Origin of the sequence: Streptomyces sp. NPDC102441, assembly GCF_044765585.1 — a bacterium.
Taxonomy (GTDB): domain Bacteria; phylum Actinomycetota; class Actinomycetes; order Streptomycetales; family Streptomycetaceae; genus Streptomyces.
On the sequence record NZ_JBIWKH010000004.1, the window covers coordinates 448,890 to 542,691 of the forward strand.

The following is a 93,802-nucleotide window of genomic DNA, read 5'->3' on the forward strand; positions in this document are numbered from 1 at the left end:
CCAGGACCGTTCGCCACGCCCCGAGGGCGGCACCGGCACCACCCCGTCGCGCTGCATCGCGGCGTCGCACTCGTGCGGTGCCTCCACCGCGACGGACACGGCACCGCCCGTACGGTCGGGGTTGACGCAGGTGGTGGCACGGGCCGCCATCCGCCGGGCGAGCGCCGAACCGGGCAGAGCGGACAGCAGCTCCGCTGCCGTGGAGCGTACGTTGCGGCTGCGGTCCGCCAGGGACTCCTCCAGGAACGCCTCGTCGGCCGCGGAAAGGCCGGACCGCAGGGAATCGAGGAACATCAGCCGGTCCTCGGCCCGCTCCGTCGGCCACGTCGTCGCGAGCAGGGACCGGGCCGCACCCGGATCCTGCTCCCGGACGGCACCGAGCAGCGCGACCCGCTCGGCGAAGAGACCCTCGTCCCAGAGCCGGCGCACCGCCTCCGGATCCGCTGTGGCCGGCCGTTGCGCGCCGCGTGACGAGGCGCGCAACGCGAACCTCCACTCCGGGTTCAGGCCGGCCAGCCAGAGTCCGCGCGGCCCGGCGAACGCGAGTACACCCGGGCGCAGATCCGTACGCGCTCTCGCCGCGTCCAGCAGCGCGGGCAGCAGCTCCGCCGGCGCCCGGTAACCGTGCGCACCGGCGGCGGCCAGCCACTGGGGGATGAGCTCGGTGAGGTCGGGAGCCGATCCCCGGCGCCCGCCGCCGGACGGCGCCGACCGGTCCGCGAGCAGCTGGGCGAGCCGGCGGCGGGCGGCCGCGGGCAGCGGTGGCCGGGGATCGGCGGGTGCCGGCGCGGGCGGGGCGGCACCGGTGGCCGGCCGCAGAGCGGCCCTGCGCCGCACGGTGTGCACCGCCGCCGTGTCGAGCAGCGCCGCCGGACCGGTCACGGTGCCGTCATCCCCCCGGAGGGGGCGCCGGTCGGTGCCGAGCAGCGCCGAGGTGACGAGGTCTTCCCACGGGGCGCTCACGGTGACGCCGGCCGTCGTGACGATGGTGGACATCGGGTCCCTTCCGGTGGTCCGGGAACGGTGCTCAGGGGGTCGGGGAGGCGAGGATCGAGGAGGAGGAGGAGGAGTCGAAGGAGGCGGCAATCGAGGGGCGCGGGAATCGAGGGAGCGGGGGAATCACTTGGCGGGGTGTCAGGCGAGCGCCACCGCCGTGTCCGGCGCGCCGTCGGCGGTGGCCTCGGCGCACCAGGCCGCGAGCGGGTCGAAACCCCGGTGCCCGCACTCGCCGAACACCGTCAGCGGGCCGCCCCCGGAGAGCGCCACGAGCTTCCACAGGCCCGGACGCGACAGCGCCGAGGCTGCGACAGGCAGGGCGGAGCCGTCCGCCGCGCCGACCAGCTGCCAGCCGTCCCCTGACGGCACGGGTATGACGTCGCGCAGCGTCACCGGCCAGGCGTCGAGCCAGGGATCGTGGCGCAGCGCGTTCCCGTACGCGGCGACGGCGTCGGCGGTTGTGCCGCCCGGTGGCGGCCCGGTGGTGACGAGGGGCTCGCCGAACTGCGCTCCCAGCTCTCCCCGCAGACCTCCGCCGCCCGGATGGGCCGTCACTTCGGCGTCTATCACCGAGCCCACCGGCAGCGACCGGTCGGGGGTGCGTCCCGGCGCCCCGTAGGACAGCAGCAGCGCGGTGCGCCCCGACTCCCTGCCGTACAGCCAGATGCGGCGGGTGACGATCCTGCCGTCCGGCGTGTCGTACTGGGCGAGGACCAGCCAGCGGTCGCGGACGGCCGGTCCTTCGGCCGATGACGTCAGCCCCACCCTCGTACGCACTGTCGCCGCCAGCGGGCCGGGCAGCCGGTCGAGTCCGAGCCAGGCCGCGTCCAGCAGATGCAGCAGCGCGCACTCTTCGAGCAGCCGCGCCGGCCAGCCGGGCCCCGAAGCGGGCACCGACCCCAACTCACGCACACGGCCCGCGAGTCCAGGGGCCTGTGCGTCGACCATGCGGGCCGCCGTCTCCTCCCACAGCGTGTAACCCGGCCGGTCCGCCGCCGCGAGCCCGCCGCGCAGCAGATCGGTGAGCCGCTGCTCCAGCTCCTGCGCACCGCCCGTGATGCGCTCCGCCCTGCGGTCGGCGCGACGGGCCGCCGCCCCCTCCATCGCCCGGAGCGCCACCGGTCCGGCGGAGCGCCTGGGTTCTCCCCCGTGATTCAGCACCATGGAACCGACGTTAGAGCGCACCACTGACAATCGGTCCCGGCCGTGTGCCGGGGCCGATTGTCAGTGCCGTGGTGCACCGTGGAAACCGCATCGGATCGATGATCCGGAGGGGGATCCATGACCGTGTCCGTACAGACCGAAGCCGCCGACGGCGAAGCCCTGAGGCCGCACGCCGAGCATGCCTTCGCCGATGAGCTCAAGGCGCTCGCCGCTGCCGACGACCGCCCCAGGCCTGCCCGTTGGAAGCTCTCGCCGTGGGCCGTGTCCACCTATCTGCTCGGCGGGACACTCCCGGACGGCACACTGATCACACCGAAGTACGTGGGTCCGCGCCGCCTCGTCGAGGTCGCCGTCACCACGCTCGCCACCGACCGGGCGCTGCTGCTCCTCGGTGTCCCGGGGACCGCGAAGACATGGGTGTCCGAGCACCTCGCCGCAGCCGTCAGCGGCGATTCGACCCTGCTCGTCCAGGGCACCGCGGGCACCCCCGAGGAAGCCGTCCGCTACGGGTGGAACTACGCGCGGCTGCTGGCCCACGGACCCAGCCGTGAGGCGCTGGTGCCGAGCCCCGTCATGCGGGCCATGGCCGAGGGGATGACCGCGCGCGTCGAGGAGCTCACCCGCATCCCCGCCGATGTGCAGGACGCGCTCATCACGATCCTCTCGGAGAAGACACTCCCCATCCCCGAGCTGGGGCAGGAGGTCCAGGCGGTCAGGGGTTTCAACCTCGTCGCCACGGCGAACGACCGCGACCGCGGGGTCAACGAGCTCTCCAGCGCTCTGCGCCGCCGGTTCAACACCGTCGTGCTGCCGCTGCCCGCGACCCCCGAGGCCGAGGTGGACATCGTGTCCCGGCGCGTGGCCCAGATCGGACACTCGCTCGAACTGCCTCCGGCGCCCGACGGCCTGGCTGAGATCCGTCGCGTCGTCACGGTCTTCCGTGAGCTGCGCGACGGCGTCACCACGGACGGCCGCACCAAGCTCAAGTCGCCCTCCGGGACGCTGTCCACGGCCGAGGCCATCTCCGTCGTCACCGGAGGCCTCGCGCTCGCCGCCCATTTCGGGGACGGAGTCCTGCGCCCCGGAGATGTGGCGGCCGGCATCATCGGGGCCGTCGTCCGCGACCCCACGGCCGACCATGTGATCTGGCAGGAGTACGTCGAGACCGTCGTCCGGGAGCGCGACGGCTGGAAGGACTTCTACCGCGCCTGCCGTGAGGCCGCGGAATGACACCCGGCGCCGGAGGGACCGCCGCCCCCGGAGGACCGCTGCTGCTGGGGGTGCGCCACCACGGCCCGGGCTCCGCCCGCGCGGTCCTGGCCGCCCTGGAGTCGGTACGGCCCGATGCCGTGCTCGTCGAAGGGCCGCCCGAGGGCGACGCGCTGCTGCCGCTCGCCGCGCACGGACGGATGCGTCCGCCGGTCGCGCTCCTCGCCCACGCCCTGGACGATCCGGGGCGTGCCGCGTTCTGGCCGATGGCCGACTTCTCGCCCGAGTGGGTCGCGATCCGCTGGGCATCGGCGCAGGGGGTCCCCGTGCGCTTCGTGGACCTGCCCGCCGCGCACTCCCTGGCGCTGGCGGATCAGCGGGAGGACGGCCCGGACGGCGGCCCGGAGGAAGGCAGGGGCATCGATCCGATCGGAATCCTGGCAGGAGCCGCAGGCTACGACGACCCCGAGCGCTGGTGGGAGGACGTCGTCGAGCACCGCGCGGCCGACGGCCGGCCGGCTGATCCGTGTGCCCCGTTCGCCGCGCTCGCCGAGGCGATGACCGCGCTGCGTGAGACATACGGGGACGGGGGGCATCCCCAGGACGCCGTCCGGGAGGCGGCCATGCGCCTTCAGCTGCGCGCCGCCCGGAAGGAGTTCGGCGACGGCATCGCCGTGGTCTGCGGTGCGTGGCACGTGCCGGCGCTCCGCGCGGGGACGACGGTCGCCGCGGACCGGGCGCTCCTCAAGGGGATTCCCAAGGTCCGGACGGAGCTGACCTGGGTGCCCTGGACCCATCGCAGGCTCGCCCGGCACAGCGGATGCGGCGCGGGGATCGAGTCACCCGGCTGGTACGGCCACCTCTTCGGCGTCCCCGACCTGCCCGTCGAACGCTGGATGACGAAGGTGGCCGGACTCCTGCGCGACACGGACCGAGCCGTGTCCTCCGCGGACGTCATCGAGGCCGTCCGGCTCGCCGGGACGCTGGCCGCCCTGCGCGACCGCCCGGCCGTCGGCCTGGCCGAGGCCACCGACGCGGTCAGGGCGGTCATGTGCGAGGGATCCGATGTGCCGCTCGCCCTCGTGCGGGACCGGCTCGTCGTCGGTGAGATCCTCGGCGAGGTCCCGGACACCGCCCCCGCCGTCCCCCTCCAGCGCGACCTGGACCGGCAGCAGCGCACGCTGAGACTCAGGCCCGAGGCGGAGCGGCGCGAGCTGGAGCTCGATCTGCGCAAGGACACCGACGCGGCCCGCAGCAGGCTGCTGCACCGGCTGCGGCTCCTGGGCGTGGACTGGGGCGAACCCACCGCCGGCCGGGGGAGCACGGGGACGTTCCGGGAGAGCTGGCGACTGCGCTGGGAGCCCGAGCTGTTCGTCCGGATCGCCGAGGCCGGTGTGTGGGGCACCACCGTGCTCGGAGCCGCGACCGCCAGGGCCGAGGCGGACGCCCTGTCCGCGTCATCGCTCGCCGGGGTCACGGCGCTCGCCGAGCGGTGTCTCCTGGCCGGCCTGCCCGAGGCCCTGCCCGTCGTGATGAGGGCACTCTCCGACCGGGCCGCCCTCGACGCGGACGTCGGCCACCTCGCCGACGCCCTGCCCGCCCTGGCCCGCTCCCTGCGGTACGGGGACGTGCGGTCCACCGGCACCGCCGCTCTCGGAGAGGTGGCCGTCGGTCTCGCCGAGCGTGTCTGCGTGGGCCTGCCGCCCGCCTGCACCGGCCTCGACGCTGACGCGGCAGCGGAGGCCCGTCGCCGGGTGGACGGCGTGCACACCGCGATCGGGCTGCTCGCCGACGCCGTACGGGCGGAGGGCCTGCCCGAGCGGTGGGCCGGCGTCCTGCGCAAGCTGTCCGCGAGGGACACGGTCGCCGGTGTGATCCGGGGCCGCGCCACGCGCCTGCTCCTGGACGACGGGCGGCTGGCCGAGAGCGAGGCCGCGCGTCTGATGGGGCTCGCCCTCTCACCCGGCACCGCACCGCCCGACGCGGCCGGCTGGATCGAGGGCTTCGTCGGCGAAGCCGCGGGCGGAGGCCTGCTGCTCGTCCATGACGAGCGGCTCCTCGGGCTCGTCGACAGCTGGCTGACGGGCATACCGGCCGACACGTTCCCCGACGTGCTGCCCCTGCTGCGCCGCACGTTCTCGGCCTACGAGCCGGGTGTGCGCCGCACTCTGGGCGAGCTCGTGCGCCGGGGACCGGGTCGTGGCAGGGCGCGCGGCGACGGAGTACCCGCCACGCCGGGCTTCGGTGAAGGACTCGACGAGGAGCGGGCGGACGCAGTCGTGCCCGTGCTCCGGCTGCTGCTCGGCCTGGACACCCCGGCACGGGCGAGCGGATGACCACGAGCGGGGCCGGCACGAAGAACGAAGAGCTGGCACGAAGAACGAAGAGCTGACACGAAGAACGAAGAACGTAGAAGGGGAGAGGGCGATGGACGTGACGCCTGCCGAGGACGAGCGGCTGCGGCGCTGGCGCATGGTGCTCGGCGCGGACAGCGCCGAGAGCACGGGACGCGCGCTCACCGGACGCGACGAGGCGATGGACGGAGCGCTGACCGCGCTGTACGACAACGGGAGGAAGCCCGGCGGCCGGGGTGGAGCCGAGCGTTCCGCGGGGCTCGGGGCGTCCGCCCCGTCGGTGGCCCGCTGGCTCGGCGACATCCGTACGTACTTCCCGGCCTCCGTCGTGCAGGTCATGCAGCGCGACGCGATGGACCGGCTCGGGCTCTCCGCCCTGCTGCTGGAGCCGGAGATGCTGGAGGCCGTGGAACCCGACGTCCATCTGGTCGGCACCCTGCTCTCGCTCGGCAAGGCCATGCCCGAGACGACGAGGGAGACGGCCCGGGCCGTCGTGCGCAAGGTCGTCGAGGACCTGGAGCGCCGGCTGGCCACCCGCACCAGGGCGGCGCTCACCGGCGCCCTGGACCGCTCGGCCAGGGCGGCGGGCCGGCCTCGCCACCGTGACATCGACTGGGACCGCACCATCCGGGCCAACCTGAGGAACTACGTGCCCGTACCCGGCGGCGAAGGGGCCGGCACGGTGATACCCGAGCGTCTCATCGGGTACGGGCGCACCGACCGCTCCGTGAAGAAGGACGTCATCCTCTGTGTCGACCAGTCGGGATCCATGGCGGACTCCGTGGTCCACGCCTCGGTCTTCGGCGCGGTGCTCGCATCGATGCGGAGCCTGGCGACCCGGCTCGTCGTGTTCGACACGGCCGTCGTCGACCTCACGGACCAGCTCGACGACCCGGTCGACGTCCTCTTCGGCACGCGTCTCGGCGGCGGTACGGACATCAACCGCGCCCTCGCCTATTGCCAGTCGAAAATCACCCGTCCGGCGGAAACGGTCGTCGTCCTCATCAGCGATCTCCACGAAGGCGGGATCCGCGACGAGATGATCGGAAGGGCCGCGGCGATGAAGGCGTCCGGCGTGCAGTTCGTGACCCTGCTCGCTCTCTCCGACGAGGGCGCGCCCTCCTACGACCATGAGCACGCCGCCGCGCTGGGGTCGCTCGGAGCCCCCGCGTTCGCCTGTACTCCGGACCTCTTCCCCGAGGTCATGGCGGCGGCGATCGAGAAGCGGCCCCTGCCGGCACCCGACACCGGCCGGTGACCGCACGGACCCCGGGCCGACGGCCGGCCACGGACCGCCCGGCGGGCCCCGGCGGGCCCCGGCGGAGGTGCCGTTTTGTCCCTCGTAACCCGGCCACCAGCGCGGTCTGTGACCGGTATCACCGCTCAGGTGTGATCTGCAATTTAGGGTCCGGTGCGGCGCGGGGGATAACCTGCCGGATGGACATGCCGCGTACCGGGTCACCGTGTGCGCCTCCCTAGTGACTGCGCAGTCACGTTGCCCTCGCGGCACGCCCACGCAGAAAACCAACCGCGAGACCACTAAAAGGGACGGACGCGCGTGGACCTGTTCGAGTACCAGGCGAGGGACCTCTTCGCCAAGCACGGTGTACCGGTGCTGGCCGGTGAAGTCATCGACACGCCTGAGGCAGCCCGCGAGGCGACCGAGCGGCTGGGCGGCAAGTCTGTCGTCAAGGCGCAGGTGAAGGTCGGCGGCCGCGGCAAGGCCGGTGGCGTGAAGCTGGCCGCCACCCCCGACGAGGCGGTCGCCCGGGCGACCGACATCCTCGGCATGGACATCAAGGGCCACACGGTCCACAACGTGATGATCGCCGAGCTGTCCCCGGAGATCGAGGCGGAGTACTACGTCTCGTACCTCCTCGACCGCACCAACCGCACCTTCCTGGCCATGGCCTCGGTGCAGGGCGGCATGGACATCGAGGAGGTCGCGGAGAAGACCCCCGAGGCCCTCGCGAAGGTCCCGGTCAACGCCGTCGACGGGGTCGACATCGTCAAGGCCCGCGAGATCGTGGCCCAGGCGAAGTTCCCGGCTGACGTGGCCGAGGGTGTCGCCGAGGCCCTGGTGACCCTGTGGGACACCTTCGTCGCCGAGGACGCCCTCCTCGTCGAGGTCAACCCGCTGGTGAAGACCAAGGACGGCCGCATCCTGGCCCTGGACGGAAAGGTGTCTCTCGACGAGAACGCCGACTTCCGTCAGCCGGGTCACGAGGCGCTCGAGGACAAGGCCGCGGCCAACCCGCTCGAGGCTGCCGCCAAGGCCAAGAACCTCAACTACGTCAAGCTCGAGGGCGAGGTCGGCATCATCGGTAACGGTGCCGGTCTGGTCATGTCGACCCTGGACGTCGTCGCGTACGCCGGTGAGAAGCACGGCAACGTGAAGCCCGCCAACTTCCTCGACATCGGTGGCGGCGCCTCCGCAGAGGTCATGGCGAACGGCCTGGAGATCATCCTCGGCGACGCGGACGTCAAGTCCGTCTTCGTCAACGTCTTCGGTGGCATCACCGCGTGCGACGAGGTCGCCAACGGCATCGTCCAGGCGCTTGAGCTGCTCAAGTCCAAGGGCGAAGCGGTCACGAAGCCGCTCGTCGTGCGCCTCGACGGCAACAACGCGGAGCTGGGTCGCAAGATCCTCTCCGACGCCAACCACCCGCTGGTCCAGCGCGTGGACACCATGGACGGCGCGGCCGACAAGGCCGCCGAGCTCGCCGCGGCTGCGAAGTAAGGAAGAGGGACTCAGACCACCATGGCTATCTTCCTCACCAAGGACAGCAAGGTCATCGTCCAGGGGATGACCGGCGCGACGGGCATGAAGCACACCAAGCTCATGCTCGCCGACGGCACCAACATCGTCGGCGGCGTGAACCCGCGCAAGGCCGGCACCTCCGTCGACTTCGACGGCAACGAGGTCCCGGTCTTCGGTTCCGTCAAGGAAGCGATGGAGAAGACCGGCGCGAACGTGTCCGTCCTCTTCGTGCCGCCGGCCTTCTCGAAGGCCGCCGTCGTCGAGGCGATCGACGCCGAGATCCCCCTCGCCGTCGTGATCACCGAGGGCATCGCGGTGCACGACTCGGCCGCCTTCTGGGCGTACGCCAACGCGAAGGGCAACAAGACCCGGATCATCGGTCCGAACTGCCCCGGCCTGATCACCCCCGGTCAGTCCAACGCCGGCATCATCCCGGGCGACATCACCAAGCCCGGCCGCATCGGTCTCGTGTCCAAGTCCGGCACGCTGACCTACCAGATGATGTACGAGCTCCGTGACATCGGCTTCTCGTCGGCCGTCGGCATCGGTGGCGACCCGGTCATCGGTACGACGCACATCGACGCGCTCGCCGCGTTCGAGGCCGACCCCGAGACGGACCTCATCGTGATGATCGGCGAGATCGGTGGCGACGCCGAGGAGCGTGCCGCCGACTACATCGCGAAGAACGTCACGAAGCCGGTCGTCGGCTACGTCGCGGGCTTCACCGCCCCCGAGGGCAAGACCATGGGCCACGCGGGCGCCATCGTCTCCGGCTCCTCCGGCACCGCCGCAGGCAAGAAGGAGGCCCTCGAGGCCGCAGGCGTGAAGGTCGGCAAGACGCCGACCGAGACCGCCAAGCTGGCGCGCGAGATCCTCGGCGGCTGACGCCCACCGCGTCACCGCTCACCGCTTCACCGCGGAACGGCGCGGGCCCGCACCCCTGATCGACGGGGTGCGGGCCCGCGCCGTTCCGCGTCCGGAGCCCTCAGGAGGTCAGCCGGAGAGATCCCGCCCGGGGGGTTCCGGTCAGGGAACCCGCGGCACAAGCCGCTCCGGGCCGTGCGTGAGCTCGGCCCTCAGTGATTTCTGCAGTTTCACGTCCTGCGGCGTCAGCTTCTCAGGACCCCCTCGCGGAGGGACGCCGCCGACACGTTCGGCGGGTGCCAGCGGCTGCTCGTACTGGGTGGGGGCCGTGTGCAGGGTGAACGCGGTCGTGCCGATGAGCAGCGCCCCGAAGCAGAGCGCCGCCCGGGTCCAGAGTTCGGCGACGCGTTCGCTGCCCGCGCGTACGGCGGGGGCCGGTGGCGGTTCGGGCACCTCTTCCGCGAGGGCCAGTGCGCCCAGCCGCCCGCGGAGAACTGCGGGCCCGCCTCCGGGTTCCTCGGGCTGCGAGGGTGCGGGCAGCCGCTCGGCGACGGCTGCCCGGGCGTGCAGCAGCCTGTTCGCCGCGGCAGGAGTACTGGCCTCCGTCTCCGCTGCCGTCTCCGGCAGCCCCAGGCCCACACCGTCGTGGAGCAGCAGGGTGCGCCGGTACGAGGACGGCAGGCCGAGCAGTGCGTCGAGCAGCGCACGCCGTGCCGGGTCCTCGGGCAGCGCGTCGGCCCGGCGGTGGGCGCGGCGCAGCCGGTGCCAGGGCGACATCGCGTACTCGTACGACGCCGCCCGCACCCAGCCCCCGGGATCACGGTCCCTGGCCACCTCGGGCCAGCGCTGCCAGGCGATCCGGAAGGCGTGTTCGACGGCCTCCCCGGAGAGCTTCCGGCGGCCGGTCAGCAGATACATCTGCCGGGTGAGGCCGGGCGCGGTGCGGCCGTACAGCGCGTCGTACGCCTCTTCGGCGGTGAGGTCCTGCCGGGGCTGCGGAGCGGGCTCCTGCTCTTCCGGCGCGGTGGGGCCCGGTGCGTTCTCCTCCGGAGTCGTGGCCTCCGGGGGGTGCGCGTCCTGCATGGGGGTGCCAGGGGCCGGGGTGTCCTGGGCCGGCGCCGCCGGCGCGAGGGGGGCCGGGGTGTCCGTGGCGGAACCGGTGCCGGTCGGGGGCGTCGTGCCGCTCCCGGTGGCCTCGACGGAGGAGGGCGGCGCGGCGCGGTGCCCGGCGCAGCCGATCAGCCTGGCGTAGGCCGCGCGCCGGCGGCCCCGCGGGCTGGTGCGGCCTGTTTCCCAGGCGCGGACGGTGGCGGGGGTGACTCCCACGGCCGCGGCGACCTGTGCCTCACTCAGTGCCCTGGCCTCGCGGAGCCTGCGGCGCTCTTTGGGGGAGGGCAGGGGGGCGGCGGGCGCCGTGGTGCTCCTCGTCATGCCCGGCCTCCGGTCCCGATGACACTGCACTGGGTGAAAAAGTACATAAACGTATATTGGGCGACACAACGGCCATTCGCCCGTTACACGAAATAAGCGCGTGTCGTTGGCAGCATGGTCGCGTGACCCAAGTGACCGAACGCAGCTTGATGTTGCCGGCCGAGCGGAGCAGGTCCGCCGCACTGGCCTCCGCCTTCGTGCGCGGAGTGCTGGCGGCAGGGCTTGGGCTGGGTTCGCTGGCGGTCCTGGTCATGGTGCTGTGGATCAGCTCTCCGTACCCCGACAGCGGGCCCGGAGGCGCCCTCCATGTGGCGACCGGTATCTGGCTCCTCGCCCACGGCGCCGAACTCGTCCGGGCCGACACGGTGGGAGGCCACCCCGTGCCCGTGGCGACGGTCCCGCTGCTGCTCGTCGTGCTGCCGGTGTGGCTGGTGCGCCGGGCCGCCCGGGAGTCGGCGGAGGCCCGGGACCCGGCGGAGACGGAGGGGAGGCCGGCGGGGGAGCACTCGGCGGTCGGGGCGTTCTGCGCGGTGAGCGCCGGATACCTGCTGGTGGTGCTGGCCGCGGCGGCTTACGCACGGGACGGCGCGCTGCCCGCCGACCGGGCCTCGATCGCCTTCCCCGTCACCCTCGTGGTGACCGGCGCGGCCGCCGCCGGGGTGTGGACGGCCCGTGGCCGCCCGTTGACTCCGCTGCTGGTCTGGGCGCCGCTGAGGCTGCAGGAGGCCGCTGCCCGCCCCCGATTCCGGTCCGGGGCCGGGGTGGCCGTGCGGTCGGCCGTCGCGGGTGTGATCATGCTGCTCGGCGGCGGTGCGCTGCTGGTCGCGGTCGCACTGGTGTGGCACATGGGTGCGGCACGGGAGTCGTTCGTGGGTCTTTCGGGCGACTGGGCGGGCCGGATCTCCGTCCTCCTGCTGGCGACGGCACTCGTGCCGAACGCGGCGATGTGGGGTGCCGCCTACGGCCTGGGGCCGGGGTTCGCCCTCGGTACGGCGTCCATGGCCACCCCGCTCGCTTTCACCGGGCCCCCCGCGCTCCCGGACTTCCCCCTGCTGGCCGCGGTGCCGTCCCACGGCCCGGGGACGGCGGCGAACTGGGCGGCGGTCGCGGTACCCGCCTTGGCCGCCCTGGTGGTCGCCAGGTTCGTCGCACGGGGGGCGGCTCCGGTGCGCGGAGGGCGTGAGGAGGCGTGGGGTCAGGCCCCTACCGCGCTGGTGGCAGGGCTTGCCGCCGTGGGCTGCGGGGCCGGTGCTGCCGTACTCGCGGCGTCGTCGGGCGGTCCGCTGGGCACCGGGGCGCTGGCGGAGTTCGGCCCCGTGTGGTGGCTGGTGGGCCCGGCGGCCCTTGCGTGGACGGCCGTGATCGGCGTACCGGCGGCGCTGCTGCTCAGGGCGTGGCGGCTGAGGGAACACCGGTGGGGGTGGCGGTGGGAAGCGGCGAAGGGGGCGCAGGCGAAGGCGGAAGCAGGACAGGAGCCGGAGCCGGCGGCGGAGAAGAAGCCCGGGGGAGTGGACGAGGAAGCGGGGCCGTACGACTTCCTCTCGGCCGACCCGTGGCACGAGGACGGGGCGAGGGAGGCGCGCTGGGCCGCGCTCAAGAAGAACTCGGGCGGGCTGATGGCGGACTTCGCGCCGGACGCGGACCAGAACCCGAACCCGGGGCCCGCATCCGGGCCCGTACCGGCTCCCGCGCCGGCCGTCACGCCGTCCCCGGCTCCCGCTGCAACGCCGACTCCGGCTCCCGCGCCGGCCGCCACGCCGTCCCCGGCTCCCGCTGCAACGCCGGCTCCCGCTCCCGCGCCGGCCGTCACGCCGGCTCCGGAGCCCGCCCCCGCTGCGAAGCCGGCTCCCGCCCCCGAGCCCGAAACGCCGGACGGCCGGGTTCCGGATGCCCAAGGGCACTCGGAACCCGGCCGGGAAGCCGCTCCGTAGCGAGCGTCCGGTCCGGAAAGCCCTACTCCTTCACGCCGAAGAAGGGCTCCAGCGGATCCGGCAGCTTGTCGTTGCAGGAGAGCGCACCGGTCTTGGTGAGCGCGTCGTTCACGCAGGTGTAGTAGTCGCGGTAGACCAACTGGACCGTATAGCCGGTGGCCACGATCGCCAGGGCCAGGATGGCCGTCACCAGGCCGCTGACCGCCGCCGTCGTCTGCTGCCGGCTGCTGCCCTGCGCGGCGGCGGGGGCCGTTCCGGGCGCGGCCCCCGGCGGCGGGGGCGTGGTGGCGCGGTCCGGGCTGCTTGTGCCGGACACCGCTGCCTGCGCTGTGCCGTCCGCCTGGGGCTTCCGCGGGCCACCGCGGAGGGCGCTGATCGACCAGTACACGGCGAGGGCGCCGAGGAGCATCGCGATCTCGGGGAAGTCGAAGAGGGCGAAGAAGAACGCCCACATGCCGCCCAGCACCGCATAGCGTGCGCGCCGCTGAGCGGGGTCGGTCGGGTCCCAGCGCAAGCCGCCGGGACTGCCTTCCGGGCCGCCGCCCTTACCGCTCGGCCCGCTCGTTCCGCCGGGACGGCCACCGAAGCCGCCGCCCTGGCGGCCCGGCTGCTGGTCGCTCCACTGGCTGCCCCAGACCGGGCGGTCGTCGGAGGGGCCCTCGCCGCCGTCGCTGCCTCCGCTTCCGCCGTTGCCGTGGTTTTCCGGCGCGTGGGAAGGGTGGCGGGGCTGCCAGGGCTGGTCGGGCCGGTCCTCGGGCGGTGCCGCGAACGGATTGTCGTCGGAGGACCCGGACGAGGAGCCAGAGGACCCGGAGGACCCGGGCGAGGACCCGGAGGACCCGGAGGACCCGGGCGAGGACCCGGAGGACCCGGGCGAGGACCCGGAGGAACCCGACGAGGACCCGGACGAACCCGAGCCCGAAGTGGAACCCGAGTCCGGCGAGGAGTCCGGTGATGAGGACTGGCGTTCCCGCATCAGCGTGGATGCCCGCTCGGGCAGCGGGTGGCCAAAGGCGGTGCGGAGGCGGTCCGGCATGTGGTGAACGTCTTCCCCATCTCGTCATTTCCGCCCGGGGGCGGTTCCCTGTCCCCTGACGCTACCTCCCGGCTACGCCCCCGTCCCGTGGGGGCCGTCGGGTGTGCCGGTATCGTTGCTGACGGTCGGACCGTTCGTAGAGTTCCCCGTATCAGGGGGCGAGCTTCTTTCGTACGACCATACAAACGCACCTCCTGCACATCGCGTACCTGCTGCACCACGCGAGAAAGGGCCCTGCCGTGGCCTCCCCGCCCCCCTCCGCCGCTCCGGCCCGCGTGGTCGTGCTCGTCTCCGGCTCAGGCACGAACCTCCAGGCGCTCCTCGACGCGATCGGTGACGACCCCGAGGGCTACGGCGCCCGGATTATCGCGGTCGGCGCGGACCGCTACGGCACCGTCGGACTCGAACGTGCCGAGCGCGCGGGGCTTCCCACCTTCGTGTGCAAGCTCGGCGAGCACGCGAGCCGTGACGAGTGGGACGCGGCCCTGACGGCGGCCGTCGCGGAACACCGCCCGGACCTCATCGTGTCCGCGGGGTTCATGAAGATCGTGGGCAAGGCGTTCCTGGCCGGGTTCGGCGGCCGCATCGTCAACACCCACCCCGCCCTGCTCCCCAGTTTTCCCGGTGCTCACGGCGTCCGCGACGCGCTCGCGTACGGCGTGAAGGTCACCGGGTGCACCGTCCACTTCGTCGACGACGGCGTCGACACCGGTCCGATCATCGCGCAGGGCGTGGTCGAGGTGACCGAAGAGGAAACCGTGGAGGGCGAAGCCGCCCTCCACGAACGCATCAAGGAAGTCGAGCGAAAGCTGCTCGTCGAGGCCGTGGGGCGGCTCGCCCGTGACGGCTATCGCATTGAGGGACGAAAGGTTCATCTCGGTCATGTCGGTGAATAACCCCACCCCGGTGAATAAGCCCATCCGCCGCGCCCTGGTCAGCGTCTATGACAAGACGGGGCTCGAAGACCTCGCCCGCGGTCTGCACGAGGCGGGTGTCGAGCTGGTGTCCACCGGCTCCACCGCCGGGAAGATCGCAGCCGCCGGTGTGCCGGTCACCAAGGTCGAGGAGCTCACCGGCTTCCCCGAGTGCCTCGACGGCCGCGTCAAGACGCTGCACCCCCGCGTGCACGCCGGCATCCTCGCCGACCTGCGCCTGGACGCCCACCGCGAGCAGCTCGCCGAGCTCGGCGTGGAGCCGTTCGACCTCGTGGTCGTCAACCTGTACCCCTTCACGGAGACCGTCGAGTCCGGCGCCTCCGACGACGAGTGCGTGGAGCAGATCGACATCGGTGGTCCGTCGATGGTCCGTGCCGCCGCCAAGAACCACCCGTCCGTGGCAGTCGTGACCAGCCCGGAGCGTTACGCCGACGTCCTCGCCGCGGTCAAGGCGGGCGGCTTCGACCTGTCCGCCCGCACGCGGCTCGCCGCCGAGGCCTTCCGGCACACCGCCGCCTACGACGTGGCCGTCGCCTCCTGGTTCGCGGCCGGCTACGCGGCCTCCGGTGAATCGGGCCTCCCCGAGTTCCTCGGTGACACCTTCACGCGCAAGAACGTCCTGCGCTACGGCGAGAACCCGCACCAGTCCGCCGCCCTCTACACCGAGGGCGCGGGCGGCCTCGCCGAGGCCGAGCAGCTGCACGGCAAGGAGATGTCCTACAACAACTACACGGACACCGACGCCGCCCGCCGCGCCGCCTACGACCACGCCGAGCCGTGCGTCGCGATCATCAAGCACGCCAACCCGTGCGGCATCGCGGTCGCCGACGACGTCGCGACGGCGCACCGCAACGCGCACGCCTGCGACCCGCTGTCGGCCTACGGCGGCGTCATCGCCGTCAACCGCCCGGTGACCGTCGCGATGGCCGAACAGGTCGCGGAGATCTTCACCGAGGTCGTCGTCGCCCCGGCGTACGAGGACGGTGCGGTCGAGATCCTCGCCCGTAAGAAGAACATCCGCGTGCTGCGCTGCCCCGAGGCCCCGACGTCGGCGTTCGAGGTGAAGCCGATCGACGGCGGCGCGCTGCTCCAGGTCACCGACCGCCTCCAGGCCGACGGCGACGACCCGGCCAACTGGACCCTCGCCGCAGGTGAGGCGCTCTCCGCCGCCGAGCTCCGTGAGCTCGCCTTCGCGTGGAAGGCCAGTCGCGCGGTCAAGTCCAACGCCATCCTGCTCGCCAAGGACGGCGCCTCGGTCGGCGTCGGCATGGGCCAGGTCAACCGCGTCGACTCCGCGAAGCTTGCCGTCGAGCGTGCGGGCGAGGAGCGGGCACGGGGCGCGTACGCGGCCTCCGACGCGTTCTTCCCCTTCCCCGACGGGCTGGAGATCCTTACCGCGGCCGGCATCAAGGCCGTGGCCCAGCCGGGCGGATCGGTCCGTGACGAGCTCGTCGTCGAGGCCGCGAAGAAGGCGGGCGTGACCATGTACTTCACGGGCACGCGCCACTTCTTCCACTGACGACACCCTCGGTGACACACCGCAGGCCGCACCCCTCCCGGGTGCGGCCTGCGGCGCGTCCCGGCGTACGGAGATCAGTCGTCCCTCTGTTCTAATGAATGGCCTTGTCGGGCCGCGCGGGACCGGTGCGACCGGCAGTGACCAGTGAGGGATTCCGTTGCGGGGGCACCGTGCTTGACCTGAACCAGAGCGAGACCGACGCGCCCGGGGAGCAGACCCCAGGGCCGGCCGCGGACACGCCGCACCCGGCACCTCTGCGCCCCTACCTGATCGCCGCCGTGGTCCTGTGCGCGCTCTACTTCCTCTACGCGTACCTGCGGTACAGCCACTTCCAGTCGCCGTCCTGGGACCTGGGCATCTTCGAGCAGGAGGTGCGCGCGTACGCCGGTTTCGACGCGCCAGTCGTCGACATCAAGGGTCCGGGCTATCTGATACTCGGCGACCATTTCAGCCCCGTGGTGGCGCTCCTCGCCCCGCTCTACTGGATCTGGCCGTCCGCCGTCGCCCTGCTGTTCGCCCAGGCCGCCCTGTTCGCCGGCTCCGCGGTCGTCGTGGGGCGCACCGTCCAGCAGATCCTGGGCGGCCGTGCGGGTCTCTGCGCCACCGTCGCGTACGGGCTGTCCTGGGGGCTCCAGGAGGCGGTGAAGGCCGACTTCCACGAGATAGCGTTCGCCGTCCCGCTGCTGGCCCTGGTCTGCCGGGCGCTGCTCATGCAGCGCTGGCGGGCCGCCGTCCTGTGGTCGCTGCCGCTGGTCCTGGTCAAGGAGGACCTCGGCGTCACCGTCGCCGTCGTCGGCCTGCTCCTGGCGCTGTACGGGCGGCGGCTCCAGGGCCTCCTGCTGGCGGCCTTCGGAGTGTTCGCGTTCGCGCTGACCGTGCTGGTGCTCATACCGGCGGCCAGCAGCGCGGGGACGTACGACTACTGGAAGAAGATCGAGGAGAACGGCGGGCAGGAGGTCTCCCCGCTCGACTCCGTCCTCGGCGTCCTCGACTCCTCCGTCAAGCTGGAGATGCTGGTCTTCCTGGTCGGCATCACCGCCTTCATGGCGCTCCGCTCACCCCTGATCCTGCTCGTCCTGCCCACGCTCGGCTGGCGGCTGCTCTCCCAGGACTCCAACCACTGGGGCATGGTCTGGCACTACAGCGCGATCCTGATGCCGGTGGTCTTCCTGGCCATGGCCGACGGCATCCGGCGCAGCCGGGCGTCGAAGAGGCCCTGGCTCGTGTCGTACGCGAACGTCGCCGTCCCCGTGGCCGCGGCGATCGCCGTCACCCTCACCCAGCACCTTCCGCTCCGCGACCTGCTGCGCCCGGAGACGTACCGCGCCGACGCGCGCACCCACGCCGCCGAGGCGGCGCTGGAGGCGATACCCGAGGGGGCGCGGGTGGAGACGGACATCACGCTGATGGCGCACCTGACCGGGGACCGCACGGTCTACTGGGTCGGCGGGGCACCGGGCACCGCGCCCGACGTCGTCGCGATCAACCTGGACTTCGGCTGGTCGCAGCCGATCGACGACCCGGTGAAGTACGCCGAGCAGCTCCACCCCGAGGCGCGCTACCGGGTCACCCGCGAGGCGGGCTCCTTCGTCGTCATGGAGCGGACCACGCCGGCGCCCGGAAACGGCTGAAGGCCGCACACCCGCCGGTGAGCGGGTGCTACGGCCTTCACGCGGGTGCGTTCGTGCAGGAGAGGTGTCAGTACTGCTGGCGCTGACGCCGGAACCAGGCGGCCCCGTCCTGCCTGGCGCAGAAAACGATGACCAGGACGCCCAGCGCGATGCTGATGATGGCAAAGACGTTCGTCGTCAACAGGCTGATGGCACTGAAGAGCGTCACGAGTGAGCCGTACACGATCGCGGAGATGCGGACGCCGTTGCCGCCGGAGGAGAACTTGGCCGCGGTCAGGATCGCCCAGAGCGCGATCCCGAGTGTCAGGATGCCGACGACGACGAAGACGGCCATGCCGATGTCGGCAACGTCCTGGCTGCTCGCAGAGCTGGAGCCGTAGGACTCGCTCTCGGCCAGCTTGTCGCTCAGCCAGGCACCCGCGACGACCATGACGATGGCGCCGATGACCTGGAAACCACCGAGGACGTAGAGCATGATCCGGGCCGCCTTCACGCCGCCGGGCATCTCCGTGGGCGCTCCCGGGAAGCCGTAACCACCCTGGACCGGGGGTGCCTGCGGATAGCCGTAACCCTGCTGGGGAACACCCTGCGGGGCCTGCTGAGGGTAGCCGTAGCCCGGCTGCTGCCCGCCCGGCTGCTGACCACCCTGCTGCTGGCCGTAGGGGTTGTTGGGGTCGCCGAAGCTCATGGCGAATTTCCTCCGTTGTATGTGGGGACGACACGGTCCTGACGGAGGAAAGCTGCGCGATCTGAACGGTTGGTCCCCCCGACACTGCCCGCGGTGATGCGGGCCTTATCGTCGTCGTGACATCCGCCATTTGTCCAGCCGATCGCCGAATGTGTTGTGCAAGTGCAATCTCGCGTCCACGTGGCAAGCCAGGATTGGTACGCGGGCGGGGTAATCCGCGAGGATGGGTGCCATGACTGCCCAGATTCTCGATGGCAAGGCCACCGCAGCTGCGATCAAGTCCGATCTGACCGTCCGCGTGGCGGCCCTCAAGGCACAGGGCATCACACCCGGCCTGGGAACCCTGCTCGTCGGCGACGACCCGGGCAGCCGCTGGTACGTGAACGGCAAACACCGTGACTGCGCCCAGGTCGGCATGGGCTCCATCCAGCGTGAACTCCCCGACACCGCCACCCAGGAGGAGATCGAGGAGGTCGTCCGGGAGCTCAACGCCGACCCGGACTGCACGGGCTACATCGTGCAGCTTCCCCTCCCCAAGGGGATCGACACCAACCGGATCCTGGAGCTGATGGACCCGGCGAAGGACGCGGACGGGCTGCACCCGATGAGCCTGGGCAAGCTCGTGCTGAACGAGAGCGGCCCGCTGCCCTGCACCCCGCAGGGCGTCGTCACCCTGCTCCGCCGCCACGGCGTGGAGATCAACGGCGCTCATGTGGTGGTCGTCGGCCGGGGTGTCACCATCGGCCGCCCCCTCCCGCTGCTGCTGACGCGCAAGTCCGAGAACGCGACCGTCACCCAGTGCCACACCGGCACCCGTGACCTCTCGGCGCACCTCCGGCAGGCCGACATCATCGTCGCGGCCGCCGGTGTGCCCCACCTGGTCAAGCCCGAGGACGTGAAGCCGGGCGCGGCCGTGCTCGACGTCGGTGTCAGCCGGGACGAGAACGGCAAGATCGTCGGCGACGTGCACCCCGGTGTGGCCGAGGTGGCCGCGTGGGTCGCCCCGAACCCGGGGGGCGTCGGCCCCATGACCCGGGCCCAGTTGCTCGTCAACGTGGTCGAGGCGGCCGAGCGCGGCGCCGCCGAGGCCTCCACCGTGTCCGTCGGCTGACCCGGACCGGAGGAACGTCATGGGCGCTGGTACGAGTCCGGCGGGCGGCACGCACGCGGACGGGCCGGCCGAGGAGACAGACACGTCCGAGGAGGCCCGGGTGCCCGAGAAGGTCCAGGTGTCCGGGGAGGACGGGGTGACCAGGGAGACCGGTACGCAAGGGGAGGCCGAGCCTCCCGGGGATGCAGGGATGGCCGGGGAGACGGGAGCGCCCGGTGCCGCTGACGAGGACGGAGCCGCCGGGGAAGCCGGGGACAGCGGCTCGACCTGGGCGCCGTCGCGCCGTTTCTCACTGACCCGTGACACCGCGCGTCCCGAGGGCGGCGGCCGGGCGGCCCCCGGGGACGCCCCCGCCCCCGCCCGCCAGTGGCCACTGCTCACGGTGCTCTGCACCGCCGGGATCGGGCTGCTGATCGTGGGGACCGACCCCTTCGCCGAGGCGTTCAGGGTCGGCGCCATCCTGATGGGGGCCGCCCTGCTCGCCGGAGCCGTGCTGCGCTGGACGGTGCCCTCCGTCGGCATGCTCGCCGTACGGTCCCGGTTCACCGATCTGGTCACGTACGGCCTGATGGGCACGCTGATCGTGCTGCTCGCGCTTATGGCGCAGCCCAGTCCGTGGCTGCGGGCCCCGTTCCTGCAGGACGTGGTCCACTTCACGATCCGCTGAGGGGGTGTCCGTCCCCTCCCCCGAGAAGGGACGGACACCGGTCAGGGCACCGGCGCAAGAGGTACCGGAACGCGGTGACTTGAGCGGCCTTGCCCTGTCCTGGTTCAAGCGTCATGGACATGAGGTGCCGGTTCAAGGTATGCCTGGTCCCTGTGGCACGGAGGTGACCATTCCGCCATCCTGTGATCGTTACGCAACGGTGGGGGGGAGACCGGCTCGGTACGCGCTACGGCGCACAACGGAGCCCGTGCTCATACCGAATGCCCCCGTGCGCCCCTTTGTCCGGAACTGACATCCTGGCTCCGTGCATCCTTCTGGGTAGTCAGGAGCGGCCGGACCGACCGCTCCGACGGCAGAGGGAAGGGCCCGGTGCCGGGGAGCGGGGGCGCGCCGGGGAACGTCCGGGGGAATCGACTGGGGGGAAACAATGCCTCGTTGGAAGGCACTGCCGGAAGAACTCGATCCGCAGGTGCGGGAGTTCGCCGGCCAGCTACGCAGACTGGTGGACCGCAGTGGTCTGAGCCTGGCCGCGGTCTCCGACCTCACGGGCTACAGCAAGACGTCGTGGGAGCGGTATCTCAACGGCAGGCTGCTCGCGCCCAAGGGGGCGATCGTCGCGCTCGCCGAGGTGACGGACACCCAGCAGCACCATCTGACGACCATGTGGGAGCTGGCCGAGCGCGCCTGGAGCCGCTCCGAGATGCGCCACGACATGACGATGGAGGCCATCAGGATCACCCAGGCGCGTGCGGCGCTCAATGAGGCGGGTGTGGCCGCGGCCCCCGTGGCGAGCAGGCGGGCGGCCGGCGGAGGCACGGGAGTCTCCACCGCCGCGGGGCCAGGGGGAGACTCCCGCGACGGCGGACGTCCGCCGTCCGTACCCGTCCAGCGCGGCACGGTTCCGCGGATCCCGCAGCAGCCTCAGCCGGGATCGGTGCCGGATTCCGGCGGAGGCGCACACCGTGCGGACGGCGGAACCGGAGGGCGGCAGGAAGGCGGGCGGCGCAGGCTGACGCTCTTCCTGACGGGGGCCGTGGGCGCGCTCCTGCTGATAGCCGGGGCCGTGCTGCTCACCGACCTGGGCGGGGACGGCGACCCGGGCCGGGTGGCCGCCACACCGTCCGCCGATCCCCGCACCAGTGCGGCCCAGCTGCCCGCAGGGGTCGGGTGCAGCGGCGCCGACTGCACCGGCCAGGACCCGGAAGCGATGGGCTGCGGCGGCCAGTTCGCCTCGACGGTAGCCAGGGAGGCCGTCGGTGGCGGCCTCGTCGAGGTCCGCTACAGCGAGACCTGCGGGGCCGCGTGGGCCCGTATCACCCAGGCATCCGCGGGGGACACCGTGAAGATCGCCGCCGGTTCGTCGGAACAGGACGGCACGGTGGACGCCGACGCCGAGGCGTACACCCCGATGGCCGCTGTGAAGAAGGCCTCCGGCGCCAAGGCCTGCGCGACCCTCGTCTCCGGGGAGACCGGCTGCGCCACGCCGGAGTGACGTGAGAGGGGCCGCTGCGCTGGGTGACCGACTGTGCGCGGGCCCACAGGGGGGCGGGCGCCCCGGGCGGCGGGGGTCGGATAGCCTGATCGCTGGATATCTCTTCACGTCAAGATTCAGAGGTATCCAGCACCAGGGGCAGGGACCCCCACCGCCAGCTGTCTAACGGAGATCGCCATGACCCGCACTCCCGTGAATGTCACCGTGACCGGCGCAGCCGGCCAGATCGGCTACGCGCTGCTCTTCCGCATCGCCTCCGGCCACCTGCTCGGCCCGGATGTGCCGGTCAACCTGCGACTCCTCGAGATCCCGCAGGGCCTCAAGGCCGCCGAGGGCACCGCCATGGAGCTCGACGACTGCGCCTTCCCGCTGCTGCGCAACATCGAGATCACGGATGACGCCAACGTCGGCTTCGCCGGCGCCAACGTCGCCCTCCTCGTCGGCGCCCGCCCGCGTACGAAGGGCATGGAGCGCGGCGACCTGCTGTCCGCCAACGGCGGCATCTTCAAGCCGCAGGGCAAGGCCATCAACGACAACGCCGCGGACGACATCAAGGTTCTCGTCGTCGGCAACCCCGCCAACACCAACGCCCTCATCGCGCAGGCAGCCGCCCCGGACGTACCGGCCGAGCGATTCACCGCGATGACGCGTCTGGACCACAACCGCGCGATCTCGCAGCTGGCCGCCAAGACCGGTGCCGCCGTCTCCGACATCAAGCGGCTGACGATCTGGGGCAACCACTCGGCGACCCAGTACCCGGACATCTTCCACGCGGAGATCGCCGGCAAGAACGCCGCCGAGACCGTCAACGACGAGGCCTGGCTGGCCGACACCTTCATCCCGACCGTCGCCAAGCGCGGCGCGGCGATCATCGAGGCCCGTGGCGCGTCCTCGGCCGCCTCGGCCGCCAACGCCGCCATCGACCACGTGCACACCTGGGTCAACGGCACCGCCGAGGGCGACTGGACCTCGATGGGTATCCCGTCGGACGGCTCCTACGGTGTCCCCGAGGGCATCATCTCCTCCTTCCCGGTCACCACGAAGGACGGAAAGTACGAGATCGTCCAGGGCCTGGACATCAACGAGTTCTCCCGTGCGCGCATCGACGCGTCGGTGCAGGAGCTCACCGAGGAGCGCGACGCGGTCCGCGAGCTCGGCCTGATCTGACCGGACTCCGGCCCCGGCCGGACCCGAGCACCATGAGGGCGCCCCGGCAGCAGCTGCTGCCGGGGCGCCCTGACGTGTGGTCAGCGGCCGAGCAGCCGCCCTGCGAGGTCCCGCACGGCGTCCGCCGCCCTGCGCTGCAGCTGGGGGCCGAAGGTGATCCGTGCCGCGCCGAGCTCGCCGAGCCGGCGGGTGGCGGCCGGGCCGTCGGGTGCGCCGACGGCGTTGAGCGGGACCGGGACCGCGGCGGCCAGACCGGGAAGATGGCCCGCCGGGGCCATGATCGGATAGACGCAGTCCGCACCCGATTCGGCGTAGAGCAGGGCACGGGCCGTCGTCTCCGCGACCACGTCCCCGGCGGCCGGGTCCCCGTGGATGTACGTGTCGATGCGGGCGTTGACGAAGAGGCGCCCGGCCGCCGCGGCGCACACCTCGGCGAGCCGGTCGGCCTGGAGCAGCGGGTCGACGAGGACGCCGTCGGCCGAGTCCTCCAGATTGCAGCCGACCACCCCGGCCTCCAGGAGACGGTCGACGAGTTCGGCCGGGGCCAGGCCGTAACCTGCCTCGATGTCCGCCGACACGGGAACGGACACCGCGCGGGCGATCCGGGTCACCGCTGCGAACATCTCGTCGGCGGGCGTCTGTCCGTCGGTGTATCCGAGGGAGGCGGCGACGCCCGCGCTCGGGGTGGCGAGGGCGGGGAACCCGGCCTCCTCGAACACACGGGCGCTCGCGGCGTCCCACGGGCCGGGCAGGACCAGCGGGTCGCCGTGAGGCCGGCCGTGGTGCATGGCGCGGAAGACGGACGCGGGCTCGTTCATCAGGGCTCCGGTGCGGGAGGGACTCGGGCGGGTGGCGGCCCGGGAGGGAGTGGGGCGGGTGGCGGCCCGGCAGCCGGCGGCCGGGGGGCAAAGGGCTCCCTCGCCCCCGCCGGCCACCGGGCCCGGCGGCTCAGTGCTTGATGTCGCCGGGCGTGTAGTGCCCCGGGGCCATCCGGGTGGTCACACCGAACCGGTTCCAGGCGTTGATCACGTTGATCGCGGCGATCAGCTGGGTGAGTTCGGCCTCCTCGAAGTGCTTCTCGGCCTTCGCGTAGACCTCGTCCGGCACGAAGCCGTCCGTCAGGACCGTGACCGCCTCCGTCAGCTGGATCGCCGCCAGCTCCTTCTCCGTGTAGAAGTGCTGCGACTCCTCCCAGGCGCTGAGCTGGATGATCCGCTCGACGGACTCGCCCGCCGCGAGAGCGTCCTTCGAGTGCATGTCCAGGCAGAGGGCGCAGTGGTTGATCTGCGAGGCCCGGATCTTCACCAGTTCGAGCAGCGTCGGGTCGAGTCCCTGACGGGACGCGGCGTCCAGCCGGACCATGGCCTTGTAGACGTCGGGCGCGAGCTTGGCCCACTGAAGGCGGGCGGGGTGTTCGGGAGCGTTTCCGGTGGGCGTGTGCTGGTGTGTGTGCGTGGTCATGATTCGAAGCTAACGGCCGGATGGCGCACCGGTATGGTCCATTTCCATGACAGATTCCTGGGCCGCTTTCGGTGCCGACCTGCATATCGAACCGGTCGGCGCGGGCCTGCGCAGCGGGCTGATGGAAGCGCTGCGTGAGGCCGTGCGCACCGGACGGCTGACGCCCGGCACCCGGCTGCCCTCCTCCCGGACGCTCGCCGTGGATCTCGGGATCGCCCGCAACACCGTCGCCGACGCCTATGCCGAGCTCGTGGCCGAGGGCTGGCTCACCGCACGGCAGGGCTCGGGGACGAGGGTCGCGCAGCGTGCCAGTGCGCCGGAACCGGCCATCCGGGGGGCCAGGGGGCGGCAGGTGCGCCAACGCCCCGCCCACAGCCTGATGCCGGGCTCGCCGGACCTCTCGTCCTTCCCCCGCGCCGAATGGCTCAAGGCCGCCAGGCGCGCCCTCACCGCCGCCCCCGACGCGGCCTTCGGATACGGCGATCCGCGGGGCCGCGTCGAGCTGCGGAGCGCACTGGCGGACTACCTGGCGCGGGCGCGCGGGGTGTACGCGGATCCCGAACGCATCGTGATCTGCTCCGGGTTCGTCCATGGGCTCGCGCTGATGGGGAAGGTGCTGCGGCGCCGCGAGGTGCGAGGGGTGGCCGTCGAGTCGTACGGGCTGGACATCCACTGGAACCTCCTGACCGAGGCCGGTCTGCGCACCCCGTGTCTCCCGGTGGACGCGCTCGGGGCCTGCACCGGGGCGCTGGGAGGGGCACCGGACGTGGGCGCTGTCCTGCTGACCCCCGCCCACCAGTTCCCCACGGGCGTCCCGCTCCATCCCGACCGGCGGGCCGCGGCGGTCGACTGGGCGCGTTCGTCGGGGGGTCTGATCCTGGAGGACGACTACGACGGTGAATTCCGTTACGACCGCCAGCCGGTGGGCGCGCTCCAGGGGCTCGACCCGGACCGGGTCGTCTACATGGGCACGGCCAGCAAGTCGCTGGCGCCCGGTCTGCGGCTCGCCTGGATGGTGCTGCCGGAGGAACTGGTGGAGGAGGTGTGCGCCGCGAAGGGCGGTTCCGAGTGGATGTCCGGGACACCGGACCAGCTGACCCTCGCGGAGTTCATCGCGTCAGGGGCGTACGACCGTCATGTGCGGGCCATGAGGCTGCGCTACCGGCGCCGCCGCGACCAGTTCGTCGACGCGCTCGCGGAGCGGGCACCGGGATTCCGGGTGAGCGGCATCGCGGCGGGGCTGCACGCCGTGCTCGAACTCCCCGAGGGGACCGAGCAGTCCGTCGTCCAGGCGGCCAACTGGCAGGGGCTCGCCCTGGAGCGGCTCTCACGCCTGCGGCACCAGGACGCGGAGCCGGGCCGAGACGCTCTGGTCATCGGCTACGGCACACCGTCGGAGAGCGGCTGGGCGGGGGCGCTGGACGCGCTCTGCCGGGTGCTTCCTTAGGCGGAATGCCGGGATGCGCCCGGGAGCGGGAGGCACCGGGTTCCAGTCCAGGGAGTCATGCATCTAATCTGACTGGCAGTTGGCGGGTGGTCGTACACCGGCCCGTGCGGACGACGGGGGAGAACAGAACATGAACAGGCGCAAGCTGAGGTCGAGCACCGTCGTGCTCGGTGGCATGGGAGTACTCGCGGCAACGCTCACCGCGTGCGGCTCGGAACCGGACGAGCGATGCGTCGACCCGGTCACCCAGGAGATCCTGCCGGACTACGAGTGCGAGGACAGCAACGGCAACGGTACGTACTACTACGGCGGCAGCAGCCACAGGAACCGGGTCTCCGGCGGCAGCTTCAACAAGTCCGCGGTCGAGAGCGGCGGATTCGGCTCCTCCAAGTCCAGCGGCGGCTGAGACCCCCCGATGGAACGCCGCACCACGGAGCCGCGCCCCGGCTGGCAGCAGACCGTCGAGGAGCAGGGGCTGATCTACCCCCTGACCCGCTACCCGGACGGATCCCTGCGCCCGTACTGGGACGAGAGCGCCTACTACGTCTTCTCCCTGCCCGAGGTCGAGGCGCTGGAGGAGGTCGTGGAGGAGCTCCACACGATGTGTCTGGCCGCCGCCGCGCACATCGTCGAGCACGACCGCTTCGCCGATCTCGGCATCACGGACCGCAGGCTGGCGGGGCTGATCGCCGAGTCCTGGCGGCGCCGCGCCGAACTGCCCTCCCTGTACGGCCGGTTCGACCTGCGGTACGACGGGACCGGCCCGGCCAAGATGCTGGAGTACAACGCGGACACCCCCACCTCGCTCGTGGAGGCCGCCAGCCCGCAGTGGTTCTGGATGGAGGACCGCTTCCCCGGCGCCGACCAGTGGAACTCCCTGCACGAGCGTCTCGTCGACGCGTGGAAGCGGCAGGCCCCGCTGCTGCCGCCCGGCCCTCTGCACTTCGCGCACTCCGACGGCGACGAGCTGGGCGAGGACCTGATGACGGTGGCCTATCTGCGGGAGACCGCCGCACAGGCCGGGATCGACACCGAGGCGCTCTCCGTCGAACGGATCGGCTGGGACCACCTGGCCGGCCGCTTCGTCGACGAGCGGCTCCGTTTCATCCGCAGCTGCTTCAAGCTGTATCCGTGGGAGTGGCTGGTGACGGACCGCTTCGGCCCGCACGTGCTGGGCACCCTCGACAACGGCGGGGGCACGGGCAGCACCTGCTGGATCGAACCCGCCTGGAAGATGCTCCTCTCCAACAAGGCGCTGCTGCCCGTCCTCTGGGAGCTGTATCCGGGCCACCCCAACCTCCTCCCCTCCTACCTCGACGGCCCCCGCGAACTGGCCGGCCCGGACGGAGCGGGCTACGTCGCCAAGCCGCTCCTGGGCCGTGAGGGCGCAGGGGTCACCATCCACGAACCGGGCAGCGCACCGGTCCTGCGCGACGAACCCTGCTGCTACCAGGAGCTGGCCCCCCTGCCCGACTTCGCGGGCAACCGGGTGGTGCTCGGCGCCTGGGTGGTCGGAGACGAGTCCGCGGGGCTCGGCATCCGGGAGTCGGCGGGGCTGGTCACCGACGAGTACGCCCGCTTCCTGCCCCACGTCATCCTCTGACCGGCGTCCCCGGACCGAGGCTCAGCCGGCCAGTACGCCCCGGAGCTGCTCCAGGCCCCAGTCCAGATCCTCCTTGCTGATCACCAGGGGCGGGGCGATCCGGATCGTGGAGCCATGGGTGTCCTTGACCAGCACCCGGCGGCCCATCAGCTTCTCCGAGATCTCCCGGCCCGTCCCGAGCGCCGGGGAGATGTCGACCCCCGCCCACAGGCCCCGGCCCCGCACGGCCAGCACCGTGCCGCCGGTCAGCAGCCCCAGCTCGTGGTGGAGATGGTCACCCAGCTCCGTCGCCCGCTGCTGGTACTCACCGGTGCGCAGCATCGCGATCACCTCCAGGGCGACCGCGCAGGCCAGCGGGTTCCCGCCGAAGGTGGACCCGTGTTCGCCCGGCCGGTGGACGCCGAGGACCGCGGCGGAGGAGACGACGGCGGAGACGGGCACGACGCCACCGCCCAGCGCCTTGCCCAGCACGTACATGTCGGGAACGACACCCTCGTGCTCACACGCGAAGGTCCGGCCCGTGCGGCCCAGGCCCGACTGGACCTCGTCCGCGATGAACAGCACGTTCCGCTCCCGGGTCATCTCCCGCACCCCGGAGAGATAGCCCGCCGGAGGAACCAGCACCCCGGCCTCGCCCTGGATCGGCTCCATCAGCACCGCGACGGTGTTCTCCGTCATCGCCTCGGCGAGCGCGGTGAGATCCCCGTACGGCACGATCTCGAACCCCGGGGTGTACGGGCCGAAGTCGGCCCGCGCCTCCTGGTCCGTGGAGAAGCTGATGATCGTGGTCGTCCTGCCGTGGAAGTTGTCGGCCGCGACGATGATCTTCGCCATCCCGTCCGGGACGCCCTTGACGCGGTAGCCCCATTTGCGGGCCGTCTTCACCGCCGTCTCCACGGCCTCGGCCCCGGTGTTCATCGGGAGGACCATCTCCATGCCGCAGAGCTCGGCGAGCTGCGTACAGAACTCCGCGAACCGGTCGTGGTGGAAGGCGCGGGAGGTCAGCGTCACACGTTCGAGCTGGGCCCTGGCCGCGTCGATCAGGCGCCGGTTGCCGTGCCCGAAGTTGAGCGCCGAGTAGCCGGCGAGCATGTCGAGGTAACGGCGCCCCTCGACATCGGTCATCCAGGCGCCGTCCGCCGAGGCGACGACGACGGGCAACGGGTGGTAGTTGTGCGCGCTGTGCGCCTCGGCGGAGGCGATGGCGGTTTCCGTGGTCGACACGGGATCTCCGTTCGTCGTGCGGCGGGGGCGGGGGTGGTGCCCACTTTGTATCGTCGGTCGGATTCAGGACCTGGAAACCTTCCGTGCGTGGCGCGCCTTCCGCTACGGATCGCGGCAGGACGCCTCACGCCCCGCAACCGCCGGCGCACGCCCTGTCGGGGGACCGTGTTTCTCGTCTCATTCGTCACGACGCCCGGCACGCCGGCCGTGGAGTCCCTTCGCGGTCCTCACATCTTTCCTACACCGGTTGCCGGAGATCGGTTCCGCACCTGAGACAATGGCTTCATGGCCTCTGATCGACCCCGCGTGCTCTCCGGAATCCAGCCCACCGCAGGCTCGTTCCACCTCGGCAACTACCTCGGTGCCGTCCGCCAGTGGGTGGCGCTGCAGGAGTCCCACGACGCCTTCTACATGGTGGTGGACCTGCACGCGATCACCGTGCCGCAGGACCCGGCGGAGCTGCGGTCCAACACCCGGCTCGCCGCCGCCCAGTTGCTGGCGGCCGGGCTCGACCCGGAGCGGTGCACGCTCTTCGTCCAGAGCCATGTCCCCGAACACGCCCAGCTCGGCTGGATCATGAACTGCCTCACCGGCTTCGGCGAGGCGTCCCGCATGACGCAGTTCAAGGACAAGTCGGCCAGGCAGGGCGCCGACCGCGCGACCGTGGGCCTCTTCACCTACCCGGTCCTCCAGGTCGCCGACATCCTGCTGTACCAGGCCAACCAGGTCCCGGTCGGTGAGGACCAGCGCCAGCACATCGAGCTCACCCGGGACCTCGCCGAGCGTTTCAACGGCCGCTTCGGCGAGACGTTCACCGTCCCGGCGCCGTACATCCTCAGGGAGACGGCGAAGATCTTCGACCTGCAGGACCCGGCGATCAAGATGAGCAAGTCGGCGTCCACGCCGAAGGGCCTCATCAATCTCCTCGACGACCCGAAGGTCACCGCCAAGAAAGTCAAAAGCGCGGTGACCGACACGGACACCGTGATCCGCTACGACGCGGAGAAGAAGCCCGGCGTCAGCAACCTCCTGGGCATCTACTCCACCCTCACCGGCGCGGCCGTCACGGACCTTGAACAGAAGTACGAAGGCAAGGGGTACGGCGCGCTCAAGACCGACCTCGCCGAGGTCATGGTGGAGTTCGTCACCCCGTTCCGTACCCGGACCCAGGAGTACCTGGACGACCCGGAGACCCTGGACGCCCTCCTTGCCAAGGGAGCCGAGAAGGCCAGGGCCGTCGCGGCGGAGACGCTGGCGCAGACGTACGACCGGATGGGCCTTCTGCCTGCGAAGCACTGAGTCCAAGGACTCTGGCGGGAGCACGGCCGAAGGGCCACACTGACGTCGGCACGACCGAAGAAGACCTTCGAGGATTGAGGAGAACGATGTGGGGACCGTAACGCTCGGCGTTTCGATCGCGGTCCCGGAGCCTTACGGCAGCCTGCTCCAGGAGCGGCGCGCGGGCTTCGGGGACCCTGCCGCGTACGGCATCCCCACCCACGTCACCCTTCTTCCGCCGACCGAGGCCGAGGCGGCCGACCTGCCGGCGATCGAGACGCACCTCTCCCAGATCGCCACGGCCGGCCGCCCCTTCCCGATGCGGCTGTCCGGCACGGGCACCTTCCGCCCGCTCTCGCCGGTCGTCTTCGTCCAGGTCGTCGAGGGCGCCTCGGCCTGCTCCTGGCTCCAGAAGCGGGTCCGGGAGGCGTCCGGGCCCCTGGTGCGCGAGCTGCAGTTCCCGTACCACCCGCATGTGACCGTGGCGCACGGCATCGCCGAGGAGGCCATGGACCGCGCGTACGAGGAGCTCTCCTCCTACGAGGCGGCCTGGACCTGTGGTTCCTTCGCGCTGTACGAACAGGGCACGGACGGCGTCTGGCGCAAGATCAACGAGTTCCCGTTCGGCGGTGGCGGCGGTGCACCCGCCGTGCCGGCCCAGGGCGGCAGCTCCATGGACCAGCCCTCCCTGCGCCCCTGACCCTGAGAGCCTGTCGGGTGCGATCGAGGCCACCCGGCAGGCTCTGAGCCCTACCGCACCGGCAGCCGCCGGAACAGCGGGCGCGGCACGTGCCGCAGGGCCGACATCACCACCCGCAGCGCCCCGGGCACCCACACCGTCTCCGAGCGCCGTCGCAGCCCCGTCACGATCGCGTCCGCGACCGCCCCGGGCGTCGTGGCGAGCGGCGCCTCCTCGCGCCCCGCTGTCATCCGCGACCGTACGAAGCCGGGGCGTACGACCATCACGTGCACCCCTGTCCCGTGCAGCGCGTCGCCGAGCCCCTGTGCGAAGGCGTCCAGGCCCGCCTTGCTGGAGCCGTAGATGAAGTCCGCGCGCCGGGCGCGTTCGCCGGCCACCGAGGAGAGCACCACCAGCGACCCATGGCCCTGCGCCTGGAGTGCGCCGGCGCACACCAGGCCTGCGGAGACCGCTCCCGTGTAGTTGGTCTGTGCCACCCGGACAGCGGAGAGGGGCTCCTCCTCGTCACGCGCCTGGTCGCCCAGGACCCCGAAGGCCAGCAGCACCATGTCGATGTCCCCGTCGGTGAAGAGCTTCCCGAGTACCTCCTCGTGGGAGGCGGAGTCGAGGGCGTCGAAGGCGACAGTACGTACGTCCGCCCCCAGCTCGCGCAGTTCGGCCGCGGCGCGTTCCAGGGCGGGGGAGGGCCGTCCGGCCAGCTGGACGGTCCGGGTGCGGCGGGCGATCAGCCGCCGTGCGGTGGCCAGGCCGATCTCCGAGGTGCCGCCGAGGACGAGCAGGGACTGCGGGGCACCGAAGGCGTCCTTCACGGGATAACTCCTGGCGGGGTGAGAGAGCGGTGGATCAGGGCGGTCCCGGAACGGGGCGGGTCAGAGCGCGAGGCGGCGGGAGAGATCCGACCTGAAGGCCCCCGACGGGTCCAGCTCCTCGCGCAGGGCGCGGAACTCCGGCAGCCGTGGATACATCGCGGCCAGCAGGCCTGGCCGGATCCGGGCGTCCTTCGCCAGGCAGACCCGGCCGCCCGCCGCCACGACCTCCTCGTCCAGCCCGTCGAGCAGGCGTGCGAGGCCGGGCAGTCCGGCGGGCAGCCCGAAGGAGAGCGTCCAGCCGGGCGCGGGGAACGAGAGCCAGCCCGTGCCGCCCGCGCCGAACCGCTTGAGCACACCGTGGAAGGCCGGACACCGGCGCACGGTGAGCTGCCGGACGATGCGGTGCAGGGTCTCCTCCTGGCCGTATCCGACGACGCACTGGTACTGGACGGAGCCGCCCCGGCCGGGCAACCGGCCCGGGTGGAGGGCGGCGTCCACGGGGTGGAAGAAGGCGGAGATCCGCTGCAGCTCTCCGGTCCGGCAGGCGGGGGCGCCTCGGTGGCGGAGCTCGTTCAGGAGCGCCGCCGGGGCCCGGCCGAGCAGTCCTTCGGGGATGAGCGCCGGCACGGTGGGCAGCCGCCCTGGGCGGAACGCCAGTGCCGTGCGCCGGGCGCGCGCCGGGAGCGCGTCCAGGGGTGCGTGCTCCCCACGGGTGACGACAGCGCGTCCCGTCGCCCTTCCGCGCGCCAGGAGGTCGATCCGGGCGGCCGCGTACGGAGTGCGGTCGCCGCACGCCGTGAGCCGGGCCAGTGCCTCGTCCAGATCGGCCGCCCGCGCGGTGTCGACGGACATCAGCGAGGTGGTGACGGGGCGCAGCCCGAGGGTGGCCGAGAGGATGACGCCGGTCAGCCCCAGACCGCCGGCTGTCGCGTCGAACAGACGGGTGCCGGGCAGTACCGTGCGCACCTCACCGTCCGCCGTCAGCAGCTCCAGGGAGCGCACATGCCGGGCGAAGGAACCCGCGGCCCGGTGGTTCCTGCCGTGGACGTCGGAGCCGATCGCGCCGCCGACGGTGACATGGCGGGTCGCGGGGGTGACCGGGACGAACCAGCCCAGCGGGATCAGCGTCTCCATCAGGCGGTGCAGACTCACCCCGGCCTCACAGACCACTGTCCCCGCGACGGCGTCGACCGCGCGGATCCGGTCAAGCGCGGTCATGTCGACCACGGAGCCACCCGCGTTCTGCGCGGCGTCACCGTGGGCACGGCCCAGCCCCCGGGCCACGACCCCACGGGGCCCACGGCCCCGCACGACGGCAGCGGCGTCTTCGTACGTACGTGGGCGGAACCGCAGCGCGGTCGTCGGGGCGGTACGGCCCCAGCCGGTCAGGGACACGGTGTCGACGGACATGGTCGTGACCGTATCGCCCAGGAAAACCCTTTTGAGGGATTTGTTACAGCACTCACCGAAATGGGTGATTGGTGGGCCGGGCGGCCCCGGTCGCCGGTTTTCTGCGCCCGGAAGGGTACGCGTAGCTCATGGACTGGCTGAAAAAACTCCCCGTCATCGGGCCGCTCGTCGCACGGCTGATGGAGACGCACGCCTGGCGCTCCTACGAGACGCTGGAACGGGTCCACTGGGCCAGGCTCGCCGCGGCGATCACCTTCCTCAGCTTCCTCGCGCTCTTCCCCCTGATCGCCGTCGGTGCCGCCATCGGCGCCGCACTGCTCTCCCCCCGGCAGCTCGACACGATCGAGGACAAGCTCGCCGAGCAGGTGCCCGGCATCTCGGACCAGCTGGGCATCGACAGCCTCGTGGCCCACGCGGGCACGGTGGGCGTCGTCGCGGGTGTGCTGCTGCTCTTCACCGGCATCGGCTGGGTCGGCTCGATGCGGGACTGCCTGCGCGCCGTGTGGGAGAAGGACGACGTCGACGAGGGGAACCCGGTCGTCCGCAAGCTCAAGGACGCCGGGCTCCTGCTCGGCCTCGGCGGAGCGGCGCTCGTGACCCTGGCGGTGTCCACCGTCGCCTCCACGGCCATCGGCTGGACGGCCGACCGGCTGGGCATCCCCGAGGACGGCGTGGGCGGGGTACTGCTCCAGGTGGCGGCGGTGGCCGTGGCGGTCTTCGCCGACTTCCTGATCCTGCTCTACCTGCTGACCCTGCTGCCAGGCGTGGAGCCGCCGCGCCGACGGCTGATCGTGGCCGGGCTGGTCGGCGCGGTCGGCTTCGAGCTACTCAAGCTGCTGCTCGGCAGTTATATGAGGGACGTCGCGTCGAAGAGCATGTACGGCGCCTTCGGCGTGCCGATCGCGCTCCTCCTGTGGATCAACTTCAGCGCGAAGCTGCTGCTGGTCTGCGCCGCCTGGACGGCGACGCCCAGCATGGAGGGCGAGAAGGGCACCGACGGGCAGGACGGGAGCGACGGGCAGGACGTCAGCGACGCGGAAGGCGACGCACCAGGTCCGGCAGCGGCCAGCGCCGGTTGACCAGGAACACCCCGGCCGCCAGGAGCACCAGCGCTCCGCCGACGACCGAGAGCGCGGTCCAGACCCCGTTGGAGCCGGCCGCGGCCGCCGCGGCCGTGTGCTTCGCCTTCTGCTTCCCGTCCTTGGCCGCGCCCGCCGCGGGTTCCGAGTCCTTCGCGGCCACGGCGGACTTCGGCGGTACCAGCTCACCGACCGGGGTCACCTTGCCGTCGGCGGAGAAACCCCAGTCGAGCAGGGCGGCGGCCTCCTTGTAGACGGCGTGGCTCTCCTCGGACTGCGGGTTCATGACCGTCACCAGCAGCACCTTCCCGTCGCGTTCGGCGATTCCGGTGAAGGTGTTGCCCGCGTGGGTGGTGTAGCCGTTCTTGACGCCCGCGATGCCCTTGTACGGCTCCACCCCGATGTCACCGGTCATCAGCCGGTTGGTGTTCTGGATCTCGAAGGTCGCCCGCTTCTTGCCCTTCTTCTGCTCGCCGGGGAACTCCGCCGACGCCGTCGCCGCGTACTCGCGGAAGTCCGCCTTCTGCATCCCGCTCCGGGCGAACAGCGTCAGGTCGTACGCACTGGAGACCTGGTGCGGGGCGTCGTAGCCGTCGGGCGAGACGACCGTGGTGTCCAGGGCCTGGAGCTCCTCGGCGTGCCGCTGCATCGCGGAGACCGTCTCGGGCACGCCGCCGTACATCTCGGACAGCACGTGCACCGCGTCGTTGCCGGAGCGCAGGAACACCCCGAGCCACAGGTCGTGGACCGTGTAGGAGTAGTCCTCCTTGACGCCCACCAGGCTGCTTCCCTCGCCCACGCCGGCGAGTTCGTCCTCGGTCACCAGGTGGGTCAGGGTCTTCGGCTGCAGGGTGGGCAGGACCGTGTCGGCGAAGAGCATCTTCAGGGTGGAGGCGGGCGGCAGCCGCCAGTGCGAGTTGTGCGACGCGAGCACCTGTCCGCTCTCCGCGTCGGCCACGATCCACGACCGTGCGCTGAGGTCCTTCGGCAGGACCGGGCCGCCCCGGCCCAGATCGACCTGGGTACCCACCTCGCCCAGCCGGTCGCCGCCCACGGTCGACATCTGACCGCTCGGCTTCGGCTGTTTGTCGTCGGTTTTGTCCTTGTCGGCCGCCCCCGCGGGACTGACGACAGATACGGACAGCAATGCGGAGGAGAGGACCGTCATTACGGTCTTTTTCAGAGCAGGCACGGTCGGAAACGTACATGGCGTTGCTGAGGATGGGGACCCGGATGGCCTGACCCGCCGTGCATACCGCCGGGACAGCCCACCCCGGAGGATCTGACGGGAGCGCGGCGGCGATACTGATTCCATGAAGCTCAGCCGCCCCGTTTCCTGGTTCCTGCTCGTCTTCGGAGCGTGGAGCTGGGTCATCTGGGTCACCTTTGTCAAAAATCTCTGGAAGGACGGCAGCGGGCTCGCGTTCGACGACGCGGGCGACCCGACTGCGTACTTCTGGGTCCATCTCCTGCTCGCCATCACCTCGTTTCTTCTGGGGACGGCTGTGGGGGTCATCGGGTTCCGTGGCGTCAGGGCTTTGCGTCGCGAAGGCAGATGACGGCCCCGACCTGGGCCGCCATCCGTACAGGATCGTTTCAGCGGGGGAGCGTACGTGATTGTGGTCTTCGTACTGGTGGCGGTCGCGGTTCTCGCGCTGCTCGCGGGAGTGCACCGATACGTGTGGCGCCGGCTGATCGGTGACACCACGGCGAAGGGCAGCCTCGCGCGCCGCGCGGGCACCTTCGCGGCCTTCGCGCTGCCCCTGCTGAGCGTCGGGGCGTTCGTGTCCAGCCGCGCCGGGGTGCCCTTCCCGGTGCAGCAGGTGCTCGCCTGGCCCGGGTACCTCTGGCTGGCCGCCCTGCTCTATCTGACACTCGCGCTGCTGGTGGGCGAGGCCGTCCGGCCCCTGCTGCGCCGGCTGCTCGCCCGCCGCGCCGGCCCGGAGCCCGCGGACCGGGTCGCGGCGACCACTGACGAGCCCACGGGCGGCGGCAGCACCCGTACGGACCTTGCGCAGCGCGCCGAGACCCCCGTTCCGCCCGTCGCCGACCCCTCGCGGCGGCTGTTCGTCGCCCGCGCCGTCGGCGGAGCGGCGGCCCTCGCCGGCCTGGGCACCGTCGGCTACGGCACCTACGGGGTGCTGCGCGGCCCCCGCACCAAGCGGGTCACCATCCCGCTCGCCGGACTCCCGCGCTCCGCCCACGGCTTCAGGATCGCCGTGGTCAGCGACATCCACCTCGGCCCCATCCTGGGCCGCGCCCACACGCAGCGGATCGTCGACGCGATCAACGCCACCAACTCCGACCTGGTCGCCGTCGTCGGAGACCTGGTCGACGGATCCGTCGCCGATCTCGGTCCCGCGGCCGAGCCCCTCGCCGGGCTCGAAGCCCGCCACGGCAGCTACTTCGTCACCGGCAACCACGAGTACTTCTCCGGTGCCGCCGAATGGGTCGGCCACGTGCGCGAGCTGGGCCTGCACCCGCTGGAGAACGCCCGCGTCGAGATCGCCGGCTTCGACCTCGCCGGAGTGAACGACGTGGCGGGCGAGAGCGAGGGGCAGGGTCCCGACTTCGCCCGCGCGCTCGGCGACCGGGACCGCGGCCGCGCCTCCGTCCTCCTCGCGCACCAGCCCGTCGTCATCGACGAAGCGGTGAAGTACGGCGTCGGCCTCCAGCTCTCCGGCCACACCCACGGGGGCCAGCTCTGGCCCGGGAACCTGCTGGCGGAGCTCGCCAATCCGACCGTCGCCGGGTACGAGCGCTACGGCGACACCCAGCTGTACGTCTCGCGGGGTGCGGGCGCCTGGGGGCCGCCCGTGCGCGTCGGCGCGCCCTCCGACATCACCGTGGTGGAGCTCGCTTCCCTTCAGGCCTGAGCCCGGAACCTGTGAGCTCAGACCCTGGCCTTCCATATGTGAATATCGTGTGATTGGGTGAGGCCGAACATGCGGCGATGATGTGCCTCTCTGTGCACACGAGCCGGGGCGGGGCTGGCGAGGGAGCACGGCACATGCGGTACATCCGTCTACGGATTCTCGCGATTCTGGCGGTATTGGTCATCGCAGGCGTCGGCGCCTGGCAGCTGCTCCCGTCGGACGAGGCGAACGAGTCCCCGATCGCGGTCGGCACGTCCGACGAGGTCACCTCGCTCGACCCGGCCGGTGCGTACGACGCCGGTTCCTGGGCGATCTACAGCAACCTCTACCAGTCCCTGATGACGTTCAGGTCGGGGGCGGTCGTGCCGGAGCCGGACGCGGCCGAGAGCTGCGCGTTCATCGGCCAGAAGCTCCAGACGTACCAGTGCAGGCTGCGGGACGACCTGACCTTCTCCAACGGCCGCAAGATCACGGTCGCGGACGTCAAGTACTCCTTCGACCGCATGCTCAGGATCAAGGCGGAGGCCGGCCCCTCGGTGCTGTTCCCCAGCCTCGACACCGTCGTGGCCGAGGGCCGCACGATCACCTTCAACCTCTCCGCCCGGGACGCGACGTTCCCGCAGAAGCTGGCCACGGGCGCCGGGTCCATCGTCGACCCCGCCCTGTACCCGAAGGACAAGCTCCGCGCGGGCGACCAGGTCGACGGCTCGGGCCCGTACACGCTGAAGTCGTACGAGGCGGGCGTGCGCGCCGAGCTGGTGCCCAACCCGGCGTACAGGGGCGCGCTGAAGAAGACGGGCGGCGCGGTCGACATCCGCTACTTCGAGGGCTCCGAGGCGCTCCAGGCGGCCTGGGCGGCCGGGGACATCGACGTCACACACCGTCAGCTCCCCTCCGAACAGCTCGCCGAGCTCGACGTGGCGGCCGACGACCAGCGCGTCACCGAGGCGGACAGCGCCGAGATCCGCAACCTCGTCTTCAACGTGCGGGACGGCGCACCCCTCGCGGACAGGAAGGTCCGGCAGGCCATCGCCTGGCTCATCGACCGCGGGCCACTGGTCACCAAGGCCTACCGCAACACCGTCGAGCCGCTCTACTCGCTGATCCCGCAGGGGTACATCGGGCACAGCACCCCCTTCTTCGACTTCTACCCGAGGTCGGACCCGCAGCGGGCCAGGGCCCTGATGGAGGAGGCCGGGGTGGAACTTCCGCTGCACATCACCTTCGCCCACCGTGACGACGACGCCAACAAGGCGGAGTCCACCGAGCTGGTCCGCCAGCTGGAGAAGGACGGGCTCTTCGAGGTCACGGAGAAGGCCGTCGAGTGGCAGGCCTTCCAGAAGGGCTACGCGGCCGGAGACTACGACGCGTACACCGTGGGCTGGCTTCCCGACTACCCGGACCCCGACACCTTCAGCCAGCCGCTGGTCGGCCGCGGGAGCACCCTCCACAACGGCTACACCAGCGAGAAGATGGACGCGCTGATCACGGCCACGCAGCAGTACAGCGACCGCGGCCGGACCTCGGCCGACTTCAAGGAACTGCAGGAGCTGGTCGGCAAGGACGTGCCGCTGGTCCCGCTCTGGCAGAAGAAGGACTACGTCGTCAGCAAGGAGTCCGTGTCCGGATCCCAGTACCTCTCCGACGGCACCGGGATCTGGCGGCTGTGGGAACTCAGCTGGATCTGACGTCCTGCGCGCCCCGCGCGGACGCCCCGGGCATGAACTCCACCAGTACGTCGTGGACCTGCCGCACGAGCGGCCGCAGCACCCGGAAGCGGGAGAGCGCGATCGCCCGGGCGGCGATCGGCGCGGTGCGCTCGACGAGCCTGCGGCTGCGTTCCGTGCCCTCGGACCGGTCGTAGACCCAGAACAGCACCAGGCCCATCTGCATCAGCCACATCAACTGCGGCAGTATCGCGCCCAGTTCCGGATCGTGCTTGGTGCTGGACCCGGTCAGGCACCGCTCGTGCACGGAGATCGCCGCCTCGCGGGCGTCCACGGACTCCGCCGAGAAGGGGGAGAGCGGGCTCTCCGGGTCGGCGGCGTTCTTGAAGAACTGGGCCGCGAAGCGGTGGTACTGCTCGGCCACGTCCAGCCAGCGGAGCAGCACACCCCGGATGCGCAGCGCGAGATCCGTCTCGCCGGCCAGGACCGGCCGGACAGCCGCCTCGTGCTCGGCGGCGATCCGGGTGTAGAAGCCCTGGACCAGATGTTCCTTGGAGGAGAAGTAGTAGTAGGCGTTCCCGACGGAGACGCCGGCTTCCTGGGCGATGGCCCGCATCGTCGTCCGGTCGTACCCGCGTTCCTCGAAGAGCCGGAGCGCGGTCTCCAGGATCAGGGTGCGGGTCTGCTCGCTCTTCGGGGCCTTGGCCGCCTTGGCCGCCGGGTCTGCTCCGGCCGGCTTCGCTGCGTTCGCGTCAGCCACGTCCTTCTCTTCCTTCACCACGGTCCCAGGCTATCCGGGCCTTGGCGAGCTCGGCCCGCAGTTCGTCCGGGCCCGGGAGCGGCGCGGAGGCCAGCGCCTGGTTCCACCCGGCGGCGGCCTGGTCGGCCCCGGACCGGAAGGCGCGCCGCAGCGGCACCTGCCCGAGGAACAGCGCGAGCGCTGCCACCGGCCGCAGCAGCGACCGCCCGAGGACCGCCGTTCCCCAGCACGATGCCGCCGGCGCACGCCCGCGTGGACTCCGCCGTGTCCAGGACGAGAGCCGCGCACTCCTCGAACCAGGCGCGGTCCACGGACGCGAGGGCGACCGTGTGGTCGAAGCGGGCCATCCCGGTCCGTGAGCGGTCTCAGGCGCTCATCGAACGCGCGGTGTTGACCTGGGACATGACCCACTGGAAGGTCTCGGGCCCCGTCGCGGGGATCATCGTCTGGTGGTGCCGTCCGCCGCTGGTGACCGTGATCTGCACGAAGCCCGTCGTGCGCTTCTCCTTCATCAGGAGGAACAGCAGGCCGACGAGGCAGAACAGCGCGAAGACGATCGCGAGCACGATGCCCACGGTCGGGATCTTCTCCTCCGTGCGCGACATGTCGGTCGCCGTCCACACCGCCCCCTTGAGCGGCAGGGTGCCGGACGGGGTCACGATGCCGTCGTTCATCACCGTGATGTCACCGAGGGAGAGCATCGGCACTCCGCCGCCGCCCTGCTGCGCGGGCAGATTGAAGCCGGGCTCCGTCGGCTGCCCGGCGCCCGGGTAGCCGTAACCGGGACCGGGCTGGGCCGCGGAATCGGGCAGCGGCTGCGGATAGCCGTACGCCGGAGCGGCGCCCGGTGCCGCCGGGTAGCCGTAGCCCTGGCCGTCAGGCATCGTGGGCGGGTTGCCCGGCTGCTGGGGCGGGCCCCACTTGTATGAGTCGTCCGCGTACGGATTCGGATCGCTCACAACGTTCCCCGTTCTCCATCAAGCCATCTGCTCCCGTGCTGTCCTGCGCCGGGATACACGAGCCGGTCACCGGCTCCGCATGACCGTACCGTCCCGGCCCGCCCGACGCACCAAGAGGCCCCGCTTCCCGCAGGTAAGTGCGCGAAACGGGGCCTCTCGACGTAACGGGTGTGTCAGAAGCGACGGGTGATCAGCGCGCGCTTCACTTCCTGGATCGCCTTGGTGACCTCGATGCCACGCGGGCAGGCGTCCGTGCAGTTGAACGTCGTGCGGCAACGCCACACACCGTCACGGTCGTTGAGGATCTCCAGACGCTGCTCGCCGGCCTCGTCACGCGAGTCGAAGATGAACCGGTGCGCGTTGACGATCGCCGCCGGCCCGAAGTACTGGCCGTCGTTCCAGAACACCGGGCACGAGGACGTGCACGCGGCGCACAGGATGCACTTGGTGGTGTCGTCGAAGCGCTCGCGGTCCTCGGCGGACTGCAGGCGCTCACGCGTCGGCTCGTTCCCCTTGGTGACGAGGAAGGGCATGACGTCGCGGTAGGCCTGGAAGAACGGGTCCATGTCGACCACGAGGTCCTTGAGGACCGTGAGGCCCTTGATGGCCTCGACCGTGATCGGCTTGTCCGGGTTGATGTCCTTGATCAGCGTCTTGCAGGCGAGCCTGTTCTTGCCGTTGATCCGCATCGCGTCGGAGCCGCAGATGCCGTGCGCGCAGGAGCGGCGGAAGGTCAGCGTGCCGTCCTGCTCCCACTTGATCTTGTGAAGGGCGTCGAGCACACGCTCCTTCGGGTCGATCGAGATCTGGAAGTCCTGCCACTGGGCCTCGTCGGAGACCTCGGGGTTGAAGCGGCGGATCCGGAACGTGGCCGTGATGAACGGGGTGTCGGCGAAGCCCGCCTCGGCCTTGTCGGTCTTGTCCAGGGTCGGGGTAGCCATCAGTACTTACGCTCCATCGGCTGGTAGCGGGTCGTGACGACCGGCTTGTAGTCGAGCCGGATCGACTCGGTGCCGTCGTCCGCGACCTCGCGGTACGCCATGGTGTGGCGCATGAAGTTGACGTCGTCGCGGTTCGGGTAGTCCTCGCGGTAGTGACCGCCGCGGGACTCCTTGCGGGCCAGCGCGGAGATGGCCATGACCTCGGCCAGGTCGAGCAGGTTGCCCAGCTCGACGGCCTCCAGCAGGTCGGTGTTGAACCGCCTGCCCTTGTCCTGGATGGACACGTTGAGGTAGCGCGCCCGCAGTTCGGCGATCTTGTCGACCGCCGTCTTGATGGTCTGCTCGGTGCGGAACACCATCACGTTGGCGTCCATGCACTCCTGCAGCTCCAGGCGGATCGTCGCCACGCGCTCGGTGCCCGTCGAGTTCCGCAGCCGCTCGACCTGGTCCACGACCAGCTGGGCCGGGTTCTCCGGGAGCTCGACGAAGTCGTTCTTCGCGGAGTACTCGGCGGCGCCGATGCCCGAGCGGCGTCCGAAGACGTTGATGTCGAGCAGCGAGTTGGTGCCCAGGCGGTTGGCGCCGTGCACGGAGACACAGGCGACCTCGCCGGCGGCGTACAGGCCCGGGACGACGGTGGTGTTGTCGGCCAGCACCTCGCCCTCGACGTTGGTCGGGATGCCGCCCATGGCGTAGTGCGCGGTCGGCTGGATCGGGATCGGGTCCGTGTAGGGCTCGATACCGAGGTACGTACGCGCGAACTCCGTGATGTCCGGGAGCTTCGCGTCCAGCTGCTCCGGGGGGAGGTGCGTGAGGTCGAGGTAGACGTGGTCGCCCTCGGGACCGCAGCCGCGGCCCTCACGGATCTCCGTGTAGATGGAGCGGGACACGACGTCACGGGACGCGAGGTCCTTCATGACCGGCGCGTACTTCTCCATGAAGCGCTCGCCGTCCTTGTTGCGGAGGATGCCGCCCTCACCACGGGCGCCCTCCGTCAGCAGGATGCCCATGCGCCAGATGCCCGTCGGGTGGAACTGGAAGAACTCCATGTCCTCCAGCGGCAGACCGCGGCGGTACGCGGCGGCCTGGCCGTCACCGGTCAGGGTGTGGGCGTTCGACGTCACCTTGAAGAACTTGCCGGTGCCGCCGGAGGCGAAGATGATCGCCTTCGCCTGGAAGATGTGGATCTCGCCGGTCGCCAGCTCGTAGGCGACGACGCCCGCGGACTTCTTGACCCCGTCCACGTCCTGGAGCAGGAGGTCCAGGACGTAGAACTCGTTGAAGAACTCCACGCCCTCCTTGACGCAGTTCTGGTACAGCGTCTGGAGGATCATGTGGCCGGTGCGGTCCGAGGCGTAGCAGGAGCGGCGGACCGGGGCCTCGCCGTGGCTGCGCGTGTGACCACCGAAGCGGCGCTGGTCGATCTTGCCCTCGGGCGTCCGGTTGAACGGCAGGCCCATCTTCTCCAGGTCGAGGACGGCGTCGATGGCCTCCTTCGCGAGGATCTCGGCGGCGTCCTGGTCGACCAGGTAGTCGCCACCCTTGATCGTGTCGAAGGTGTGCCACTCCCAGTTGTCCTCCTCCACGTTGGCCAGCGCGGCGGCCATGCCGCCCTGCGCGGCGCCCGTGTGGGAGCGGGTGGGGTAGAGCTTCGTCAGGACGGCGGTGCGGCTGCGCTTGGTCGACTCGATGGCCGCGCGCATGCCGGCGCCGCCGGCGCCGACGATGACGGTGTCGTACTTGTGGATCTGCATGGTTTCCCTCTGGTCCCTCTGTCCCGGCGCCTAGCGGATGTTCGGGTCGAAGGTGAAGATCACCAGCGTGCCCAGCAGGACGGTGAACACCGTGGCGGTGTACAGGAGCATCTTCAGCCAGAAGCGGGTGTTGTCCCGTTCGGCGTAGTCGTTGATGACCGTACGGAGGCCGTTGGCGCCGTGCAGCATGGCGAGCCACAGCATCGCCAGGTCCCAGATCTGCCAGAACGGCGAGGCCCAGCGGCCTGCGACGAAGGCGAAACCGATCTTGGACACGCCGCCGTCGAGCACCAGCTGGATCAGCAGGTGGCCGATGACGAGGACGACCAGCACGATGCCCGACAGGCGCATGAAGAGCCAGGCGTACATCTCGAAGTTGGTGCGCGAACCCTTGGGGGTCTTGCCCGTGCGCTGGCGCGGGGGCTCGATCACCGGGGCCGGGTTGTCGACGTCGAAGAGGCTTACGCCTTCGACGTCACCGATCGCGGAAGAAGGTGTCTCGGTGGACATCGGCCTCAGCTCCCGAATACTTCACGTACGGCGTGACCGAGGACGGGGTACAGGGCCCCGACCATCAGCACGATCCAGATACCCAGGACGGTCCAGAGCATCTGCTTCTGGTAGCGCGGGCCCTTGGCCCAGAAGTCCACGGCGACGATCCGCAGACCGTTCAGCGCGTGGAAGAGGATGGCGGCCACCAGGCCGTATTCGAGCAGTGCGACGAGCGGGGTCTTGTAGGTGGCCACGACCTCGTCGTACGCCTCGGGGGAGACACGCACGAGAGCGGTGTCCAGGACGTGTACGAACAGGAAGAAGAAAATGAGGACACCGGTGACTCGATGAGCCACCCAGGACCACATGCCTTCCCGGCCGCGGTACAGCGTTCCAGCCGGCACGGAAGAACCCTCCGGGAGCGGGGATTGGGGTCGGCCGGCTTGACTGTCGGTCTGACCCGGCCGGGTACGGTCCACCGGCCCTGGCCATCGTAGCGACGCTTTGTCGGTTCGATGGCGGCGGGGCCTCCGGTGTGATCAAAGCGGCAGTCAAACAGGCACGGACGGGCTACAGGTGCTCATATGCCACCGGGGGGAACGGGCCGGGCGCCGTGCCCGCCTCCGTCACCAGCTCGATGATGCGGCCCCGGGCGAGTCGTCGCATCTCCTCCGCGGTCAGGGAGCGCTCCTCGTCCGGCTCGTGGGCCAGTCGGGTGCGGATGGCCGCCAGCACCTGGTCGACGTGCTGGGAGGGGCGCATGCCGTCGAGGCAGATCACGAAGGCGTGGCCGAACCGGCTCTCGTACGCGGCGTGCGCGGCGCGCAGCGCCAGGTGGGCGGCCCTGGGCGCGTCGTGGTGGAGGCAGGGGGCGCTCTCAGCGGCGAGTGCCTCGGCGAGATCGGAGGGCGCGAGGTCGTAACCCGCCTCGTCGGAGGCGGCGAGCAGCGTGTCCAGGTCCGGATAGGGGCGGTGGGCGGCCAGCCGCTGCGCCCACCGATGGCTCCCGCAGCACTCCAGCAGGGCGGCCTCGGCCAGGTCCCGGGGCCAGGCGTTGAAGCGGCCGAGACCGCTCGAGTGGGCACCGGGGCGCGGACTCACCGACACTGGTTCCGGAACGGGGGCCTCAACCGGGGCTCCCTGAAGGGCAGCGCCCTGGCTCTGGACGGGAACGGCCGTCCACCCGGTCTGCTGCGGTGGTTTCGGCAGGCCGGCGTGGGGCTCGCTGGACCTGGACAGCGGGACTCCTCGAATGAATGACATCTGTGACCCTGGAGAGGGGCCGGAGAGCGAAGAGGTTGTGCGGAGGTAGGAGTGAGGACTGGTCTTGTGCCCCGTCACGCTATCGAGGCCGGGCCACGCGCAGCTGAAGGATGCGAGAAATTCACCCGGACGGGAGAGTTTCGGAACGCTTGATGGACGAATCAGTGGGGGAAATGCCCGACTTTCTCATCTTCTTTGAACAGTTTCTCCCTCGATCCGGAGGTTTCTGACCGATGTCGCCCTCACGCGCACCCCTGGTGGCCGGCGCCGCCGTCGCCGTGGCAGCCGCCGTCACCCTCACCGTCGTCGTCTGGCCCGAGGACTCCGGCCCCGGCGCGGGGAACGGTGCCTCGGCCTCGTCCCGCACCTCGGCCTCCCCGTCGCCCAGCCGGAGCTACCCGCTCTCCACGACGCCGCGGACGATCCCCGCCGTCCGCGAGCACACCGCCGCGCGCGGACCCGGCTGGAAACCGGCCGAGGACAGCACGGTCGTCGTCGCCGATCCCGGGCTCGCCGACGAGGCGAAGCTGCTTGCCGGGGAGCTGAAGATCGACTACCGGGGTGAGAAGTCCGCACGGGCCGGTGACGTCGAGCTGGCGCTCGCGTCCTCGGACAAGGGCGACCCGGAGTCGTACACCCTGAAGACCGAGAACAACCGGGTCACGATCAGCGGCGCCGGCGAGGCGGGCGTCTTCTACGGCACCCGCACCCTCAAGCAGTCGCTGAACGCCGACAGCACCGTCCCCGAGGGTGTGGTGCGCGATACCCCCGACCGGCCGCAGCGCGGGTTCAACCTCGACATCGCGCGCAAGCACTACACCGCCGGCTGGATCGAGGACCGGCTGCGCGAGATGGCCGACCTCAAGCTCAACCAGCTCGGCCTCCACTTCTCCGACGACCAGGCCTTCCGGATCGAGTCCGACTCGCATCCCGAGGTGGTCTCCGAGGAGCACCTCACCAAGGCCGAGGTCCGCCGCATCGTGAAGCTCGCGCAGAGCCTCCACATCACGATCGTCGCCGAGATCGACTCGCCCGGACACCTGGGCGCGGTCCTCGAGGCCCACCCCGACCTGCAGCTGCGCAACACGCAGGGAGTCGTGCGGGAAGGCGCCGTCGACATCTCGAAGCCCGAGTCGGCACAGATCGTCGACGACCTGCTCAAGGAGTACGCGGAGCTCTTCCCCGGCGACTGGTTCCACGTCGGCGCGGACGAGTACCAGGCGCTCACGGTGAGCGATCCGGCCGCCTCCTACCCGCAGCTGGCCGCCGCCGCACGGAAGAAGTACGGCGACGACGCAGGCGTCCAGGACCTGGCGGAGGGCTGGCTGAACGACCGCGCCGCCGTCATCACCAAGGCGAAGAAGATCCCCAAGGCGTGGAACGACGGTTTCTTCAGCGGCGGGACGGTCACCGGCGACAAGGGCATCGAGGTCGAGTACTGGACCGGCAAGGAGATCGGTGCCCGGCCGCCCCAGGACTACCTGGCCGAGGGCCGCAAGGTGGTCAACCTCAACGACGAGTACCTCTACTACGTGCTCGGCGAACCCAACGACTTCACGTACCCGACGGGTGAGCGGATCTACGAGCAGTGGACACCGCTGGTCCTGCGCGGGACCGAGCCGGTGGCGAAGCGCTACTCGAAGCAGATCCTGGGCGGCCGGTTCGCGGTCTGGGGCGACTTCCCCAACGCGCAGACGCAGGCGCAGGTGGCGGAGGGGGTCCGGATGCCTCTCAACGCGGTCTCCCAGAAGCTGTGGGACCCGCGCGAGCCGAAGCTGAGCTGGGCACAGTTCAAGGAACGCGCGGACGAGGTCGACTCGTCGCGCTGATCCGCGACTCCGTGTCCCCGACCGGCCCGGTGGCCGTCTGAGTTGACCCGTTTTCGTGCTTCCCCGTGGTTCCGGGAGGGAAGGATGTCAGCCCGGAGGGCGGGGGGAGCACGGTGTGGGGTTCTGGGGCTGCTATCTGGTGGGCCGAAGCGGGGAGCCGCTCATCGGCCACCCGGCGTTGCGGGGCGCCCGCGAACTGCTGACGCTGCGGGAGTACCGCGCGGACGGCTGGCAGGTCTGGTCCCACCCCACGGAGCCCTCGCTCGGCAGCATGACCGCACTCGCCGACGCCGCACGGGCCCCGGTCCTCCTCGGGTTCGTCATGGACGGCGTCTGCGTGGCGGTGGAGGCGGCGGCGCCGTACAGCGGGTCCTGGTACGCCTGCCTCGGCAGGGGGCCGATGGCCGCGCGTCTCGGCCCGGACGGCATGACGCTCGAGGACCTCTTCCTGCCACCTGAGGACGCCGCGTCCCGTGCTGTCGGGTGGGCGGCCGAATCCGGCCGGGGCGTCCTCGAAGGGCCCCTGCTCGAACTGCTGCGCATCGAGGAGCCGGAGTGGTCCGCGGAGGAACTTTTCTTCGCTTTCCTGGACCGTCTGGGCATCGAGAGCCTGTCCGACTGAGTCCTGCTGTGGTCTCGTGTGCCGGAAGAGTGACGCTTTTCAGCCATCTGACGCTGTACGCGGTAACGGGAAGCGGTGGGCTCCCCGACGACATGGGGGCCGTGAACCGATGGGGGAGGCGTCGATGAGTCTGCTGGAGCTGATCGCTCGTGCCGACGGGCGAGGTCTGGCGGCGAGCGGGACCGCCTGTCTGGACCGCTGCCTTCCGCCGCCGGAGGACGGAGCCGATCCGGAGCCGCTGCGCCCGCTCTGGGCGGGTTGCGAGAGCGGCGCGGAATGGGCCGCCCGGCTCGACGCCGTACACGCGGCGCTGGAGGGCGCAGCGGGCCGGGACACCACGGCGGCTCGCGTGCGTACGCTGATCGGCGCCGCACCCCGGGACTTCGCCGCCGGGCCGCTGCGCGCATGGGCGGACGCCTGCTCGCTCCTCGCGCTGGACATCCACCGGGAGTCCGACTTCCCGGCCGGTGACAGCACGCGGACTGCCGAGGCCTGCCGGGCCGACGGGGCCGCGGGCGGTGGCCCACTCTGCACGGGAGAACTCCGCCGCCAGGCCGAGATCCTGGAGAGCCTCGCGGGGACCGCCGGAACGGCGGGCGGGGCAACGGGCCTGCGCCGCGCCCTGGATCTGTCCACCGAGGGCCGGCGGGTACTGCGAGCGGTGCGGTCCCGCCGCGCTCGCGGCCGTGGCCGGCCCGGCGGCGCGACCTGATGTGACATGACGCCATGAGGAGTGACACGGACATGGACACCACCTGGTTCCGGCGGTTCGACGCGCCGGTGCCCAAGGCTCCCCGGCTGATCTGCCTCCCGCACGCGGGCGGTTCGGCAAGCGCCTACGCGCCGTTGTCGCGAAAGCTGTCCGGGGTGCTGGACGTCCTGGCGGTGCAGTACCCGGCCCGCCAGGACCGGCTGGCAGAGCCGGCGGCGGACAGCATCCTCGACCTCGCCACCCGCATAGCGGACCGGCTCGCCGCCGTGGCCGACGGCCGGCCCTACGCCCTCTTCGGCCACAGCATGGGCGCACTCGTCGCCTACGAGACCGCGCGGATCCTCCGGAGCAGGCGCACGCCGCCTCCGGCCCGTCTCTTCCTGTCCGGACGCGGCGCCCCCGGCCCGGATCCCGAGCGGCAGGACCGGCTCAGGAGCGACGCGGAGATCCTCGCCGCGGTGCGCAGCCTGGGGGGCACCGGGACCGCCGTGCTGGACAACCGTGAACTGCTGGACCTGGTACTGCCCGCGCTGCGCGCCGACTACGGGGCCATGGCCTCGTACCGCTGGCAGGACGGCCCCGTGCTGGACATCCCCTTCACGGTGCTGGTCGGTGACGTGGACCCGGTCGCACCGGTCTCGTCGGCGGCCGGCTGGGCACAGCACACGGACCGGGGTCACGAGGTCCTGGAGTTCGCCGGAGGGCACTTCTATCTGAGTGAGCGGCTGGCCGAGGTGAGCGCGGTCGTGGTGAGCCGCTTGACCGCCGGTGAGGAAAGCCCCTGAGCCGTGGGGGCCGGCAGATCCGGCGGCCCGGCCCGGCCGACGGGGGGACGGAACGACGACCGGGGCCGCCACCCCCCACAGGAGAGGCCCCGGTCGTCTTCCACGGGGCCGCAGAGCGACCCCGTACTCATCTCAGCGCCATCGGTGCGTTTTCTGTCACACCGCGCTGAGTCAGGAGACAGTTGCGGGTTGTACAAGTCATGGACGGGGTGCCGTCCGACCACGTAGCGTGCTGAGTCGCGCAGCGTGGCGCAGTAGTGGTGACCAGCTACGATTCGGATCAGCAGGGCGGGTTGAGGGAGTGCTGGGGGACGACGCGGAGCTGACCGCCGCGGTGCTCGCGGCACAGGACGGGGACGAGGACGCCTTCCGGACTGTGTACCGCGCCGTGCACCCACGGCTGCTCGGCTACATACGGACACTGGTGGGTGAACCGGACGCCGAGGACGTGGCGTCCGAGTCGTGGCTCCAGATAGCGCGTGATCTCGACCGCTTCAGTGGGGACGCCGACCGGTTCCGCGGCTGGGCGGCCCGGATAGCGCGCAACCGCTCGCTCGACCTCATACGGATGCGGGGCAGGCGCCCCGCGATCGGCGGCGACGAGAGCGAACTGGCGGGCGAGCCAGCCGAGTCCGACACCGCGGGCGAGGCGCTGGAGTCGCTGGCCACGGGGCGCGCCATGTCCCTCATCGCTCAGCTGCCCCAGGACCAGGCCGAGGCGGTCGTGCTCCGCGTGGTGATCGGCCTCGACGCCAAGAGCGCGGCCCGGACCCTGGGCAAGCGCCCCGGCGCGGTGCGCACCGCCGCCCACCGAGGGCTGAAACGGCTGGCCGAGCTGGTCGGAGCCGACCACGGCCCGGAGGACGAGATTCCGTCGGCGGGCGCGGAGCTCGGCGCCGTACCCGCGCAACGCCCGGGCCGCCAGGGTGCGGTGGCGCCCGCCGGTGTGACGCATTCGCGTCCGTGGACGCAGAAGGACATGTGATGGCCGACGAGCAGCACGAGTGGCTTGACGCGGACGCGGCGGAGATGTTGCTCCGTGGCGAACCCGTCGAGCCCATCGGCGATCACGCGAGGACCGAGGCCCGCGGGGTGGAAGCCGCGCTGCGCGCGCTGCGGGATCCCGGCCCGTCGAGTGGCGAACTGCCCGGCGAGGCCGCCGTGCTGGCCGCCTTCCGTGAGGCCTCCCGGGGCGGGAAGCGGGCCGGGGCGGCGGGTCCCGCCGGACTCACGGGGCAGCCGGAGGCCCTGCACTCCGTACGGATCGGGGCCACGCGCACGGCGCCGCTCCGGCGCCCCCGCTGGACCCGCCCGCTGCGCTACGGCCTCGCCGTCTCGCTCGCCGGGTGCGCGCTGGGCGGGGTGGCGGTCGCCAGTGGTACGGGCATGCTTCCCACACCGTTCGGCGGCAGCGGATCGCCGGTGCCGGCCACGTCCGTCTCGGCGGCCGCGTCCCCCGAGGAGCTGGGTGCCGGACTGCCCGACGTCGGTGAACCGCCTTCGCCGCTGCCCTCCGCGACGCCCGACGCGTCCGGTTCTCCGCCGGCCCCGCACGTGCCCGACGGCGGGACGCCCGGGGACGAGGGGCGGGCCGGGCAGGACGGCGGCGGTGCGACGGACCACGAGGACCCGGACCGCGACAGCGGCACCGGCGGCACCCAGGACGGCACGGACGGACGCGAGTCGCCCGAAGGATCCCCGGCCGAGGTGTTCAAGAAGTCGGTCAAGGCCTGCCGCGCCTACCGCGAGGACACCCTGAGCCGGGAGGACAGGGCACGGCTCCTCGAACTGGCCGACGGGGAACGCAACCTGGACCGCTTCTGCGACCGCCTCCTGGGTACGGACGACCGTGACGACGGGAGTGGCCAGGACGGTCACGACGACGGGAAGGGCGGCGGGGACGACGGCGGGGGCGGGGAGAGCTCCCTTCCCGCGATCACCTTCCGCTCGCCGTCCGCGGAGGGCACGCGTGAGGACGCGCCGCAGGGCGGCTCGGACGGCCCGACGGCCGGACCCACTGCGAGCTCGCCGCACCCGCCCCTGTCAGTAACGCGCTGACCTGCGAGAACGCCCAGGCTGTAACACTCTTCAACCGTACGGCGCAGTAGTAAGTGCCGACTGGTCATCGGCCGCGTAACGAGCCGGGGTTCCCCCCGTACCTTCGGCTCAACGCATCCGGCGCGGGCGGGACACGTTCCCCCGGGTCCCGCCCGCGCCCCTCATCCGAAGCCTCTACTGATAGACGACGACCTTGTCGCCCTTCCGCACCTGGGCGTAGAGCGACGCGATCTTCCCCTCGTCCCGGACGTTCACGCAGCCGTGCGAGGCGCCGTTGTAACCGCGTGCCGCGAAATCGGACGAGTAGTGCACCGCCTGGCCGCCGCTGAAGAACATGGCGTACGGCATGGGGGAGTCGTAGAGCGTCGAGACGTGGTGGCGGGACTTCCAGTACACCGAGAAGACGCCGTCACGGGTGGGTGTGTACTGCGAGCCGAACCGCACGTCCATGGACGAGACGACCTTGCCGTCGATCATCCAGGACAGCGTGCGGCTGTTCTTGCTGATGCACAGGACACGGCCCTTCATGCAGCGGGCGTCGGGCTTCGCCACGGGCTTGGCCGTCGGCGGGGCGAGTTCCTTCGCCGTCGGCTTCCGCGTCATCGCGAGCAGCCGGTCCCAGGTCACCGTGTCCGTTCTCCCCGTGCGGGACAGGCCCCGCTTGCCCTGGAAGGACTGCACGGACGCGAGGGTCGTGGTGCCGTAGTACCCGGTGGGGCTGCGGTCGAAGTGGCCGATCTGGCGCAGCCGCGCCTGGAGTTCCCGTACGCGCTTGCTCCGGTCGCCGACGGACATCAGGGTCCTGGGCTCCGGGGAGGGGCGCGCGCTCGGCGTGCGGGAGGGAGTCCGGGACGGAGTCCGGGAGGGGGTGACCGAGGCACTCGCCGTTCCGCCGCCCGGCTTGGCGTCGTCCGTGGGGGATGACGACGTGGGGCGTGCGGACGCCTCCGTCGGGAGAGCGGTGGGCTCCGCGGCCCCCACGGTCTCGACCTTGCAGCCCGCCGTCAGCACGGCCAGCGCGATCACGCCGACGGCCGCCGCCGCTCCCGTGCGTGCTCCGCGCGCGTATCTGTTCGTCCGTCTGCGTCTCATCCTCGGCCCCCTGGCTCGCCCGTTACCGCCCCGGCCGGGCACGACCCGTCGCTCGGTTCGTCGCATGGCACGGATATCTCATGAGACGGATTCCCGTCCTGCCCGGTTGCCGAATCATGCGCATGATGGGAGACATGCGTCCAGACCGCAGCTCGAACGGGAGGCACAGCAGATGACGCGTGAGTCGGAGTCGGGACTGCCCATCGAGCCGGTCTACGGGCCGGAGGCACTCGACGGCTGGCGGGCCGAGGAGAAGCTGGGCGACCCGGGCGCCTTCCCCTTCACGCGTGGTGTCCACCCCACGATGTACACGGGCCGGCCGTGGACGATGCGGCAGTACGCTGGATTCGGCACGGCCACCGAGTCGAACGCCCGCTACAAGCAGCTGATCGCCAACGGCACGACCGGCCTGTCCGTCGCGTTCGACCTGCCCACGCAGATGGGGCACGACTCGGACGCCCCCATCGCCTCCGGCGAGGTCGGCAAGGTCGGTGTGGCGATCGACTCGGTCGACGACATGCGCGTCCTCTTCGGCGGGATCCCGCTGGACGAGGTCTCCACCTCGATGACCATCAACGCCCCCGCCGCGCTCCTCCTCCTGCTCTACCAACTGGTCGCGGAGGAGCAGGGCGTCCCGGCGGACCGGCTGACGGGCACCATCCAGAACGACGTGCTCAAGGAGTACATCGCCCGGGGCACGTACATCTTCCCGCCGAAGCCCTCACTGCGGCTGATCGCCGACATCTTCAAGTACTGCCGCGCCGAGATCCCGAGGTGGAACACCATCTCGATCTCCGGCTACCACATGGCGGAGGCGGGGGCCTCGCCCGCGCAGGAGATCGCGTTCACCCTCGCGGACGGCATCGAGTACGTCCGTACCGCCGTCGCGGCCGGCATGGACGTGGACGACTTCGCCCCGCGTCTCTCCTTCTTCTTCGTCGCCCGTACGACGATCCTGGAGGAGGTCGCCAAGTTCCGGGCCGCGCGCCGCATCTGGGCGAAGGTGATGCGGGAGGAGTTCGGCGCGAAGAACCCCAAGTCCCTGATGCTGCGCTTCCACACCCAGACGGCCGGCGTCCAGCTCACCGCCCAGCAGCCCGAGGTCAATCTGGTCCGGGTCGCCGTGCAGGGGCTCGGCGCGGTGCTGGGAGGCACGCAGTCGCTGCACACCAACTCCTACGACGAGGCCATCGCCCTGCCGACGGACAAGTCGGCCCGCCTCGCGCTGCGCACCCAGCAGGTCCTGGCGTACGAGACGGATGTGACGGCGACGGTGGACCCCTTCGCCGGGTCGTACGTCGTGGAGAAGATGACCGACGACGTCGAGGCGGCAGCACTGGATCTGATGATCAGGGTCGAGGACATGGGCGGCGCGGTCGACGCCATCGAACGCGGCTTCCAGAAGGGCGAGATCGAGCACAGCGCGTACCGCATCGCCCAGGAGACGGACAGCGGCGAGCGCGTCGTCGTCGGCGTCAACCGCTTCCGCCTCGACGAGGAGGAGCCGTACGAGCCGCTCCGCGTCGACCCGGCGATCGAGGCCCAGCAGGCTGCCCGCCTGGCGAAGCTCCGCGCCGAACGCGACCAGGGGGCGGTGGACGCGGCGCTGGCGGAACTGAAGAAGGCGGCCGAGGGAACGTCGAACGTGCTCTACCCGATGAAGGACGCGCTGCGCGCGCGGGCGACGGTGGGCGAGGTCTGCGACGCGCTGCGGGAGGTATGGGGGGCGTACGTCCCGACGGACGCGTTCTGAGGTACTGGGCCACCCTCGCGGGTGATCTGTCCCCCGAGCGCCCGCGGGCGGGGGAGCGTCCGTGAACAGTAGTCTTCGAAAGGAGGCCGCCATGGCCGTGACGCGGCAAGAGGAGTGCGGTACGTTCCGGGCTGAGACCGGTCCAGGCGGTCGGGATCTGGCTGCCTACCGGTCCGGACGACTACGCGATTCCCGATCTGTCGGTCGTCGAGGCCGACATTCGCGACGCCCACGTCATGAAGAACTGCTACGCCCCACATGTCTTCCGCATGGTCCTGGAGGTCACCTCCACCAACTGGGCGGACGATCTGGGTCCCAAGGTCGAGGGCTACGCCCGGGCCGGCATCCCGGTCTACGTGGTGGCGGACCGCAAGCACGACCAGGTGCTGGTCCGCACCGACCCTCGGGGCGGCGAGTACAGGACCCGGACACCCCACAAGCGGGGGATGTCGTTCACCGTGCCGGACGTGGTCGGGGTGCAGATGGAGCTCTCCGTGGACCGCCTGCTGGACGGCGACGAGGCCTGACCGGCCGCATTCCGGACCGCCCTGCCGGAGTGTCGTACCCGCGTGCGACACTCCGTTCATGCTGGGTGTCACCGACCTTCCGACCTATCTCGCCGGCCTTGTGCTGATCATTCTGCTGCCGGGGCCGAACTCGCTGTACGTGCTCTCCGTCGCCGCCAGGCGCGGGGTGCGCACCGGTTATGTGGCCGCCGCCGGGGTGTGGACCGGGGACACGATCCTGATGACGCTGTCCGCGCTGGGCGCTGCCTCCCTGCTGCAGACGACGCCCCTTCTCTTCGCGGTCGTCAAGTTCGCCGGTGCGGGCTATCTGACCTGGATGGCCATCGGGATGATGCGGACGGCCCTGTCGATGTGGCGCGAGCGGCACCAGCGCATGGCCGAGCCGGCAGTGGAGGACGGGGCGCCCGCGAAGGATTCGGAGCATCCCTACCGGCGGGCGCTCGTGGTCAGCCTGTTCAATCCCAAGCTGATCCTGTTCCTCATCTCCTTCTTCGTGCAGTTCGTCGATCCGGGTTACGCCTATCCGGGGCTCTCCTTCCTGCTGCTGGGCACGCTGCTGCAGATCGGCAGCTTCTTCTACCTCACGGCGCTCATATTCGGAGGCACCCGTCTGGCCGCCGCCTTCCGGCGCCGCAAGCGGCTGTCGGCGGGGGCCACTTCGGCGGCGGGTGTGCTGTTCCTCGGGTTCGCGGCGAAGCTGTCGTTCAGCAGCGTGTGAGCGTGGCGGCGGTCAGTGGTGCCAGGCCTTGCCGCCCACGTTGTGGATCATGCGCTGGAGGACCTTGAGCGCGGCGACGAACTCCTCGTCGGGGATGTCGGCGTGGATCTCCGCGCTCGCCCTGCCGACCCGTTCGTACGCCTCGGCGCGCAGCGTGTGCCCCTCGGGAGTCAGCCGTAGCCGTGTGGTGGCGTCCTCGGTGACCAGGCCCTTGGCGATGAGTGTGTCGATCTCGGGCTCCAGCGAGTCGCCGACGTTCAGGTAGCCGCGCAGCATCGCGACCACCTCGGCGCGCGGGCGGCCCCGCTCGTCGGCCTCGGTGAGCTGGTTGAGGACCCACCAGGGCGGCTGGGTCAGACCGTGTTCGGCCAGTGCGGCCCTGATATGGGTCACGGTCGCTTCGTGGGCCGCCCAGCTCCAGTAGCCGATGGGCTGCCGTGCCAGTCCTGCGTCGTCATGTGAGTAGTCCATGTCCTGGACCGTAGAACCTCAAGCAAAGTTGAGGTCAAGGCCCAGCTGTCCGGCGTACTCCGCGAGCCCCGTGGTGTCCTCGCCCGCCCAGCCGATGTAGCCGTCGGGCCGCACCAGGAACAGGCCCTTGCCGTAGGCCTCGGCCGTCTCCGTGCGGAAGGTCCGCAGGAGCTCGCCGTCGTGAGCGGGGAGCGTGGCGTCCGTGGAGACCGCGAGCAGCGTGAAGCGCGGTCCCTGGAAGACGTCGAAGAGCCGCCTGCCCCCGCCGGCCGGGCCGTCCGGCGCCCGGTCGCCGGCCTCCAGGAGGCCCGCCCGGCCGGATGCCAGCGGGCCCTCGCGGTAGCCGAGGCCCAACTGCTGCGCCGCGGTCCCGCGTTCCTGCTCGCCCCGGTGGATGCGGGTGGAGAGGCCGAGCATCTCGGCGGCGACCGGGCGGCGTTCCTGCTCGTAGGTGTCCAGCAGGGCGGCGGGTGCGCCGTGCAGCAGCACCTGGCCGAGCTTCCAGCCCAGGTTGTACGCGTCCTGGACGCTCGTGTTCAGCCCCTGGCCGCCGGCCGGGGAGTGGACGTGCGCGGCGTCGCCCGCGAGGAAGACCCGGCCGTCACGGAACCGGCCGGCCAGCGCGGCGCGCGGGCGGAAGTCCGAGGACCAGCGCACCTCGGTGACATCGTCAGCGCCGAGGTGGGTGCGGGCCGCGACGAGTGCCCGTACGCCCTCCGGTGTGGTGTCGGGCGCCCCTTCCTCGAACTGGGCGACCAGCTGGAAGTCCGGTGTGCTGGGCAGCGGGCAGAGCGTGAGCATGCCCGCCTCGCCCAGGAAGATGTGCCAGTTGAGCCGGTCGAGGGCATCCTCCGCGATCCGTACGTCGGCGACCAGCGTGGGGGAGGGGTCCACGGTCTCCCCCTCCATCGTGATGGAGAGCGCGCGCCGGACCGTGGAGCGCCCGCCGTCCGCCGCGACCAGGTAGGAGGCGCGCACCTCGCCGGTGGTGAGCCGTGCCGTGACCCCGTCGGCGTCCTGCGACAGGTCCGTGAGCGCGGACGAGAAGAGGACGTCACCGCCCAGCTCGCGCAGGCGGGCGACGAGGATCTCCTGGGTACACCACTGCGGCATCATCCAGGGCTCTCCGTACGGCTCGGCCTCCGTGGGCGCCGCGCGGCGGAACATGTCGTACTCGGCTTCGTCACCGAGGAGCAGGGCGTCCAGCCCATGCCGGACGAGCGCCGGGAGGGTTACGACGTCGACGAGCGGGCCGGACGCCTGGAGCGCTATCCGCTCGCGGCGGCGGCCGGGGCCGAGATCTTCGCCAACTACGACGAACGCTTCGAGGACGGCCTGTGGATCGTCGTCGCGGGCATCGAGGCGCGGTACGGCGTCACGTAGCGCTGCCGGCCCCGGTGGAGTTCACCTCGGCGACGCCCAGAGTTCACCGTTCGTCGAGCCGGGCGACACCCGCTCCTTCACCCGCGTCACTAGCGTGTGCGGACCATGATCGAAGGTGAGGGCCCGCGTGCCGAAACTGTCCGTTGTCGTCCCGTTCCACAATGTCGGCCCGTTCGCCGACACGACGCTGGGCAGTCTTGCCCGTAACGCGGGCCCCGACATCGAGTTCCTGCTGGTCGACGACTGCTCCACGGACGACACACCGGCCGTCATCGACCGCTGGGCCGACAGACTCCCGCACGCCGAGGTCATCCGCCACGAGGCGAACGTCGGCATCGCGGCGGCCCGCAACAGCGGCATCGACGCCGCCCGGGGCGACTTCGTCACCTTCCTGGACGGCGACGACTGGTACGCTCCCGGCCACCTGGGCCGGCTGCTGCACGCCGCCGCCGAGCTGGACTGCGACTTCGCGCGCACCGACCATGTCCAGGCCACAGGGACCAGCCGGGTCGTACGGCGCGCACCCGCCCGGCTCCGCAACACGGTGCTGGACCCGCGCGACGGCATCGCGGCTCCCGAATGGGAGACCATGGTCGACTACCCCTTCGTATGGGCGGGCGTCTACCACCGCCGGCTCTTCGAGGACGGCGGCCACCGTTTCACCACCCGGCTGCGCACCGCCGAGGACCGGCTGTGGATCTGGCAGCTCCACCTGAGGGCCCGTACCTACGCGGCGCTCAACCTGTACGGCATCTTCTACCGGCGCGGTGTCACCACGTCCCTGACCCAGATCAAGGACTCCCGCCAGCTGGACTTCTTCCCCGCCTACGACACGCTGATCGACGAGATCCGCGAGGACCCGGACGCGGATCTGCTGCTTCCCAAGGCGGTCCGCACCTACTGCGCGATGATCGCCTTCCACAACGAGAAGTCCGACGCCTACGAATCCGCGACGTTCCGGCGTCTGCGCCAGGAGTCGGCAGCCGCGCTGCACCGCATGCCGCAGCAGGTGCTCGACCACACCCTGACGATGATGGACACCAGGCGCAGCACCCTGCTCAACCGCCTGCGTGACAAGCAGAAGGCCGCCTGACCCATGCCCACGCGCACCCAGATCTTCCAGGTGTCGACCCTGTACGGGGCGGCCACACTCGCGGCGGCACTCGACGCCGGCCAGTTCGGACCCGGGCAGGACAGCCACCGCGTCCTGCTCGTCTCCAACAACGCGGCGATCCCCGAGACCGCCCTCCGGCTGGAGGAGATGCGGGGCTACGGGGGCATCGCCGCCCGCTTCGACTCCGTCGTCGACTGGAACGACGCCATCAGCCCGCACCATCCGAGCGGCTGGGGCCCGCGCGCCGAGGAGACCGAGCTCTGGCAGCGTGCCTTCCGCCTCGCCTGGGGCATCGGCCCCGAGAGCCCCGTCGACCTCGCGGTCGAGTCCATCCAGGTCAACCCGGCCCGTGCACTGGCCGCGATCTTCTCCGAGAGCGCCGTGCACGTCTACGCGGACGGGCTGATGAGTTACGGCCCGACCCGCAACAAGGTGCCGCGCTCCATCGCCTGCCGCATCCAGCGGGTGCTCCACCTGGACCTCGTACCGGGACTGCGTCCGCTTCTCCTCGCCGAGTCCGGTGTCGAGCCCGAACTCGTCCCGAACGACGCCTTCCGCAAGGTCCTCGGCGAGATCGCCGGGGCGGCCGACGGCGACCGACGGCTCGCGGAGGTTGAGGCCGAGGCGCCCACGGCCGTACTCCTGGGTCAGTATCTCGCGGCCCTCAACATCCTCACGGCCGAGGAGGAGGAGGACCTGCACCTGCGCATGCTGCGTGGCGCGGCACGGGCCGGCCACACCTCCGTCCTCTTCAAGCCCCACCCCACCGCACCGGCCCGCTACTCCAGGGCACTGGACGACGCGGCCGCCGCGCTCGGCGTACGGCTGACGACGCTGGACAGCCCGCTGCTCGCCGAGACCCTGTACGAACGGTGCGCGCCCACGCTCGTCGTCGGCTGCTTCTCGACCGCCATGTTCACCGCCGCCGCGTACTACGGCATCCCGGTGGCACGGGTCGGCACCCGTCTCGTCCTGGACCGCATCACCCCGTACGAGAACAGCAACCGCATCCCGCTGACGATCGTCGACCACTTGGTGCCCGACCTGGACGGGCAGGCCGGTGAGCCCGTGCCCGAACTCCCCTCCACGGCACCGGAAACCCTCGCGCCGTTGGTCAGGACGGTCGGCTACTGCATGCAGTCCGGGCTCCACCCCACGCTGCGCGCCGAGGCCGAGTCCTGGCTGCGGGACCACCTCGACACCAGCACGCAGTACTACTTCAAGCGGCGTCGCCTGCAGAAGCTCACCCTGCCCGGCGGCGGCCCCCGAGGAGCGGCGATCCGGCTGCGCCGCACCGTACGGCGCACCCGCAGCAGCCTGGGCCTCTGACCCCGGACCCGGGCGCGCGCGCCCCGGCCGGCCACTGATGACAGAACGGCGGAACGAGCATGGGCCAGACCTTCACGGGGCTGCTCAAGGCAGTGCGGGCGAGAACCGGGCAGGGCGGTCCGGCACGGCCGGCACCCACGGCCGCCCTGCGCCTCTGCGGCGACTACCTCGCGGGCCTCGCCGCGAGCGGTCCCATGAGCGACGCCCCGCAGACCCGGCTCGTCGCCGCCATCGGGGGCCTCACCACGGCCTGCGGAACCGATGGGGGCGACGGCCTGTTCGACGCCCTGCTCCGCACCGGGCAGCGTGCCCTGGAGGCCGGCGGGGAGGCGGAGACACGCCTCGCCCTGGACATCGCCGTCGAGGCCACCGGGGAGCGGCCCAGGTCCAAGGGCGCGTGGCGGCTGCGCGGCGGCGCACTCGACGCGCTGGGCCGCCGCGACGAGGCGGTGCAGGCCTACGAACAGCACCTGACGCTTCAGCGGAACCCGGCGGCGGCCGAGGACATCGTGCGTCGTGTCGCCACCCTGAAGGACCTCCGCGCCTGTCTGGAGGAGGCCGCCGGGCTGCTCCCCGGCGAGGACGGCGCCGCTCTGCGGGCGCTGCACAACGTCCCGGCCGGGCAGGCGCGTAAGGACTTCGCCGAGGTCGTACGCCGGCGGACCGCCGGGGGCGGCGGCACCGCCGACCCGGCCGTCCGCCGCCTCACCGCGCGGTACGCCGCCTACCGCCGGCTCCTGGACCGGGACAGGATGGCCGACCCCCTGCTCGGCGGCGCGGAGCCGGTCGGGGTCACCGCACTGCGCCGCATGCTCACCGGCCGCTCCGTCTGCCTGGTCGCCGGAGTGGCCCGGATCGCCGACGAGGAGCGCGATCCCGGCAGCTCCCTGGGCAGGCTGATCGACTCGTACGACCTGGTGGTGCGCTGCGACGCCCTGCCGGCGGCCGTCGCGCGCACCGACCTGCACGCGGTCACGCTGCGGGGCGACACCCCGTGGACGGGCCCCGCCTGGGACCGCCGGGCGGGCACCCGGCTGGTCTTCGGCGATCCGCTGTCGCAGTGGCGCCGCTCGCTGCGCGCCCGCCTGGCCGCCGGCGCGCAGGACCACATCGGTGACGCCTCGCTGCGGCGTCCCCTGGACGATCCGGCACTCCTCGGCGAGGACGGCTGGGGGACCCGGACCACCACCGCGTTCACCGTGCTCCGCCTCCTGGACTTCCTGGACGCGCCCGACCGCCTGGACCTCATCGGCTTCGGGCTTCCGGGGCAGCTGCTGCCGCGCGAGCGTGAGTGGGTCACGGCCCGCGCGACCCACGAGGACGACACCGAGATGAGGACCGCACTCCGATGAACAGCTCCGCCGAGCCCACGCACGAAAGACGGACCGGCCCCGCCTCACCCGTGTCCACGCCCGACGCCGACGACCGGCGCGCCGACGACCGGCGCGCTGTCACCGGCAAGCGGCGGATCGCCTTCGCCGCCTACGCCGACGAGGACCGGATGCCCGGTCTCCTGGTGCTGCTGCGCAGCCTCGCCCTGGCGGACCCGGCCGTCTGCGAGGACTTCCTCCTCCTGCACCCCGGGCTGCCCGACTCCGCGTTCGACGCCGCCCGGCGGCTGCACCCGCGCCTCGTCCCGCGCACCGCTCAAAACCGCCTCGACGTCTTCCGGGCGACCGGTTACGACACCGTCATCGCGCTCGGCCCCGGCATGGTCGTCCTCGGCTCCCTCCGGCCGCTGCTGGCCCTTCGCACCGGAGTGGCCGCCGTGCCGCAGCCCGGCCCCGGCGGCGTAAGGACCGTGCGGGACGACGGGCTGCTGGTCATCCAGCGCCAGGACGTCACGGCCGCCGTGCTCGACGCGCTGGCCGAAGGCGGCGAGGACACGGTGGACCGCGCGCTGACGGAGGCGGGACTCCTCGAACCGCTCGGCTCCCCGTACGACCTCCCGGCCGGCCGGCTGTACGACGCCATCCCCGTACCCGAAAGCACCGTGGTCCTGCACTTCGGCGAGGACCTGGTGCCGCAGCAGGCAACGTCCGCCCCCGGCACCCCGGCGCACGAGGCGCGTGAGCGTTTCGAACTGGACGACGAGGCCTTCCGCGCCGCCTACTGCGCTCTGCCGGGCGCCAAGCACCCGGAACTGCTTCTGCACTGCGCCCTGCCGTTCCCCGAAGAGGGGCGTGCGCCGGTGGACCTGGTCCGCCAGGTCGCGGAGGTGCACCGGCAGCAGGGGCGCTACGACGAGGCCGTCGCCCTGCTGACCGACGCCGTGGCGGACCGGCCCGACCTGCCGCGCTGCCAGGAGACGCTGGGCATCAGCCTGATGGCCCTGTCCCGCTACGAGGAGGCCGAGGCCCACCTCCTCCTGGCCACCGTGTCACCGGACTTCGCCGCCCGCGCTTACGGCCAGCTCGCCCGGCTCGCCTGGCTGCTGGGCCGGACCGAGGACGCGGCGGCGTACGCCAGGGAAGGGCTCGACGCCGACCCCACCGACGGCAACTGCCACGCCTGGTACGTCCGTACGCGCTCCACCGAAGCCCCGGCCGAGGGACCTGCGGACGAACAGCTCGCCCATGTCGCCCTGTTCGCCGACGGCCAGGAGAACGCGGGCGACAAGGTGCTCCCCGAAGCCGTCCGGATGTGCTTCGGTCCCGACACCGGCCCCGCCCGCTGGCACGAGCGGCACGTGCACCGGCTGGTCGACGAGGCCGGCCTGGAGGAGCTGAACGCCCGGCGCGGCATCGTCGTCGGCGGTGGCGGGCTCTTCCTCCCCGACACCGCGCCCAACAGCAACAGCGGCTGGCAGTGGAACATCCCCGACGGCGTCCTGGCCCGGATCACCGCGCCGCTCGCCGTCTTCGCGGTCGGCTACAACGTCTTCGACGGCCAGCTCTACCGCCGGGAGCGCTTCGCCGCGAGCCTGCGCGCCCTGGTCGGGAAGTCGGCCTTCTTCGGGCTGCGCAACCAGGGTTCGGTGGACCGGGTCAGGGAACTCCTGCCCGAGGAGCTGCGGGACCGGGTGCGCTACCAGCCCTGCCCCACGACCGTGGCCCGCCACCTCGACCCCGGCCTGGACGACGGCGCGCCCCGGGAGGACACCGTGCTGGTCAACTGCGCCTACGACCGCGCCGGTCTGCGCTTCGGCCATGACTACGGCCACTTCCTGGCCGAGACGGCCGCCGCCGTACGCGCCATCGGCGAGCGCGCCGAGGTCCGCTACGCGGCCCATATGCCGGCCGACGAGAAGTACGTCCACGACCTGCGCAGGGAACACGGCATCGCCCTCCCGGTGGAGCCGCTCTACCTGTTCTCCAACGACCGCATCCGCGAGCTCTACCGGCGTACGCGCCTGGTGATCGGTATGCGCGGGCACGCGGGAATGATCCCCTTCGGCTGTGGTACACCCGTCATCAGCCTGGTCTCGCACCCCAAACTCGCCTACTTCCTCGCCGACATGGACCGCCCCGACTGGGGTGTGTCCGTCCACGACAGGTCGCTGGGCGCGCGCCTCGCCGAGCGGGCGGCGGCCGTACTGGACGACCACCCGGCCGCCGTGGCCGACGTGCACGGCAGGCAGGAGCACCTGTGGTCGGTCACCCGCGCCAACCTCGCCGAGCTCCGGGACGTCTTCGGGCTGCCGGACGCGTCCCCCGGGGGCCCGAGTGCCCCCGGCCCCGGGGCCGGGGAGCCGGCACCGGGCCTTCACCTGCCGGACACCCGGACGAAGTGACTGTTCACCTGACCGGAGTTCACCCGGTGGCCGCCCGTTCGTAGCCTTCGATGACCATGTCTTCCTCTGTCTCCCGGACCGGCTCGCCTGCCCCCGCGCAGTCCCCGGAGCCCGCCCCCGAACCCCGTCCACGCCGCGAGCACCGGTACGACATCGATCTGATCCGGCTGCTCTGCTCCGTCGGCGTGATCCTCTGCCACACGGGCTCCGCCTTCGTGAGCACGGCGGGCCGCGAGGCCGCGAACGGCTCCGGGACCTACTGGGCGGGACTGGCGGCGGACTCGGCGGGCCGCTTCGCCGTGCCGCTGTTCTTCGCGATCGCCGGATGGGTCGTCCTCGTCGGCGCCCCCGTCAGGGACGCCCGGCAGCTGTGGCAGCGCGTCGTGCGCGTCATGGTGCCGCTCGCCGTGTGGACGGTGCTCTACGTGGCATGGGGCCGGCTGCGGGACACCAACGACGCACCGGCCGGCGAGCTGGCCTTCGACACGCTCTTCGCCTCGGCGCGCCCGGCCTACCACCTCTGGTATCTGTACGCCTACATCCCCGTGATCATGCTCCTGGCCTTCGCCGCCCTGGTGAGGTCAGGCAAGCGCCCCTGGGGTCTCGGCGTCGTCCTCCTCGTGCTGGGGTCCGCTCCGACCCTCTTCGGCGACCTGGGGAAGGTCACGGACCTGGAACTGCCGCGCTTCGGCTGGAGCTTCGCTCCGTACCAGCTGATCTACGCGGTCCTGGGCGCCCTGGTCCTCGCGCTGCCCGCCGGCACGTCCGGCAGGCGGAGCCTGTGGTGGCTGCTCCCTGCGGGGGCCCTCCTGGCCGCGATCATCGCGTACCAGCACGAGGTGCACTACGCGATCCCGTACGCGAGCATCCTGGTGGCCCTGTTCAGCGCCGGGGTGCTGCTCTCCCTGCACCGGCTGCGCGTCCCGGAGCGGCTGCGCCCGGCGCTGACCCGGCTGGCGGGCGTGTCGTTCGGCGCGTACATGATCCACGTGCTGGTGCTGGGCGTCCTCACCGACGTGCTGGTCGACGCCGACCTCACGCTGCCGGTGGCGGCGGCCCTGGTCGTCGCGGTCACCGCCGCCACGACGGCCCTCTCCTTCGGCGCGGCCATGCTGTGGACCCGGCTGGGACTGACGCGGCTGCTGGGCTGAGACGGGCAGGCGACGGACTACCGCCCTGTGCGGGTCCGTTGGGGTTCGGCAGCGTTGCGGGACGAACTCTGCCGGGGCCGGGCACTGAAGCCGGGGCGCGCACCGGCGAGGATCCATCCACCGGGGGTGCAGGGAGTACCACAGGGCGCGGCCCGACTTCTCGGCGTCCGGGACATCCGACGTTTTCGACTCGATAGGGAACATCCATGAGACCGACGCGCAACGCACTGGCGATGACCGTGACCGCAGGCTCCCTGGCTTCCGCTCTGCTGTTCGCCTCGCCGTCCTTCGCCGCCGCCGCGGCGTCCCCGCCCGCCACCACCACCACCACCACCACGGCGGCGTCCGCCTCGTCCGGCCAGGAGTCGCCCTACGACTCGATGTCCCTGACCGACCTCCGCGTGGAGGTCTTCAGAGTGCTGGCCGACGCCGACACGGGCCGGTCCGTTTACGAAGCCGCTGCCGAGGCGCTCGAAGCCGATACGGCCGAAGCCCTGCGGTCCTTCCTGGAGACCGGACGCTGGGACGCCCAGGAGGCGGACGACCGCGTGACGGTCTTCACCGTCCTGGCCGACCCCGGCAGCAGCGAAGCCCTGCGTGCGGCAGCGATCGCCGTCCTGGAGGACGGGTCCCGGGAAGCCCTGCGCCGTTTCGTCGAATCCGGCCGGTACGAGGTGTGACCTGCCGCCTCAGAGCCCGCCACCCCGCTTCAGGGCCCGCGCCCTTCGCGCCAGCCGGCGCACGGCGGCGTTCCGGCGTACGAAGGCGAGGCGGGCGGGGACGACGCCGGGGAGGGCCAGTGAACCGAGCCGGCGGCGCTTGAAGTAGCGCCAGGTCCGGGTGTTCAGACGGGTGGAGAGATAGCGCTCGGCGGCCGGCCGGAGGTCCGGGCGGACGCGTGGCTGCATGGCGAAGGCGACCGCCGGCAGCAGGCCGCCGAGGGCCTCGGCCACCGCCGCCTCGGTGAGTGGTGACCGGTCCGCCACGGCGGCGGGCTCGGCCAGGTCGGGCAGCAGGGCATCGACGATCGTGACGGGGATCCTCGCCGGGTTCTCGTACGGGGTGAGGCGCTCCAGGAGGGTGTCGGTCCCGGTCCTGGCCACCGGCAGGCCGTAGTGCACGGCCGCGCTGAGCAGCGCCGTCGAGAACGTGCCCACGACGAGTGCGGGGCGCAACCGCTCGAAGAGGACCTCGGCCGGGACCGGGGCGCCGGGCAGGCCGGAGTCCGCCACGGTCAGCTCGGCGCCGAGGCGTGCCGCCTCCGCCCGCAGGGCCGGGAGGGAGGGGACGGGTTCGCCGGGGTGCGGCTGGAGGACGAGATGGGTGTGGCCGAGGGCGACGGTGCCGCGGATCACCCGCAGGTGGAGCTCCGTCTCCTCGGCGTCGGGAAGCGTCCCGGTCCTGGAGAGCAGCAGCAGTGCGGCTCCCTGCGGAGCATCGGACTCCGGTGCGTCCTCGGCCAGTTCACCGAAGACCGCTCGCAGGGCCTCAGCGGGCAGCGGGCGGGGCACGGCGTCGAACTCGCCCAGCAGCAGTGGTGCCAGGCCGGGGAGCAGGTCCGGGTGGAGCACGTGCCGGACGCGGGTGCCGATCAGCGGCGGGATCTTGCCCCCGGTCGGGCCGTAACCGGTCAGCCCGTCCGCGTACACGGTCACAGGTCCGCCGGTGAAGATCTGGGCGACGGCCAGGGCGGGCGCGGTGTGGGGGGACTCCAGCGCGAGCTCGGCCTCCTCGTCGCCGAGGCCCCACGCGCGCCGCAGATGACGCTCCCACAGGGGTACGTCGTCGGCCCTGGGGGCCCAGGCGCCGGGGTGCAGAGGGAAGACGGCGTCGTTCCACGAGAGCACCTCGTCGAAACGGGTGCGCAGCCGCTCGAATCCGGGCGTCGCCTCGATCGGGGGCGCGGCCTCGGGGATCGCGGTGGTGTCGCAGAGCAGCAGGACGCGGCGGCCGGGACCGTCCGGGCGGCGGGAGCTCTCGGAGCCCTCGAAGCAGCCCGAGTCGATTGCCGCGGCGAGCACGGCCGTGCCGTGGAAGCTGGTGGCGACGAAGATCTGGACGGTCACGCGGCAGCCGCTCCCTGGGTGATGGCGGACCGGCGCCGCAGCTTGCGGAGCACGGTCGCCCGCTCGGTGTCCATGGAGTCCAGGACGTCGTCGAGTACGCGCCGGGGCATGCTTTTCAGCGCCGCCGAAGCGAGTGATTTCAAGGTGCGTGCCACAGGCGGTTCGAATTTCTCGACGGCCCCGACATGGTGGGAAATGACGGCGCAGTAGGTTCGCACGGCCTTCGGCATCAAGGTGTCCGCGTCGCGGTCCGCCGCGGTCTCGGCCAGTACCTGGTCGTACGCCCGGATGAAATCAAGCTGGCGTTCGTCGCCGATCTGGGTGAGGGACGACGCGACCCCCCGCCGGTAGAAATGGCCCAGCGTTCCCAGGACCGCGAAGGATTCCGCCTCCCGGTGCAGCCGCCAGATCCACGGCCGGTCCTCGGCGGTGCGCAGCCCGTCGGTGAAATGGAGCAGCCCCCGGTCCAGCAGGCTGCGGTGGTAGAGGCCCGCCCAGGCGAACGCGTAGTCGACCGACGTGGTCCGTCCGGCCGGCAGGATCGCGCTCCGGGGGTCGCTGACCACGCCTCGCAGGCCGTGCGGGACGCGGCGCACCGTGCGGGACGTGCCGGTGACCTGGACGTGGTCCGTGCGTACGAACGCGCAGCCCAGGGCCTCGGTCCGGTCGAGCAGACGGGCGTAGTGGCCGGGGGCGAGCCAGTCGTCGCCGTCCAGGAAGGCGATGTACTCGCCGCGGGCGGCGTCCAGACCGGTGTTGCGGGCGGTGGCCAGACCGGCGTTGTGCTCATGTCTGTGCACGGCCACCCCCTCGATGCCGTCCTGGGCGCGGCGCAGCAGATCCGCTGTCCCGTCGGTCGAGCAGTCGTCGACAAGGATGAACTCGAAATCCTCGCGGCTATTGGCCCGCAGGCTTCTGAGGGTGTCGGACGCGTATGCCTGGACGTTGTAGAACGGCACGATGACGGAGAGCTTGACCACCCGCATCACGCTAAGGGTGGCCCCGGCATTTGCCTTGACTCACGCCCGTACGGAAAGTGAACGGCGCGCGTCAGGAAAGTGAACCAGCCCCTTTCCGGGTCCGATTCGCCTCTCCACAGGGGCGAATCCCCAACCGTCGACCGGCTGTTAACCATCTGTTGCCACCACGTTGGGCCGCGGATCGAAATGGCTTCCTAGCTTTTACGACGTGCCCCCTCGTACCGATGACGCGGCTGCTCCCGCCGCCACCCCAGCAGCCGACCGTGCGGCCCTCCGCATCGCCGTGCTCGCCGACTCCGACACCCGGTGGAAATGGGGCGCGCTCACCGCGCGCCGCCTCTCCGCCACCCCGGAGAACGGTGCGCCGGAGCGGACCGTCGAGATCAGCGGGCTGCTGTTGCGCGGCCGGGCCACGCCGACGCCCCGCCAGCTCGCCGAAGTGGGCGAGGTCGGCGTCGACGCCGGCCGGGTGCGCGAGGTGACCGCCGTCGAATTCCTGCACACGGTGCGGGACGAGGCCCCCGACATCGTCGTCCTCGCCCTCGTGGGCGGCGCCGTCCAGGCCATGCTGCACGGTCTGGCCGCACTGGACCTGCCCCGCAGGCCCGTCGTCGTCACCGGCTATGTCGGGGTCGTCTACGAGAAGCTCGCCGACGGCCTCCTGCTGCGCCACGGCGCGGACGTCGTCCTCGCCAACTCCCGCCACGACGGGGAGCGTTTCCGCGCGGTGTACGAAGGGGTCGGAGCCGACGCCTCGTCCGTCACCGAGGCGGCCCTGCCCTTCCTCGGCGGGGAGCCGCACGAGCCGCAGGAGGGCCGCGACACCGTCGTGTTCGCCGCCCAGCCCTCCGTGCCGGCATCCCGAGCCGACCGCACCTACCTGCTGCGCCGCCTCGTCGAGCACGCCAGGCTGCACCCCGGCCGCGAGGTGCTGCTGAAGCTGCGCTCCAAGCCGGGCGAGCACACCACGCACATCGAGGAGCTGCCCTATCAGCGTCTCGCGGAGCGGATCCCCGGCGGCCTGCCGCCCAACTTCCGCCTCGTGTACGGCCACATGGGCGAGGTCCTGGACCGCACGGACCTGCTGGTGACGGTGTCCTCGACGGCCGCGCTGGAGTCCCTGCACCGGCGGATCCCGACCGCCGTCCTCTCCGACCTCGGCGTCCGCGAGGCCCTCGGCAACCACCACTTCATCGGATCGGGACTGATCACGTCCTGGGACCACCTCGACGGCGGTCTCCGCCCGGTCCCCGACGAGCAGTGGCTCTCCGGCCAGGGCGTCGCCGCCGACGGAACGTACGCGGCGGCCTACGACACCGCCCGCGCCCGGGTGGCGGCCCTGCTCGACGCCGGGCCGCTTCCCCGCCTCGCCCCCTACTACACGCCCGCCACCGCGCCGGGATACCTCCCCGGCATCCTCGCCCGCTACCACCTGGGCCCCGACGGCCACCCGCTGCCGGGCGCCGTCACCCCCAAGGAGACGGGCCGGGTCCGGGGCGCGGTCCGGGAAACCGTACGCAACGCGGCGCGCGGCGCCTACCGCCACGGCGTCCAGCGGGTCGCCCCCGTGATCCGGCGGATGGGCGAGCTGTGACCACCGATTCAGGAGCAACCATGACCCCGGCCCCCACCGTCCTCGCAGTGATCCCCGCCCGCGGCGGATCCAAGGGCGTGCCCGCGAAGAACCTCGCCCGTGTCGGCGGCGTACCGCTCGTCGCCCGCGCCGTCCGCGCCTGCCTCGCCTCGCCCGAGGTCACGGACGTCGTCGTCACCACCGACGACCCGGCCATCGCCGCCGCCGCCCGCGCCGCCGCGGAGGCACTGGGGGAGGACTCCCGGCTGCACTGCGTGCAGCGGCCCGCAGCCATCGCCGGCGACAAGGCCACCAGCGAGGACGCCGTCCTGCACGCCCTGCACACCTACGAGACGACGGGGCAGGGCCGGAAGGCCGATGTGGTGCTCCTGGTCCAGTGCACGAGCCCCTTCATCACCCGCGAGGACATCGACGGCGTCGCCACCGCGGTCAGCCGCGACGGCGCCGACACCGCTGTCACAGTCGCGCCCTTCCACGGCTTCGTGTGGCGCGACGGCGGCGCGGTCGAGGACGACACCTACGGCGTCAACCACGACAAGGCCGTACGCCCCCGCCGCCAGGACCGGCCCCAGGACCACCTGGAGACCGGCGCCGCGTACGCCATGGACGTCGAGGGCTTCCGCACCCACCGCCACCGCTTCTTCGGCCACACGGCGCTCGTGCCCACCGACCCCGCCCGGGTCCTGGAGATCGACGACCCGCACGACCTGGCCCGCGCCCGCGCCCTCGCGCCGCTCCTGGACCCCTCCCCGTTCCCCACCCGGGCGGACATCGACGCCGTCGTCCTCGACTTCGACGGCACACAGACCGACGACCGCGTCCTCATCGACTCCGAGGGCCGCGAGATCGTCTCCGTGCACCGCGGCGACGGCCTCGGTGTCGCCGCCCTGCGCCGGGCCGGCGTACCGCTCCTGATCCTGTCCACGGAACAGAACCCGGTCGTCGCCGCCCGCGCCCGCAAACTCCAGGTCCCCGTCCTGCACGGCATCGACCGCAAGGACCTGGCGCTCAAGCAGTGGTGCGAGGAGCAGTCCATCGCTCCCGACCGTGTGCTCTACGTCGGCAACGACGTCAACGACCTGGCCTGCTTCGGCCTGGCGGGCTGGCCCGTCGCCGTGGCGAGCGCCCATGACTCGGTACGCGCCGCCGCGCGGGCCGTGACCACCAACCCCGGCGGCTCCGGCGCCATCCGCGAGATCGCGGCCTGGCTCCTGGGCCCCACCCTCACCGTCTCCGACGAGACGACCGACGCCCCCACCAAGTAAGGAAGCACCACCATGAGCAACACCTCCCGTCTGCGCACCTTCGGCTCCCGGACCGCCGGCCCCGGCCACCCCGTCTACGTCACCGGCGAGATCGGCATCAACCACAACGGCGACCTCGACAACGCCATCGCGCTGATCGACGTGGCCGCCGAAGCCGGCTGCGACGCGGTCAAGTTCCAGAAGCGCACCCCGGAGATCTGCACCCCGCGCGACCAGTGGGACATCGAGCGCGACACCCCCTGGGGCCGGATGACGTACATCGACTACCGCCACCGCGTCGAGTTCGGCGAGGCCGAGTACACCGCCATCGCCGAGCACTGCGCCGAGCGCGGCATCGACTGGTTCGCCTCCCCGTGGGACACCGAGGCCGTCGCCTTCCTGGAGAAGTTCGACGTCCCCGCGCACAAGGTCGCCTCCGCCTCGCTCACGGACGACGAGCTCCTCCGCTCGCTGCGCGCCACCGGCCGCACCGTCATCCTCTCCACCGGCATGTCGACGCCGAAGCAGATCCGGCACGCGGTCGAGGTCCTCGGCAGCGACAACATCCTGCTCTGCCACGCCACCTCGACGTACCCGGCGAAGGCCGAGGAGCTCAACCTGCGGGTCATCAACACCCTGCAGCAGGAGTTCCCGAACGTCCCGATCGGCTACAGCGGCCACGAGACCGGCCTTCAGACGACCCTCGCGGCCGTCGCACTGGGCGCCGCCTTCGTCGAGCGCCACATCACCCTGGACCGCGCCATGTGGGGCTCCGACCAGGCCGCCTCCGTCGAGCCGCAGGGCCTCACGCGCCTCGTCCGTGACATCCGCACCATCGAGGCGTCCCTCGGTGACGGAGTCAAGAAGGTGTACGAGTCCGAGCTCGGCCCGATGAAGAAGCTCCGCCGGGTCGCCGGCGTCGTCGCCGACAACGAGAACGCGCCGGCCGCCGAGCCGGTCGCGGTCTGACGGGCCGACCGGTGAACCTCGCCTTCGTCGAGAGCCCGGTCCAGCTCCTGAACGTCCTGGAGTGGACCCACACGCGGGGAGGACCCGACACCACGGTCGTCGTCCTCCCCCCGGTCGACCCGATGTCGCGCGGACAGCTGCGCAGGATGGCGGAGCTGGCCCGCGACGAGGGCATCACCGTCCGCTGGCAGGAGGCGCGCGGGGAGACCGGCGCGCCTCTGAAGGCCCTTCGGGCGCTGACCGGCCTGATCCGCAAGGCCGACCGCATCGTCATCGGGGACCCCTTCTCCCGGTACGTGCAACTCCTCCTCACCCTGGTCCGCGCCCGTCGGATCACGGTCGTGGACGACGGCACCGCCACCATGGAGTTCGTCGCCCAGCTGGCTCGCGGCGAACGCCTGGTGCGCTGGCACCGGCGGGGGAGCGGTGGCCCGCGCGAGCTGCTCCTGGCCCCGGTCACCACCGCCGCCCGCCGCAGCTTCACCCCGTCGGCGACCCGCACGGTCGAGGTGTTCACCGCGATGCCGGTGGACGCCCCCGACGGCATCGAGGTCACGGCGAACACCTTCGCCTGGACCCGGGAGCGCTTCGGCCCGCCCCTCATCACCAAGGGCGCCGACCTGGTCGGCACCTCCCTCGTGGAGACGGGCGTGGTCGACCCCGTCCCGTACCAGGAGGCGGTCTCCTCGCTGGCCCGTGCCCACGGCGCGACCCGCTACTTCGCACACCGCCGCGAGTCCGCGGACAAGCTCCACGCCCTGGAAGCCGCCACCGGCCTGGAGATAGTCCGCCCCGACCTTCCACTGGAACTCATCGCCCGCCGGGGACCCATCGGCCACACCGTGCTGAGCTTCCCGTCCACCGTGGTCCACACCCTCCCGCTGGCCCTGGTCGGCACGGGTGTGAGGGTCGCGGTGTGCGACATAGCGCCGGAGTGGCTCCGGGACACGGCGTCCCCGCGCGCCCAGGGCTTCCTGAGCGGAGTCACGGAGACGGCCAAGGACGTGCAGCGACTGGCCCCTTGGCGGGCCACGGCGGTGGCGGACGGCTGAGGGCGGCTGCTGGTTCCGTGCACGGCGGGGAGCGTCGCCCCGATACCCTGAACGCCGTGACCGACCTGGAGTCCGATCGGATGCCCCACTCGCTGACCTCCCGTGACGAGGGGAACCTGCCCGCGATCGGCGCACCACCGCTGATCCGACTCGACGCGTACGTGGCCGAGGACGGTTCGACGGTGGTCAACGGCCATCTGCTGGAGATGGGTGGCACGCGCCCGCCCAACGAGGCGATCCTCGACGCCGTGGCCATGTTCGCCCGCACCCTGGGGGCTCCGGTGGCGGCGACCGTCATCGACCGCAGCGTGCGGCAGGTGGCGAGGATCCGGGTGTACCCCGACGGATCCAGCCGGACCATAGCCGAGGAGGAGGACCTGCCGCCCGGGCCTGAGCGAACCACCGCGGAGGAGGAGGCCTTTCCTCCGCTCGCCCGCGTCGAGCGGATCATTCAGCACGCTCGGCGCGAGGAGCTGCACGCCGCGTTCGTCCTCGCCGGCGCACTGCGGGAGCACCTGACGCTGCGCCGGGGCGCGGAGGACGAACTCTCGCTGGAGGCCAGGGCGATCGAGGCGTACATCGCCTATCTCCGCGGCGACTACATGGCCTCCACCGTCCTCGCGCTGACCGTCGCGCGCATCCGCTGCCGCATCGACCTGAGCCGCTCCGTGCCCGAGGTGGCCCGTGCCACCGCGGCGTGGCAACGCCTGCGGGACGAGGGCCAGATAGCGACCCGGGGGAAGGAACTGCTGCACATGTGGGAGCGGTTGTCCGCCGAGGGCCTGTTGCGGGAACCGTCCCACCACGCCATGGCCCAGGCCGTCCGGACCCGGATCGAACGGGGCAGCCAGTACGTGCGCGGGCCGGTCCCCGCCCCCGCGGCGGCTCTGACAGCGGCTCAGGGCCCGGCCGCCCCCGAGGACAAACCCCTCAAGCCCACCCGCAGAGGACTACGGCGCTTCACCAGGCGGCCGGCCCGGTCAGACGACTGAACCGGCCTCGGTGTCGGCGGGGGAGCCGGGCGTAGCGCCCAGGGGCTGGAGCCGGGGGCGTTTCGCGGTGCGGTCGTCGCCGGAGGACCGGCCGCGCAGCCGGCGCCCGAGCCAGGGGCCCAGGAAGCCTGCGGCCCAGCGCAGTTCGGCGCCTGTGGCTTGCAGGCGCGAAGGAAGCTGCTGTGCCGGCAGGGGGCGCGTCCAGGCGTCGTCGCTTCCGGGCAGATGGATGGCCTGGGCGGCGGCGGCGGCGATCCGCGCGTGGCCGAGGGGGCTGGTGTGGAGCCGGTCCGTACTCCACAGACGGGGATCGGCGGCGACGGGATGCCGGTCGATCTCGGCGACCGCGACCCCCTGACGGGCGGCCGCGGCGCGTATGCGGGCATTGAGGTCGAACACGCGGCCCCTGACCGGCCGGGCAATGGGCGCGATCTTCCCTATGTCGGGAAAGGTCATCGTGACCACCCGGGCCCCGGCAGCGGTGAGTTCGGCGAACATCTCCTCCAGGTGTCCGACCACCTCCGCGGCGTCGAACCGGGGCCGGAGCACGTCGTTGACCCCGGCGACGACGCTGGCCAGGTCGGGCCGCATGGCCAGGGCGGGCCCCAGCTGCTCGGCGCGGACCTGGCCCGCGACACGGCCCCGCACGGCGAGATTCGCGTACTGGAGCCCGGGGCTGACGGCTGCGAGGTGCTCGGCGAACCGGTCGGCCCAGCCGCGCAGGCCGATGGTGTCGTCCCCGTCGCCGACACCTTCGGTCTGGCTGTCGCCCAGCGCGACGTAGCGCACGTATTCACCGTTCGGCATGGGTCGACTGCCTTTCCTTGAGGACGGCTGCGATCCGCAGGCACCAGTCCCGGTGCTCCCGCTCGAAGGACAGGCCCCGCAGGCAGGTCAGATACGGTCCGATCCGCTCGCCTCGGAGGAGGAACTCCTCCTCGTCCGCGTCACCGCGGAGCTGCCGCAGGAGCTTGCCGAGAAGCTCGATCTTGCCCTCGGCCGCGGACGCCCGGTCCTCGAGCTGTTCGATCACCGACTCCGTGCCGACGCGGTCGGCGACCTGGACCTTGACGAGCAGATCGTCGCGGATGGACGAGGGCTTCGACACGGTTGCGGCGAAGTCCTCCAGCTCGGTGCGGCCGGCGTCGGTGACCTGGAACAGGCGTTTGTTGGGCCGGGTCTCCTGGACCACCTGCCGGCCCGCGATCAGCCCTTCCTTCTCCAGCTTCGTCAGCTCGGTGTACAGCTGCTGCGGCAGGGCGTGCCAGAAGTTCGCGACGCCGATGTCGAACGCCTTCGCCAGCTGGTATCCGCTGTACTCGCCGTCCAGCAGCGCCGCCAGCACCGCGTGTCGCAAGGCCATGGAGGCAACCTCTTTCCCTCTGCTCGCCGCATCATACTCAAGAAAGCGATTAGTCAAATCCTTGAGTGTTGAGGGTGCCCGACGACCTCATTGGGCGACGACGAGTCCTAGAGAAGCGACGGACAGCGCAAGGTAGGCCCCGGGGAAGGCGATGTTGTGAAACACCCGGGCCCGGACATGGGCGCCCATGGTGGCGCCGAAGAAGAGGACGAGTCCGATCGCGGCGGCGATGCCGATGAACCGAACGCCCAGAAGCCCGAGGGTGAGCCCGACAGCCCCGCAGGCCTTCAGCGCGGCGAGCGTGGGGATCCAGGACGGCGGGGTGCCCACTTCGGCCGAGTTGGCAAGGACGAACGCGGCCTTCGCGAAGTCCGCGACGGCGATCCCGGCATTGGCCGCGATCGTGATGACGGTGACGACCACGTAGAGGACGTGCATCACGGGCGCCGTTCGGGAATCGTCCGGACAGGCATGGCATCTCCCTCGTCTCGCGGCTCGGCGGGCAGCCGCTCCTGCGGCCGCTCCTGGCCGCTCCTGTGCTGTACCGACTCTCAGGGAGTTTCGGGCACGCGTCCAATACCTGCGTCTATAACCTCATGGCATGGATGTCGACACCCGGTTGTTGCGTTACTTCGTCGCCGTGGCGGAGGAGGGGAGCCTCACCAGGGCCGCGGAACGGCTGTTCGTCTCCCAGCCGGCGCTGACCAAACAGATCAAGCGGCTGGAGACCCAGCTCGGGGTGCCGTTGTTCGTACGCTCCCGGGCGGGTATGGCCCTCACCGAACCGGGCCAGGCACTGGTGGCACGGGTCCCCGTCCTGCTGGACTCCTGGGACGGTGCGCTGCGGGAGACGAAGAGCGTGGCCCGCCGGGCAGCCCGTGTGCTGCGGGTCGGATTCGTGGCCAGCGCCGCCAACGAAGCCACCCAGCAGATCATCGAGATGTTCGCCGGCCGCCGGCCGGGCTGGAGGGCCGACATGCGGCAGGCCGCGTGGTCGAATCCGACCGCCGGACTCGCCGCCGGAGACGTCGACGCCGCTCTGCTGCGGCTGCCCTTCCCCGGCCAGGACGCTCTGCGGGTGGAGGTGCTGTTCACCGAGCCCCGCTGGATCGCGCTCCCCACGGCCCACCCGCTCGCCACGCGTGACGAGATCCCCTTCCGGGATCTGTGGGAGGAGCCGTTCGTGGCGGCCCCACCTGAAACAGGTTCGTGGCAGAGGTACTGGCTGGCCGCCGACGAACGAGAGGGCCGCCCGGTCCGTATCGGCGCTGTCACCGAACAGCCCGACGACTGGCTCAGTGCGATCGCCAACGGCTACGGCATCGCTCTCACCCCCGAATCCTCAGCCCGCTACTACGCCCGCCCCGGCATCACCTACCGGCCCGTCACCGGCGTCAGCCCCAGCCGGGTCGGCATCGCCTGGGCTCCCGCCGACGACACCGAGCCCGTCGTCCAGGACTTCGTCCGCTGCTGCCTGGACGCGAATCCGCCCCGGCCTGACGGAATCTCTGCCTGATCCGACTCGCCGGGCACAGCTGAAGGTGACGGACGTGAAGGCCGCACGCGGTGGCTTGTGCACCGTGAGGCTGACCGAGCTGTCCTGAGCACGCCGGACCCGGCGCTCGACCCCCGAGTCTCGGGCCCCGAGCGTCGGGTCCGGGCGGTTCACTCGTTCGGGGGTGCGTAGACGAGCGCGGGCCCGACGCTTGAGCTTCGGGATCCGGGGGCCGGGCTTCGAGGGCCGGGACCCGAGACGTGTAGTCAACCGGTAGGAAAAAGAAGGGTGGGGAAGAACCTCCCCACCCTCCCGGACCCGTAACGGCCAGCAAGTATGACTAATCGTGACCAGCTTGCGGCGCAGCGTCGCGACTGCTTACGGTGCCCACAACTGAACGACCCCGACCTGGTGTTAGTAGCACCGTGCCGGGGTCTCACCCCAAGATCGAAAAGAGCGATCTCGTGGCTACCCAGCACAGTAACTCCGCCCTGCGCGCCCCCGCACCCCCCTCCCGCCCGTACGCGAAGGCCAACCCGGGCTACGGCAAGCGCTCCACGCCGGATCAACGTCCGCCCCGGCCCGATGACTTCGCCCTGCTGCCGGAGCGCGAGCGGTATGTCGCCGGATACGTCGACCACCTGCCCGACGGTGCGGCGATGGACATCAAGCCCCTCGCCAAGTCCCTGCCGCTGTACGGGCAGATGGCGGTCGGCAGCGCACTGAGGGCCCTGGGAGTGGCCGGGCACCTGCGCCACGTACGGTGCCCCGCAGACGCCGGCGGCGGCCAGATCCGCTGGATCACCCGCACCTACTGGTCCCGTACCGCCCACGACAACGAGTGGTGGGCCGCGTTCCTCGGGGGCGCACCAGCAGCCCCGGTCACCCCGGCAGTCCCCGCCGTACCGCAGCAGCGAGCCCAGGAGCCCGAACCGGAACCCGCACTCACGCCGGAGACCCCCACGGCCGCCCCCTCGCCCGCCTACCTCGCGCTGGCCCAGCTCGGCCGGGCCGATGCCCGCCTCGCCCTCTCCGCCGCCGACTGCGCCGCACTGGAGGAGGCAGCCGCCGCCTGGCTCGCGCGGGGCGTGAACACCGAGTACCTGGTCCAGGCGCTTACGGCAGGGCTCCCGCCGGCCGTCGACTCACCGGTCGGGTTCCTCAGGCGGCGACTCCGCGACAAGCTCCCGCCCCTGCTGCCCGCCGCCCCCGCCCCGGACGCGCCCGGCATGCCCGAGCGCCGCCCCATGGTCGAGTGCACGGAGTGCGGCGCACCGGGCCGCCCCGAAGCGCTCCCCGACGGTCTCTGCCGCTCCTGCCGCGCCCCTGACCAGGCTGGAACCGACACCACGACCGCCGCCGAGCCGCCCGCCGAGCGCGATGTCGCGGCGTACGTGGGCACCCTGCGCGAGTTGCTCAGGCTGCCATGACGGGGGAAGCGGCAATGCGGGGCAAAGCTCATCCTGTGGAGGACGCAGCCCCGTATCCTGGGGCGTGCAGGCGATGGCCAGGTCGGCGACGGAGGTTCACATCATGGGCGCGGTAGAAGAGCAGCATCCTGTTCAGCCTCCTCTCAGGCCGAGGCTGACGGTCGAGGAGCTACTGGCCGCGAAAGGGACTCCGCCGATCGCATCCCTTGAGGACCTGAGGGCTGACACCTTCGAGTCCGACGAGGAGCTGGAGGAATTTCTCGCCTTCACCTACGCCGAGCGTCAACGCGACGTCGCCTGAGCCCCCGATATGCAGCCAGTCGTTCTCGATACAGATGTAGCCTCCCTCACGCACAAGGGCCGCCTTGTCGGTCCGCTGGCCACCCGGTTGATCGGCCGTAAGCCGCTGATCACCTTTGTCACCTTCGGCTGTCACCTTCGGCGAGCTGACGCAGTGGACCGAGATTCGTGACTGGGGCAACCTTCGTCGCCAGGAACTCGCCGACTGGCTCTCAGACATCCCCGTCCTGCCCGGTGACGATGCTGTTGCCGCGACCTGGGGAAGGCTGTCCGCCGCTGGGCGGAAGGCGGGCAGGCCGCAGCCGGTCAACGGCATCCTCGGGGAGGAATAGCGGCGGCCTGGCACGGCTCACGGCGGTGCGGCGAACGGAGGAGCATACCCACCGCAACCCCTCCCCACACGTCGCAACACCACTTTCTGCTCCGCTGAGCGGCTGAACTTTTGTTGATCTGTGGCCAGTTGCGGGTGCCTGGGGCCTACCCTTGACTGGGTGAACCAGTTGAAGTCCCGTGCGCCCCACGCCGAGGCCGTCCTGCCCGGCGCCCTGCCCGACGACCTGCGTGCCGAGCTCATCGCCTTCCGCCGTGATCTGCACATGCACCCGGAGCTCGGCAACCAGGAGTTCCGTACGACCGCGGCGATCAAGGCCAGGCTCGAGAAGGCCGGTCTGGAGCCGCAGGTGCTGCCCGGTGGCACTGGGCTCGTGTGTGACGTGGGGGAGTGGGACGGCGTGACGCCGATGCTGGCGCTGCGCGGTGACATCGACGCGCTGCCGATCCCGGACACCAAGGCGGGCGTCTCCTACCGGTCGACCGTGCCCGACCGGGCGCACGCCTGCGGGCACGACGTCCACACGAGCTGCGTCCTGGGGGCGGGGCTCGTGCTGAGCGACCTCGACCGGCAGGGGCTGCTGCCCCGCCCGGTGCGGCTGCTGTTCCAGCCCGCCGAGGAGGTGCTGCCCGGCGGCGCCTCCGACGTGGTGGCGGCCGGGTTGCTGGAAGGGGTGGGGCGGATCATCGGGGTGCACTGCGACCCGAAGGTGGACGTCGGCAGGATCGGGCTCCGGATCGGGCCGATCACCTCCGCCTGCGACCGCCTGGAGGTCTCCCTCGACGGCCCCGGCGGACACACCGCCCGGCCGCACCTCACCACCGACCTGGTCACCGCCGCGGCCCGGGTGGCCACCGACGTGCCCGCGCTGCTCGCCCGGCGTGTCGACGCGCGCGCCGGCCTGGTGGTCACCTGGGGCCGGCTACAGACCGGCCATGCGCCCAACGTCATCCCGCAGCACGCCGAGCTGTCCGGGACGGTCCGCTGCCTCGATCTGGAGAGCTGGCGCCAGGCACCCGACCTGGTGCACACGGCGATCGACGAGGTGGCCGGAATGTACCGGGCCAAGACGGTGATCGACTACGTCCGCGGTGTGCCGCCCGTGGTGAACGGGGCCGAGACGATCGGTCTTCTCGACGCCGCGATGGCCATCCGCCGGGGATCGTATGCGATCGAGGACACCGAGCAGAGCCTGGGCGGCGAGGACTTCTCCTGGTACCTGGAGAAGATCCCCGGCGCCATGGCGAGGCTCGGCGTACGGACACCGGGCGACACACGTGGCCTGGACCTGCACCGAGGCGATTTCGACGTGGACGAGGAGGCGATCACGGTCGGCGTGGAGCTGTTCACCGCCGCCGCGCTGCTGGACGCCTGACGGTGGGCCGCCCGGAGACCGCTGCCAGCGCGTTCCCTGCTGGTAACGGCTCGTAACCGGACAGGACACCTCCTGTTCGCGACGATCCGATAACGGCTGCCGTAGGGGTCCTTATCTGACATCTACGCGCGTTACGATCGCGGCGAAACCAGCGCCGGAAGAGGCGCTTCGGTCAGGTTTGAAGGAGCCTTCCCTTGCGCCGGATCACCAGGATTGCCACCGTGGGCGTCATGTCCGCGGCACTAGCGCTGAGCGTCACGGCGTGTGGCGAGTCGTCCTCGTCGAGCAGCAGTTCCGACTCCAAGTCCGACAAGACAGCCATCGCCTACGACATCGGTGGCCGCGGCGACCAGTCGTTCAACGACGCCGCCTACGCGGGTCTGGCCCGTGCCGAGAAGGACCTCGGCGTCAAGGGCACCGAGGCCGAGCCGTCGGACGGTGAAGCGGACGCCGACAAGGTGCAGCGCCTCACCGCACTGGCCCGCGCCGGCAACAACCCGGTGATCGGCGTCGGCTTCGCCTACGCCCCCGCCATCAAGAAGGTCGCACCGAAGTTCCCGAAGATCACCTTCGGCATCATCGACGACGCCTCCGTGACGGGCGACAACATCGCCAACATCGTCTTCAACGAGGAGCAGGGCTCCTACCTCGCGGGTGTCGCGGCCGCCAAGGTCACCAAGACCAAGACGGTCGGCTTCATCGGTGGTGTCGAGACCCCGCTGATCAAGAAGTTCCAGGCGGGCTTCGAGCAGGGCGTCAAGGAGACCGACCCCTCGGTCAAGGTCGTCCCGCAGTACCTGACGCAGCCGCCGAACTTCGACGGCTTCTCCAAGCCCGACCTCGGCAAGGCCGCCGCCCAGGGCCAGCTCGACAAGGGCGCCGACGTGGTCTACTCGGCGGCCGGTCTGGCCGGTTCCGGTGCCATCGAGGCCGTCTCCAAGGCCGGCAAGTGGAACATCGGCGTCGACTCCGACCAGTACAAGCAGGCGGGTCTGGCCGACTACAGGGAGTCGATCCTGACCTCGGTCACCAAGGACGTCGAGGACTCCGTCTTCAACCTGATCAAGTCCGTCCAGGACGGCAAGCCGCAGTCCGGTGAGGTCCGTTACGGCCTCGACAAGGACGGCGTCGGCCTGGCCATGTCCAACCCGGCCTTCACCAAGATGACCGATGTCATCGCCGCCGTGGACAAGGCGAAGAAGGAAATCATCGACGGCAAGATCACCGTCAAGACCACCCCGTAACGATTCCGGTCGTCACGCTGGTTTCCCGTGGGCCCGGAGCGCGCGCCGTCGCCGCTCCGGGCCCCTGGGGTGCTCATCGAAGAAGTTGTGCCCCGCAGTAACCTGCTCGCACAGATCCGGAACCCGGTGTTCGGACCGTGCCGTGTGCCTACGCTTCACGATTCGGCAGCACTACGCGTGTAGACAGCCCTCAGGCGCGATAACTTCACCCCGCCCCCTGCCCAGTGCTCCCGCTCCTGTCCGGCCAAGGAGAGTGCGTCATCAACGCGTCCAGCAGTCCCCCCGCCGTAGAACTGCACGGCATCACCAAGCGCTTCCCCGGCGTCGTCGCCAACCACGACATCGGCATCACCGTACGCAAGGGAACGGTCCACGCCCTCGTCGGTGAGAACGGCGCCGGAAAGTCCACTCTGATGAAGATCCTCTACGGCATGCAGAAGCCGGACGAGGGGACCATCGCGGTGGACGGCGAGCAGGTCACGTTCGGCAACCCCGGTGACGCCATCGCGCGCGGAATCGGCATGGTCCACCAGCACTTCATGCTCGCCGACAACTTCACCGTGCTGGAGAACGTCGTCCTGGGCGGCGAGAAGCTGCACGGTATCGGCTCCGCCGCGCGCAAGAAGATCAAGGAGATCTCCGACGCCTACGGTCTGGGGGTCAGGCCCGACGCACTCGTCGAGGACCTCGGCGTCGCCGACCGTCAGCGGGTGGAGATCCTCAAGGTCCTCTACCGCGGCGCCCGCATCCTCATCCTTGACGAGCCGACCGCCGTGCTGGTCCCGCAGGAGGTCGACGCGCTCTTCGCGAACCTCCGCGAGCTCAAGGCCGAGGGCCTCACCGTCATCTTCATCTCGCACAAGCTCGGAGAGGTCCTCTCCGTCGCCGACGAGATCACGGTGATCCGGCGCGGTACCACCGTGGGCACCGCCGACCCCGAGAACACCACCACCAAGCAGCTCGCCGAGCTGATGGTCGGCAGTGAACTCCCCTCGCCGGAGACCCGCGAGTCCACCGTGACGGACGTGCCGATGCTTCGCGTCGAAGGGCTCACCCTCAGCGTGACGGACCCGGACGGGGCCGTGCGTGACGTCCTGTCCGATGTGGGCTTCACGATCCACAAGGGCGAGGTCCTGGGCATCGCGGGCGTCGAGGGGAACGGGCAGACCGAGCTGATCGAGACGCTCGTCGGCATGCGGAGCCCGGACGGCGGAACCATCACGCTGGACACCGACGACATCTCGCGGACCCCCACACGCAAGAGGCGTGAGAGCGGCATCGGCTACATCCCCGAGGACCGCCACCGCCACGGGGTCCTGCTGGAGTCCTCGCTGTGGGAGAACCGCATCCTCGGCCACGTCACGGAGAAGCCCAACAGCAAGGGCTGGCTGCTGGACCCGAAGGCGGCACGCGCCGACACCGAGCGGATCGTGCGTGACTACGACGTCCGCACGCCGGGCATCGAGGTCACGGCGGGCTCACTCTCCGGCGGAAACCAGCAGAAGCTGATCGTCGGCCGCGAGATGAGCCACAACCCGAAACTCCTGATCGCCGCCCACCCCACCCGTGGGGTGGACGTCGGCGCGCAGGCGCAGATCTGGGACCAGATCCGCGAGGCGCGCCGCGACGGGCTGGCCGTCCTGCTGATCTCGGCGGACCTGGACGAGCTCATCGGGCTCTCCGACACCCTGCGCGTCATGTTCCGCGGAGAGCTGGTCGCTGACGCCGACCCCGCCACCATCACACCCGAGGAACTGGGCTCGGCCATGACCGGTGCCGCCTCCGGTCACCTCGAAGCAGCACCGGAGGACGAGGCCTGATGAGGAAATTCGACAAGGACCGGCTGATCCTGGGCTTCGCCGGCCCGGCGCTCGCCCTGGTCGTGGCCTTCGCGCTCAGCACCCTGGTGCTGCTCGTGTCCAACCGCGATCCCTTCGAGCTGTACCGGCTGCTGTTCGAGCAGGTGTCGTACAGCGACGTACAGGTCCTGATCATCAACCAGGCCGGGACGTACTACCTCGCCGCACTCGCGGTCGCGGTCGGCTTCCGCATGAACCTCTTCAACATCGGCGTCGACGGCCAGTACCGCCTCGCGGCGATGGTGGCCGCTCTCGTCGGCGCCGGCGTCAGTCTCCCCGGGCCGCTCCAGATCGCGCTGATCGTCGTCGTGGCGATGCTCGTGGGCGCCTTCTGGTCAGGCGTCGCCGGCATCCTCAAGACCACGCGCGGCGTGAGCGAGGTCGTCTCGACGATCATGCTCAACTCCATCTCGACCTCGCTGATCGCCTGGCTGATCCTGCCGAAGAACTTCGGCGACCAGGCGACGGGCTCCAACAACCTGACGACGGGCGACATCCCGGAGTCGGGCTGGTTCCCCGGCCTGCCCCTGAGCCCCGACGCCGGTGAGATCTACGGATTCACCTTCGTCGCGGCGGGCTGCGGCCTCGTCTACTGGTTCGTCCTGAACCGCACCCGGTTCGGTTTCGACCTGCGCGCCACCGGCGCCAGCGAGAGCGCAGCCCAGGCCTCCGGTGTGGACGCCAAGAAGATGATCCTGACCTCGATGCTGATCTCCGGTGCGATCGCGGGTCTCGTCGGGATGCCGACGCTGCTGGGAGACACCCACACCTACAGCCTCGACTTCCCCGTGGGCCTCGGCTTCACCGGCATCACCATCGCCCTGCTCGGCCGCAACCACCCGGTGGGCATCGCGCTGAGCGCACTGCTGGTCGCCTTCCTGGACAAGGCGTCGTCCCCTCTCGACCAGTTCGGTTTCGAGAAGGAGATCGCCACGATCATGCAGGGCCTGATCGTGATCTCCGTCGTCGTCAGCTACGAGCTGGTCCGGCGTTACGGGACCCGGCGCCAGCAGCAGAAGGTCGGCGAGGAACTCGCCGCCGGCCACGCCCTCACCACAGAGAAGGAGGCGGCCCTGTGAGCACCAGCAAAGTCTCCGCCGCACGCGTCGCCGCCCCGAAGGGCGGCGGGCGGCGCAAGCTGTCCCTGCCGGTCGTCCTCCTGATCATCGCCTGTGCGCTCGCCCTCGTCTCGCTGGTGCGCCTCATCAGCGGTGCGAACGACGTGACCTCCGTGGGCCAGGTGAGCGGCGCCCTCGAACTCGCCGTCCCGATCGGGCTGGCCGGTCTCGGCGGACTCTGGGCCGAGCGGGCCGGTGTCGTCAACATCGGCCTCGAGGGCATGATGATCCTCGGCACGTGGTTCGGCGCCTGGGCCGGTTTCCAGTGGGGCCCGTGGATGGGCGTCCTCTTCGGCATCATCGGTGGCGCGCTCGGCGGACTGCTCCACGCGGTCATCACCGTCACCTTCGGCGTGAACCACATCGTCTCCGGTGTGGCCATCAACATCCTCGCCGTCGGTGTCACCCGCTACCTCTCCAACTTCACCTTCGCCGACGAGCCCGGCGGATCCTCCAAGCAGTCGCCACGCCTGGAGGAGATCGACAAGATCACGGTGCCAGGACTTTCGGACTGGATGCAGGACCTGCAACAACACCACTGGTTCTTCGTCTCCGACCTCGCCGGAATCGTCGGCGGCCTGGTCACCGGACTGTCGCTGCTCACCGTCGTCGCCCTGCTGCTCATCCCCGTCACCTGGTTCGTGCTGTGGCGCACGGCCTTCGGTCTGCGGCTCCGCTCCTGCGGTGAGAGCCCGGTGGCGGCCGAGACGCTCGGCGTGAACGTCTACAAGTACAAGTACATCGCCGTGACGATCTCGGGCGGCCTGGCGGGACTCGGCGGCGCCTTCCTGGCCATCGTCGCCACCAGCATCTACCAGGAGGGCCAGACCGGCGGCCGGGGCTACATCGGTCTCGCCGCGATGATCTTCGGCAACTGGATGCCCGGCGGCATGGCGCTGGGCGCGGGGCTCTTCGGCTTCACCGACAGCCTCAAGCTCCGCGGCGGCGCCGAGAACGTCCACGCGATGCTGCTGCTCCTGGCGATCCTCCTGGTGATCGTCGTGTTCTGGCAGCTGTACCGGAAGAAGTACGTCAGCGCGCTGATCTCGGCGGTCATCTCCGGCGTGCTGTTCACCTGGTACGCGCTCACCGACCAGGTCCCGAGCCAGTTCGTGGACGCCGCGCCGTACGTCACGACGCTGCTGGTGCTCGCCCTGTCCGCACAGCGGCTGCGCATGCCCAAGGCGGACGGCGTGCCGTACCGCAAGGGCGAGGGCAAGTGACGACGCCCTCGCCCGTCGACTGGGACGCCCTGCGCGAGGCCGCCCGGGACGCGATGTCCCGGGCGTACGCCCCGTACTCGGGCTACCCGGTCGGCGTGGCGGCCCTCGTCGACGACGGCCGCATGATCACCGGATGCAACGTCGAGAACGCCTCGTACGGCATCAGCCTGTGCGCCGAGTGCGGGCTGGTCTCGCAGCTGGCCGCCACGGGCGGCGGCCGGCTGACCCACTTCACCTGCGTGGACGGCACGGGCGCGGCGCTCGTGCCGTGCGGGCGGTGCCGGCAGCTGCTGTACGAGTTCGGAGGGCCCGGGCTCGTCCTGGAGACGCCGGACGGCTTCCGCACGCTCGACGAGATGCTGCCGCAGGCCTTCGGGCCCCAGCACCTGGGGTAGTGCCCCGCCGCCGTTCCGTTCCTCTCCCCGGGCGGGCCCACCCGGCCCGCCCGGGGGAACGGGGCGGCGGAACGTTTCCTCTCTATGCGCGTAGAGTCAACGGGACTCTCGCGCACCCATCCGGCCGGAAGGACTCCCATCCCATGGACGTCATCTCTGTCATCCGCACGAAGCGGGACCGAGGCGAGCTCAGCCCCGAGCAGATCGACTGGGTCGTCGACGCGTACACCCGCGGCGAGGTCGCCGACGAGCAGATGTCCGCACTGGCCATGGCGATCCTGCTGAACGGCATGAACCGCACCGAGATCGCCCGCTGGACCGCCGCGATGATCGCCTCCGGCGAGCGGATGGACTTCGGCGCGCTCTCCCGCCCCACCACCGACAAGCACTCCACCGGCGGCGTCGGCGACAAGATCACCCTGCCGCTCGCCCCGCTGGTCGCCGCCTGCGGCGCGGCCGTGCCGCAGCTCAGCGGCCGGGGCCTCGGCCACACCGGCGGCACCCTCGACAAGCTGGAGTCCATCCCCGGCTGGCGCGCCCACCTCTCCAACGCCGAGATGCTGGACGTCCTGGACACCACGGGCGCGGTGATCTGCGCGGCCGGCGACGGGCTCGCCCCCGCCGACAAGAAGCTGTACGCACTGCGCGACGTCACCGGCACCGTCGAGGCGATCCCGCTGATCGCCAGCTCGATCATGTCCAAGAAGATCGCCGAGGGTACCGGGGCGCTCGTCCTGGACGTCAAGGTCGGTTCCGGCGCCTTCATGAAGACGATCGAGGACGCCCGCGAACTGGCCTCCACCATGGTCGCCCTCGGCACCGACAGCGGCGTACGCACGGTGGCGCTGCTCACCGACATGGCGACCCCGCTCGGCCTGACCGCCGGCAACGCCCTGGAGGTGCGCGAGTCCGTCGAGGTGCTCGCCGGCGGCGGCCCCCGGGACGTCATCGACCTGACCCTCGCGCTCGCCCGCGAGATGCTCGACGCCGCCGGACTCAAGGACGCCGATCCCGAGAAGGCCCTCGCCGACGGCTCCGCCATGGATGTCTGGCGCCGCATGATCTCCGCCCAGGGCGGCGACCCGGACGCCGAACTCCCCGTCGCCCGCGAGCGGCACGTGATCAGCGCCCCGTCCTCGGGCGTGCTGACGCGCCTCGACGCGTACGACATCGGCGTCGCCGCCTGGCGCCTCGGCGCGGGGCGCGCACGCAAGGAGGACCCGGTGCAGGCCGGCGCGGGCGTCGAGCTGCACGCCAAGCCGGGCGACACGGTGACCGAGGGACAGCCGCTGCTGACCCTGCACACGGACACCCCCGAGAAGTTCGACTACGCGATCGACGCCCTGCCCGGCTCGTACGACATCGCGCCGGCCGGAACGCCCTTCACCGCCACGCCGGTGGTGCGGGAACGTATCGCCTGACCTGCGGATTTCCCTTTCGGGTGAACGGGACCGGTGGACCTGCACCGGTCCCGTTCGGCATGCTGGACTCGGTGACGCACCGATAAGAGGAGACCGCCATGAGCGCACTCACTGTCGATCCCGGGCCGGGCCACGGCCAGGACTGGGACGACCTCGTCCGGATCTGGGAGGAGACGGACGCGCCCGAGGGCTGCAAGGTGGAGATCATCGAGGGGATCGTCACCGTGTCGCCACCGCCGTCCAAGGACCACAACACCACTGCGGAGCTGCTCCAGCGCAGGCTGTACGCCGTCATCCCGGAGGAGTGGGGGATCTACCAGACGCTCGGCGTCTCCGTGCCCGGACGGGCAGGGCTTTACATCCCCGATCTCGTCGTCCTGCCGCGCGCGGTCGCGTCCGGGCCGGGTAATCGCGTACCGGCGGAAGACGTCCGGCTCGTGGTGGAGATCACCTCACCCGCCAATGCCAACCACGACCGCATCGGCAAGGCGCGCGGATATGCGAGAGCCGGTGTCGAGTTGTTCCTGCTGCTCGATCCCTGGCACACCGGCCGTCCGACCGCGACCCTGTACGGAGAGCCGAGCGACGGCACCTACCGGGTCCTGGAAGCGGTCGAGTACGGCGGGAAGCTGACGCTCCCCGAGCCGTTCAAGCTGGACCTGGACACCGGGGTGTTCCCTGTCAGCTGAGTCATAGATGCGAGGGCGCCGATGAGTTTCGGGCATCCCGCCGGTCTCCCTGGTGTGGATGCCATGACCCCGAACGCCCTCGTCCTCGCCGGCCGGATCACCCGCGCCGATGTGCCGGGCCTCTGCGCGCGGCTGGAGGCGCTGCTGAGCGGCGCCCCGGAGGCCGCCGCGGTGGACTGCGACGTGGGCGGTGTCGTGCACCCGGATCTGGCCCTGGTCGAGGCGGTCGCCCGGCTGGGGCTCGTCGCACGCCGGGCCGGGGGCGTCGAGCTGCGGCTGCGCAACGTCCCGGCCGGTTTCGGGGCGCTGCTCGATCTGGTCGGGCTGGCCGATGTGGTGGGCAATCTGGAGGCAGCTCCGGAGTGACGGGTGTTCAGCGGGCCGTGGCACCGTCGCGGGACACGACGTAAAGGCAGTCGACTATCGTCGTCTGGATGTCCGTGGAGTCGTACACCTCGGCCTTCGGCCACGGCATGGCGCTCGGCGACGGCGCCCTCGTCGTCTCGCACCGGCCGCTCTCCGGCTGCGGTCCGGGCTCGGGGTTGTCGTCCCGGACCCCGGCGGCAGGGGCAGGGCCCGGCCCCGCCGTGGCGGACGGCTCGCCCAGCCACAGCGTCGCCGCCCAGCCGCCCACCGCCAGCAGGGCCCAGCCGATCACCACGGGACGTCTCACGCTCACGCGTCGGCGTCCAGGTGGTCCGGCAGCCCGAACAGCGGGAACCAGCGCGGGGTGTCCAGGAAGCAGTGCATCCCGGTGATGGCGCCGTCCGAGATGTCGATGACCTGTACCGCCCACGGCACGAAACCAGGCCCGTCCGGATTCGGCTTGTAGTGCGCGAAGGCCGGGGTGCCGTTGGCCTCCGTCGCCACCAGCCGGGAACCCGCGCAGCTCGCCCCGATGCTGAGCATGAAGCCGGTGATGTCGTCGTGTCCCTGGAGCCAGAGATCGAACGGCGGCATGGTCATCACGGCGTCCTCATGGAGCAGCGCCGTCAGCGCCGCCATGTCGTAACCCTCGAACGCCGCCACATAGCGGTCGAGCAGCTTGCGCTGCTCGTCGTCCAGCGGATTCGAGGTGTCCGGTGCCGCGCTCTCCGTGTCCGAGAGCGTCGCCCGGGCGCGCTGCAGGGCGCTGTTGACCGAGGCGACGGAGGTGTCGAGCAGCTCGGCGACCTCGCTCGCCTTCCACGCCAGGACCTCGCGGAGGATCAGCACCGCGCGCTGCTTGGGCGGCAGATGCTGGAGCGCGGCGACGAACGCGAGGCGCACCGACTCACGGGCCACGGCCGCCTCCGCAGGGTCGGTCACCGAGGGCAGGATGCGGCCGTCCGGCATCGGCTCCAGCCAGGTGTTCTCCGGGAGGGGGTTCAGTGCGGCCTGGGCCAGCGGTGTCGGGCCGGTCAGGTCCACCGGCCTCGCCCGCTTGTTGCCCGCGTTGAGCATGTCCAGGCAGACGTTCGTCGCGATGCGGTACAGCCAGGAGCGCAGCGAGGACCGGCCCTCGAACTTGTCGAAGTTGCGCCAGGCGCGCACCAGCGTGTCCTGGACCGCGTCCTCCGCCTCGAAGGCCGAGCCGAGCATCCGGTAGCAGTAACCGGTCAGCTCGACCCGGTGTCCCTCCAGGCGGCTGTCGATATCCGCCGTCGCTGTCTGATCACTCATCGCTTCACCCCTGTTGCGCTGTGGCACCGCTCACTCAGCACTGTGGAAGCTACCGCAGGGCACTGACAACCGGGGTGGGAAGCGTGGAAACCGGCCCGCCGGGTAGCGCGGGCGGCCGGGCCTCAGCTGTGCGCGGGCGCCGGAGACCCGGCGCTGAGCCGCTCTGCCCGTGCCGCCCGGGTGCCGAACAGGGTGATCGACAGGACACCGAGGACCGCCAGGACACCCAGGACGACCGTGCCTGCCCAGCCGCCGGCGTGGAACGCGACGGCGCCGAGCGTGCCGCCCGCGCTGGAGCCCAGGTAGTACGCCGACTGGTAGAGCGCCGATGCCTGGGCGCGGCCGGACGTCGCCGTACGGCTCACCGAGGACGACGCGACCGCGTGCCCGGCGAAGAAGCCGGCCGTGATCAGGACGAGGCCGGCCAGGACGAAGGCCAGCTGGTCGGCCAGGGAGAGCAGCAGACCCGCGGCCGTCGTGGAGACGGCGAGGTAGAGCGCGCCCCGCCGGCCCAGCCGGGCGACCAGCCTGCCCGCGGCGGCGGAGGAGAGCGTGCCGACGAGGTAGACGAGGAAGACGGAGCCGACGATGCCCTGCGGGAGGCTGAAGGGCTCCTCGACGAGCCGGTAGCCGATCACGGTGTAGACCGCGCCGAACACCGTCATGAAGAGAGCGCCGATCGCGTACAGCCTGCGCAGCAGCGGGTTGGAGAGGTGACCGGTGACGGTCTTCGCGAGGGCCTTCGGGTTGAGCGAGGCGGGGCTGAAGTGCCGGGCCTTGGGGATCATGAAGTGGAAGACCACCGCGCAGACGACGGCGAGCAGCCCGATCGCGCCGAGCGCCATCCGCCAGCCCCACAGCTGGGCGACCCAGCCGGCGAGGATACGGCCGCTCATGCCGCCGATGCTGTTGCCCGCCACGAACAGTCCGATCGCGGCCACCAGCGCCTTGGGCCGCACCTCCTCGGCCAGATACGCCATCGCGGAGGCGGGCAGCCCTGCCAGGGCGGCGCCCTGGATCGCGCGCAGCGCGATCAGCCAGCCGAGCGACGGGGCGAAGGGCACGAGCAGCCCGATCACCACGGCGACCGAGAGGGAGGCCGTCATCATCTGTCGCCGCCCGAAGCGCTCGGAGAGCGCGCTCAGCGGCAGGACACAGAGAGCCAGGGCGCCCGTCGCCGCGGAGACCGTCCAGCTCGCCTGCCCGGCCGTCGCGCCGAAGGACGCGGAGACGGAGGGCAGCAGGGCCTGGGTGGAGTAGAGGAGGGCGAAGGTCGCGACCCCTGCCGAGAAGAGCGCGAAGCTCATCCTGCGGTAGCCGGGGCCGCCGGGCGTGAGGCGGTCCGGGGCGGTCGGGGAGGCGGCGGCGGTGGATGACGAAGCGGAGGCGCCCAGCACGATGGTGGACGCCCCGGTACTGGCAGGAGGCATACAGCGAACGTAGACCGCGGGGTTTCATGCGTCCAATGCATGAAACCCTCATAATCGTTCCCATGGTGCATCAATACAGCTCACAGCCACGGCTGTCACCGAGCGGTTACGAAGAAGACATCCGAGCCGTGCTCGCACCACGCCTCGCGTACTTCGAGGCGGTGGCGCGCCACGAGCACGTCACCCGTGCCGCGCACGAGCTCGGCGTCCCGCAGTCGACGCTGTCGCGGGCCATGGTGAGACTGGAACAGGACCTGGGCGTCGCCCTGTTCGCCCGGCGGGGCCGCACCGTCTCGCTCACCCCCGCGGGCCGCACCTTCCTCGGCTCCGCCGAACGCGCGCTGACGGAGGTCGAGAAGGCCGCCGACTCGGTGCGCGCCGACGCCGACCCCACCGGGGGCAAGGTCGCCTTCGGCTTCCTGCACACCATGGGCTCCGAGACCGTGCCCGCCCTGATCCGCGCCTTCCGCGCCGACCATCCACGGGTCCGTTTCCAGCTCGTCCAGAACTACGGGGAGGCGATGATCGAGCGCCTGCGCGCGGGCGGCCTCGACCTCTGTCTCACCTCGCCCGTCCCCGACGCCCCGGATCTCGTCGCCATGCGCCTGGACGAGCAGCGGCTGCGCCTGGTCGTCCCCGACGACCACCGGCTGGCGGGGCGCCGGCGCGTCCGCCTCGCCGAGGCTGCCGACGAAACGTTCGTCACCCTCGAACCCGGCTACGGGCTGCGGCGGATCACCGACGACCTCTGCGCGGAGGCCGGCTTCACCCCACGGGTCGCGTTCGAGGGCGAGGAGGCGGAGACGCTGCGCGGCCTGGTCGCGGCCGGGCTCGGGGTGGCGCTGCTGCCCCCGCCGGCCGTCGCCAGGCCCGGCGTGGTCGAGCTGACGGTCACGGCGCCGCGCGCGGCCCGCGAGATCGGCGTCGCCTGGCTGGACGGCCACCCCGACACGCCGCCGGTGGCCGCCTTCAAGCAGTTCCTGCTGTCGCGCCGGGGGAGCCTGCTGCCCGACTGAGGCCGGCGGGTGCCGCTCAGCGCCTCAGCGACTGCCCGAACCCCGCCGCGAGCGGCATCCGCAGCCCCAGCGGCGGCGGAGCGGCGAACGCGTCGGCGACCGGGCGCGCGTAAGACCGGGCGAACAACGAGCCCCGTACGAAGTCCGAAGCCAGCGCCATCACTTCGGACCGGTGCTGGCGCAGTGCGTGCCCGTCCGAGTGGACCTCGAAGCGGCAGGTGTCCCGGTTCGCCTTCTTGGCCCGCTCGGCCAGCCGGTAGGAGAGCTCGGGATTCGTCCGCGCGTCGTTCGTGCCGTGGACGATCAGGACACGGCGCCCCGCCAGATGCTTCACCGGTTCGGGTACCGGCTCCGTCTCCTCCGGAAGCCAGGGTGCCATCGCCAGCGCGGAGTTGACGGCGGTGTGCCCGGCGCCGCGCAGAGCGGCCCGGCCTCCCATGCCGTGCCCGATGAGACACACCGGGATGTCGCCGTAGCGGCGTACGACCTCGTCGGCCGCCCAGTGGGCGTCCGCCGCCGGATCCGCGTCGGCGTTCCAGCCCCGGGTGCGATAGCGCACGACGTGCACCGCGAGCCCGTCGCTCCGGCCGGCGCGGGCCAGGGTGCGGGCGAACGGCAGCTGCGCCGCGTACGAATAGGTGGAGGGACGGCGTCGGGAGTCGGTCTCGCCGTCCGGGAGCAGCAGGACCACGCCGCTGACCTCGGGTGCTGCTCCGGCCGTGAGAACGGCCCGTCCCAGCCTGGCGGCAGGCAGGGGAAGTGCGCGCTGTGCCATGGCAGAACAGTGTCAGAAGGCCAGGGGTATTCCACCCGGCTTCGCGGTCACTGTTACGCATCGGCGCAGCGCTCTACGCGCGTAGGCGCTACAGTGCCTCAATGACGAGCCAGACCCTGAACGTCCCCGGCCCCGACCAGATCCGCCGTGCGCCCAAGGTGCTCCTGCACGACCACCTCGACGGCGGCCTGCGCCCCGGCACCATCGTCGAGCTGGCGCGGGAGCAAGGTTACGAGGCCCTGCCCGAGACCGAGCCCGACAAGCTCGGCGTCTGGTTCCGCGAGGCGGCCGACTCCGGCTCGCTGGAGCGCTATCTGGAGACGTTCGCCCACACCTGCGCCGTCATGCAGACCCGCGACGCGCTGTTCCGGGTGGCCATGGAGTGCGCCGAGGACCTCGCCGAGGACGGTGTCGTCTACGCCGAGGTGCGGTACGCGCCCGAGCAGCACCTCACCGCGGGCCTGTCCCTCGAAGAGGTCGTCGAGGCGGTCAACGAGGGTTTCCGGGAGGGCGAGCGCCGGGCCCGTGCCGCCGGCCACCGCATCCGTGTCGGCGCCCTCCTCACCGCGATGCGGCACGCCGCACGCGCGCTGGAGATCGCCGAGCTCGCCAACCGGTACCGCGACCTGGGTGTCGTCGGCTTCGACATCGCGGGCGCCGAGGCGGGCTACCCGCCCACCCGCCACCTGGACGCCTTCGAGTACCTCAAGCGAGAGAACAACCACTTCACCATCCACGCGGGCGAGGCCTTCGGGCTGCCGTCGATCTGGCAGGCCCTGCAGTGGTGCGGTGCGGACCGGCTCGGTCACGGCGTCCGCATCATCGACGACATCGAGATCGCCGACGACGGAAGCGTGGTGCTCGGCCGCCTCGCCTCCTACGTCCGCGACAAGCGGATCCCGCTGGAGCTCTGCCCGACCTCCAACCTCCAGACCGGCGCCGCCGCCTCCTATGCCGAGCACCCCATCGGGCTGCTGCGGAAGCTGCATTTCCGCGCCACCGTGAATACGGACAACCGGTTGATGAGCGGCACGAGCATGAGCCGGGAATTCGAGCGACTGACCGAGACATTCGGATACACACTCGATGACATGCAGTGGTTCACAGTCAATGCGATGAAATCAGCGTTCATTCCTTTCGATGAACGTCTGGCCATGATCAATGACGTCGTGAAGCCCGGATACGCAGAGCTGAAATCCGAGTGGCTCTTCCGTCAGACGGCTGTGACCAGCGGGTCTTCCTCCCTCGCGGGCTGACCGAACGAAAAGCGGAACGGCCGGGAACATCAGGTCCCGGCCGTTTTCCGTGTCCCGGCATGTTTGCGGGAGAGGTACGGAGCTGACTACGTTGCAGAGCCGCTCACATCCCCTTCCCCAAGGATGAATTTCACATGAAGCAGTCTGCTGTCAGGACCCTCGGTGTCGCCGCTCTCGGTGCCGCTTTCGCCGCCGCCGGCGCGGGCAGTGCCTCCGCCGTCGCCGTGCCCGTCGACTCCCTGGCCGGCGCCCTGCCCGCCGGTATCGCGCTCGACTCCGTCACCACCGACGCGCTGCCCGCCGTGCAGAAGGCGGCCGGCGGTCTTCTCGACCAGCAGCAGCGCGGCCAAGGAGACCTCTCGGCGCCCGGCACCAACCTGCTCGGCGGCCTGCCCGCCGGCGGCCTCACCGGCGCCCTGCCGCTCGGCGGCTGATCACCGCACACACATGTGGGGCGCACACCCCGGCCGGGGGTGCGCCCCACATCTCTATATACCCCTGGTCCTGGAGGTCACCACGCCGTCGCGGCCGGGGTCTTCTCCGAAGGCCGCAGCACCCACAGCCCCC

87 protein-coding genes and 3 pseudogenes (1 of these 90 running past the window's edge) are annotated in these 93,802 nt (G+C 71.4%); 59 read left to right on the forward strand and 31 right to left on the reverse strand.

The features are described 5' to 3' along the window. Both ACIREO_RS10880 and ACIREO_RS10885 read right to left on the reverse strand, forming a co-directional pair. Positions 1-996, reverse strand: partial view of a DUF5691 domain-containing protein gene (locus ACIREO_RS10880; protein WP_404107349.1) — the 5' portion only. 633 nt of this gene lie to the left of the window's left edge; the window shows 996 of its 1,629 coding nt (coding positions 1-996); it begins with the start codon at positions 994-996; its stop codon lies off the left edge, out of view. Between the two features lie 138 nt (positions 997-1,134). Continuing rightward, entirely contained in the window at positions 1,135-2,184 is a 1,050-nt protein-coding gene (locus ACIREO_RS10885; protein WP_404107350.1) for a hypothetical protein, read from the reverse strand. A 93-nt stretch (positions 2,185-2,277) separates the two neighbouring features. Between ACIREO_RS10885 and ACIREO_RS10890 the strand changes: the two genes are divergently transcribed. From ACIREO_RS10890 to sucD, 5 genes are all read left to right on the forward strand, one after another. Continuing rightward, on the forward strand, positions 2,278-3,390 hold the full coding sequence (locus ACIREO_RS10890) for an AAA family ATPase (protein ID WP_404107352.1): 1,113 nt from the start codon (positions 2,278-2,280) through the stop codon (positions 3,388-3,390). After that, on the forward strand, positions 3,387-5,705 hold the full coding sequence (locus tag ACIREO_RS10895) for a DUF5682 family protein (RefSeq protein WP_404107353.1): 2,319 nt from the start codon (positions 3,387-3,389) through the stop codon (positions 5,703-5,705). The genes ACIREO_RS10890 and ACIREO_RS10895 overlap by 4 nt, the downstream gene beginning before the upstream one ends. A 91-nt stretch (positions 5,706-5,796) precedes the next feature. Beyond that, positions 5,797-6,981: a VWA domain-containing protein gene (locus ACIREO_RS10900; protein ID WP_404107355.1), complete on the forward strand. Its 1,185-nt coding sequence runs from the start codon at positions 5,797-5,799 to the stop codon at positions 6,979-6,981. 300 nt (positions 6,982-7,281) lie between these two features. Further along, positions 7,282-8,463 carry an ADP-forming succinate--CoA ligase subunit beta gene (sucC, locus tag ACIREO_RS10905; RefSeq protein ID WP_404107357.1) on the forward strand — a complete coding sequence of 394 codons (1,182 nt, stop codon included), beginning with the start codon at positions 7,282-7,284 and terminating at the stop codon, positions 8,461-8,463. A 21-nt stretch (positions 8,464-8,484) separates the two neighbouring features. After that, a complete protein-coding gene (gene sucD / locus ACIREO_RS10910) occupies positions 8,485-9,369 on the forward strand; it encodes a succinate--CoA ligase subunit alpha (RefSeq protein WP_404107359.1) in 885 nt (294 codons plus the stop codon). Positions 9,370-9,510: 141 nt separating this feature from the next. Here the strand turns inward: sucD and ACIREO_RS10915 are convergent, their stop codons facing one another. Beyond that, complete coding sequence (locus tag ACIREO_RS10915) at positions 9,511-10,779, reverse strand: helix-turn-helix domain-containing protein (protein WP_404107361.1); 1,269 nt, start codon at positions 10,777-10,779, stop codon at positions 9,511-9,513. A gap of 149 nt (positions 10,780-10,928) precedes the next feature. Here ACIREO_RS10915 and ACIREO_RS10920 point away from each other — a divergent pair, with 149 nt between their 5' ends. Beyond that, on the forward strand, positions 10,929-12,710 hold the full coding sequence (locus tag ACIREO_RS10920) for a DUF6350 family protein (RefSeq protein ID WP_404107537.1): 1,782 nt from the start codon (positions 10,929-10,931) through the stop codon (positions 12,708-12,710). 22 nt (positions 12,711-12,732) lie between these two features. Here the strand turns inward: ACIREO_RS10920 and ACIREO_RS10925 are convergent, their stop codons facing one another. Continuing rightward, positions 12,733-13,746: a hypothetical protein gene (locus ACIREO_RS10925; protein WP_404107363.1), complete on the reverse strand. Its 1,014-nt coding sequence runs from the start codon at positions 13,744-13,746 to the stop codon at positions 12,733-12,735. A 239-nt stretch (positions 13,747-13,985) separates the two neighbouring features. Between ACIREO_RS10925 and purN the strand changes: the two genes are divergently transcribed. The 3 genes from purN (at position 13,986) to ACIREO_RS10940 (ending at position 17,831) form a co-directional block, all read left to right on the forward strand. Further along, positions 13,986-14,642, forward strand: coding sequence for a phosphoribosylglycinamide formyltransferase (purN, locus tag ACIREO_RS10930; protein ID WP_404107364.1), 657 nt, complete (start codon positions 13,986-13,988; stop codon positions 14,640-14,642). After that, on the forward strand, positions 14,629-16,200 hold the full coding sequence (gene purH, locus ACIREO_RS10935; protein WP_404107366.1) for a bifunctional phosphoribosylaminoimidazolecarboxamide formyltransferase/IMP cyclohydrolase: 1,572 nt from the start codon (positions 14,629-14,631) through the stop codon (positions 16,198-16,200). The genes purN and purH overlap by 14 nt, the downstream gene beginning before the upstream one ends. A gap of 170 nt (positions 16,201-16,370) precedes the next feature. Then, on the forward strand, positions 16,371-17,831 hold the full coding sequence (locus tag ACIREO_RS10940) for a DUF2079 domain-containing protein (protein WP_404107367.1): 1,461 nt from the start codon (positions 16,371-16,373) through the stop codon (positions 17,829-17,831). 67 nt (positions 17,832-17,898) lie between these two features. Here the strand turns inward: ACIREO_RS10940 and ACIREO_RS10945 are convergent, their stop codons facing one another. After that, positions 17,899-18,519 carry a hypothetical protein gene (locus ACIREO_RS10945; protein WP_404107369.1) on the reverse strand — a complete coding sequence of 207 codons (621 nt, stop codon included), beginning with the start codon at positions 18,517-18,519 and terminating at the stop codon, positions 17,899-17,901. Positions 18,520-18,751: 232 nt separating this feature from the next. On the opposite strand from ACIREO_RS10945, the gene ACIREO_RS10950 reads away from it, so the two are divergent. From ACIREO_RS10950 to ACIREO_RS10965, 4 genes are all read left to right on the forward strand, one after another. Beyond that, positions 18,752-19,630, forward strand: a complete 879-nt coding sequence (locus ACIREO_RS10950) for a bifunctional methylenetetrahydrofolate dehydrogenase/methenyltetrahydrofolate cyclohydrolase (RefSeq protein WP_404107371.1) — start codon at positions 18,752-18,754, stop codon at positions 19,628-19,630. 19 nt (positions 19,631-19,649) lie between these two features. Next, positions 19,650-20,297 carry a DUF3017 domain-containing protein gene (locus ACIREO_RS10955; protein ID WP_404107372.1) on the forward strand — a complete coding sequence of 216 codons (648 nt, stop codon included), beginning with the start codon at positions 19,650-19,652 and terminating at the stop codon, positions 20,295-20,297. A gap of 427 nt (positions 20,298-20,724) precedes the next feature. Then, entirely contained in the window at positions 20,725-21,789 is a 1,065-nt protein-coding gene (locus ACIREO_RS10960; RefSeq protein ID WP_404107374.1) for a DUF2690 domain-containing protein, read from the forward strand. Positions 21,790-21,966: 177 nt separating this feature from the next. After that, positions 21,967-22,956 carry a malate dehydrogenase gene (locus ACIREO_RS10965; protein ID WP_404107375.1) on the forward strand — a complete coding sequence of 330 codons (990 nt, stop codon included), beginning with the start codon at positions 21,967-21,969 and terminating at the stop codon, positions 22,954-22,956. Between the two features lie 80 nt (positions 22,957-23,036). Here the strand turns inward: ACIREO_RS10965 and ACIREO_RS10970 are convergent, their stop codons facing one another. Together ACIREO_RS10970 and ACIREO_RS10975 are read right to left on the reverse strand one after the other, a co-directional pair. After that, complete coding sequence (locus tag ACIREO_RS10970; protein WP_404107377.1) at positions 23,037-23,774, reverse strand: isocitrate lyase/phosphoenolpyruvate mutase family protein; 738 nt, start codon at positions 23,772-23,774, stop codon at positions 23,037-23,039. A 130-nt stretch (positions 23,775-23,904) separates the two neighbouring features. Continuing rightward, positions 23,905-24,417, reverse strand: a complete 513-nt coding sequence (locus ACIREO_RS10975; protein WP_404107378.1) for a carboxymuconolactone decarboxylase family protein — start codon at positions 24,415-24,417, stop codon at positions 23,905-23,907. A 46-nt stretch (positions 24,418-24,463) separates the two neighbouring features. Between ACIREO_RS10975 and ACIREO_RS10980 the strand changes: the two genes are divergently transcribed. The 3 genes from ACIREO_RS10980 to ACIREO_RS10990 all read left to right on the forward strand — a co-directional run bounded on the left by ACIREO_RS10980 (position 24,464) and on the right by ACIREO_RS10990 (position 27,467). Next, positions 24,464-25,864 carry a PLP-dependent aminotransferase family protein gene (locus ACIREO_RS10980; RefSeq protein WP_404107379.1) on the forward strand — a complete coding sequence of 467 codons (1,401 nt, stop codon included), beginning with the start codon at positions 24,464-24,466 and terminating at the stop codon, positions 25,862-25,864. A 130-nt stretch (positions 25,865-25,994) separates the two neighbouring features. Next, positions 25,995-26,270, forward strand: a complete 276-nt coding sequence (locus ACIREO_RS10985; RefSeq protein ID WP_404107380.1) for a hypothetical protein — start codon at positions 25,995-25,997, stop codon at positions 26,268-26,270. A 9-nt stretch (positions 26,271-26,279) separates the two neighbouring features. Then, positions 26,280-27,467: a glutathionylspermidine synthase family protein gene (locus ACIREO_RS10990; protein WP_404107381.1), complete on the forward strand. Its 1,188-nt coding sequence runs from the start codon at positions 26,280-26,282 to the stop codon at positions 27,465-27,467. 21 nt (positions 27,468-27,488) lie between these two features. Here the strand turns inward: ACIREO_RS10990 and rocD are convergent, their stop codons facing one another. Further along, positions 27,489-28,691, reverse strand: coding sequence for an ornithine--oxo-acid transaminase (gene rocD, locus ACIREO_RS10995; protein WP_404107382.1), 1,203 nt, complete (start codon positions 28,689-28,691; stop codon positions 27,489-27,491). Between the two features lie 285 nt (positions 28,692-28,976). Between rocD and trpS the strand changes: the two genes are divergently transcribed. Further along, entirely contained in the window at positions 28,977-29,990 is a 1,014-nt protein-coding gene (gene trpS / locus ACIREO_RS11000) for a tryptophan--tRNA ligase (RefSeq protein WP_404107384.1), read from the forward strand. An 88-nt stretch (positions 29,991-30,078) separates the two neighbouring features. After that, positions 30,079-30,669 carry a 2'-5' RNA ligase family protein gene (locus ACIREO_RS11005; RefSeq protein ID WP_404107386.1) on the forward strand — a complete coding sequence of 197 codons (591 nt, stop codon included), beginning with the start codon at positions 30,079-30,081 and terminating at the stop codon, positions 30,667-30,669. 50 nt (positions 30,670-30,719) lie between these two features. Here the strand turns inward: ACIREO_RS11005 and ACIREO_RS11010 are convergent, their stop codons facing one another. Beyond that, entirely contained in the window at positions 30,720-31,478 is a 759-nt protein-coding gene (locus ACIREO_RS11010; RefSeq protein WP_404107387.1) for a decaprenylphospho-beta-D-erythro-pentofuranosid-2-ulose 2-reductase, read from the reverse strand. Between the two features lie 60 nt (positions 31,479-31,538). Further along, positions 31,539-32,888: an FAD-binding protein gene (locus ACIREO_RS11015; protein WP_404107389.1), complete on the reverse strand. Its 1,350-nt coding sequence runs from the start codon at positions 32,886-32,888 to the stop codon at positions 31,539-31,541. A 128-nt stretch (positions 32,889-33,016) separates the two neighbouring features. On the opposite strand from ACIREO_RS11015, the gene ACIREO_RS11020 reads away from it, so the two are divergent. Then, complete coding sequence (locus ACIREO_RS11020; protein ID WP_404107391.1) at positions 33,017-33,967, forward strand: YihY/virulence factor BrkB family protein; 951 nt, start codon at positions 33,017-33,019, stop codon at positions 33,965-33,967. Here the strand turns inward: ACIREO_RS11020 and ACIREO_RS11025 are convergent. Next, entirely contained in the window at positions 33,915-35,159 is a 1,245-nt protein-coding gene (locus ACIREO_RS11025; RefSeq protein WP_404107393.1) for a D-alanyl-D-alanine carboxypeptidase family protein, read from the reverse strand. The two genes, ACIREO_RS11020 and ACIREO_RS11025, sit on opposite strands and share 53 nt — an antisense overlap. A gap of 121 nt (positions 35,160-35,280) precedes the next feature. Between ACIREO_RS11025 and ACIREO_RS11030 the strand changes: the two genes are divergently transcribed. The 3 genes from ACIREO_RS11030 to ACIREO_RS11040 all read left to right on the forward strand — a co-directional run bounded on the left by ACIREO_RS11030 (position 35,281) and on the right by ACIREO_RS11040 (position 38,531). Further along, positions 35,281-35,526: an SCO4848 family membrane protein gene (locus ACIREO_RS11030; RefSeq protein WP_261988630.1), complete on the forward strand. Its 246-nt coding sequence runs from the start codon at positions 35,281-35,283 to the stop codon at positions 35,524-35,526. A gap of 54 nt (positions 35,527-35,580) precedes the next feature. Next, positions 35,581-36,843 carry a metallophosphoesterase gene (locus ACIREO_RS11035; RefSeq protein ID WP_404107395.1) on the forward strand — a complete coding sequence of 421 codons (1,263 nt, stop codon included), beginning with the start codon at positions 35,581-35,583 and terminating at the stop codon, positions 36,841-36,843. Positions 36,844-36,977: 134 nt separating this feature from the next. Beyond that, entirely contained in the window at positions 36,978-38,531 is a 1,554-nt protein-coding gene (locus tag ACIREO_RS11040) for an ABC transporter substrate-binding protein (protein WP_404107397.1), read from the forward strand. Here the strand turns inward: ACIREO_RS11040 and ACIREO_RS11045 are convergent. From ACIREO_RS11045 to ACIREO_RS11080, 8 genes are all read right to left on the reverse strand, one after another. Then, a complete protein-coding gene (locus ACIREO_RS11045) occupies positions 38,518-39,291 on the reverse strand; it encodes a TetR family transcriptional regulator (RefSeq protein WP_404107399.1) in 774 nt (257 codons plus the stop codon). The genes ACIREO_RS11040 and ACIREO_RS11045 overlap by 14 nt on opposite strands. Next, a complete protein-coding gene (locus ACIREO_RS11050; RefSeq protein WP_404107401.1) occupies positions 39,263-39,457 on the reverse strand; it encodes a hypothetical protein in 195 nt (64 codons plus the stop codon). The genes ACIREO_RS11045 and ACIREO_RS11050 overlap by 29 nt, the downstream gene beginning before the upstream one ends. Positions 39,458-39,635: 178 nt before the next feature. Next, complete coding sequence (locus ACIREO_RS11055) at positions 39,636-40,229, reverse strand: hypothetical protein (RefSeq protein ID WP_404107402.1); 594 nt, start codon at positions 40,227-40,229, stop codon at positions 39,636-39,638. A gap of 173 nt (positions 40,230-40,402) precedes the next feature. After that, a complete protein-coding gene (locus ACIREO_RS11060; protein ID WP_404107404.1) occupies positions 40,403-41,170 on the reverse strand; it encodes a succinate dehydrogenase iron-sulfur subunit in 768 nt (255 codons plus the stop codon). Further along, positions 41,170-42,924, reverse strand: coding sequence for a succinate dehydrogenase flavoprotein subunit (sdhA, locus tag ACIREO_RS11065; protein ID WP_404107406.1), 1,755 nt, complete (start codon positions 42,922-42,924; stop codon positions 41,170-41,172). Before sdhA ends, ACIREO_RS11060 begins: the two co-directional genes overlap by 1 nt. 30 nt (positions 42,925-42,954) lie before the next feature. After that, positions 42,955-43,434 (reverse strand): succinate dehydrogenase hydrophobic membrane anchor subunit, encoded by a 480-nt coding sequence (locus ACIREO_RS11070; RefSeq protein WP_404107407.1) that lies wholly within the window; start codon positions 43,432-43,434, stop codon positions 42,955-42,957. Positions 43,435-43,439: 5 nt separating this feature from the next. Next, on the reverse strand, positions 43,440-43,820 hold the full coding sequence (sdhC, locus tag ACIREO_RS11075; RefSeq protein ID WP_073744455.1) for a succinate dehydrogenase, cytochrome b556 subunit: 381 nt from the start codon (positions 43,818-43,820) through the stop codon (positions 43,440-43,442). Positions 43,821-43,986: 166 nt separating this feature from the next. Continuing rightward, positions 43,987-44,679 carry a 2-oxo-4-hydroxy-4-carboxy-5-ureidoimidazoline decarboxylase gene (locus tag ACIREO_RS11080; protein WP_404107409.1) on the reverse strand — a complete coding sequence of 231 codons (693 nt, stop codon included), beginning with the start codon at positions 44,677-44,679 and terminating at the stop codon, positions 43,987-43,989. A 233-nt stretch (positions 44,680-44,912) separates the two neighbouring features. On the opposite strand from ACIREO_RS11080, the gene ACIREO_RS11085 reads away from it, so the two are divergent. The 6 genes from ACIREO_RS11085 (at position 44,913) to ACIREO_RS11110 (ending at position 50,685) form a co-directional block, all read left to right on the forward strand. Continuing rightward, a complete protein-coding gene (locus tag ACIREO_RS11085) occupies positions 44,913-46,508 on the forward strand; it encodes a family 20 glycosylhydrolase (RefSeq protein ID WP_404107411.1) in 1,596 nt (531 codons plus the stop codon). Positions 46,509-46,623: 115 nt separating this feature from the next. Then, positions 46,624-47,130, forward strand: coding sequence for a hypothetical protein (locus ACIREO_RS11090; protein WP_404107412.1), 507 nt, complete (start codon positions 46,624-46,626; stop codon positions 47,128-47,130). A 124-nt stretch (positions 47,131-47,254) separates the two neighbouring features. Continuing rightward, the gene (locus tag ACIREO_RS11095; protein WP_404107414.1) at positions 47,255-47,842 is read left to right on the forward strand and encodes a hypothetical protein; all 588 of its coding nucleotides are present in this window, start codon (positions 47,255-47,257) and stop codon (positions 47,840-47,842) included. Between the two features lie 32 nt (positions 47,843-47,874). After that, complete coding sequence (locus tag ACIREO_RS11100; protein ID WP_404107416.1) at positions 47,875-48,627, forward strand: thioesterase II family protein; 753 nt, start codon at positions 47,875-47,877, stop codon at positions 48,625-48,627. Positions 48,628-48,928: 301 nt separating this feature from the next. Further along, positions 48,929-49,612: an RNA polymerase sigma factor gene (locus ACIREO_RS11105; protein WP_404107418.1), complete on the forward strand. Its 684-nt coding sequence runs from the start codon at positions 48,929-48,931 to the stop codon at positions 49,610-49,612. Then, entirely contained in the window at positions 49,612-50,685 is a 1,074-nt protein-coding gene (locus ACIREO_RS11110; RefSeq protein ID WP_404107419.1) for a hypothetical protein, read from the forward strand. Before ACIREO_RS11105 ends, ACIREO_RS11110 begins: the two co-directional genes overlap by 1 nt. 174 nt (positions 50,686-50,859) lie before the next feature. On the opposite strand, the gene ACIREO_RS11115 is transcribed toward ACIREO_RS11110, so the two are convergent. Next, complete coding sequence (locus ACIREO_RS11115) at positions 50,860-51,777, reverse strand: L,D-transpeptidase family protein (protein WP_404107421.1); 918 nt, start codon at positions 51,775-51,777, stop codon at positions 50,860-50,862. A gap of 172 nt (positions 51,778-51,949) precedes the next feature. Here ACIREO_RS11115 and ACIREO_RS11120 point away from each other — a divergent pair, with 172 nt between their 5' ends. The 3 genes and pseudogenes from ACIREO_RS11120 (at position 51,950) to leuE (ending at position 54,775) form a co-directional block, all read left to right on the forward strand. Beyond that, positions 51,950-53,530, forward strand: coding sequence for a methylmalonyl-CoA mutase (locus ACIREO_RS11120; RefSeq protein WP_404107423.1), 1,581 nt, complete (start codon positions 51,950-51,952; stop codon positions 53,528-53,530). A 128-nt stretch (positions 53,531-53,658) separates the two neighbouring features. Then, positions 53,659-54,057, forward strand: a pseudogene (locus tag ACIREO_RS11125) (Uma2 family endonuclease); the annotation flags it as partial. A gap of 58 nt (positions 54,058-54,115) precedes the next feature. Continuing rightward, positions 54,116-54,775 carry a leucine efflux protein LeuE gene (gene leuE, locus ACIREO_RS11130; RefSeq protein ID WP_404107425.1) on the forward strand — a complete coding sequence of 220 codons (660 nt, stop codon included), beginning with the start codon at positions 54,116-54,118 and terminating at the stop codon, positions 54,773-54,775. A 12-nt stretch (positions 54,776-54,787) separates the two neighbouring features. Here leuE and ACIREO_RS11135 read toward each other — a convergent pair whose 3' ends face one another. Together ACIREO_RS11135 and ACIREO_RS11140 are read right to left on the reverse strand one after the other, a co-directional pair. After that, positions 54,788-55,246 carry a MarR family winged helix-turn-helix transcriptional regulator gene (locus tag ACIREO_RS11135; RefSeq protein ID WP_404107426.1) on the reverse strand — a complete coding sequence of 153 codons (459 nt, stop codon included), beginning with the start codon at positions 55,244-55,246 and terminating at the stop codon, positions 54,788-54,790. Positions 55,247-55,264: 18 nt separating this feature from the next. Then, positions 55,265-56,422, reverse strand: a pseudogene (locus ACIREO_RS11140) (FAD-dependent monooxygenase); the annotation flags it as partial. Here ACIREO_RS11140 and ACIREO_RS11145 point away from each other — a divergent pair. From ACIREO_RS11145 to ACIREO_RS11175, 7 genes and pseudogenes are all read left to right on the forward strand, one after another. Continuing rightward, positions 56,420-56,629 (forward strand): annotated as a pseudogene (locus tag ACIREO_RS11145) (TetR/AcrR family transcriptional regulator C-terminal domain-containing protein); the annotation flags it as partial. The pseudogenes ACIREO_RS11140 and ACIREO_RS11145 overlap by 3 nt on opposite strands. Before the next feature lie 127 nt (positions 56,630-56,756). Further along, on the forward strand, positions 56,757-57,722 hold the full coding sequence (locus ACIREO_RS11150; protein ID WP_404107428.1) for a glycosyltransferase family 2 protein: 966 nt from the start codon (positions 56,757-56,759) through the stop codon (positions 57,720-57,722). 3 nt (positions 57,723-57,725) lie between these two features. Beyond that, positions 57,726-59,072: a polysialyltransferase family glycosyltransferase gene (locus tag ACIREO_RS11155; RefSeq protein WP_404107430.1), complete on the forward strand. Its 1,347-nt coding sequence runs from the start codon at positions 57,726-57,728 to the stop codon at positions 59,070-59,072. 59 nt (positions 59,073-59,131) lie between these two features. After that, entirely contained in the window at positions 59,132-60,424 is a 1,293-nt protein-coding gene (locus ACIREO_RS11160) for a hypothetical protein (protein WP_404107431.1), read from the forward strand. Beyond that, positions 60,421-62,805, forward strand: coding sequence for a polysaccharide pyruvyl transferase family protein (locus tag ACIREO_RS11165; RefSeq protein WP_404107432.1), 2,385 nt, complete (start codon positions 60,421-60,423; stop codon positions 62,803-62,805). The genes ACIREO_RS11160 and ACIREO_RS11165 overlap by 4 nt, the downstream gene beginning before the upstream one ends. Positions 62,806-62,855: 50 nt before the next feature. Beyond that, positions 62,856-63,956 carry an acyltransferase gene (locus ACIREO_RS11170; RefSeq protein ID WP_404107433.1) on the forward strand — a complete coding sequence of 367 codons (1,101 nt, stop codon included), beginning with the start codon at positions 62,856-62,858 and terminating at the stop codon, positions 63,954-63,956. A gap of 206 nt (positions 63,957-64,162) precedes the next feature. After that, the gene (locus tag ACIREO_RS11175; RefSeq protein ID WP_404107435.1) at positions 64,163-64,636 is read left to right on the forward strand and encodes a hypothetical protein; all 474 of its coding nucleotides are present in this window, start codon (positions 64,163-64,165) and stop codon (positions 64,634-64,636) included. A 9-nt stretch (positions 64,637-64,645) separates the two neighbouring features. Here the strand turns inward: ACIREO_RS11175 and ACIREO_RS11180 are convergent, their stop codons facing one another. Together ACIREO_RS11180 and ACIREO_RS11185 are read right to left on the reverse strand one after the other, a co-directional pair. After that, the gene (locus ACIREO_RS11180; protein ID WP_404107437.1) at positions 64,646-66,022 is read right to left on the reverse strand and encodes a polysialyltransferase family glycosyltransferase; all 1,377 of its coding nucleotides are present in this window, start codon (positions 66,020-66,022) and stop codon (positions 64,646-64,648) included. Next, the gene (locus ACIREO_RS11185; RefSeq protein ID WP_404107539.1) at positions 66,019-67,002 is read right to left on the reverse strand and encodes a glycosyltransferase family 2 protein; all 984 of its coding nucleotides are present in this window, start codon (positions 67,000-67,002) and stop codon (positions 66,019-66,021) included. Before ACIREO_RS11185 ends, ACIREO_RS11180 begins: the two co-directional genes overlap by 4 nt. Before the next feature lie 208 nt (positions 67,003-67,210). Between ACIREO_RS11185 and ACIREO_RS11190 the strand changes: the two genes are divergently transcribed. From ACIREO_RS11190 to ACIREO_RS11210, 5 genes are read left to right on the forward strand one after another with little or no spacing between them, the layout of a single operon-like run. Further along, positions 67,211-68,596, forward strand: a complete 1,386-nt coding sequence (locus ACIREO_RS11190; protein ID WP_404107438.1) for a DUF6716 putative glycosyltransferase — start codon at positions 67,211-67,213, stop codon at positions 68,594-68,596. 20 nt (positions 68,597-68,616) lie between these two features. Continuing rightward, positions 68,617-69,861 carry a cytidylyltransferase domain-containing protein gene (locus tag ACIREO_RS11195; protein WP_404107440.1) on the forward strand — a complete coding sequence of 415 codons (1,245 nt, stop codon included), beginning with the start codon at positions 68,617-68,619 and terminating at the stop codon, positions 69,859-69,861. 12 nt (positions 69,862-69,873) lie between these two features. Further along, positions 69,874-70,809, forward strand: a complete 936-nt coding sequence (locus ACIREO_RS11200; protein ID WP_404107441.1) for an N-acetylneuraminate synthase family protein — start codon at positions 69,874-69,876, stop codon at positions 70,807-70,809. An 11-nt stretch (positions 70,810-70,820) separates the two neighbouring features. Further along, complete coding sequence (locus ACIREO_RS11205; RefSeq protein ID WP_404107443.1) at positions 70,821-71,861, forward strand: hypothetical protein; 1,041 nt, start codon at positions 70,821-70,823, stop codon at positions 71,859-71,861. Positions 71,862-71,917: 56 nt separating this feature from the next. Then, positions 71,918-72,853 carry a hypothetical protein gene (locus tag ACIREO_RS11210; RefSeq protein WP_404107445.1) on the forward strand — a complete coding sequence of 312 codons (936 nt, stop codon included), beginning with the start codon at positions 71,918-71,920 and terminating at the stop codon, positions 72,851-72,853. Here ACIREO_RS11210 and ACIREO_RS11215 read toward each other — a convergent pair. The 3 genes from ACIREO_RS11215 to ACIREO_RS11225 form a co-directional block, all read right to left on the reverse strand. After that, positions 72,842-73,660 carry an SGNH/GDSL hydrolase family protein gene (locus tag ACIREO_RS11215; RefSeq protein ID WP_404107446.1) on the reverse strand — a complete coding sequence of 273 codons (819 nt, stop codon included), beginning with the start codon at positions 73,658-73,660 and terminating at the stop codon, positions 72,842-72,844. The two genes, ACIREO_RS11210 and ACIREO_RS11215, sit on opposite strands and share 12 nt — an antisense overlap. Beyond that, positions 73,647-74,216 (reverse strand): PadR family transcriptional regulator, encoded by a 570-nt coding sequence (locus ACIREO_RS11220; RefSeq protein ID WP_404107448.1) that lies wholly within the window; start codon positions 74,214-74,216, stop codon positions 73,647-73,649. Before ACIREO_RS11220 ends, ACIREO_RS11215 begins: the two co-directional genes overlap by 14 nt. Positions 74,217-74,303: 87 nt before the next feature. Further along, positions 74,304-74,654, reverse strand: a complete 351-nt coding sequence (locus ACIREO_RS11225; RefSeq protein ID WP_404107450.1) for a DoxX family protein — start codon at positions 74,652-74,654, stop codon at positions 74,304-74,306. Positions 74,655-74,817: 163 nt separating this feature from the next. Here ACIREO_RS11225 and ACIREO_RS11230 point away from each other — a divergent pair, with 163 nt between their 5' ends. The 13 genes from ACIREO_RS11230 to ACIREO_RS11290 all read left to right on the forward strand — a co-directional run bounded on the left by ACIREO_RS11230 (position 74,818) and on the right by ACIREO_RS11290 (position 87,462). Then, positions 74,818-75,732 (forward strand): LysR family transcriptional regulator, encoded by a 915-nt coding sequence (locus tag ACIREO_RS11230; protein WP_404107452.1) that lies wholly within the window; start codon positions 74,818-74,820, stop codon positions 75,730-75,732. A 443-nt stretch (positions 75,733-76,175) separates the two neighbouring features. Then, entirely contained in the window at positions 76,176-77,141 is a 966-nt protein-coding gene (locus tag ACIREO_RS11235; RefSeq protein ID WP_404107454.1) for a MarR family transcriptional regulator, read from the forward strand. Between the two features lie 103 nt (positions 77,142-77,244). After that, positions 77,245-77,442, forward strand: a complete 198-nt coding sequence (locus ACIREO_RS11240) for a hypothetical protein (RefSeq protein WP_404107456.1) — start codon at positions 77,245-77,247, stop codon at positions 77,440-77,442. Between the two features lie 115 nt (positions 77,443-77,557). Beyond that, a complete protein-coding gene (locus tag ACIREO_RS11245; RefSeq protein WP_404107457.1) occupies positions 77,558-77,773 on the forward strand; it encodes a hypothetical protein in 216 nt (71 codons plus the stop codon). A gap of 159 nt (positions 77,774-77,932) precedes the next feature. Then, positions 77,933-79,147, forward strand: coding sequence for an amidohydrolase (locus ACIREO_RS11250; protein WP_404107458.1), 1,215 nt, complete (start codon positions 77,933-77,935; stop codon positions 79,145-79,147). Between the two features lie 194 nt (positions 79,148-79,341). Then, positions 79,342-80,391 (forward strand): BMP family protein, encoded by a 1,050-nt coding sequence (locus ACIREO_RS11255; protein ID WP_404107460.1) that lies wholly within the window; start codon positions 79,342-79,344, stop codon positions 80,389-80,391. Positions 80,392-80,627: 236 nt separating this feature from the next. Beyond that, positions 80,628-82,211, forward strand: a complete 1,584-nt coding sequence (locus tag ACIREO_RS11260) for an ABC transporter ATP-binding protein (protein ID WP_404107541.1) — start codon at positions 80,628-80,630, stop codon at positions 82,209-82,211. Then, on the forward strand, positions 82,211-83,329 hold the full coding sequence (locus ACIREO_RS11265; RefSeq protein ID WP_404107462.1) for an ABC transporter permease: 1,119 nt from the start codon (positions 82,211-82,213) through the stop codon (positions 83,327-83,329). The genes ACIREO_RS11260 and ACIREO_RS11265 overlap by 1 nt, the downstream gene beginning before the upstream one ends. Then, a complete protein-coding gene (locus ACIREO_RS11270) occupies positions 83,326-84,591 on the forward strand; it encodes an ABC transporter permease (protein ID WP_404107463.1) in 1,266 nt (421 codons plus the stop codon). The genes ACIREO_RS11265 and ACIREO_RS11270 overlap by 4 nt, the downstream gene beginning before the upstream one ends. Beyond that, positions 84,588-84,986, forward strand: coding sequence for a cytidine deaminase (locus tag ACIREO_RS11275; protein WP_404107465.1), 399 nt, complete (start codon positions 84,588-84,590; stop codon positions 84,984-84,986). The genes ACIREO_RS11270 and ACIREO_RS11275 overlap by 4 nt, the downstream gene beginning before the upstream one ends. A 143-nt stretch (positions 84,987-85,129) precedes the next feature. Continuing rightward, complete coding sequence (locus ACIREO_RS11280) at positions 85,130-86,407, forward strand: thymidine phosphorylase (protein WP_404107466.1); 1,278 nt, start codon at positions 85,130-85,132, stop codon at positions 86,405-86,407. A 98-nt stretch (positions 86,408-86,505) separates the two neighbouring features. Then, complete coding sequence (locus tag ACIREO_RS11285) at positions 86,506-87,096, forward strand: Uma2 family endonuclease (RefSeq protein ID WP_404107468.1); 591 nt, start codon at positions 86,506-86,508, stop codon at positions 87,094-87,096. Between the two features lie 21 nt (positions 87,097-87,117). Beyond that, positions 87,118-87,462, forward strand: coding sequence for an STAS domain-containing protein (locus ACIREO_RS11290; RefSeq protein ID WP_404107470.1), 345 nt, complete (start codon positions 87,118-87,120; stop codon positions 87,460-87,462). A 7-nt stretch (positions 87,463-87,469) separates the two neighbouring features. Here the strand turns inward: ACIREO_RS11290 and ACIREO_RS11295 are convergent, their stop codons facing one another. From ACIREO_RS11295 to ACIREO_RS11305, 3 genes are all read right to left on the reverse strand, one after another. Next, positions 87,470-87,775 carry a hypothetical protein gene (locus ACIREO_RS11295; RefSeq protein WP_404107472.1) on the reverse strand — a complete coding sequence of 102 codons (306 nt, stop codon included), beginning with the start codon at positions 87,773-87,775 and terminating at the stop codon, positions 87,470-87,472. Continuing rightward, positions 87,772-88,785: a sigma-70 family RNA polymerase sigma factor gene (locus ACIREO_RS11300; protein ID WP_404107474.1), complete on the reverse strand. Its 1,014-nt coding sequence runs from the start codon at positions 88,783-88,785 to the stop codon at positions 87,772-87,774. The genes ACIREO_RS11295 and ACIREO_RS11300 overlap by 4 nt, the downstream gene beginning before the upstream one ends. Positions 88,786-88,880: 95 nt before the next feature. Further along, entirely contained in the window at positions 88,881-90,188 is a 1,308-nt protein-coding gene (locus ACIREO_RS11305; protein ID WP_404107476.1) for an MFS transporter, read from the reverse strand. Positions 90,189-90,250: 62 nt separating this feature from the next. Between ACIREO_RS11305 and ACIREO_RS11310 the strand changes: the two genes are divergently transcribed. Next, the gene (locus tag ACIREO_RS11310) at positions 90,251-91,204 is read left to right on the forward strand and encodes a LysR family transcriptional regulator (protein ID WP_404107478.1); all 954 of its coding nucleotides are present in this window, start codon (positions 90,251-90,253) and stop codon (positions 91,202-91,204) included. Between the two features lie 16 nt (positions 91,205-91,220). On the opposite strand, the gene ACIREO_RS11315 is transcribed toward ACIREO_RS11310, so the two are convergent. Further along, positions 91,221-91,979 (reverse strand): alpha/beta hydrolase, encoded by a 759-nt coding sequence (locus tag ACIREO_RS11315; RefSeq protein WP_404107480.1) that lies wholly within the window; start codon positions 91,977-91,979, stop codon positions 91,221-91,223. Positions 91,980-92,080: 101 nt separating this feature from the next. Between ACIREO_RS11315 and ACIREO_RS11320 the strand changes: the two genes are divergently transcribed. Together ACIREO_RS11320 and ACIREO_RS11325 are read left to right on the forward strand one after the other, a co-directional pair. Then, entirely contained in the window at positions 92,081-93,235 is a 1,155-nt protein-coding gene (locus ACIREO_RS11320) for an adenosine deaminase (RefSeq protein WP_404107482.1), read from the forward strand. Between the two features lie 134 nt (positions 93,236-93,369). Continuing rightward, positions 93,370-93,669 (forward strand): hypothetical protein, encoded by a 300-nt coding sequence (locus tag ACIREO_RS11325; protein WP_404107484.1) that lies wholly within the window; start codon positions 93,370-93,372, stop codon positions 93,667-93,669. Positions 93,670-93,802 lie beyond the last annotated feature (133 nt).

What these genes read in the sequence shown, in the direction of transcription:
- ACIREO_RS10900 (WP_404107355.1), top strand. Translation starts at nt 5,797, where the DNA reads ATGGACGTGACGCCTGCCGAGGACGAGCGGCTGCGGCGCTGGCGCATG.
- ACIREO_RS10890 (WP_404107352.1), top strand. Translation starts at nt 2,278, where the DNA reads ATGACCGTGTCCGTACAGACCGAAGCCGCCGACGGCGAAGCCCTGAGG.
- ACIREO_RS10965 (WP_404107375.1), top strand. Translation starts at nt 21,967, where the DNA reads ATGACCCGCACTCCCGTGAATGTCACCGTGACCGGCGCAGCCGGCCAG.
- ACIREO_RS11100 (WP_404107416.1), top strand. Translation starts at nt 47,875, where the DNA reads ATGGACACCACCTGGTTCCGGCGGTTCGACGCGCCGGTGCCCAAGGCT.
- ACIREO_RS10945 (WP_404107369.1), bottom strand. Translation starts at nt 18,519, where the DNA reads ATGAGCTTCGGCGACCCCAACAACCCCTACGGCCAGCAGCAGGGTGGT.
- ACIREO_RS11115 (WP_404107421.1), bottom strand. Translation starts at nt 51,777, where the DNA reads ATGAGACGCAGACGGACGAACAGATACGCGCGCGGAGCACGCACGGGA.
- ACIREO_RS11135 (WP_404107426.1), bottom strand. Translation starts at nt 55,246, where the DNA reads ATGGACTACTCACATGACGACGCAGGACTGGCACGGCAGCCCATCGGC.
- ACIREO_RS10975 (WP_404107378.1), bottom strand. Translation starts at nt 24,417, where the DNA reads ATGACCACGCACACACACCAGCACACGCCCACCGGAAACGCTCCCGAA.
- ACIREO_RS11195 (WP_404107440.1), top strand. Translation starts at nt 68,617, where the DNA reads ATGACCCCGGCCCCCACCGTCCTCGCAGTGATCCCCGCCCGCGGCGGA.
- ACIREO_RS11095 (WP_404107414.1), top strand. Translation starts at nt 47,255, where the DNA reads ATGAGTCTGCTGGAGCTGATCGCTCGTGCCGACGGGCGAGGTCTGGCG.
- ACIREO_RS10915 (WP_404107361.1), bottom strand. Translation starts at nt 10,779, where the DNA reads ATGACGAGGAGCACCACGGCGCCCGCCGCCCCCCTGCCCTCCCCCAAA.
- ACIREO_RS11320 (WP_404107482.1), top strand. Translation starts at nt 92,081, where the DNA reads ATGACGAGCCAGACCCTGAACGTCCCCGGCCCCGACCAGATCCGCCGT.
- ACIREO_RS11325 (WP_404107484.1), top strand. Translation starts at nt 93,370, where the DNA reads ATGAAGCAGTCTGCTGTCAGGACCCTCGGTGTCGCCGCTCTCGGTGCC.
- ACIREO_RS11230 (WP_404107452.1), top strand. Translation starts at nt 74,818, where the DNA reads ATGGATGTCGACACCCGGTTGTTGCGTTACTTCGTCGCCGTGGCGGAG.
- ACIREO_RS11060 (WP_404107404.1), bottom strand. Translation starts at nt 41,170, where the DNA reads ATGGCTACCCCGACCCTGGACAAGACCGACAAGGCCGAGGCGGGCTTC.
- ACIREO_RS11280 (WP_404107466.1), top strand. Translation starts at nt 85,130, where the DNA reads ATGGACGTCATCTCTGTCATCCGCACGAAGCGGGACCGAGGCGAGCTC.
- ACIREO_RS11080 (WP_404107409.1), bottom strand. Translation starts at nt 44,679, where the DNA reads ATGTCATTCATTCGAGGAGTCCCGCTGTCCAGGTCCAGCGAGCCCCAC.
- ACIREO_RS11070 (WP_404107407.1), bottom strand. Translation starts at nt 43,434, where the DNA reads ATGTCCACCGAGACACCTTCTTCCGCGATCGGTGACGTCGAAGGCGTA.
- ACIREO_RS11305 (WP_404107476.1), bottom strand. Translation starts at nt 90,188, where the DNA reads ATGCCTCCTGCCAGTACCGGGGCGTCCACCATCGTGCTGGGCGCCTCC.
- ACIREO_RS11170 (WP_404107433.1), top strand. Translation starts at nt 62,856, where the DNA reads ATGACCATGTCTTCCTCTGTCTCCCGGACCGGCTCGCCTGCCCCCGCG.
- ACIREO_RS11015 (WP_404107389.1), bottom strand. Translation starts at nt 32,888, where the DNA reads ATGTCCGTCGACACCGTGTCCCTGACCGGCTGGGGCCGTACCGCCCCG.
- sucD (WP_404107359.1), top strand. Translation starts at nt 8,485, where the DNA reads ATGGCTATCTTCCTCACCAAGGACAGCAAGGTCATCGTCCAGGGGATG.
- ACIREO_RS11165 (WP_404107432.1), top strand. Translation starts at nt 60,421, where the DNA reads ATGAACAGCTCCGCCGAGCCCACGCACGAAAGACGGACCGGCCCCGCC.
- trpS (WP_404107384.1), top strand. Translation starts at nt 28,977, where the DNA reads ATGGCCTCTGATCGACCCCGCGTGCTCTCCGGAATCCAGCCCACCGCA.
- ACIREO_RS10950 (WP_404107371.1), top strand. Translation starts at nt 18,752, where the DNA reads ATGACTGCCCAGATTCTCGATGGCAAGGCCACCGCAGCTGCGATCAAG.
- ACIREO_RS11220 (WP_404107448.1), bottom strand. Translation starts at nt 74,216, where the DNA reads ATGGCCTTGCGACACGCGGTGCTGGCGGCGCTGCTGGACGGCGAGTAC.
- ACIREO_RS10925 (WP_404107363.1), bottom strand. Translation starts at nt 13,746, where the DNA reads ATGCCGGACCGCCTCCGCACCGCCTTTGGCCACCCGCTGCCCGAGCGG.
- leuE (WP_404107425.1), top strand. Translation starts at nt 54,116, where the DNA reads ATGCTGGGTGTCACCGACCTTCCGACCTATCTCGCCGGCCTTGTGCTG.
- ACIREO_RS11085 (WP_404107411.1), top strand. Translation starts at nt 44,913, where the DNA reads ATGTCGCCCTCACGCGCACCCCTGGTGGCCGGCGCCGCCGTCGCCGTG.
- ACIREO_RS11315 (WP_404107480.1), bottom strand. Translation starts at nt 91,979, where the DNA reads ATGGCACAGCGCGCACTTCCCCTGCCTGCCGCCAGGCTGGGACGGGCC.
- ACIREO_RS11175 (WP_404107435.1), top strand. Translation starts at nt 64,163, where the DNA reads ATGAGACCGACGCGCAACGCACTGGCGATGACCGTGACCGCAGGCTCC.
- ACIREO_RS11310 (WP_404107478.1), top strand. Translation starts at nt 90,251, where the DNA reads ATGGTGCATCAATACAGCTCACAGCCACGGCTGTCACCGAGCGGTTAC.
- sdhA (WP_404107406.1), bottom strand. Translation starts at nt 42,924, where the DNA reads ATGCAGATCCACAAGTACGACACCGTCATCGTCGGCGCCGGCGGCGCC.
- ACIREO_RS11160 (WP_404107431.1), top strand. Translation starts at nt 59,132, where the DNA reads ATGGGCCAGACCTTCACGGGGCTGCTCAAGGCAGTGCGGGCGAGAACC.
- ACIREO_RS11290 (WP_404107470.1), top strand. Translation starts at nt 87,118, where the DNA reads ATGAGTTTCGGGCATCCCGCCGGTCTCCCTGGTGTGGATGCCATGACC.
- ACIREO_RS11040 (WP_404107397.1), top strand. Translation starts at nt 36,978, where the DNA reads ATGCGGTACATCCGTCTACGGATTCTCGCGATTCTGGCGGTATTGGTC.
- ACIREO_RS10955 (WP_404107372.1), top strand. Translation starts at nt 19,650, where the DNA reads ATGGGCGCTGGTACGAGTCCGGCGGGCGGCACGCACGCGGACGGGCCG.
- ACIREO_RS11200 (WP_404107441.1), top strand. Translation starts at nt 69,874, where the DNA reads ATGAGCAACACCTCCCGTCTGCGCACCTTCGGCTCCCGGACCGCCGGC.
- ACIREO_RS10920 (WP_404107537.1), top strand. Translation starts at nt 10,929, where the DNA reads ATGTTGCCGGCCGAGCGGAGCAGGTCCGCCGCACTGGCCTCCGCCTTC.
- ACIREO_RS11240 (WP_404107456.1), top strand. Translation starts at nt 77,245, where the DNA reads ATGGGCGCGGTAGAAGAGCAGCATCCTGTTCAGCCTCCTCTCAGGCCG.
- purH (WP_404107366.1), top strand. Translation starts at nt 14,629, where the DNA reads ATGTCGGTGAATAACCCCACCCCGGTGAATAAGCCCATCCGCCGCGCC.
- ACIREO_RS11265 (WP_404107462.1), top strand. Translation starts at nt 82,211, where the DNA reads ATGAGGAAATTCGACAAGGACCGGCTGATCCTGGGCTTCGCCGGCCCG.
- ACIREO_RS11110 (WP_404107419.1), top strand. Translation starts at nt 49,612, where the DNA reads ATGGCCGACGAGCAGCACGAGTGGCTTGACGCGGACGCGGCGGAGATG.
- ACIREO_RS10970 (WP_404107377.1), bottom strand. Translation starts at nt 23,774, where the DNA reads ATGAACGAGCCCGCGTCCGTCTTCCGCGCCATGCACCACGGCCGGCCT.
- ACIREO_RS11215 (WP_404107446.1), bottom strand. Translation starts at nt 73,660, where the DNA reads ATGCCGAACGGTGAATACGTGCGCTACGTCGCGCTGGGCGACAGCCAG.
- ACIREO_RS11285 (WP_404107468.1), top strand. Translation starts at nt 86,506, where the DNA reads ATGAGCGCACTCACTGTCGATCCCGGGCCGGGCCACGGCCAGGACTGG.
- ACIREO_RS10990 (WP_404107381.1), top strand. Translation starts at nt 26,280, where the DNA reads ATGGAACGCCGCACCACGGAGCCGCGCCCCGGCTGGCAGCAGACCGTC.
- ACIREO_RS11225 (WP_404107450.1), bottom strand. Translation starts at nt 74,654, where the DNA reads ATGCACGTCCTCTACGTGGTCGTCACCGTCATCACGATCGCGGCCAAT.
- ACIREO_RS11020 (WP_404107391.1), top strand. Translation starts at nt 33,017, where the DNA reads ATGGACTGGCTGAAAAAACTCCCCGTCATCGGGCCGCTCGTCGCACGG.
- ACIREO_RS10985 (WP_404107380.1), top strand. Translation starts at nt 25,995, where the DNA reads ATGAACAGGCGCAAGCTGAGGTCGAGCACCGTCGTGCTCGGTGGCATG.
- ACIREO_RS10980 (WP_404107379.1), top strand. Translation starts at nt 24,464, where the DNA reads ATGACAGATTCCTGGGCCGCTTTCGGTGCCGACCTGCATATCGAACCG.
- ACIREO_RS11030 (WP_261988630.1), top strand. Translation starts at nt 35,281, where the DNA reads ATGAAGCTCAGCCGCCCCGTTTCCTGGTTCCTGCTCGTCTTCGGAGCG.
- ACIREO_RS11155 (WP_404107430.1), top strand. Translation starts at nt 57,726, where the DNA reads ATGCCCACGCGCACCCAGATCTTCCAGGTGTCGACCCTGTACGGGGCG.
- ACIREO_RS10960 (WP_404107374.1), top strand. Translation starts at nt 20,725, where the DNA reads ATGCCTCGTTGGAAGGCACTGCCGGAAGAACTCGATCCGCAGGTGCGG.
- ACIREO_RS10895 (WP_404107353.1), top strand. Translation starts at nt 3,387, where the DNA reads ATGACACCCGGCGCCGGAGGGACCGCCGCCCCCGGAGGACCGCTGCTG.
- ACIREO_RS11120 (WP_404107423.1), top strand. Translation starts at nt 51,950, where the DNA reads ATGACGCGTGAGTCGGAGTCGGGACTGCCCATCGAGCCGGTCTACGGG.